123 protein-coding genes, 9 tRNA genes and 1 pseudogene are annotated in these 99,940 nt (G+C 54.0%); 55 read left to right on the forward strand and 78 right to left on the reverse strand.

Annotated features, from left to right (window positions below; genetic code table 11):
- Window positions 1-352: 352 nt before the first annotated feature.
- A complete protein-coding gene (locus APY94_RS02515; protein ID WP_058938145.1) occupies window positions 353-1,147 on the reverse strand; it encodes a nitrilase in 795 nt (264 codons plus the stop codon).
- A 504-nt stretch (window positions 1,148-1,651) separates the two neighbouring features.
- On the opposite strand from APY94_RS02515, the gene APY94_RS02525 reads away from it, so the two are divergent.
- Window positions 1,652-2,302: a metallophosphoesterase gene (locus APY94_RS02525; protein WP_058938146.1), complete on the forward strand. Its 651-nt coding sequence runs from the start codon at window positions 1,652-1,654 to the stop codon at window positions 2,300-2,302.
- 88 nt (window positions 2,303-2,390) lie between these two features.
- Entirely contained in the window at window positions 2,391-2,735 is a 345-nt protein-coding gene (locus APY94_RS02530; protein WP_058938147.1) for a transcriptional regulator, read from the forward strand.
- On the opposite strand, the gene APY94_RS02535 is transcribed toward APY94_RS02530, so the two are convergent.
- The 4 genes from APY94_RS02535 to APY94_RS02550 all read right to left on the reverse strand — a co-directional run bounded on the left by APY94_RS02535 (window position 2,732) and on the right by APY94_RS02550 (window position 6,756).
- Window positions 2,732-4,420, reverse strand: a complete 1,689-nt coding sequence (locus APY94_RS02535) for a DUF4910 domain-containing protein (protein WP_058938148.1) — start codon at window positions 4,418-4,420, stop codon at window positions 2,732-2,734. The genes APY94_RS02530 and APY94_RS02535 overlap by 4 nt on opposite strands.
- Entirely contained in the window at window positions 4,417-4,848 is a 432-nt protein-coding gene (locus APY94_RS02540; protein ID WP_058938149.1) for a hypothetical protein, read from the reverse strand. The genes APY94_RS02535 and APY94_RS02540 overlap by 4 nt, the downstream gene beginning before the upstream one ends.
- Window positions 4,849-4,857: 9 nt before the next feature.
- On the reverse strand, window positions 4,858-5,571 hold the full coding sequence (locus APY94_RS02545; RefSeq protein WP_058938150.1) for an RAD55 family ATPase: 714 nt from the start codon (window positions 5,569-5,571) through the stop codon (window positions 4,858-4,860).
- 96 nt (window positions 5,572-5,667) lie between these two features.
- Window positions 5,668-6,756, reverse strand: coding sequence for a glycosyltransferase (locus APY94_RS02550; protein ID WP_245610390.1), 1,089 nt, complete (start codon window positions 6,754-6,756; stop codon window positions 5,668-5,670).
- Between the two features lie 44 nt (window positions 6,757-6,800).
- Between APY94_RS02550 and APY94_RS02555 the strand changes: the two genes are divergently transcribed.
- A tRNA-Pro gene (locus APY94_RS02555) sits at window positions 6,801-6,878 on the forward strand.
- 346 nt (window positions 6,879-7,224) lie between these two features.
- Here APY94_RS02555 and rpiA read toward each other — a convergent pair.
- From rpiA to psmB, 5 genes are read right to left on the reverse strand one after another with little or no spacing between them, the layout of a single operon-like run.
- Window positions 7,225-7,908 (reverse strand): ribose-5-phosphate isomerase RpiA, encoded by a 684-nt coding sequence (gene rpiA / locus APY94_RS02560; RefSeq protein WP_058938152.1) that lies wholly within the window; start codon window positions 7,906-7,908, stop codon window positions 7,225-7,227.
- Between the two features lie 4 nt (window positions 7,909-7,912).
- Window positions 7,913-8,290: a hypothetical protein gene (locus tag APY94_RS02565; RefSeq protein WP_342667057.1), complete on the reverse strand. Its 378-nt coding sequence runs from the start codon at window positions 8,288-8,290 to the stop codon at window positions 7,913-7,915.
- Between the two features lie 36 nt (window positions 8,291-8,326).
- Window positions 8,327-9,658, reverse strand: a complete 1,332-nt coding sequence (locus APY94_RS02570) for a pyridoxal-phosphate dependent enzyme (protein ID WP_058938154.1) — start codon at window positions 9,656-9,658, stop codon at window positions 8,327-8,329.
- A gap of 25 nt (window positions 9,659-9,683) precedes the next feature.
- Window positions 9,684-11,630: a beta-CASP ribonuclease aCPSF1 gene (locus tag APY94_RS02575; RefSeq protein ID WP_058938155.1), complete on the reverse strand. Its 1,947-nt coding sequence runs from the start codon at window positions 11,628-11,630 to the stop codon at window positions 9,684-9,686.
- 10 nt (window positions 11,631-11,640) lie between these two features.
- Entirely contained in the window at window positions 11,641-12,252 is a 612-nt protein-coding gene (gene psmB / locus APY94_RS02580) for an archaeal proteasome endopeptidase complex subunit beta (RefSeq protein WP_058938156.1), read from the reverse strand.
- Window positions 12,253-12,370: 118 nt separating this feature from the next.
- Between psmB and APY94_RS02585 the strand changes: the two genes are divergently transcribed.
- Window positions 12,371-13,534, forward strand: coding sequence for a hypothetical protein (locus APY94_RS02585; protein ID WP_058938157.1), 1,164 nt, complete (start codon window positions 12,371-12,373; stop codon window positions 13,532-13,534).
- Between the two features lie 4 nt (window positions 13,535-13,538).
- Window positions 13,539-13,901, forward strand: coding sequence for a potassium channel family protein (locus APY94_RS02590; RefSeq protein WP_058938158.1), 363 nt, complete (start codon window positions 13,539-13,541; stop codon window positions 13,899-13,901).
- Window positions 13,902-13,955: 54 nt separating this feature from the next.
- On the opposite strand, the gene gdhA is transcribed toward APY94_RS02590, so the two are convergent.
- Complete coding sequence (gene gdhA / locus APY94_RS02595; RefSeq protein ID WP_058938159.1) at window positions 13,956-15,215, reverse strand: glutamate dehydrogenase; 1,260 nt, start codon at window positions 15,213-15,215, stop codon at window positions 13,956-13,958.
- Window positions 15,216-15,841: 626 nt separating this feature from the next.
- Between gdhA and APY94_RS02600 the strand changes: the two genes are divergently transcribed.
- Together APY94_RS02600 and APY94_RS02605 are read left to right on the forward strand one after the other, a co-directional pair.
- Window positions 15,842-17,401 (forward strand): sodium-dependent transporter, encoded by a 1,560-nt coding sequence (locus APY94_RS02600; protein WP_083500596.1) that lies wholly within the window; start codon window positions 15,842-15,844, stop codon window positions 17,399-17,401.
- A gap of 151 nt (window positions 17,402-17,552) precedes the next feature.
- Entirely contained in the window at window positions 17,553-18,287 is a 735-nt protein-coding gene (locus tag APY94_RS02605) for a hypothetical protein (protein WP_058938161.1), read from the forward strand.
- An 11-nt stretch (window positions 18,288-18,298) separates the two neighbouring features.
- Here APY94_RS02605 and APY94_RS02610 read toward each other — a convergent pair whose 3' ends face one another.
- Window positions 18,299-18,616, reverse strand: coding sequence for a P-II family nitrogen regulator (locus tag APY94_RS02610; RefSeq protein WP_058938162.1), 318 nt, complete (start codon window positions 18,614-18,616; stop codon window positions 18,299-18,301).
- Between the two features lie 65 nt (window positions 18,617-18,681).
- Complete coding sequence (locus tag APY94_RS02615; RefSeq protein WP_058938163.1) at window positions 18,682-20,673, reverse strand: 1,4-alpha-glucan branching protein; 1,992 nt, start codon at window positions 20,671-20,673, stop codon at window positions 18,682-18,684.
- A gap of 129 nt (window positions 20,674-20,802) precedes the next feature.
- Between APY94_RS02615 and rqcH the strand changes: the two genes are divergently transcribed.
- A complete protein-coding gene (gene rqcH / locus APY94_RS02620) occupies window positions 20,803-22,755 on the forward strand; it encodes a ribosome rescue protein RqcH (RefSeq protein ID WP_058938164.1) in 1,953 nt (650 codons plus the stop codon).
- Here rqcH and APY94_RS13595 read toward each other — a convergent pair.
- Window positions 22,752-22,952, reverse strand: a complete 201-nt coding sequence (locus tag APY94_RS13595; RefSeq protein WP_245610391.1) for a hypothetical protein — start codon at window positions 22,950-22,952, stop codon at window positions 22,752-22,754. The two genes, rqcH and APY94_RS13595, sit on opposite strands and share 4 nt — an antisense overlap.
- Window positions 22,953-23,177: 225 nt before the next feature.
- Complete coding sequence (gene nikR / locus APY94_RS02630) at window positions 23,178-23,594, reverse strand: nickel-responsive transcriptional regulator NikR (protein ID WP_058938165.1); 417 nt, start codon at window positions 23,592-23,594, stop codon at window positions 23,178-23,180.
- 81 nt (window positions 23,595-23,675) lie between these two features.
- On the opposite strand from nikR, the gene APY94_RS02635 reads away from it, so the two are divergent.
- Window positions 23,676-24,122 carry a hypothetical protein gene (locus APY94_RS02635; RefSeq protein WP_058938166.1) on the forward strand — a complete coding sequence of 149 codons (447 nt, stop codon included), beginning with the start codon at window positions 23,676-23,678 and terminating at the stop codon, window positions 24,120-24,122.
- Here the strand turns inward: APY94_RS02635 and APY94_RS02640 are convergent.
- Entirely contained in the window at window positions 24,119-25,120 is a 1,002-nt protein-coding gene (locus APY94_RS02640) for a TIGR00341 family protein (RefSeq protein ID WP_058938167.1), read from the reverse strand. The two genes, APY94_RS02635 and APY94_RS02640, sit on opposite strands and share 4 nt — an antisense overlap.
- Before the next feature lie 116 nt (window positions 25,121-25,236).
- On the opposite strand from APY94_RS02640, the gene APY94_RS02645 reads away from it, so the two are divergent.
- Together APY94_RS02645 and APY94_RS02650 are read left to right on the forward strand one after the other, a co-directional pair.
- The gene (locus APY94_RS02645; protein WP_058938168.1) at window positions 25,237-26,583 is read left to right on the forward strand and encodes a hypothetical protein; all 1,347 of its coding nucleotides are present in this window, start codon (window positions 25,237-25,239) and stop codon (window positions 26,581-26,583) included.
- A 251-nt stretch (window positions 26,584-26,834) separates the two neighbouring features.
- Window positions 26,835-28,160 (forward strand): TrpB-like pyridoxal phosphate-dependent enzyme, encoded by a 1,326-nt coding sequence (locus APY94_RS02650; protein WP_058938169.1) that lies wholly within the window; start codon window positions 26,835-26,837, stop codon window positions 28,158-28,160.
- 5 nt (window positions 28,161-28,165) lie between these two features.
- Here the strand turns inward: APY94_RS02650 and APY94_RS02655 are convergent, their stop codons facing one another.
- From APY94_RS02655 to APY94_RS02680, 6 genes are all read right to left on the reverse strand, one after another.
- The gene (locus APY94_RS02655) at window positions 28,166-28,852 is read right to left on the reverse strand and encodes a Ribonuclease P protein component 3 (protein ID WP_058938170.1); all 687 of its coding nucleotides are present in this window, start codon (window positions 28,850-28,852) and stop codon (window positions 28,166-28,168) included.
- Window positions 28,849-29,304, reverse strand: coding sequence for an RNA-binding protein (locus APY94_RS02660; RefSeq protein ID WP_058938171.1), 456 nt, complete (start codon window positions 29,302-29,304; stop codon window positions 28,849-28,851). The genes APY94_RS02655 and APY94_RS02660 overlap by 4 nt, the downstream gene beginning before the upstream one ends.
- Before the next feature lie 148 nt (window positions 29,305-29,452).
- The gene (locus tag APY94_RS02665; RefSeq protein WP_058938172.1) at window positions 29,453-31,024 is read right to left on the reverse strand and encodes an ABC transporter ATP-binding protein; all 1,572 of its coding nucleotides are present in this window, start codon (window positions 31,022-31,024) and stop codon (window positions 29,453-29,455) included.
- A 341-nt stretch (window positions 31,025-31,365) separates the two neighbouring features.
- Window positions 31,366-32,412 (reverse strand): hypothetical protein, encoded by a 1,047-nt coding sequence (locus tag APY94_RS02670; RefSeq protein WP_058938173.1) that lies wholly within the window; start codon window positions 32,410-32,412, stop codon window positions 31,366-31,368.
- A 268-nt stretch (window positions 32,413-32,680) separates the two neighbouring features.
- Window positions 32,681-33,265: a 50S ribosomal protein L15e gene (locus tag APY94_RS02675; protein WP_058938174.1), complete on the reverse strand. Its 585-nt coding sequence runs from the start codon at window positions 33,263-33,265 to the stop codon at window positions 32,681-32,683.
- A gap of 473 nt (window positions 33,266-33,738) precedes the next feature.
- A complete protein-coding gene (locus APY94_RS02680; RefSeq protein ID WP_058938175.1) occupies window positions 33,739-34,239 on the reverse strand; it encodes a hypothetical protein in 501 nt (166 codons plus the stop codon).
- 125 nt (window positions 34,240-34,364) lie between these two features.
- Between APY94_RS02680 and APY94_RS02685 the strand changes: the two genes are divergently transcribed.
- On the forward strand, window positions 34,365-35,441 hold the full coding sequence (locus tag APY94_RS02685; RefSeq protein ID WP_058938176.1) for a M24 family metallopeptidase: 1,077 nt from the start codon (window positions 34,365-34,367) through the stop codon (window positions 35,439-35,441).
- Window positions 35,442-35,447: 6 nt separating this feature from the next.
- On the opposite strand, the gene APY94_RS02690 is transcribed toward APY94_RS02685, so the two are convergent.
- Window positions 35,448-37,538, reverse strand: coding sequence for an NYN domain-containing protein (locus tag APY94_RS02690; protein ID WP_058938177.1), 2,091 nt, complete (start codon window positions 37,536-37,538; stop codon window positions 35,448-35,450).
- 288 nt (window positions 37,539-37,826) lie between these two features.
- Here APY94_RS02690 and leuS point away from each other — a divergent pair, with 288 nt between their 5' ends.
- Window positions 37,827-40,727, forward strand: a complete 2,901-nt coding sequence (gene leuS / locus APY94_RS02695; RefSeq protein WP_058938178.1) for a leucine--tRNA ligase — start codon at window positions 37,827-37,829, stop codon at window positions 40,725-40,727.
- Between the two features lie 23 nt (window positions 40,728-40,750).
- Here leuS and APY94_RS02700 read toward each other — a convergent pair whose 3' ends face one another.
- Together APY94_RS02700 and APY94_RS02705 are read right to left on the reverse strand one after the other, a co-directional pair.
- Complete coding sequence (locus APY94_RS02700) at window positions 40,751-41,347, reverse strand: hypothetical protein (protein ID WP_058938179.1); 597 nt, start codon at window positions 41,345-41,347, stop codon at window positions 40,751-40,753.
- A 13-nt stretch (window positions 41,348-41,360) separates the two neighbouring features.
- Entirely contained in the window at window positions 41,361-42,383 is a 1,023-nt protein-coding gene (locus tag APY94_RS02705; protein WP_058938180.1) for a hypothetical protein, read from the reverse strand.
- A gap of 335 nt (window positions 42,384-42,718) precedes the next feature.
- Between APY94_RS02705 and APY94_RS02710 the strand changes: the two genes are divergently transcribed.
- Window positions 42,719-43,519, forward strand: coding sequence for a class I SAM-dependent methyltransferase (locus tag APY94_RS02710; RefSeq protein WP_058938181.1), 801 nt, complete (start codon window positions 42,719-42,721; stop codon window positions 43,517-43,519).
- Window positions 43,520-43,525: 6 nt separating this feature from the next.
- Here APY94_RS02710 and APY94_RS02715 read toward each other — a convergent pair whose 3' ends face one another.
- The 14 genes from APY94_RS02715 to APY94_RS02775 form a co-directional block, all read right to left on the reverse strand.
- Window positions 43,526-45,049, reverse strand: a complete 1,524-nt coding sequence (locus APY94_RS02715) for an MFS transporter (protein ID WP_058938182.1) — start codon at window positions 45,047-45,049, stop codon at window positions 43,526-43,528.
- A 47-nt stretch (window positions 45,050-45,096) separates the two neighbouring features.
- Window positions 45,097-45,627 (reverse strand): DUF3267 domain-containing protein, encoded by a 531-nt coding sequence (locus tag APY94_RS02720; protein WP_245610392.1) that lies wholly within the window; start codon window positions 45,625-45,627, stop codon window positions 45,097-45,099.
- A gap of 79 nt (window positions 45,628-45,706) precedes the next feature.
- Window positions 45,707-46,738 carry a polyprenyl synthetase family protein gene (locus APY94_RS02725; protein WP_058938184.1) on the reverse strand — a complete coding sequence of 344 codons (1,032 nt, stop codon included), beginning with the start codon at window positions 46,736-46,738 and terminating at the stop codon, window positions 45,707-45,709.
- Between the two features lie 67 nt (window positions 46,739-46,805).
- A complete protein-coding gene (locus APY94_RS02730) occupies window positions 46,806-48,140 on the reverse strand; it encodes an RNase J family beta-CASP ribonuclease (protein WP_058938185.1) in 1,335 nt (444 codons plus the stop codon).
- A gap of 184 nt (window positions 48,141-48,324) precedes the next feature.
- A complete protein-coding gene (locus tag APY94_RS02735; protein WP_157065447.1) occupies window positions 48,325-48,696 on the reverse strand; it encodes a hypothetical protein in 372 nt (123 codons plus the stop codon).
- Window positions 48,686-49,501, reverse strand: coding sequence for a hypothetical protein (locus tag APY94_RS02740; RefSeq protein WP_157065448.1), 816 nt, complete (start codon window positions 49,499-49,501; stop codon window positions 48,686-48,688). The genes APY94_RS02735 and APY94_RS02740 overlap by 11 nt, the downstream gene beginning before the upstream one ends.
- Window positions 49,502-49,680: 179 nt before the next feature.
- Window positions 49,681-50,811 (reverse strand): type 2 isopentenyl-diphosphate Delta-isomerase, encoded by a 1,131-nt coding sequence (gene fni, locus APY94_RS02745; RefSeq protein WP_058938188.1) that lies wholly within the window; start codon window positions 50,809-50,811, stop codon window positions 49,681-49,683.
- A gap of 171 nt (window positions 50,812-50,982) precedes the next feature.
- Window positions 50,983-51,717 carry a hypothetical protein gene (locus APY94_RS02750; protein ID WP_058938189.1) on the reverse strand — a complete coding sequence of 245 codons (735 nt, stop codon included), beginning with the start codon at window positions 51,715-51,717 and terminating at the stop codon, window positions 50,983-50,985.
- Between the two features lie 57 nt (window positions 51,718-51,774).
- Window positions 51,775-52,566 carry an isopentenyl phosphate kinase gene (locus APY94_RS02755; protein WP_058938190.1) on the reverse strand — a complete coding sequence of 264 codons (792 nt, stop codon included), beginning with the start codon at window positions 52,564-52,566 and terminating at the stop codon, window positions 51,775-51,777.
- Window positions 52,563-53,567, reverse strand: a complete 1,005-nt coding sequence (locus tag APY94_RS02760; RefSeq protein WP_058938191.1) for a mevalonate kinase — start codon at window positions 53,565-53,567, stop codon at window positions 52,563-52,565. The genes APY94_RS02755 and APY94_RS02760 overlap by 4 nt, the downstream gene beginning before the upstream one ends.
- Window positions 53,564-53,686 (reverse strand): HepT-like ribonuclease domain-containing protein, encoded by a 123-nt coding sequence (locus APY94_RS12860; protein ID WP_083500597.1) that lies wholly within the window; start codon window positions 53,684-53,686, stop codon window positions 53,564-53,566. The genes APY94_RS02760 and APY94_RS12860 overlap by 4 nt, the downstream gene beginning before the upstream one ends.
- Window positions 53,683-53,991, reverse strand: a complete 309-nt coding sequence (locus APY94_RS02765; protein WP_058938192.1) for a nucleotidyltransferase family protein — start codon at window positions 53,989-53,991, stop codon at window positions 53,683-53,685. Before APY94_RS02765 ends, APY94_RS12860 begins: the two co-directional genes overlap by 4 nt.
- A 37-nt stretch (window positions 53,992-54,028) precedes the next feature.
- A complete protein-coding gene (locus tag APY94_RS02770; protein WP_058938193.1) occupies window positions 54,029-54,910 on the reverse strand; it encodes an MEMO1 family protein in 882 nt (293 codons plus the stop codon).
- Window positions 54,911-54,944: 34 nt separating this feature from the next.
- Window positions 54,945-56,009 carry a pyridoxal-phosphate dependent enzyme gene (locus tag APY94_RS02775; protein ID WP_058938194.1) on the reverse strand — a complete coding sequence of 355 codons (1,065 nt, stop codon included), beginning with the start codon at window positions 56,007-56,009 and terminating at the stop codon, window positions 54,945-54,947.
- A 69-nt stretch (window positions 56,010-56,078) separates the two neighbouring features.
- Between APY94_RS02775 and udp the strand changes: the two genes are divergently transcribed.
- Together udp and APY94_RS02785 are read left to right on the forward strand one after the other, a co-directional pair.
- Window positions 56,079-56,912, forward strand: a complete 834-nt coding sequence (gene udp / locus APY94_RS02780) for a uridine phosphorylase (RefSeq protein ID WP_058938195.1) — start codon at window positions 56,079-56,081, stop codon at window positions 56,910-56,912.
- A 1-nt stretch (window position 56,913) separates the two neighbouring features.
- Window positions 56,914-57,996: a tetratricopeptide repeat protein gene (locus APY94_RS02785; RefSeq protein WP_083500598.1), complete on the forward strand. Its 1,083-nt coding sequence runs from the start codon at window positions 56,914-56,916 to the stop codon at window positions 57,994-57,996.
- A gap of 54 nt (window positions 57,997-58,050) precedes the next feature.
- Here the strand turns inward: APY94_RS02785 and APY94_RS02790 are convergent.
- A tRNA-Arg gene (locus APY94_RS02790) sits at window positions 58,051-58,128 on the reverse strand.
- A 106-nt stretch (window positions 58,129-58,234) separates the two neighbouring features.
- On the opposite strand from APY94_RS02790, the gene APY94_RS02795 reads away from it, so the two are divergent.
- A tRNA-Gly gene (locus APY94_RS02795) sits at window positions 58,235-58,312 on the forward strand.
- Between the two features lie 529 nt (window positions 58,313-58,841).
- Window positions 58,842-60,323 carry a TROVE domain-containing protein gene (locus APY94_RS02800; protein ID WP_058938196.1) on the forward strand — a complete coding sequence of 494 codons (1,482 nt, stop codon included), beginning with the start codon at window positions 58,842-58,844 and terminating at the stop codon, window positions 60,321-60,323.
- Between the two features lie 33 nt (window positions 60,324-60,356).
- Here the strand turns inward: APY94_RS02800 and APY94_RS02805 are convergent, their stop codons facing one another.
- The 6 genes from APY94_RS02805 to APY94_RS02830 form a co-directional block, all read right to left on the reverse strand.
- Window positions 60,357-61,694 carry an FAD-dependent oxidoreductase gene (locus tag APY94_RS02805; RefSeq protein WP_058938197.1) on the reverse strand — a complete coding sequence of 446 codons (1,338 nt, stop codon included), beginning with the start codon at window positions 61,692-61,694 and terminating at the stop codon, window positions 60,357-60,359.
- Window positions 61,695-61,817: 123 nt separating this feature from the next.
- The gene (gene mtnP / locus APY94_RS02810; protein ID WP_058938198.1) at window positions 61,818-62,621 is read right to left on the reverse strand and encodes an S-methyl-5'-thioadenosine phosphorylase; all 804 of its coding nucleotides are present in this window, start codon (window positions 62,619-62,621) and stop codon (window positions 61,818-61,820) included.
- Window positions 62,622-62,661: 40 nt separating this feature from the next.
- On the reverse strand, window positions 62,662-63,963 hold the full coding sequence (locus APY94_RS02815; RefSeq protein WP_058938199.1) for a hypothetical protein: 1,302 nt from the start codon (window positions 63,961-63,963) through the stop codon (window positions 62,662-62,664).
- Between the two features lie 90 nt (window positions 63,964-64,053).
- Entirely contained in the window at window positions 64,054-64,263 is a 210-nt protein-coding gene (locus tag APY94_RS02820) for a hypothetical protein (protein ID WP_058938200.1), read from the reverse strand.
- Window positions 64,264-64,337: 74 nt separating this feature from the next.
- Window positions 64,338-65,033, reverse strand: a complete 696-nt coding sequence (locus APY94_RS02825) for an ARMT1-like domain-containing protein (RefSeq protein ID WP_245610395.1) — start codon at window positions 65,031-65,033, stop codon at window positions 64,338-64,340.
- Between the two features lie 344 nt (window positions 65,034-65,377).
- A complete protein-coding gene (locus APY94_RS02830; RefSeq protein WP_058938201.1) occupies window positions 65,378-65,611 on the reverse strand; it encodes a hypothetical protein in 234 nt (77 codons plus the stop codon).
- Window positions 65,612-66,060: 449 nt separating this feature from the next.
- Between APY94_RS02830 and APY94_RS02835 the strand changes: the two genes are divergently transcribed.
- The 5 genes from APY94_RS02835 to APY94_RS02855 are packed head-to-tail and all read left to right on the forward strand — an operon-like array spanning window position 66,061 to window position 69,251.
- Window positions 66,061-67,407, forward strand: coding sequence for a signal recognition particle protein Srp54 (locus APY94_RS02835; RefSeq protein WP_058938202.1), 1,347 nt, complete (start codon window positions 66,061-66,063; stop codon window positions 67,405-67,407).
- Complete coding sequence (locus APY94_RS02840; RefSeq protein WP_058938203.1) at window positions 67,404-67,643, forward strand: Lrp/AsnC family transcriptional regulator; 240 nt, start codon at window positions 67,404-67,406, stop codon at window positions 67,641-67,643. The genes APY94_RS02835 and APY94_RS02840 overlap by 4 nt, the downstream gene beginning before the upstream one ends.
- A 4-nt stretch (window positions 67,644-67,647) precedes the next feature.
- Window positions 67,648-68,148, forward strand: coding sequence for a YkgJ family cysteine cluster protein (locus APY94_RS02845; RefSeq protein ID WP_058938204.1), 501 nt, complete (start codon window positions 67,648-67,650; stop codon window positions 68,146-68,148).
- A 54-nt stretch (window positions 68,149-68,202) separates the two neighbouring features.
- A complete protein-coding gene (locus APY94_RS02850; RefSeq protein ID WP_058938205.1) occupies window positions 68,203-68,919 on the forward strand; it encodes a phosphoribosyltransferase family protein in 717 nt (238 codons plus the stop codon).
- A 5-nt stretch (window positions 68,920-68,924) separates the two neighbouring features.
- Window positions 68,925-69,251 carry a hypothetical protein gene (locus APY94_RS02855; RefSeq protein ID WP_058938206.1) on the forward strand — a complete coding sequence of 109 codons (327 nt, stop codon included), beginning with the start codon at window positions 68,925-68,927 and terminating at the stop codon, window positions 69,249-69,251.
- Here the strand turns inward: APY94_RS02855 and APY94_RS02860 are convergent.
- Window positions 69,237-69,686, reverse strand: coding sequence for an Lrp/AsnC family transcriptional regulator (locus tag APY94_RS02860; protein WP_058938207.1), 450 nt, complete (start codon window positions 69,684-69,686; stop codon window positions 69,237-69,239). The two genes, APY94_RS02855 and APY94_RS02860, sit on opposite strands and share 15 nt — an antisense overlap.
- Window positions 69,687-69,756: 70 nt before the next feature.
- Between APY94_RS02860 and APY94_RS02865 the strand changes: the two genes are divergently transcribed.
- Window positions 69,757-69,834, forward strand: a tRNA-Arg gene (locus APY94_RS02865).
- Between the two features lie 166 nt (window positions 69,835-70,000).
- Here the strand turns inward: APY94_RS02865 and APY94_RS02870 are convergent.
- Window positions 70,001-70,085, reverse strand: a tRNA-Leu gene (locus APY94_RS02870).
- Window positions 70,086-70,652: 567 nt separating this feature from the next.
- On the opposite strand from APY94_RS02870, the gene APY94_RS02875 reads away from it, so the two are divergent.
- Together APY94_RS02875 and APY94_RS02880 are read left to right on the forward strand one after the other, a co-directional pair.
- Entirely contained in the window at window positions 70,653-70,991 is a 339-nt protein-coding gene (locus APY94_RS02875; RefSeq protein WP_058938208.1) for a hypothetical protein, read from the forward strand.
- Window positions 70,988-71,200, forward strand: a complete 213-nt coding sequence (locus APY94_RS02880) for a hypothetical protein (RefSeq protein ID WP_058938209.1) — start codon at window positions 70,988-70,990, stop codon at window positions 71,198-71,200. The genes APY94_RS02875 and APY94_RS02880 overlap by 4 nt, the downstream gene beginning before the upstream one ends.
- A gap of 27 nt (window positions 71,201-71,227) precedes the next feature.
- On the opposite strand, the gene APY94_RS02885 is transcribed toward APY94_RS02880, so the two are convergent.
- Complete coding sequence (locus tag APY94_RS02885; protein WP_157065449.1) at window positions 71,228-71,449, reverse strand: hypothetical protein; 222 nt, start codon at window positions 71,447-71,449, stop codon at window positions 71,228-71,230.
- The gene (locus APY94_RS12865) at window positions 71,427-71,582 is read right to left on the reverse strand and encodes an AbrB/MazE/SpoVT family DNA-binding domain-containing protein (protein ID WP_083500599.1); all 156 of its coding nucleotides are present in this window, start codon (window positions 71,580-71,582) and stop codon (window positions 71,427-71,429) included. Before APY94_RS12865 ends, APY94_RS02885 begins: the two co-directional genes overlap by 23 nt.
- A 187-nt stretch (window positions 71,583-71,769) precedes the next feature.
- Here APY94_RS12865 and APY94_RS02890 point away from each other — a divergent pair, with 187 nt between their 5' ends.
- From APY94_RS02890 to APY94_RS02920, 7 genes are read left to right on the forward strand one after another with little or no spacing between them, the layout of a single operon-like run.
- Window positions 71,770-72,375 (forward strand): hypothetical protein, encoded by a 606-nt coding sequence (locus APY94_RS02890; protein WP_058938211.1) that lies wholly within the window; start codon window positions 71,770-71,772, stop codon window positions 72,373-72,375.
- Entirely contained in the window at window positions 72,376-72,594 is a 219-nt protein-coding gene (locus tag APY94_RS02895; protein ID WP_058938212.1) for a hypothetical protein, read from the forward strand.
- Window positions 72,591-72,785 carry a hypothetical protein gene (locus APY94_RS02900; RefSeq protein WP_058938213.1) on the forward strand — a complete coding sequence of 65 codons (195 nt, stop codon included), beginning with the start codon at window positions 72,591-72,593 and terminating at the stop codon, window positions 72,783-72,785. Before APY94_RS02895 ends, APY94_RS02900 begins: the two co-directional genes overlap by 4 nt.
- Window positions 72,782-73,129 (forward strand): hypothetical protein, encoded by a 348-nt coding sequence (locus APY94_RS02905; RefSeq protein ID WP_058938214.1) that lies wholly within the window; start codon window positions 72,782-72,784, stop codon window positions 73,127-73,129. The genes APY94_RS02900 and APY94_RS02905 overlap by 4 nt, the downstream gene beginning before the upstream one ends.
- Before the next feature lie 14 nt (window positions 73,130-73,143).
- A complete protein-coding gene (locus APY94_RS02910; RefSeq protein WP_058938215.1) occupies window positions 73,144-73,353 on the forward strand; it encodes a hypothetical protein in 210 nt (69 codons plus the stop codon).
- Window positions 73,350-73,544 (forward strand): hypothetical protein, encoded by a 195-nt coding sequence (locus APY94_RS02915; RefSeq protein WP_058938216.1) that lies wholly within the window; start codon window positions 73,350-73,352, stop codon window positions 73,542-73,544. The genes APY94_RS02910 and APY94_RS02915 overlap by 4 nt, the downstream gene beginning before the upstream one ends.
- The gene (locus tag APY94_RS02920) at window positions 73,541-74,059 is read left to right on the forward strand and encodes a hypothetical protein (RefSeq protein ID WP_058938217.1); all 519 of its coding nucleotides are present in this window, start codon (window positions 73,541-73,543) and stop codon (window positions 74,057-74,059) included. The genes APY94_RS02915 and APY94_RS02920 overlap by 4 nt, the downstream gene beginning before the upstream one ends.
- Before the next feature lie 10 nt (window positions 74,060-74,069).
- Here APY94_RS02920 and APY94_RS12870 read toward each other — a convergent pair whose 3' ends face one another.
- A complete protein-coding gene (locus APY94_RS12870; RefSeq protein ID WP_083500600.1) occupies window positions 74,070-74,240 on the reverse strand; it encodes an AbrB/MazE/SpoVT family DNA-binding domain-containing protein in 171 nt (56 codons plus the stop codon).
- A 6-nt stretch (window positions 74,241-74,246) separates the two neighbouring features.
- A complete protein-coding gene (locus tag APY94_RS13125; protein WP_157065450.1) occupies window positions 74,247-74,417 on the reverse strand; it encodes a hypothetical protein in 171 nt (56 codons plus the stop codon).
- A 114-nt stretch (window positions 74,418-74,531) separates the two neighbouring features.
- Between APY94_RS13125 and APY94_RS02925 the strand changes: the two genes are divergently transcribed.
- The 19 genes from APY94_RS02925 (at window position 74,532) to APY94_RS03010 (ending at window position 86,449) form a co-directional block, all read left to right on the forward strand.
- Window positions 74,532-74,759, forward strand: coding sequence for a hypothetical protein (locus tag APY94_RS02925; RefSeq protein ID WP_058938218.1), 228 nt, complete (start codon window positions 74,532-74,534; stop codon window positions 74,757-74,759).
- A 55-nt stretch (window positions 74,760-74,814) separates the two neighbouring features.
- Complete coding sequence (locus tag APY94_RS02930) at window positions 74,815-77,259, forward strand: AAA family ATPase (RefSeq protein ID WP_058938219.1); 2,445 nt, start codon at window positions 74,815-74,817, stop codon at window positions 77,257-77,259.
- A 10-nt stretch (window positions 77,260-77,269) separates the two neighbouring features.
- Entirely contained in the window at window positions 77,270-77,473 is a 204-nt protein-coding gene (locus tag APY94_RS02935; protein ID WP_058938220.1) for a ribbon-helix-helix protein, CopG family, read from the forward strand.
- A gap of 152 nt (window positions 77,474-77,625) precedes the next feature.
- Window positions 77,626-78,291: a hypothetical protein gene (locus tag APY94_RS02940; protein WP_245610393.1), complete on the forward strand. Its 666-nt coding sequence runs from the start codon at window positions 77,626-77,628 to the stop codon at window positions 78,289-78,291.
- A gap of 2 nt (window positions 78,292-78,293) precedes the next feature.
- Window positions 78,294-78,566 (forward strand): hypothetical protein, encoded by a 273-nt coding sequence (locus APY94_RS02945; RefSeq protein ID WP_058938222.1) that lies wholly within the window; start codon window positions 78,294-78,296, stop codon window positions 78,564-78,566.
- A gap of 195 nt (window positions 78,567-78,761) precedes the next feature.
- Entirely contained in the window at window positions 78,762-79,412 is a 651-nt protein-coding gene (locus tag APY94_RS02955) for a hypothetical protein (RefSeq protein ID WP_058938224.1), read from the forward strand.
- 23 nt (window positions 79,413-79,435) lie between these two features.
- Complete coding sequence (locus APY94_RS02960; protein ID WP_058938225.1) at window positions 79,436-80,137, forward strand: helicase HerA domain-containing protein; 702 nt, start codon at window positions 79,436-79,438, stop codon at window positions 80,135-80,137.
- Entirely contained in the window at window positions 80,137-80,376 is a 240-nt protein-coding gene (locus tag APY94_RS02965; protein ID WP_058938226.1) for a hypothetical protein, read from the forward strand. Before APY94_RS02960 ends, APY94_RS02965 begins: the two co-directional genes overlap by 1 nt.
- A 17-nt stretch (window positions 80,377-80,393) precedes the next feature.
- On the forward strand, window positions 80,394-80,549 hold the full coding sequence (locus tag APY94_RS13320; RefSeq protein ID WP_169791797.1) for a hypothetical protein: 156 nt from the start codon (window positions 80,394-80,396) through the stop codon (window positions 80,547-80,549).
- 261 nt (window positions 80,550-80,810) lie between these two features.
- Window positions 80,811-81,755: a hypothetical protein gene (locus tag APY94_RS02970; RefSeq protein ID WP_058938227.1), complete on the forward strand. Its 945-nt coding sequence runs from the start codon at window positions 80,811-80,813 to the stop codon at window positions 81,753-81,755.
- Window positions 81,756-81,902: 147 nt separating this feature from the next.
- A complete protein-coding gene (locus tag APY94_RS02975; protein ID WP_058938228.1) occupies window positions 81,903-82,619 on the forward strand; it encodes a hypothetical protein in 717 nt (238 codons plus the stop codon).
- Window position 82,620: 1 nt separating this feature from the next.
- Window positions 82,621-83,514 (forward strand): hypothetical protein, encoded by an 894-nt coding sequence (locus tag APY94_RS02980; RefSeq protein ID WP_058938229.1) that lies wholly within the window; start codon window positions 82,621-82,623, stop codon window positions 83,512-83,514.
- A 111-nt stretch (window positions 83,515-83,625) separates the two neighbouring features.
- On the forward strand, window positions 83,626-83,817 hold the full coding sequence (locus tag APY94_RS02985) for a hypothetical protein (RefSeq protein ID WP_058938230.1): 192 nt from the start codon (window positions 83,626-83,628) through the stop codon (window positions 83,815-83,817).
- Window positions 83,814-84,062: a hypothetical protein gene (locus APY94_RS02990; protein ID WP_058938231.1), complete on the forward strand. Its 249-nt coding sequence runs from the start codon at window positions 83,814-83,816 to the stop codon at window positions 84,060-84,062. The genes APY94_RS02985 and APY94_RS02990 overlap by 4 nt, the downstream gene beginning before the upstream one ends.
- Window positions 84,059-84,397, forward strand: coding sequence for a hypothetical protein (locus APY94_RS02995; protein WP_058938232.1), 339 nt, complete (start codon window positions 84,059-84,061; stop codon window positions 84,395-84,397). The genes APY94_RS02990 and APY94_RS02995 overlap by 4 nt, the downstream gene beginning before the upstream one ends.
- A gap of 3 nt (window positions 84,398-84,400) precedes the next feature.
- Complete coding sequence (locus APY94_RS13130) at window positions 84,401-84,595, forward strand: hypothetical protein (RefSeq protein ID WP_157065451.1); 195 nt, start codon at window positions 84,401-84,403, stop codon at window positions 84,593-84,595.
- A complete protein-coding gene (locus APY94_RS03000) occupies window positions 84,582-85,493 on the forward strand; it encodes a hypothetical protein (RefSeq protein ID WP_058938233.1) in 912 nt (303 codons plus the stop codon). Before APY94_RS13130 ends, APY94_RS03000 begins: the two co-directional genes overlap by 14 nt.
- A 53-nt stretch (window positions 85,494-85,546) precedes the next feature.
- Window positions 85,547-85,888 (forward strand): hypothetical protein, encoded by a 342-nt coding sequence (locus tag APY94_RS03005; RefSeq protein ID WP_058938234.1) that lies wholly within the window; start codon window positions 85,547-85,549, stop codon window positions 85,886-85,888.
- A 3-nt stretch (window positions 85,889-85,891) separates the two neighbouring features.
- Window positions 85,892-86,449, forward strand: coding sequence for a putative toxin-antitoxin system toxin component, PIN family (locus APY94_RS03010; protein ID WP_058938235.1), 558 nt, complete (start codon window positions 85,892-85,894; stop codon window positions 86,447-86,449).
- Between the two features lie 22 nt (window positions 86,450-86,471).
- Here APY94_RS03010 and APY94_RS12875 read toward each other — a convergent pair whose 3' ends face one another.
- The 3 genes from APY94_RS12875 to APY94_RS03025 form a co-directional block, all read right to left on the reverse strand.
- The gene (locus tag APY94_RS12875) at window positions 86,472-87,428 is read right to left on the reverse strand and encodes an integrase (protein ID WP_157065453.1); all 957 of its coding nucleotides are present in this window, start codon (window positions 87,426-87,428) and stop codon (window positions 86,472-86,474) included.
- Between the two features lie 171 nt (window positions 87,429-87,599).
- Window positions 87,600-88,910: a lipopolysaccharide biosynthesis protein gene (locus tag APY94_RS03020; RefSeq protein ID WP_058938236.1), complete on the reverse strand. Its 1,311-nt coding sequence runs from the start codon at window positions 88,908-88,910 to the stop codon at window positions 87,600-87,602.
- 25 nt (window positions 88,911-88,935) lie between these two features.
- Window positions 88,936-89,235 carry an FUN14 domain-containing protein gene (locus tag APY94_RS03025; protein WP_058938237.1) on the reverse strand — a complete coding sequence of 100 codons (300 nt, stop codon included), beginning with the start codon at window positions 89,233-89,235 and terminating at the stop codon, window positions 88,936-88,938.
- Window positions 89,236-89,342: 107 nt separating this feature from the next.
- Between APY94_RS03025 and APY94_RS03030 the strand changes: the two genes are divergently transcribed.
- On the forward strand, window positions 89,343-89,672 hold the full coding sequence (locus tag APY94_RS03030; RefSeq protein WP_058938238.1) for a PadR family transcriptional regulator: 330 nt from the start codon (window positions 89,343-89,345) through the stop codon (window positions 89,670-89,672).
- A 103-nt stretch (window positions 89,673-89,775) separates the two neighbouring features.
- Here APY94_RS03030 and APY94_RS03035 read toward each other — a convergent pair whose 3' ends face one another.
- The 17 genes from APY94_RS03035 to APY94_RS12880 form a co-directional block, all read right to left on the reverse strand.
- Window positions 89,776-89,934, reverse strand: coding sequence for a 50S ribosomal protein L40e (locus APY94_RS03035; protein ID WP_014012517.1), 159 nt, complete (start codon window positions 89,932-89,934; stop codon window positions 89,776-89,778).
- Window positions 89,935-89,992: 58 nt separating this feature from the next.
- Window positions 89,993-90,080, reverse strand: a tRNA-Leu gene (locus tag APY94_RS03040).
- A 40-nt stretch (window positions 90,081-90,120) separates the two neighbouring features.
- Window positions 90,121-90,726: a 30S ribosomal protein S2 gene (rpsB, locus tag APY94_RS03045; RefSeq protein WP_058938239.1), complete on the reverse strand. Its 606-nt coding sequence runs from the start codon at window positions 90,724-90,726 to the stop codon at window positions 90,121-90,123.
- Window positions 90,727-90,739: 13 nt separating this feature from the next.
- Window positions 90,740-91,765 (reverse strand): hypothetical protein, encoded by a 1,026-nt coding sequence (locus APY94_RS03050; RefSeq protein WP_058938240.1) that lies wholly within the window; start codon window positions 91,763-91,765, stop codon window positions 90,740-90,742.
- A gap of 6 nt (window positions 91,766-91,771) precedes the next feature.
- The gene (locus APY94_RS03055) at window positions 91,772-91,945 is read right to left on the reverse strand and encodes a DNA-directed RNA polymerase subunit K (protein WP_014012520.1); all 174 of its coding nucleotides are present in this window, start codon (window positions 91,943-91,945) and stop codon (window positions 91,772-91,774) included.
- 52 nt (window positions 91,946-91,997) lie between these two features.
- Window positions 91,998-92,075, reverse strand: a tRNA-Pro gene (locus APY94_RS03060).
- Between the two features lie 16 nt (window positions 92,076-92,091).
- On the reverse strand, window positions 92,092-92,289 hold the full coding sequence (locus APY94_RS03065; RefSeq protein WP_014012521.1) for a DNA-directed RNA polymerase subunit N: 198 nt from the start codon (window positions 92,287-92,289) through the stop codon (window positions 92,092-92,094).
- 38 nt (window positions 92,290-92,327) lie between these two features.
- Window positions 92,328-92,735, reverse strand: a complete 408-nt coding sequence (locus APY94_RS03070; RefSeq protein WP_058938241.1) for a 30S ribosomal protein S9 — start codon at window positions 92,733-92,735, stop codon at window positions 92,328-92,330.
- A gap of 11 nt (window positions 92,736-92,746) precedes the next feature.
- Window positions 92,747-93,175 (reverse strand): 50S ribosomal protein L13, encoded by a 429-nt coding sequence (gene rplM / locus APY94_RS03075; RefSeq protein ID WP_058938242.1) that lies wholly within the window; start codon window positions 93,173-93,175, stop codon window positions 92,747-92,749.
- A gap of 6 nt (window positions 93,176-93,181) precedes the next feature.
- Entirely contained in the window at window positions 93,182-93,547 is a 366-nt protein-coding gene (locus tag APY94_RS03080; protein WP_058938243.1) for a 50S ribosomal protein L18e, read from the reverse strand.
- Window positions 93,548-93,615: 68 nt separating this feature from the next.
- A tRNA-Leu gene (locus APY94_RS03085) sits at window positions 93,616-93,703 on the reverse strand.
- A 1-nt stretch (window position 93,704) separates the two neighbouring features.
- Window positions 93,705-94,490 (reverse strand): DNA-directed RNA polymerase subunit D, encoded by a 786-nt coding sequence (locus tag APY94_RS03090; RefSeq protein ID WP_058938244.1) that lies wholly within the window; start codon window positions 94,488-94,490, stop codon window positions 93,705-93,707.
- Between the two features lie 29 nt (window positions 94,491-94,519).
- Window positions 94,520-94,942, reverse strand: coding sequence for a 30S ribosomal protein S11 (locus tag APY94_RS03095; protein ID WP_014012526.1), 423 nt, complete (start codon window positions 94,940-94,942; stop codon window positions 94,520-94,522).
- Window positions 94,939-95,481: a 30S ribosomal protein S4 gene (locus APY94_RS03100; protein ID WP_058938245.1), complete on the reverse strand. Its 543-nt coding sequence runs from the start codon at window positions 95,479-95,481 to the stop codon at window positions 94,939-94,941. Before APY94_RS03100 ends, APY94_RS03095 begins: the two co-directional genes overlap by 4 nt.
- Window positions 95,482-95,491: 10 nt before the next feature.
- Window positions 95,492-95,941: a 30S ribosomal protein S13 gene (locus tag APY94_RS03105; protein ID WP_058938246.1), complete on the reverse strand. Its 450-nt coding sequence runs from the start codon at window positions 95,939-95,941 to the stop codon at window positions 95,492-95,494.
- A gap of 39 nt (window positions 95,942-95,980) precedes the next feature.
- Window positions 95,981-96,067, reverse strand: a tRNA-Ser gene (locus tag APY94_RS03110).
- Complete coding sequence (locus APY94_RS12880) at window positions 96,053-96,640, reverse strand: class I SAM-dependent methyltransferase (protein ID WP_083500602.1); 588 nt, start codon at window positions 96,638-96,640, stop codon at window positions 96,053-96,055. Before APY94_RS12880 ends, APY94_RS03110 begins: the two co-directional genes overlap by 15 nt.
- Window positions 96,641-96,696: 56 nt before the next feature.
- On the opposite strand from APY94_RS12880, the gene APY94_RS13135 reads away from it, so the two are divergent.
- On the forward strand, window positions 96,697-96,921 hold the full coding sequence (locus APY94_RS13135) for a hypothetical protein (RefSeq protein ID WP_058938247.1): 225 nt from the start codon (window positions 96,697-96,699) through the stop codon (window positions 96,919-96,921).
- 17 nt (window positions 96,922-96,938) lie between these two features.
- On the opposite strand, the gene APY94_RS03120 is transcribed toward APY94_RS13135, so the two are convergent.
- The 3 genes from APY94_RS03120 to APY94_RS03130 are packed head-to-tail and all read right to left on the reverse strand — an operon-like array spanning window position 96,939 to window position 98,395.
- A complete protein-coding gene (locus APY94_RS03120; protein ID WP_058938248.1) occupies window positions 96,939-97,943 on the reverse strand; it encodes an RNA-guided pseudouridylation complex pseudouridine synthase subunit Cbf5 in 1,005 nt (334 codons plus the stop codon).
- A gap of 10 nt (window positions 97,944-97,953) precedes the next feature.
- Window positions 97,954-98,193, reverse strand: coding sequence for a type II toxin-antitoxin system HicA family toxin (locus APY94_RS03125; RefSeq protein ID WP_058938249.1), 240 nt, complete (start codon window positions 98,191-98,193; stop codon window positions 97,954-97,956).
- The gene (locus APY94_RS03130) at window positions 98,165-98,395 is read right to left on the reverse strand and encodes a type II toxin-antitoxin system HicB family antitoxin (RefSeq protein ID WP_245610394.1); all 231 of its coding nucleotides are present in this window, start codon (window positions 98,393-98,395) and stop codon (window positions 98,165-98,167) included. Before APY94_RS03130 ends, APY94_RS03125 begins: the two co-directional genes overlap by 29 nt.
- A gap of 113 nt (window positions 98,396-98,508) precedes the next feature.
- Between APY94_RS03130 and APY94_RS03135 the strand changes: the two genes are divergently transcribed.
- Window positions 98,509-98,937 (forward strand): hypothetical protein, encoded by a 429-nt coding sequence (locus APY94_RS03135; RefSeq protein WP_058938251.1) that lies wholly within the window; start codon window positions 98,509-98,511, stop codon window positions 98,935-98,937.
- A gap of 16 nt (window positions 98,938-98,953) precedes the next feature.
- On the opposite strand, the gene APY94_RS03140 is transcribed toward APY94_RS03135, so the two are convergent.
- The 3 genes and pseudogenes from APY94_RS03140 to rpl34e form a co-directional block, all read right to left on the reverse strand.
- Entirely contained in the window at window positions 98,954-99,205 is a 252-nt protein-coding gene (locus APY94_RS03140; RefSeq protein WP_058938252.1) for a 50S ribosomal protein L14e, read from the reverse strand.
- A 13-nt stretch (window positions 99,206-99,218) separates the two neighbouring features.
- The gene (gene cmk, locus APY94_RS03145) at window positions 99,219-99,800 is read right to left on the reverse strand and encodes a (d)CMP kinase (protein ID WP_058938253.1); all 582 of its coding nucleotides are present in this window, start codon (window positions 99,798-99,800) and stop codon (window positions 99,219-99,221) included.
- A gap of 19 nt (window positions 99,801-99,819) precedes the next feature.
- Window positions 99,820-99,940 (reverse strand): annotated as a pseudogene (rpl34e, locus tag APY94_RS13600) (50S ribosomal protein L34e); the annotation flags it as partial.

Raw genomic sequence — 99,940 nt, forward strand, 5'->3', positions numbered from 1 at the left:
CCAAAGTAGCCCCTCTGATACGATGCGCTGGGCAGGAACACGGCGGCATTGGCGGCTAGCCCCACGCCCAGTGCCACCAGCAGGAGAACCCCCACAAGGATGTAGCCCCTGATTTTCGTCACCATCGACATTCTACGGCTTTTATTCTTAAAACCCTTTCGAAACAGGCCCCCAAACAGAAAGCGGAGCCCCCACAGAGCCCCATTGATGTAAAATCTCCAACATACACCGCTCCACCACTGGAAAATCCGGAACCTGCTGACAGAGGTATTGGTCACTTTCCAAAGAAATTGGGGTTTCATGATCATAATAGTACGATGATAACAGCACACAAAAGAAAAGGGAGATGCAATCACAGGGCATAGTGCTCGGGGCGCCTGTCCCTGAAGACGTCGTTCATCTCGTTGAGCTTCTTGTTCCTCGCCATCCCGAGGTCTATCTCAACAACGGCGACCTCCTCCTCATCCTCACTCCCCATCGCCAGCACTTCGGCCTTCGGCGATGCTATCGTGCTCTTACCTATGAACCTCAATCCAAACTCCTCGCCGATCCTGTTGGCGGTTATCGTGTAGACACGGTTCTCCAGGGCCCGTATAGGCATCGCCCTGGGAGCGTAGGGCATCACCAGGTTGCTGGGGTGGGCTATGATGTCGGCCCCTTTGAGGGCGAGTGTTCTCGCGGACTCCGGAAAGAACCAGTCGAAGCATATCATAACGCCAACCTTTGCAATCCCGAGGTTGAAAACATGAAAGCCCAGATCCCCTGGCTCGAAGAAGAGCTTCTCACGGTAGAAGAGGTGAACCTTGCGGTATTTGCCTATGTAGCCGCTGCCTATTGGGCCGGTAACGACCGCGGAATTGTACAGCCTTCCCCTCTCGTCCTTCTCCGCGGTCCCCGCGACGATGAAGACACCAAGCTCTCTGGAGAGCTCCATGAGGAACTGGGTTGTGGGTCCGTCGGGTATCTGACCCGCGACTTCCAGAACCTCCTCCCTGCTTCTGAAGTTGTAGCCAGTGTCAAAGAGCTCCGGAAGGACTACGAGTTCCGCGCCTTCGTCGGCGGCGGCACGTATCAGCTCCTCTGCCCGGGAGTAGTTCGCCTCAGGTTCTAGAAAAACGGGTTCCATCTGAACGTAAGCCACCTTCATGCCATCACCGTTCGGTGTTGGGCTGAGAAGTTGATAAGGTTAGCGGATGGATTTCCAGGAAGCATACCACAGTAACAGGATGTAAATCACTCCAAACGGCACCAAAACATGATTGCGATATCAACAGCAACGCATACATGCCAACGCCTATTTTAGACTTCCTACTTGCCATAACAAGGACACAAGCCGGCGAGAAATTGAAGAACCGGAAACCCGCTCTCCCGTGCCATTTTCCCCGCTTACGGGTGTCCATGCACCTTTTTAGCCGTACGAAAAGTACCGACCCTTCCCCACGGAAAAGCTTAAAAAGGAACCTCCGGAGCTAACCCCTGAGAGAAACTCAGGGGTGATGATCATGAAGAGGCGCCCGAGGAAGTGGAAGAAGAAGGGAAGAATGAGGTGGAAGTGGATCAAGAAGAGGGTCAGGAGACTCAAGAGGCAGCGCAGGAAGGAGCGCGGACTCATCTGATGCTCCTCCTTTTCCTCACCGTTTTCGGTGGTCCCATGCACTCTTTTAAGGACTTCGAGAGCCTCTCACTGGAGATTGAGACCTCCTGCGGGAGGACGCTTCTTATAGCGGATCCTCACATAGGTTTCGAGCTGTCACGCGGGCTGAGGGTAAGAACGCGCTTCGAGGAGCACCTGGCGGAGTTCATCGCCGGAATGGATCCGGACTTTCTCATCATCCTCGGCGATCTGAAGGAGCCGATAGGCCTGAGCTTCACGATGAAACGCCTCCTTATGGGCTTTTTCTCGAGCCTCAGGGAAATCCCAACGGCCGTAACAAAGGGAAACCATGACGGGAAGATAGAGGAGGTCGCCGGGAAGTTCCCCCACGTCGAGGTGACCGACCACCTGCTGGTGGACGACAGGCTCTTCCTCCACGGCCACACCGGACTGCCTAGGGTAGAGTTCGAGGAGGCGTACCTCGGCCACATCCATCCCGCGTACACCCTCAAAAGGGGCGGTGTTTCGAGGAAGATAAAGGTCTTCGTCCGCTCCGGAAGGTTCCTCATACTGCCCACGATAAACCCGTTCATAGAGGGCTTCAACGTGGGGGACGGAATAAGAATGGTGCCGTTTCTGAAAGGGGTTGGCTCGGTGGAGCTGTTCCTCCCGGAGGGAATTTACCTGGGCAGGGTAAACCTCCGATGAGGGCGTTCCAAACATCGCGGGCAAAGTTTATAACCCATATGAAAATAATCCTTCATAGGTGGGAAAATGGACATATCAGGTGAGTGGGATGAGTGATGTCTACGAAAAGCTTGAGGCGCTGCTTCGTTCCCTTGGGGTCAAAAAGACTGAGCTGAGGATTTATCGGCTTCTGCTTGACAAGAAGGAGCCGATGAGGATAACCGAGATACAGAGGGAGCTCGGGATAAGCGAACGCTCGGTCAGGGAGCACGTGCTCAGCCTCTACCGGAGGGGCATTCTGAGGAGAACCCTCATCCAGCAGGGCTGGCTCGGCTACACGTACAGCGCCGTTTCCCCGAGCGAGGTCCTTGAAAACATCAAGCAGAGCCTCGTAAAGAGAATAAACGAGCTGGAGCAGGAGTTGAAAAGCGGCTCCAAATCCAGCAGGAACTAAGCCCGCTCCACGATTCCTACAGCCTCCAGGATTCCCACGAGCTTTTCCAGCTTTTCTTCATCGATTTCCCCGTACTCCTCCCTGAGCGCCTCAAAGGCCCGCTCCTTGGGAAGTAGTTCCGCGAGCATCAGCAGTTCATGGAGATGTACCAGAACCCGCCGGTCCCGGGTCAGCGAACCGAACTCCTCGGCGAGCTTTTCGTCGGCCTCTCTTATGAGGCGCTCCGACAGTAAGCCCCTGACCTTCCACGTCAGCCAGGGCTCCGGCTCAAACCTGTGGCCGCTCTCAATGCCCAGGAACCGCGAGTCCCTGGCGAGGCCCGTCATCACAAGGCGCTCAACCTCGTCCGTTTTTCTCTCCCTCGATAGCTCACCCAGGTATTTCATGGTGTATCCACGCGCAAAGCGCTGGAGCTCCTCCCCATCACCCTTCGCAAGGGCCAGGGCGGTCGCGAGGACGGCCCTCCCAATGACCTCAACGCTCTCCCTGCTGACCTTATCGATGGTGTCCCCGCTGGAGTGGTAGAAGCGGTCGGGCCAGGTTATGGGCATCGTTCCTGGGATTCCGAAGAAGTTGAAGACATCGTGGTCGCTGCCCATCTCGTACGGGAAGCTCTTCACTCTGAGCATGGGCAGCGGGCTCCCCGAGAAGCTTTTTCCGGCCTCGTTCGCCAGGTCGAGGTAGTACTCGAGGATCCCCGAGACCACCGAGAAACGGGAGACGGGTGTTCTCACCAGCATTATCGTCGAGCCGGCTCTGTCCGGACTGCCCGCCACCATGTCGAGGTTTATGGCCGCGTAGTACTTCCCCACGTCGGCGTGGCGCTCGATGAAGGCCTGCGTTCCGTAGTACTCCGGAACCCAGAGAAACGCGAAGCCAAAGCGGAATGAATCGTCGTAGAGGCGGGACAGAACACGCGCCAGCTCCATCAGCATCGCGCTTCCGCTCGCGTTGTCGTTCGCCCCCGGCTTCGGGTGGCAGATGTGGGCAGTGAACAGAAGGAACGGCGGCCTCCCAATCTCAGCGTAGAGGATCGGAAGGACCTGGCGCTCGTTTATCATCGTCTCAACCTCAATCCTCGCACTCACGCTCTCCCCCGAGTTCAGCTTTCCGATGATTTTCCTGGCCAGGGTCTCGGGGACGGCCACCGCGGGAATCTTGGCCCATTCAAGGTCGTCCTTTGTGAGGAAGAGCCCTATGTAGGGCACCTCTTCCCCGGTACCCTCACGGTAGGCTATGAAGCCGACCGCCCCCATCTCGTTGGCCCTGCGGTATGCCTCCCTCCACTCGCGTCCCACTAGAACTATCCTGCCCCGTGCTTTTTCCCAGTCCTCCTCCCGGGCAACGTGAACGACCTCACCCTCTGCACTCCCGCTAGGGGAATAGGCCATGACCACCAGGGGAGTGCCGGCTGTGGTCAGGGTCCTGCCAAGAACCTCAACGGCACCCCTAACGACGTCCCAGGCTATCGGCGACTTGAGCGTTAGATACCGGCTCTCGCCGTCGTAGGTCTCCTCGTAGAGGTTAGCGCCGATCCCCCAGATGCGGAGCTCCTCCAGTATGAAGCGGACCGCCTCAGGGAGCTCCTTCGAGCCCTGTATGCGGTGGAACTGGTTTATCTCAGCGATGTAGTGCAACACGTTGTTCGGATCAAAAACCTCGGCTTCCTTTAGGAAACGTCTCATTCCTTATCACCCAGATGGAGCATCTTGGGAGGTTTGACAAACCTCAGGCTGTCAAGCAGGTCGGGGGGCATGAGAATCCGTGTCGTTTCAATGAATCTGGCGAACTCAACGCGCATTGTTTCCTCTTCGGTGCGCTCTTCCTCCGGAGGGGCAGGCTTAAGGGGTTTTTCTTCCCGCTCACCCCCTATCCTGCCCTTCTCAATGAGACTTAAGTGTATCTCCTCCTCGCGTCTTTTGGCACCCTCAATCCTGCCCCTGCCATAGGCCTCCTTGACCAGCTGGTACACACCCAATTCCTCAGCGCGGGCGTACAGATCCTCCTTTGTGCTTCTGACCCATTCTGCCCAGTCACTGTGTCCTTTGTAACCCACGAAGTATCCGAACTCATAGGCCTCTTTCACGAGCCGTTTTGCATCCTGCTTTCCCATGGTACCACCTCAGAACGGGGCCTCCGGATAAACTCTGATGCCCTCCTCCGTAAAGCGTATTCTTTTCAGGTTGCTGTCGTGGGGAACTCCGCGCATTTTGAGAACCTGCAGTGCCCGCACCATCTGGAAATTGCGCATGAAGTGGTGGAGGACGATAACACCATCGGCGAGGTAGTACTCATCGGTATAGCTCTCGGAACTCATCATTTCGGAGGTTATAAGTGTCGTCACGTCGAGTTCATGCAGCTTGCGCATGAGCTTGCCCAGCGCCATCCTCTTGTTCTCTGGATCCACCACCGAGTACTCTAGGGAATTGAATGAATCTATGACAACCCGCTTCGCTTCCTCTTTGCGGATTATCTCCAGCAGGGACCTCAGGAGTTCGTCCCAGGCAAACTTCCTACCTGCCCCGAACAGGATTTGCCCAAAGTCATTGAAAACAATTTTTTTGGCCTGAACATGACCGAGCAGCCCAAAGTTGTAGCGGAGCATGTCCTGAGTTATCAGCTGGGGATTCTCAAACAGAGACACGAAGAGACCCTTCTCACCGTTTTTCACCCCACTCATCAAAAACTGGATACCCAGGGTTGTCTTACCGCTACCAGGGGGACCGACCACGAGGTAAACTCTTCCTGGAAGAAACCCTCCACCGATTAGATCATCCAGTCCAGGGACGCCGGATGAGGCCCTATCGAGGCTCTTAAGGAGCTCACCAACGTACATCGGACTCACCTCCCATTGGGTAATAAACGGAGGGTATATTTAAGCATGTGGGCAGCTAAATTGGAAAAAGAACAAACTCTTGCAACCGCCACAAGCTCAGCCCCACGTAACGTGCCGGTTAACGATGAAGCGGACGATGAAGGAAACCACTATACCGATGAGGTTCGCGACGAGGTAGTTCATGCCCAGATAGACAAGACCCGCGTAGATGATCCACTGGACAAGCGCGCCCGTGATGGCAGCGACGTGGAAGGTGGCGAGCCTCCTCCAGAGGGGCTTTCTCTTGAGGTCCCTGAAAGTCCAGAGGTCGTTCCAGGTGAAGTTGTTGAGTATCGCCAGCTCGGTCGCCGGGATGTTGGCGAGTATCTTGTCCCAGCCGAGGAAGTTCACAAAGGCCCACAGAAAGCCCTCGTTCACGACGACGCCTGAGAGGCCGACGAGGGTGAACTTGATGAGCCTGTCAAGCTCACCATCCCAGCGCATGAGCCGATAAACATGCTTGAGGTAGTTCACCATGGTCTTCGTTCCCAGTTTGCTCTCGCCGGCGTGCCTCAGGCCAAAGGTGAAGGGAACCTCCTTGACTTCCTTGTATCTACCTTTTATGAGAATCTCCATGAGTATTTTGAAGCCTATTGGATTGAGCTCGGTCCCCTCAACAACCTCCCTTCTGAGGGCGAAAAAGCCGCTCACCGGGTCCTTGACGTCCCGTATCTTTGGAAGCGCCAGGCGGCCTATCATTATCGCGCCCTTCGATATGAGCTTCCTGTACCAGTACCAGTTCTTAACGCCGCCGCCAGGAACGTATCTGCTCGCTATGGCAACGTCGGCTCCTTTTTCAATGGCGTTCAAGAGTTCCGGAATAACCTCTGGAGGGTGCTGCAGGTCAGCGTCCATAACGACGAAGATGTCGCCGGCAGCTTCTCTGAAGCCCCTGATAACCGCGGAGGAGAGCCCCTTTTTCTCAGTCCTACGGATAACCTTAACTGGGTACTTCTCCGCCAGGCTCTCGGCGAACTCCCATGTCCCATCGGGAGAGTCGTCGTCAACGACGATGATTTCGTAGTCGTGGCCCTTCAGGGCCCCGTCTATCCTTTCAAAAAGCTCCGCAAGGTTGTCTCTCTCATTGTACGTCGGGATGATTACAGAAACCTTCACCGCCCTTCCCTCCGGTGCACCTGAATACATCCGTAAACTTTATAAACACTGCGAAGTCCTTAAGAGCGGGCAGTGGGGCCGTGGGGTAGCTTGGCCTATCCTTCCGGCTTCGGGAGCCGGGGACCCGAGTTCGAATCTCGGCGGCCCCACCATAGGAAACTTTTCTGGCGAAAAGTTTCATCAAAATTTGTAGCTCCCTCCCGAAGTGCAAGTTCATGAGTGGTTTCTCTTTGAATAAGCGCCTAAATGTTAGAACACGCAAGATGGCTTCTCGTGAATAGGTTTGGCTTGAATTAGACGCGGGCGTCAAAAGAAAGCAAACCCATTCTAAAGAGCTCCTGTAATTTGTTCTCACAAAGGAAGGCCCTAATCTGGAAAACCAGCTGTAATGACGCCTTTAGTGATGGGCTACGAACTTTTAGTGAAGCTTTTCGGACGCACGCTCCAGCTACCGGCGACAACAGGAGAACCAAAACAGGGCGGGCAGAAAAGAAAACTTCAGCGCTCGAGCCTCTTGACGCCTTCCCTCGTGCCGACGAGGACTATGTCAGCTATGTCCGCAAAGATGCCGTTCTCCACGACACCGGGGATGTTGTTGAGCTCTATCTCCAGGTCAAGCGGGTCGTCTATGCGGTGGAACCTGGCGTCGAGGATGAAGTTGCCGTTGTCTGTAACAACCGGCCCGTCCTTCTTGCTCGCCATCCTCAGCTCGGCGGTGGCGTTGAAGACCTCTATCTCCTCGGCTATGGCGCGCCATGCAGCCGGGATGACCTCGATGGGAACTGGAACCTTCTGACCGAGCCTCTCGACGAGCTTGCTCTCGTCAACGAGGACGAGGAAAGTCCCTGCCCGGTACTCGATTATCTTCTCCATGGTGAGCGCCGCACCGCGTCCTTTGATGAGGTTGAGGTAAGGGTCAACCTCGTCGGCGCCATCGACGGCTATATCAATCGCATCGACCTCGTCCAGGCCGACAACGGGTACGCCATTCTCGAGGGCCAGGAGCCTCGCCTGATACGAAGTCGGGACGCCGTAGACGTCCTCAAGCTCCTCCTCCATGATGAGCTTGCCGAGGTACTCGATGAAGTAGGCCGTGGTCGAGCCGGTGCCGAGGCCGACTATCATGTCGTCCTCGATGAACTTCAGCGCCTCCCTCGCGACGGACCTTTTGAGTTCCTCCATAGGATCACCCCACGGAAGTCAGGTTACAGGTCACGGTGGCGTTCCCGTTCACCACCATCTTGTACAGCAGGCTCTGATTGGAGTAACACTGCGGGGTAAAGCTGATCATGAGTGAATAGCTGAGCATCGTGAAGTAGAGCCAGAACAGCGCCCAGCCCCAGAATGCCTTCTTGAGCACTGCCCGCTCATCGGGTATCTCAGGCGGCAGTCCCTTGATGACCGCGAGCACGAACCTGTCGATGACGAAGTACAGGGCCAGGCCTATGAGCCACCCGTACTGTATCTTTGCCGCGGCCACTCCGCTGATTAATCCCGTTATGATCCCCCATAGATAAACTGTGAGTGAAAATTTATGCTCGATAGCCAGTTTCACATTCTTCACCTACGACTAGCTTTTAAAAGGGGCTTTAAAACCTTTCTACCCCAGGGTCTCAAGGAACCCCCTGCCCCTCTCCGTCAGCCCGTAATAGACCCGTCTCCCCCTTCTGTGGGTCTCCTCGATAAGCCCCATGCTCTCGAGCTCGCGCAGGTGCTGGTAAACGGCCTGGTACTTGAGCGGCTTCTCCAGTGCCTCCCATATCTCATAGCCGTACATGCTCCTCCCGCTCAGCAGCTTCAGTATCTCGAACTTGGTTCCCCCGACGCTGAACTTCTCCCTGCTCTCAGAGTAATGCCCCTTGAGGCCCGAACTTGTCACTATAAGGGCTATCCTGTCGTCACGTTCGAAATAATTCTCCTCCGCCAGTTTGAGGAGTGCCGGGACGATAACCGAAGAGGCGTACTCCGCGAATATCCCCTCCCCTGCAAGGAGCCGCTGCCCCAGGTCAAGCTCGTCCTCGCCGACGAGAACCGCCGTTCCCCCACTGGCGTGTATAGCCTTCAGGGCGAGCTCTTTCATGACGGGACTCTTCACGTACAGGGCCAGGGCCTTCGTGGGCTCGGCCTTCGGTTCTGTCCCGAGAACCTCGCTCGCTATGGGGGAACACTTCTCGGCCTGAACAGTGATCAGCTTCGGCATCTCGTCAACCGCACCCACCTCGATGAGCTCCACGAAGCCTTTGTAGATGCTGTAGAGGTTGCTGCCGCTTCCAGTCGGGACTATCACGTGCGTCGGATTCAAATCCTCCCAGAGCTCGAAGGCGAGCGTCTTCTGCCCCTCCAGACCGACGAGATTGCTCTCCGGGGTGACGTTGTAGAGTCCCTTGCCCTCCGCGAGCCCCTCCGCGTAGCTTATGCTCTCGTCCACGCTCTCCCCGTATCGTATGATCTTCGCCCCGAGGGCTACTATCTGATTGAGCTTGCCCTGCTCCACGAGCTTCGGCACGACGGTGTAGGCAGGTCTGCCAGCCCTTGCGGCATACGCGGCAAGAGATGCAGCCGCGTTCCCATTGCTTGCCACCACAAAGCCGTTTTCTGCGTGGGGCATGCCATGGGAGACGGCAACAGTCGCGAGCCGGTCCCTGAAGGAGCCAGTGGGGTTCCTGGTCTCGTCCTTGATGAAGACGTTGAGCCCAAGCTCGCGGCCGAGTTTGGCCCTTATGAGGGGCGTGCCCCCCTCCCGAAGGCTCACGACCTCAGGGACGTCCGGCAGAAGCTCCCTGTATCTCCAGACGCCGGGTTCACGGTTCCGCCACCTGGACGGATCAACTTTCTCGTAATCGTAGGATATCTCCAGACGCTCCCCGCAGGAGCACCTGGGGGGAATAAGGGAAGAATAGAGGCGCCCGCAGCTAGGACAGCGGACCTTCATTTTCACCACTTCTCAATCCGGGCTGTCACTTGAGCCTTATGGCGTCGAGGTTGTTGGGGGCCCTCGTTGAGAGGCCGAACTTCTTGTGTATGCTCGTGCTGAGGTCGAGGCACTTGTGGGCCTCGCCGTGGACGGTTATGACGCGCTCCGGCCTGGGCCTGAGCCTCGCGATGTAGCTTATGAGCTCCCTCCTGTCGGCGTGACCGGAGAAGCCGTCTATGGTGTGAACCTCCATGTTGACGTTGACTACCTCCGTCTTTCCGCCCTCTCCGACGAGCGGTATCTCACGGAGGCCGCGCTGCACCTGCCTTCCGAGGGTTCCCTCCGCCTGGTAACTCACGAAGACCATGCTGTTCTTTGGATCCGAGGCGAGCTGCTTGAAGTACTCGACGCTCGGTCCGCCGACGAGCATGCCCGAGGTGGCTATGATTATGGCCGGCTCGCCGGAGTCTATGATGTCCTGCCTCTCGCGTGAGTTGGCTACGCTCTTGAATATCGGATTGAGGAACGGGTTGTAGCCCTCGTGGAATATCTGCTCGCGCAGGTGCCTGCTGAGGTACTCCGGATAGGCAGTGTGTATGGCAGTCGCCTCCCATATCATGCCGTCCAGGTAAATCGGAACCTCAAGGCCGCCTATCCTGGCGTACTCCTCGAGTACCATCATTATCTCCTGCGCCCTACCGACGGCCATGGCCGGAATGAGCACCTTTCCGCCGCGCCTGATGGTCTGGTGGATGACCTCTATGAGCCTCTTCTCCGCCTCCTCCCTGGGCATCTGGTAGTCGTTGCTTCCACCGTAGGTGGACTCCATGACGAGGGTCTCAAGGCGCGGGAACCTGCTGACGGCCGGCTCGAAGAGCCTAGTCGGGATGAACTTGAAGTCGCCGGTTATGGCTATGTTGTGGAGCCCATTGCCTATGTGGAGGTGCACTATGGACGATCCGAGGATGTGGCCAGCGTTGTGAAGGGTAAGCCTCATGTCCGGGGCTATGTCGCGGACCTCACCGTAGTCGAGGGTTATCGTGTGCTTTATGACCTCTTTGATGTCCCTCGGTCTGTAGAGGGGCTCGACACCGTTCATCTTTTGAATCTCGATGAAGTCCTGCTGGAGAAGAACCATCAAATCCCGGGTCGGGGGAGTCGTGTATATCGGCCCGTCGAAGAGCTTGTAGCGGAAGAGGTAGGGCAGCATTCCGCTGTGGTCAAGGTGGGCGTGGGTTATGATGATGGCATCCAGGAGACCCGCGTCGAGGACGTAGCGGAACTCCGGGGCCTCGAAGTGCGGGAAGGCCTTCTTGGGATCGCGGAGGGCAGCTATGTTGACACCGAAGTCGACCAGAACGTAGCTCTCGTTGGTCTGGACAAGGAGGGCGCTTCTTCCGACCTCACGGAAGCCTCCCAGACCGGTTATGCGTATCCAATCGCTCTTGACCTCCGGCTTGCGGTATATGTTCCTGCCCGCCTGGCGGAGGAACTTCCTCCTGTCCTTCGCCTCCGCCTGGAGTATCTGCCTTATCGAGTAGATGGTCTGGCTCTGGAGCGGAGGGGTTCTGACGACCCTCGGCGCCCAGTGAACCTTCTGGGTTATGAGCCTCAGGGTTTCGCCGTTCTTCCCGATAACCAGACCCGGCTTCTTGGCCTCTATGATGACCTCACCGACGGACGGGTCGAAGCTTATGTTGGTTATCTCCGCCTCGGCGGGAACCAGGGCCTTTATCATGTCCTCCGCCTTTTCTGGCGGGAGGAGAACATCCGGGTCGGGGCGGACGCTTATGCGCTTTTTAAGAACCTTGGCGAGGTTCTTTATCAGCTCCCCGTCCCGCATTATGGCCTCCGGGTTCCTGACGTATATGACCAGCTCGGGACCCTCGAACTCAACGTCGGTTATCCTCGCCTCAGGCGGAACCATCTGGCTTATTACAGCTTTTATATCGCGTAGTATATCCTCGACGAAGGTCTCTCTTCTTATCACCGGTATCACCTCATTCCAGAAGACCCTTTATTTCCTCCTCGCTCCATTCTTTGTATCCTTCATCCGTGACGGTAACGAGGGTAACGCCGCCGCCCGTAAAAACGTCCCTTCTGGTGGCGGCTTTTATTGCCTTGAGCGCGAGCTTAACGCCCTCTTCCAGCGTCATCTCCTCCTTAAACTCCGCCTCAAGTATCGAGAAGGCGAACTCCATACCCGAACCGGCGGCCGTGAACCTGTCCTCGGTAACCCCGCCGGCCATGTCCACCGAATAAAGCCCGGGCTTTCCGGTGTGGCCCGCTATGAGAAACCACCCAAAGTACGGCATGAACCTGCTCCCGTGAAGGATGTTAGAAGTCAGTGTTGCGAGGGCCTTAACACTCATCTCCTTTCCTACCTTGGCTCTGTAGAGCTTGGCCTCGGCCCTCAGAAGCCTGACGAGGCTGAGAATGTCGCCGACGCTACCGGCACCGGCCAGGACCAGGTGGTCGTCTATCCAGAAGACCTTGGTAACGTTCTCTGAGAGCACCATGTTGCCCAGCGATGCCCTTCTGTCCGCTGCCAGGACTACGCCGTCCTTACATACAATGCCGACCGTAGTCGTCCCCTTTAGCTTTTCAGTCAATTACAACACCCCTGCTGGTATGTTTTTAGAACAGAAGAACCCCTACAACGCCACTTTAGGGGAATAGTATTTAAAGGTTTCGTCCAAAATGGCCTTTTAGATGCAGTGGGGTGGTGAAATGAAAGAGATAATACTCCTAACCGGGCCGCCTCTCAACGGGCGTGACGAGTACATAACCGAGGCGCTGAAGCTCGCCGACGGGGAGAGCTACGCCTACTACCACGTCTTCGACTACATCAGGGAGGTCGGAAAGGAGCTGGGCGTCAAGATAACGAGGAAGAACGTTCTCGACTTCGCCATAAGCCACCAGGATTTGATGAACGAGATACGGGACGAGGCTTTCAATAGAATAAGAAAGGAGATAGACGAAAGCGGGGAAAAGTTCCATCTCGTTTCAACGCCGAGCCTCTTCCGCTGGGGAAGCGGAAGCGTCATCGGGTTCACGACCAGCAATCTAAAGCTTCTGCGGCCGAACCGCGTGATAATAGTCCTCGACGACGTCCTCTCGGTCAGGAGGCGCATCATCAACGACCCGGAGTGGTTCGAGCGCTTCGGCGAGAATCCCGAGAACATAAAGCTGACGACCCTCGTCATGTGGCGCGAGGATGCCATAAACCACGTCAAGACTCTCGTGCACGAGCTTAAGAAGGAAGGAATGGAGGTTCGCTACGTCCTCCAGTTCGGCATAAGGCATCCACCTGAAGTTTTCATTGACCTGCTGTTCCATGAGGACGAGAAGCCCCTCGTCTATCTCAGCTACCCAATGACGGGCCACGAGGAGGAGTACTACCACAGGGTTAGAGACTTCTACGACAAACTGAGCGGGCACTTCACGGTTCTCGATCCCGGGGCACTGGACGACTGGTGGGTGGTCGCCGAGTACGACGCCCAGGTCAACAGAGACCCCTCAATAACGCGCATCAGAATCAAACACCTCCTAGACGGCGAACAGGTAGAGGAGCTTGACAGGGGGGATATAGAGCAGGCCACGGACATACTGAGGCGCCAGCTCGTCGAGAGGGACTTCAACCTCGTTGATGTGAGCAAGGCCATAGCTGTGTACCACTATGCCGAAGGAATATCTGCCGGTGTCATCAGCGAGATGGCCGAGGCGTACAGGACGCTGGCGGCGATATACCTCTACTATCCGTTCGAGCGCCGCCCAAGCCCGTTCATGGAGTTCTATGGCATGCAGAATCCATCGAGGAGGACAATGTTCAGGGACGAGGATGAAATGGTAAGGGCAATGGTGGAAGAAAAAGAGTACTGGGCGAAGGTGTGAGGGAATGGAGAACGGGAAAGAGGACGGGCTCGAAATCGAGCTCATAGGCTTTCGCACCTTCCTTCACGAATTTTTGAGGGTCCTCTACTACGTGAAAAGCATTCTCCTTGGCCTCTTTACAATGATAGTGGTTTTCGGGGTAGTGCTCTCCTTCCAGGAATCCCTGAGCATCGGCAACGGAATTTACTTCGCCTTCATCTCTGCCTTCACCGTCGGTTACGGGGACATAACCCCTACAACACCGATATCAAAGCTCCTCTGTGCCCTCGTGCTACCCATACTGGGCATGATAATAACGGGAATAATGGTCGCGGCCGCGATGCAGGCGATATCGAGGCTCTATCAGGAGAGGGGCAAAAGGCTCTAGAACCGTTTCTCTATTTCTTCAGACGGGCAGAAACGAAGAGAAAAGGGGAAGAAATCACTTCTTCACCCATCCGCGCCACTTCATGGCGTCGTAGACCCTCTGGACGGCAACGACGTAGGCGGCGTCACGCATGTTGATGTTCTTGTCCTTGTGGGTGTTGTAGACGTCCCAGAAGGCCTTGGTCATCTTCTTGTCGAGCTTGGCCCTGGTGGTCTCGGTGTCCCAGTAGTCGCCGGTTATGTTCTGGACCCACTCGAAGTAGCTGACGGTAACACCACCGGCGTTACAGAGGAAGTCGGGTATGACGAGGACGCCCTTCTCGTGGAGGATCTCGTCGGCCTCCGGGGTGGTCGGGCCGTTGGCGAGCTCGGCGACGATCTTGGCCTTGACATTGTCGGCGTTGTCCTTGGTGATGACACCCTCGATGGCGCTCGGGGCGAGGACGTCGACCTCGAGCTCGAGGAGCTCCTCGTTGGTGATGTTGGTGGCTCCCGGGAAGTCCTTAACTGAGCCGTTCTTCTTCTTCCACTCGAGGATCTCATCGGCGTTGAGGCCGTCCGGGTTGTAGATGCCGCCCCTGCTGTCGCTGACGGCGACGACCTTCATGCCGTACTCCTCGCTCATGATCTTGGCCATGTAGTAGCCGGCGTTACCGTAACCCTGGATGGCGATGGTCTTGTCCTTGAGGTCCATGCCGAGGGCCTTGGCAGCCTCGCGGACGGTGAAGGCAGCACCCCTGGCGGTGGCGTCCATCCTCGCGACGATACCACCAACTCCGGGCGGCTTACCGGTGATGATACCGAAGCTCGGAACCTTCCTCCTGCTGATGGCCTCGTACTCGTCCATCATCCATGCCATGATCTGCGGGTTGGTGTAAACGTCAGGAGCCGGAATGTCGGTGTACGGGCTGATGACGTCGTAGATGGCCCTTATGTAGTTCCTGGCGAGCCTCTCCTTCTCCCTCTCGCTGAGCTCCTTCGGGTTGACGATGATACCACCCTTACCGCCACCGTAGGGGAGATCAACAACCGCTACCTTCCAGGTCATCCAGGTGGCGAGGGCCTTAACGGTGCTGAGGGTCTCGGCCGGGTGCCACCTTATACCACCCTTGGTCGGACCGCGGGCCCAGTTGTGCTGAACGCGGAAACCGGTGAAAACCTTAACAGAACCGTCGTCCATCTCGAGCGGGACGCTGACCTCAACAATCCTCATGGGCTTCTTGAGCCACTCGAGGGCCTCTTCGCTTATGTCCATGAACTGGGCAGCCCTCTCGAGCTGCTGAACGGCCATCTCAAACGGGTCAATCTCGACCATCTTTACCACCTCGGGTTTCGGTAATTTGCGAGGTACTCTTAGGCATTTGCATATATAAACCTTTCGATAAAGGAGGCAGAAGAACGGTTAATTTCAAACAAAAAGTTATGTACGGAAATTTTCGACGAAAAGAAAAACCCTCCCGAAATCTTCGGGCAAAAAGAGGGATGTACATCCAAGATTTTCTATACATTGGAGAACACAAAACTGCATCAATGAACCCAAAACAGAACCCACCAAACCTCAGAACGATTCGGATGCGGCGCCCTCAGCGAGAAGTCGGTCATCACCCATCAGCTCACTCTTGTTCCAATCATCGGGCACCATCCCAGGGGTAGCATCACGAGGTTAAATACTTGATGGAAATGCACCGAAAATGAATTTGTCATTCTGTAGTATCTGGACACTATAATTGCCATAATGCCAAAGCCGAAATTAAGGTTTTTTCAACACATTAAAGAAATGACGAGAAAGGAACTGCCACAGTTTAACGCTTGAGTAAATCGTCTTTTGTCGAAAAAAACTATTAGAAAGCTTTTTATAGAATGCCTTGCCTTATACATAATGCCCCAAAACCATACACAGGGGTTTCATGATCCGGACATTTAAGAACGGGGGTGAATATTGTGGAACAACAGAGGGATCAATGGGCAACTAAGATTGGTTTGATTTTAGCAATGGCTGGAAACGCCGTCGGTCTGGGCAACTTCGTGAGGTTTCCAACGCAGGTTGCCCAGAACGGTGGCGGAGCCTTTATGGTGCCGTACTTTATAGCTCTGTTCTTCCTAGGAATACCAGTGATGTGGATTGAATGGGTCGCCGGTCGCTACGGTGGAAAGTATGGTCACGGTACCCTCGGTCCCACGTACTACCTCATGGCCAGGGAGCGCGTCAAACCAAAGAGCGCACTGTGGTGGGGAGTTATCAGCGGAATGCTGGCCTTTTCACTGACTGTTCTCCTGAACAGCTACTACCTCCACCTCATCGGCTGGTCCGCGGCTTACTCCTACTTCAGCGCCACGGGCGCCTACTTCGGCCAGAACACCGGAGAGTTCTTCGGCAACTACCTCGGCAACCACGCCCAGGTTATGCTGTTCTGGGGCATAACCGTTATCCTCCTCGCCATAGCCGTCGGACAGGGCGTCAGCAAGGGTATCGAGCGCTGGGTTAAGGTCATGATGCCGCTCCTCTACGTCTTCGCCATCATAATGGTCGGCTACGTGTTCGTCCTCGGCTCACCAATAGACCCCAACTGGAGCACCATTGACGGATTCAGGTTCATCTGGAGCCCCAACTGGGCGTACCTCAAGGACCACTTCGCGACGGTCATGCTGGCGGCCACGGGACAGATATTCTTCACCCTCTCGCTCGGTATGGGTATCATCCAGAACTACGCCAGCTACCTCGGTCCTGATGACGACGTCGCCCTCAGCGGTCTCGCAACGGTTTCCCTGAACGAGTTCGCGGAGGTCGTCCTCGGTGGTTCACTCGCCGTCCCGCTGGCGACCGCCTACGCCCCCAAGATCGTGCCGCCCGAGGTTCTTGCCCAGGGTAAGAACGAGGCCCTCGCGTGGATAGGCCAGAAGTTCGGCCTTGGATTCTCCTACACCAGCCTGCCCAACGTCTTCGTCAGCATGGGTGACATAGGAAAGCTCTTCGGAGCAATGTGGTTCCTCCTCCTCTGGTTCGCGGGCTTCACCTCAGCCATAGCCATGTACAACTACCTCACCGCCCTCCTCGAGGAGGACCTCAACATCAAGAGAAAGGTCGGAACCTGGGTAGTGCTCGTGCTCTACTTCATCGCGGGCCTTCCTGTGGTGTACATCAGCGGCTACCTCGACCAGGTTGACGCATGGGTCAGCTTCCAGCTGACGCTGCTGGCGCTCTTCGACATCATAGTGGCGGTGTACCTCTTCAAGCCCGACAACTTCTGGAAGGAGCTGCACCAGGGAGCGTACATGAAAGTTCCCGGATGGTACAAGCCGATACTGCTCTACATAGCCCCAATACTCCTGCTGATACCGCTGATAGGATCCGCCCAGAGCCTCGTCGGAGCAACCCTTGAGTGGCCGGCCAGACTGGCAATAATCTTCATGTGGATCATTGGTGCAGTGGAGAGCTACTACTCCATCAAGCGCAAGTACAGCGAGGAAATCGAGAAGAACGAGATTATCATAAGGGTCTGAGGTGATCGCAATGGAAAGCTGGATAATCTACATGCTGATAGCGTGGCTGGCAATATTCGCCATGATGGGCTGGAGCATCAACAAGCTACTCAAGGCGGAAAGAGGGGAAGTGTCTTAAACCCTTTTTCTTTCTCATTTTGGGGGGGTACAGGTGAAAAGCGAAAAGATACTTCTTGAAACGGCCGACGTTCTCGAATCAACCCTCGAAAAGATCGAGAGGCTCGGCAGCTTAAGTGAAAAGGAGAAGACGAAAGTCAAGAAATCCCTGGAGGAGGCCGCGGGGAACTTCCGGGAGGTCGCCTCCAAGGTCGAGAAGGACAACGAGGAGCTGGCCGAGTTCTTCTTCAAAAAAGCCAAGGAGCTCAAATTGATGAGCACTGACAAGGCCATAGAGAAGGAGGGCAAAAAGAACTACCTGAAAGCGGTGAACAAGATCCTCCTGTATTCCAGGTCGGCCGAGTACGACTTCGTCCCCAAGAAGCTCGTCGAGCTGAAGAGGGCATACCGGAAATACATCTTTGGAATGACGTCGTTCTTCATCCTGACCGGGGCATATCTCAATCAGTTCTTCGCTATAACAGCGCTCATCCTGGCCATCCCGATAATCCTGTCGATGCTCTCCCTTCAGCGGAGGGGCTACACCGGACTCCTGCTGGCCTACGCCTCGGCCCCAATTCCCCTGGTTGTGGGTTTCAACGCGATAGTCTATTCCCTGGGTGCCCTGCGCGACCCCAACCAGGTAAGCACCATAGCGGAGCACCTGGGGAAGAGCGTATCCTTCGCGCAGGGATATCTGATATTCCTCGTCCTCCTCTCGGCGGTGGAGGTATACCTGATAGCCATCTCCCTCGTCGAACTCTACAGGAACAGGTACGCGTTCCTGTGAAAAAGAAGCCCTCAGTAGAGGGCTTCGTTGCCCTTCTCCCCCGTTCTTATCCTGATCGCGTCCTCCACAGGGAGGATGAATATCTTCCCGTCGCCGGGTGTTCCGCTCCTCGCGTTCCTGATGATGACGTCGACCACCTTCTCCAGATCTCTGTCCTTCACGATGATCTCGATCTTCATCTTCGGAAGGAGGTCGTACGGCGGAACGCCTCCCTGAACGCCCCTTCCCTGCACGGGATAAGCGGTCAGGGGCACGATGCCGACCTGCTTGAGGGCGTTCTTCACGCGGTCGAAATCATTTCCCCTAATAATCGCCTCAACTTTTTTCATAGCAACCACATAGATAGTTTGTTAAAACTCCAGAAAAGGCTTTCGAAACGAAACAAACGGGGAATTCAGGAAATCTGGGCCAAAAACTTCCTCAGCTTTTTAGGCGAAATGCGCGTTTTTCTGGCCAGCTCCTCAATCTCAGCTCCTTTGAGGTCTTCGACGCTATGAATACCAGCCCGCTGAAGCTTTGCCAGCGTTTTTGGCCCGATGCCCTTTATCCGCAGGAGGTCGCTCTCGACCTTGCCGGGTTTTCTCTTCTCCCGCGTCCGGAGCTTTCTGGATTTGTCCGAGCTGGGCCTCTTTACCTTTCTGGGGGGCTTAACTGCTATCTCCTTGACGACCTCTGTGGCGTAGGCCCTCTCCGGAAGCTCCTCCCTCGGCCGTTCAACCGGCTCTTCGCCCCTTTCGGGCGGAACCTCGGGCGGTTCAACGTATTCCTGAACCTCAGGGGGACTTTCGCTCACGTAGCTTGCAACCACCACAGGTTTGAATGGATTGTCGCGCCGCTCAAGCTCCTCGAGGAACTCAACGTCGAAGTCTCCGGTTTTGACGTACCTCACCAGCTCGTTGGCCAGCCTGTGGAAGTCCCTGCTGTGCACCAGAATCCGCCTCTTTCCGTACTCCCTCGCCTGGCCTGTCGTTATGAGAAATTGCCAGTCGCTAGCTTCGAGTATCAGCAACTCCCTCGCAAGCTGTTCAAGGATTCTATCGGCGGTTCTGTCCCTCCCGTAGTACGCACTCGCCAGCGCTACCATTCTCTCCTCGGCGCTGTAGACGTGTCCCCACGTCCACTCAGTCTCCTCGTTCCACCAGGTCGAGTGGTCTGCATTGGCCCCCCACGAACCCTCTGGGAGTTCAATCTCATACCTCTCGCCGGTGTAGTTGTCAAGATAGGAGGAGAGCGTTGTGGTGACTATTCCCCCTTCCGCCATCAATTCAAGAACCCTGCCGAGCCATTTGACTCCCTCGAACCACCAGTGACCGAAGAGCTCCGTGTCGTAGGGCGAAACGATTATGCCCCTCTCCCCGAACTTCTCCTCGTATCCCCGGAGAAGCTCGCCCACCAGCCAGACGAAGTGCCTGGCGTGCTCCTCAACCCGCTCCATGGCCCTCTCCGGGTCGTAGAACTCTTTCTCGCCGAGGTCAACGTTTTTGCCCGTCACGCGCCAGTACTGGCCGCCGCTCTTTTCGGCCTTCCTGTGGAACTCCCTGTACCAGAAGTCACCGGGATAGCCGTAGTGCGCGCTCCAGACCTGGTGGCCGGTTTCTCTGTTGCGGGCGAAAACAGCCACCCGAGAACCCTTGATCCAGTACGGCCTCAGCGTGCTCTTCTCCCCCTCGTAGAGCGGAATCTCGCCGTAGCCCTTTGTCACCGGGCCCTCATCGATCAGGTTGCTCTCCACGAAGAAGTACTCGATGCCGAACTCCTCCAGGAACTTCTCCATGCCATGTCTCTCAACCTTCCTCCCGTCCGGCAGCTCCCACTCCCCCGCCGGCCGGTAGGCGCATTCAGGCAGCCATATCCCCATCGGTCTCCTGCCGAAGTGCTTCTCGTAGGTCGCTATGCCATTGGCAAGCTGGGCCCTTATCGCCTCGTCCCTCCCGAGGAGCGGGAGGTAGCCGTGCGTTGCCGCGGAGGTTATCACCTCGATGTATCCCGCATCCTGGAACTCGCGGAACTTTCCTACGATGTCACCGTTTATGGCCTCCCAGTAGTCATAGACCTTCCTGAAGTGGTCGAGGGAGGCTTTAACGGCCCTTTCGTCATACTTGCCCGATTTCAGGTCTTCCTCCGTGGTCTCAATCTTCCGGGTTAGGTACCTCTCGAACTCGGCCTTGATGTAGTCGTCGGCCAGCTGCTCGGCCAGAACTGGGGTTATGTTGATCACGAGCTGGAACCTCACCCCGGAGGAGCGGAGGCGCTCAAACTCCATAAGAAGAGGCAGGTAAGTTTCGCTCATGGCCTCATAGAGCCATTCCTCACCGAATGGCCATTTGCCGTGCTTCCGAACGTAAGGGAGGTGGGTGTGGAGGACGAATGTGAAATAGCCTTTCACTCTGTATCACCTGGAGTGTTATTGCACTCGGAGTATTTAACCTTATCCGGAACAGAACTGAGCCCGTGGACAATTGCGAACACCGGTTAGGTTTAAAGGGGAAAGGGACAATCCGGAAGGGGTGAGAGGATGAAGGAAGAGATGAGCAGCGTTGATATCCGTTACATCGTGAGGGAACTGCAGTCCCTCGTTGGCTCTCGCGTTGACAAGAGTTACCACGACGGCGACGAGATTAGGATAAAGCTCAGGACGAAGGAGGGGAGGCAGGATTTAATCCTCCAGGCTGGGAAGCGCTTCCATGTGACGACGTACGTTAAGGAGGCGCCGAAGCAGCCGTCGAGCTTCACCATGCTCCTCAGGAAGCACCTCAGCGGCGGGTTCATAGACGCGATAGAGCAGCACGGCTTCGACAGGATAGTGAAGATTCGCGTTGGGGACCACACCCTCATCGGCGAGCTCTTCCGGAGGGGAAACGTGATACTCGTGGACGGGGAGAACAAAATCGTTGCGGCGTTACGCTACGAGGAGTACAAGGACAGAAGGATAATGCCGAAGGCGGAATACCAGTATCCCCCCGCCAGGGAGAACCCGCTCGAGGTAACTCGGGAGAGGTTCATCGAGCTGATGAGGGAGAATGAAGAGCTCGAGCTCGTGCGCGCCCTGGCGAGGAAGCTCAACATGGGCGGAATGTACGCGGAAGAGATTTCAACAAGAGCGGGCTTCGACAAGACGACCCCCGTTAAGGAGCTGAGCGACGACGACCTGCTGAGGGTCTACGAGGCGATGATGAACACATTCAACGATGAACCGAGGCCCAACATAGTCTTCAAGGACGGAAACATGCACGACGTCGTTCCGATAGAGCTGAGAATCTACGAGGGGTTCGAGAAGCGCTATTTTAACACCTTCAGCGAGGCCCTCGACGAGTACTTTGGAAAGATAACCCTTGAGAAGGCAAGGATTGAGCAGACGAAGAGGCTCGAAGCCAAGAAGAGGCAGCTCCTCATGACGCTCAGGAAGCAGGAGGAGATGCTCAAGGGCTTCGAGGAGGGGGCGAAGGCCAACCAGGAGATAGGAGACCTGATCTACGCGAACTACGCCCTCATAGAGAGGCTTTTGGAGGAGTTCAGGAAGGCCACGGAGACCCTCGGCTGGGAGGAGTTCAAGAAGCGCATCGAGGAGGGCAAGAAGGCCGGCAACAGGGTCGCGCTCATGGTGAAGGGAACCGACCCGAAGGAAAAGGCTGTGACGATAGAGCTTGAGGGAAAGAAGGTCCGGCTGTACCTCAACAGGAGCATAGGCGAGAACGCCGAGCTCTACTACGAGAAGGCCAAGAAGTTCAGGCACAAGCACGAGGGAGCGCTTAAGGCCTACGAGGACACGAAGAGGAAGCTGGACGAGACAGAGAGGCTCATCGAGGAGGAGCTCAAGAAGGAACTCAGCGTTAAGAGGATAGAGAGGAGAAAGAGGAAGTGGTTCGAGAAGTTCCGCTGGTTCGTTTCGAGCGAGGGCTTCCTCGTTCTGGGGGGTAAGGACGCTGGCACCAACGAGATTCTCATAAAGAGGCACATGGACGGGAACGACCTCTACTGCCACGCCGACGTTTACGGCGCCCCTCACGTCGTCATCAAGGATGGCCAGAAGGCCGGAGAAAAGACCATCTTCGAGGCCTGCCAGTTCGCGGTTTCGATGAGCAAGGCATGGAGCAGGGGCGTTTACAGTGAAGACGCCTACTGGGCGCATCCGAACCAGGTCACCAAGCAGACACCCAGCGGCGAGTACCTGGGCAAGGGGGCCTTCATGGTCTACGGCAAGAGGAACTGGCTCCACGGGCTTCCGCTCAAGCTCGCCGTCGGTATAATCAACTACGAGGGCGAGGACTTCGTCGTCTGCGCCCCGGTTGATGCCATAAAAGCCCACACGAATAGATACATCGTGATCCGCCCCGGCCCACTCAGGAAGAGCGAGCTGGTGAAGAGGATAAAACACATCCTCGAAAAGTGGGGCTACAAGGTTAGGGAGGAGGACGTCATGTCCGCCCTGCCGCCGGGGAACGGCGATGTGGTCGAGGTTATGGGCTAGAGGTACTTGCCTCCGCCAAGAACAAATCCTGCCACGAAGCCGCCGAGTCCCAGAAGGTAGCCATCTCCGATTATACCCACGAATCCCCCGCCGTACATGTACCACGCCACGGTGGTGAAGAGGAACATCCCGACCAGCCCAATGCCCGGACCGAGCCTCCCACCGAGTATTCCAAAAAAAGACGCCCAGGAGCACAAGGAACAGCCCCGCGAAGAAGACCACGAAGGTTAGTATCGAGCCCGTGCTAGCAGGGTTGAGCCACCAGAAGACGCCCTCAAAGCCATGGGGGGTGGTCAGGACCTGATCGAAGATCGCGATGAACATCATTTCCCCAGAGGGAGGCTTGAGCCAGGGGAGAACAAAGGAAAGGATGACGATCAGAGACGTCAGAAAGCTCAATATCCTCATCCAGAAGCCCCTATTTAAACCAGCTCCTTCCCTGTCCCCGTCATCACCAGCTTGCCGTGCTTTACACCCTTGAGGCTCAGCAGCCTGTCCGCTATCTCCTTTATCCTGTTGGCCTTACCCTTAACTATGATGACTTCCAGGCAGTTGTGCTCGTCCATGTGGACGTGAATGCTGGAGATTATCTCGCTCAGGTAGTCGTGCTGGAGGTCGAGGAGCTCCTTGACCACCTCTGCCTCATCGTGGTTGTAGAGCATGGTTATCGTGCCGGCGACCTCACCCTCACCCTGTTCCCACTCGTACCGGACTATGAAGTCCCTCATCATGTCCCTTATTGCCTCGCTCCTGTTCACGTAGCCCTTCTCCTCGATTATACGGTCGAACCTTTCGAGCAGCTCGTCGGGAACGGAGACGCCAAAGCGAGTGATCTTCATGACACCACCGTAATTCCTTTGGACGTCATCGTTAAAAACGTGACGCGAAACCCTTTTATTCGGGCCCGAGAAAGTAGCCACATGACGATAGAGGAACTCTACGCAATAGCCCAGAGGGAGCTGGCCAAGGACCTGGTGTTCGAGATCGAGGAGGAGCCCGTGACGGTTTCAATCAGGGGCGTCCTTCTCGCGAGGACCGACTCGAAGGGCTACAACTTCTCCTTCTTCGAGCTGAGCGAGAACGAATTCGTCCTCGCCGTCCAGATGAAGGGCTTCGTGGTGTACCTCGGCATGGAGGCGGACGAGGAGATAGACGAAGACGCCTACCCCGAGCTCGTTAAAATCCTCCTCGGGCAGCTGACACCAGCCATAGCCCTCCTGATAACGAGGGCGGAGAAAGAGTATCCCGGCAGGGCGGACCTGCTCATGGACGATGAGATGGGGCCCGACCTCAAGGAGTTCTTCTACGGGCTCCTGGTGAAGCACCGGCAGGGAAAGCCGATCTATGAGCAGACCGAAGTGGCCTAGCTGAGGAGCTCCACAAGGACGAGAGTGGCGAGCATGATGGCCAGCACCAGCATCGTCCTCTTCGTGTATAGCTTCGCAGCCCTCCTCTCGTAGTAGCTCCTGGGGGAGACGTTTAGGACGTAGAGTCCGAGGAGAGAGCCGCTGAGAAGACCGAGGACGTTCTCAACGGTGAGGGCAAGAGAGCCGGCAAAAACATCCCACCAGCCCATCGCGAGGGATATCCCGATAACCGTCGTCGGAGGAACCAGTGCGGCCGCAATTGAAACCCCCGCCAGAATCTCGGGAATTCTGCTCACTATGGCAACTATTCCGGCGTAGCCGAGGATTATCGCGAGGAGTATGTAAACCAGTCCCGACTGGCCCCTCAACAGTATCTCGTGGGTCGGCTCCGCCGGCATCGAGCCAGCAAGATTGAGGATCAAGGACACCACAAGGGCCGAGAGGAATATAACGCCGAGGAGTTTGAGAATGGAGGAAACCGCGTCGAGGGCATCCCTGCCCTTGCCCATGACGATGTTGAGGGAGAATCCGTAGAGCGGGCCGAGAATCGGCGAGAGGAGCATGGCCGAGATTATCATCACTATGCTGTCGTTGATGAGGCCGAAGAGGGCTATAATCGAGGCAACGGCACCGAGGGTGAGCTGAATCGGGTCGACTTGGGCCTGGTTGTTGGCGTTCTCGATGAGCCCCTCTATGGCCGCCAGGGTCCAGTGGCGCTTGAACTTTTTAAGAGACTTTACCGAGTTGGCGTATTTCACGGACTTCCCGCTGACGGGTGCCCAGGTTATCGATGAATGCCCCTTCCGAAGGTCAACTGCCTTCATCAGCTCGTCGACGACGTCGTTAATCACGAAATCCGGCACGAGAACGGTGAATTTGAGCGCCCGGTGCTCGTTGCTCTGCACTTCCTCGGCGTAGAACTGAAGGCTCCACTTGGTCAGAACATTCCTGACCTTCTCACCCTCACCCTCGTCGCAGTAGATTTCCAGCCGGAGCATGGCCCATCGGAGGGACTACGGGCCCGGCACTAATAACCCTTGTGGAAACACTTCAGGATAATTTGAAGCGATTGTAAACCTTATAACCCTCTACGACGTAGAGGTTATGGAGGAACATGGCGGGCAAACTGGCTGTCTCCATCGCCATCTCGGCGTTGCTCTCTTTCCTCGCGTGGATACTTCTCCAGCTCAACCACTTCCTCGGAGTCCTCCTCTTTATCTCCGCGGTTATCATACCTCCAGCGGTTTTCAGGGACTACTACAGCAAAAGGCCCCTCCGGCTGGCACCGTTTTTGATAATCTCGCTCGTCTTGATGGCCATCCTGACGCCCCCGCCCGTGACCAGCCCAAACGTCGAGTTCGGCCTCTACTTTGCTACGGGCTGCTGGGAGAAAGGGGGAGATACCTGGCCGCTGAGGGGTGGGGAGCTTACCTACTCCTGCAACGGGACGGTTGCGTACTCAACAATCCACGTCAGCGGGGCTGCTTGGAAGTCCTCAAGGGTCAGACTTCCCCTCCTCGGCCGTTCTGTAACCCTCTATGAACCACGTGGGAAAGCTAATAATGCCTACCGCGAGGCCACGGAACGCGTCGAATCGGGGGGCTACCTAAGGCTCGTGGAGAACTACGTCACCGACTCCGACATCATAGGCGATGCTCTGTTTGTTAAGGGCGAGGAATGCATATATCTGGCCGAAACAAGGATTCTTGGGGGAGGTATCGCCGTTATCTCGGCACGGGGGCCCTGCAGGGGCGTCAAGGGGTTTGCGCTCCGCTGGCACGACGATTACCTCTGGAACGCGAGCGAGCCGCCGACTTTCGTAAGGTACCGCTTCAACTGGAGTACAGAGGACGGCATCGGGGTCGGAAGGTTTCTGCCCTCGGACTGGCCCGGCGAGTGGGTTAAGAACACCTACAAAGCCATAGAAATCGAGCTCAAAGGAACCGGATACGTCAAGCGGATGGAGAGAAAAAGCGGGGACTGCAGGTGGTCTCTGTGGACGCGGGGAGGGGAATCAATCTACGTTTCCCTCCGGGAAAAAGAAATCATTGTGCTGAGAGGGAAAATGGAAGACGTTGAAAGGACCGCGAAGGAGCTTCTATGCGGGCTGAAGAACGGCCGGGAAGCTAGAGGGCCGGCGCCTGAGGAGGTGCTCAACGCCGTAATAGGGGAGCTCAACGGGAGCTTTGCCATGAAATCCTCAAGAGAACCCACCCTCTGGGCCCTCGCTGGAAAGGAGTTTTTGACATCTGTGGGTGAGAAGAACGTCAGCGTGACCCTTCTCGTGTACGGGATTCGTGGACAGTGCGACTACGCCCGCTACCTGCTCGACACTTCCGACGGAAGAACGACCTCCATCTGTCTTGAACGCGGAGGGTATTTCGTCGCCGTGGCGGTTAAGGGGAGCGTTGAAGACACCAGCTTTGTCCTATCATCAACGGCCAGACCGAAAGGCTCTTAAACAATGCGGCGTTCCATACTCCGATGCCCCATGCAATACAGGAGTGATTGTTTTTGGCTGTCCTGAAGGTTCCCTGAATCCCAACGCTAGCCCACAGATTCTCGGGCGGGATTGCTTTTGGCGGCTTTAAACTGAGGGGGGCTCGTTTTTGGCGAGGCTGATGAGCCTCAGAAGGATTCAGGGTTAGTTCTTACTCTGATTATTCCCTCGTTTTTGGGACACATTTTTGAATCGTTAGAGGAGGTGTTAGAATGAAAGCCGTTCTGCCGGATTCCAAGATACCAAAGAGGTGGTACAACATACTGCCAGACCTTCCGGAACCCCTGGCACCGCCGCTTGACCCGGAAACCGATGAGCCCATGGAACCGGAGAAGTTGCTGAGGATTTTCGCGGAGGAGTTAGTAAAGCAGGAGATGAGCACCGAGCGCTACATTGAGATTCCGAGGAAGGTCCGTGAGCTCTACGCCAAGATAGGGCGGCCGACACCTCTCTTTAGGGCCACAAACCTCGAGAAAGCCCTGGGAACTCCGGCAAGGATTTACTTTAAGTACGAGGGTGCAACGGTGACGGGCAGCCACAAGATAAACACCGCCTTGGCCCAGGCCTACTATGCCAAGGAGCAGGGGATTGAGAAGCTTATAACAGAAACCGGAGCCGGACAGTGGGGAACGGCTTTAAGCCTGGCCGGGGCGCTGCTTGGACTCAAGGCCAGGGTTTACATGGCCCGCGCCAGCTACGCCCAGAAGCCCTACAGGAAGACAATAATGCGCCTCTACGGGGCGGAGGTCTATCCAAGCCCGAGCGAAAGGACTGAAATCGGGCGGAGATTCCTGAGGGAGGATCCCAACCATCCAGGGGGCCTTGGAATAGCCATCAGCGAGGCCATAGAGGACGTTCTCCGCGATGGGAATGCCCGCTACGCCCTCGGGAGTGTCTTGAATCACGTCCTCATGCATCAGACCGTCATAGGACTCGAGGCCATGGAGCAGATGAGGGAGTTTGAAGAGCCGGACGTTATAATCGGCTGCGTTGGCGGTGGAAGCAACTTCGCCGGCTTGGCATATCCCTTCGTTAAGGAGGTCCTCGAAGGGAAAGCCGACTACAAGTTCATAGCGGTCGAGCCCAGGGCAGCCCCCACAATGACCAGGGGAGTTTACAGGTACGACTTCGGGGATTCCGGCGGCTACACACCAAAGATGAAGATGCACACCCTCGGTCACACCTACTACGTGCCCCCGATCCACGCCGGGGGACTGCGCTACCACGGCCTCGCCCCAACGCTCAGCGTCCTCATAAACCACGGAGTAGTCACTCCGGTGGCCTATCATCAGAACGACGTTTTCCGGGCGGCGGAGCTCTTTACGAGGACCGAAGGAATAATCCCAGCCCCAGAGAGTGCCCACGCAGTAAAAGGAGCTATAGGCCAGGCCATAAGGGCAAAAGCGGAGGAAAGGGAAGAGGTCATCCTCTTCAATCTCAGCGGGCATGGACTCCTCGACCTCAAGGGATACGAGGACTACCTCGATGGAAAACTCGAGGACTACGAACCGGAGCACTTTCCGGCGCTTGGGGGCTGAGCCCCTCAAACTTTTTTCAGAAGCCTCCTCGGATAGAAGTTCAGGCTCGCCCTCGCCCTTGGGGCGTCCATGCCTATGTTTCTCCCGAGACCCATCAGATCACCGGGTCCGCGAACCTCCCACCTCGTCTCCGCGGAGCTCGTGATGAACCTCGGCACACCGTATTTGTCCACCAGCTGCCAGGTCTTCGTCATGAAGCGGAGGATCTGAACTCTCTCGTAGGGGCCAGCAGAGAGCAGGGGCGCGAGGGAGAACCCTATGGCGACTCCCCTCCGGGCGGCCATTCCCGCGAGGGTGTGGTCAAATCCCGGATCCTTTCTCCCGAACCAGGGGCTTATGAGGGCATCAACACCGTTCTCAATGGCAAGGCGGTTCACCCTCATATCGCCGCCCTGAACGTAGAGGAGGGCACGGAGGTTCCTCTTCTTTACCTCCTTTATCAGACCCGGCCTGCTTGTAACGAGCAGGAGGGCGACCTTTTCGTACCTCTCACGGAGGAGCCTGAGCTCATCCTTGAGCTCGCCCCAGTCGGGGGGACCATCAAGAACGAGCTTCCTCGTGAAGACGACCTCATCAAACCACTCACTGGCCAGCTCGTAGGCTTCCTCGCTCCTTACGTCCATCTCAACGAAGTGGTCGCGGGAGAAGGATACCTCCCGCTCCCCATCCTCAAGGGGCGTCCCGACGCTCATTCCTCCAGCCACTCCCGAACGGCTCTGACGACCGCTTCCTTCCTCATGGGGAAGGCCTTGACCTTTATCCTGACCTGCACCACGTCCGACCCCTCATCTATTTCCGACTCGCCGAGATACGCTTTCTGCTTGTTGAAGCGGACGTAGAAGGTTCCCTCCTCATCGACCTTCTCATCAAGGTGGTCCAGGAGGTAGCGCCTGTCCTCCTCGCTCAGCAACTCTTTGAAGTAGTCTATGAACAGCCTAACGGCCTTGCTCCGCTTGATTTCGACGTTGACGACTTTGATGGGGTTGCCGAAAAAGCCAGTGGTCTCGTCAATATCAAATAGTATATCATCGTCATCTATGCCCTCCGGTATGAAGGTCGCTATCGCCTCAAGAACCTTGTCCTCGTCCTCCGTTGCTTGGATGAAGGTTGTGAGCCTGATGTGGTGTGCCCTAAGTTTTGTCATTTTTCCCACCGGGAAGGGTTTGGTGAGGGGGCTTAAAAACCATTTCACTGTGTGGTTCTGAGAGAATGGCTTGACTGGTAAGGTGGCATGGGAATGTTTACGGAAAATCATAGCCCTTTAAGAGGTTTTCCAGGACCCCGTGATGCGCTTATCCCCCCACTTCCCTCACCCTCCCCTTCTCCACCAGCACGAGCCTGTCCACGAGCTTGGTTGTGGACGGCCTGTGGGATATCGCGACCAAGGTTATCCCCCGGGCTTTTATTTCCTCGATTATCTCTGCCTCTACGTCTGGATCAACTCCCGAAAGGGCTTCATCCAGGAGTAGAACCTCTGGTTTGCGTATCAGGGCCCTGGCCAGGGCTATCCTCTGCCGCTCTCCCAGGGAGACTTCCCTGTAACTGGGCCCGATCTTCTCGTCCAGGGGCAGGTTCACCCTCGCCACCTTCACTGCTTCCCTCAGCTCCCCCTCGTCGAACTCTTCCCAGAGGGTTACGTTCTCCCGAACGGTGCCGGGGAATATGAACTCGTTTGTTTCCACAAGAATTATCTTTCTCCTCAGGTTCCCGAACTCCCTGGCCGGGATGCCGTTAACTAAAACTTCCCCTTCATCCGGGAGGTAGTGGCAGGCGATTACGTTCGCGAGGGTCGTCTTGCCGCTTCCGCTCTCCCCTATGATACCGAGGCTATCCCCGCGGAGTATCTTGAGGTTCACGTTCTTCAGGATGGTGCCGTACGAGACGTTTCTCAGTTCTATACTCTCAACCTGCGTGATGGTTCTCTCCCCAAAGTTTTCCTCCTCCATGTTGAGGGCCTCATCGATTCTCTTAAGGGCTGGATAGGATTCTGGAACGTGGCCGAGGTCGTTTAAAATTACGACCAGGGGCTCTATGATCTCCCCTGCCATCATGTAGAACGCCACAAGAGTACCGGTGTCCATCCTCCAGAGGAGCCCGACCAGAATGCTGATCAGGGGCACGAGCCTGTAGAGGGTGTGGTAGAGATACCTGTACTTCAAAGACGCGAGCACGAGCCCCCTGACCGAGTTGTACCATCTCGTACACTCCTCGTTCAGTTTCCTCATAGCCCCGCTCAAAGAGTCCGTGTTTTTAATGCTTTTTCTCCCTTCGAGGTTCGTCCTTATCCTCTCAATCAGCATTGAGAACCTGTCCCTCTCCTTAGAGGACACCTTGGCGAGCTCCCCGACCTGCTTTTTGAAGAGAAGAACGGTCGCTATCAAAAACGGAAGCAGGACGAGGGAGAGTCTTGGACTAAGGAGAAAGAGGGCTATTAGGTAGGCCCCAAAGCTCACCGCGTTCACAACCAGAGCGGGTATAAGGGCGGCCGAGAGTGAGCTGACGTAGACGACGTTTGAAACCAGGTCGGTGAGGTATTCCCCGGGAGTTTTCACCCTGAATGTTTCCTCCTTTGCGTGGAGGATCTTCTCGTAAATCCTGCCTATTATCTCCACCTGCATTGCCCTCTTGGATACGTCGAGGAGGTAGGTAACCACGAAGCTCAGGGCGTTTATCAGGACGAGAAAACCTCCAAGAACTAGTATCCTGCCCGTGTTCGGGCTGTTTATCGTGTCCCTCAGCATCAGGGCAAAGCGGACGTTCAGGTACGAGACAATCAAATTCAGGAGAACGATGAGCGCCTGCCTCTTCCTCAGCGTCCTGGAAAGCTCCCAGTACTTGGAGAACGAGTACCTGAGCACGCCCATCACAGTACCTCCTTCGCAAGCGGGGGTCTTTTATCCCAGTATCCCAATGCGGATAAATAAACCTTACTAAACAATAACCTAATGTTAACAACCTTATATCATGATATACTCATTCAGAAATGTTTAGTTCCCCCGGCAACTTCAAAAGGTAAGATAAAAACAGCCATATTCACTCCGGGTCTTCAAGCTTTATTCTCTTGATCCCGACCTGCTCGTAAACTTTATCCAAGCTTTTATTTTGCCGCGTGGAATGCATCGAAGGCGTTTAAGCCTTGCCCTCTAATGCCACTGGATAACCCTCGCCATCGGTGAGTGCCGAGATTAAGTTAAAAATAGAAAAATCAACGCTCTTTCACGCCCTTAGGATTAACTTCAACTTCGAATTTCAGCGTATCAGTTGGGACAATCATCCTGTTGGCAATGTTGAACTTCGCTTGGGCTTCAAAGGACAACCGAGCATTGTTCTGCGCGGAGACGATGATAACGCTCGGATTTGCATCGAGGATCACCCCATAAGCGGGTCGCGATAGCCTCCCATTTCCAATCTTCCTTACAAAGTCATAATGGACGAACTCAACATCCCTGCCAATCTCACGACTCCTAACCTTCCATCTAAACGTGATACCATCGTTGGTTTCTTCACTAGTCGATGCAGATGCCGAATAACTGAGCAGGTTCCCGTCCACGCCTATCTGCGAGGTGTACGAGTAGTATCTTTTGGGCCCCCCGTCCGTTTGGGGGAGCCACTTGCTTATCCATACCTCCGAAAGGGGTATCTCGGCGGGAACACTGACATCAACGGTCATTTCATCAACAGCTATATCATGTCTCTTGGGTTTAGCAACCTGATGAATCTCCACTAGGTAGTAAATCATTCCAGAGGCAGTGGGAACATAGCTGAACTCCGCAGTTACCCCCATCTCCATTGTCGTCCCGATAGAAGCCTTTTTCCATGTGATCGCACCGATGTCGATCCAATTCCTAGTTCGTCCCAGCATCGATACTTCTCTAAATGTTGGCCTCTGCGAGAAGTGCTTAGCATTTTTGATAAAGTCCCTTAGGGCAGCCTCCTTTTTTACGGGCCCTTCAACAATGTAGTAATACACCCTACCGTCGGGATTCTCGTACACTCCAAGGAACGTTATTCGGGATAATTCGTGGTCGAGAACTATTCTTAGGGTTATGTTTTTGTGTTCAAGCTCTGCCAAGGCTTTCACCGCATCCCCGCCATAGAAGTACATCGTTTTTCCCAGTGATGACGGGGGGAGCTTGATGTCTAACGTATCGTTGGATTCTGTGGGCTTGATCATTGGGGGGCTTGTTTCAGCTGCCGCTATTCCTACCATCAGCAGTCCCAACAGGACTGCGAACAATGGCTTCCACTTCACGAGGTTCACCTCTTTGCAGTTTTTGCATTATTTATTAATCAACCCATCCCCATAAATTTTTCTCTCTGCTTAACATAAGAACTCTTTCTTTGTTTTTCGAGTATTAATTCGTTCCGAGTTGCATTTTTGGTTTAGAACGAATCAAAAGAAGATCAGGTAAAAGAGTTGCTCGGAAATGCAAAAGTTGAACCATGGAAGCAGAGACGTATTTCAATGGAGCTTTAAGCTACTACCACTAAGAATTTAGAATTAAAGTAAGGGGGAGAGATCACTTACCCCTACCCTGGTGGGCCCTTATGCTGGGCCTGACCTTCTCAGCGCCCTTACCCCTGTTGAGTAGGCCGCGGCTTCTCTTACCAGCGCTGGTCAGACCGCGGAAGACCCTGCCCTTGTGGGCCTTGCCGGCTATCCACGCTATCTTCGGATCGCTCTTGATGACCGGGTGGTGCGGGTCGACCATTATGACCTCAAACCACCTGTACATTCCGTCCTCGCCAACCCAGTAGCTGTTGAGAACCTCGAGGTTCGGGAACTTGCGAGCGGCCTTCTCCTCGGCGATCCACTGGAGGCTCTTCTTCGGGCTGTACTTGACCTGACCCATCTTGCTCGGCTTCCTTCCGCCCTTCCACCTGGGCCTCTTCCTTCCGCCCTTCCTGACGCGGACGCGAACGATAACGTAGCCCTGCTTGGCCTGATAGCCGAGCGAGCGGGCGCGGTCGAGCCTGGTCGGCCTCTCGGCGCGGACGACGACTGGCTCCCTCCTCCACTTGATCATCCTAACCTTGAGAAGGTCCCCAACGTAGCTCTTCTTCGGGCTCTTCCAGGCTTCCCTAATGTACTTGTACATGCTCATCTCGTTCACCTCTTCCCTGTTTGTGGTTCTCCCTTACGGGAACATCCCGCGGGTTTGCCCCGCCTAGTCGGTCGAGGTTCGAGGTTGAGTTTTTAAGGGTTGCGGAGGAATAGCCACAATGATCAGACAGAGGCTAAAGCTCTTCCTAACTTTCTTGATCGTCTACCCCTCTTAGGACGCCTATGTGTTAGTTTATCCCACTATCGGACGCTGGAGCAGGAACGTTACCTGCTATCCCCTTAAACTGCCACTAAAACTCCCATCACTTCGAGTACTTCATCGTGAGGGGGGACCGTCTCGCATTCAGTCTTTCATGAGTTTATGAGGATAATCTACTGGGCTGGATTTGCAGGTAGCTTCTGGCTCCCTGCACTTTACTTCATCCTTAAGAGCGAAGAAATGGCAAAAAGACTTGCTATAAAATCTATGTTACACCATAAGATAAAAACAATTACAGTGAAAACAAAACCGGGCTAACGTAGGGAGAGTAGGTAGTTTAAACCGTTTACCAGTGCCGGAAAAGAATCCTCAGCACAGAAAGATGAACTTCTCAAAAACGCGATGCTATAGACTGAGATTGTTTCATGAACCTTGCTTATTCTCTGGATTCCGCCCTCAACATAGAGGATCTCGCCTTTGCCCTCTAGGACAAGCTCGTTGGCCTTTTTGCCCCTAGAATTGAGATACCACATCTCAAGATCGAAGTAATTAGGCATCCAGATAACCCACTTGGATTTAGAGGCTATCTCCATAGGGTACTCCTTCTTTAGGATTGGAAGCTTTGCCGGGCCAAGTTTACGTCTCCTTCTAGCTGTTGTTCTGCTTTTTTCCATGAGAACCAATCTCAACGAACGGCCTGAGGGCACAATCCTTACCCGATTTATTCTTAATCCGTTATCCTTAAGAGAGGTGAATGAGCCCCGCCTAGTAAATCTTATGCCCACATCAGACACAGAAAACTCTAATTTCACCATTTTGATTCACCAAGAGGGTTACTTTCATGCGTTATTTATAAAACTTGTGCCCCGTGTGTTGGGCATGCTTTAAATTAGGAAAATTTTAAAGATCCCGTGCAAAAGGCTAGCTAACGGTGATACAAATGCTCCTCGATAAATTCATCTCCCTCATGAAGGAAAGGAACTTCGACGGTGCCCTGATCAGTCCCGGGACCAATCTCTACTATCTCACGGGCATCCACATCCACGAGGCTGGTGAGAGGCTCACCGTTCTGGTTGTGAGCGCCGACGGCGACTACCGGCTCCTGGCCCCGAGCCTCTATGAAAACGTTGTCAGGAACTTTCCTGTTACATTCTGGCGCGACGGGGAGAACCCTTACGACAAGCTCGCCTGGATCCTGGCGGAGTTCCACCTGTCGGGCGGGAGACTTCTCATAGAGGACACGATGCGTGCCGACTGGCTCATAAACATCTTCCGCGTCGGAAACAGGGGGTTCGAGTTCTATTCCCTCAGTTCAGTCATCAGGGAGCTTCGCATGAGGAAAGACCACAGGGAAATCGACTACATGAAGCACGCGGCGAAGGTCGTTGACAGGGTTTTTGAAGAGCTTTTGAGCTGGGACCTGCTGGGTATGCGCGAGCGGGAGCTGGCTTTGAAGATAGAGTTGGCAATAAGGGAGCTCAGCGATGGGATTTCCTTCGAGCCGATAGTGGCCAGTGGTGAAAACGCCGCCAACCCCCACCACGCGCCCGGGGACAGGCGGCTCAGGAAGGGTGACCTGGTGATACTCGACTACGGGGCGAAGTGGAAGGGCTACTGCTCGGACATCACGAGAACCATCGCCCTTGGACGGCCGGACGAGAGGCTGGTGGAAATTTACGAAGTCGTCAAAGAGGCACAGGAGAGGGCATACCGAGCCGTCCGTGAAGGTATTCTCGCAAGGGAGGTGGACGGGGCCGTGAGGGAGACGATAGCGAAAGCCGGCTACGGCGAGTACTTCACCCATAGAACCGGGCACGGACTCGGGCTGGATGTCCACGAAGAGCCGTACATTGGCCCGGACGGAAACGTGGCCCTGGAGAACGGCATGACCTTCACTATAGAACCCGGAATCTACGTTCCGGGCCTGGGTGGTGTTCGCATAGAGGACGACGTCGTCGTTCACGATGGAAAAGGAAAGAGGCTGACGCGGGCGGAGAGGGAGCTGATAATCGTATGAGCTCCCTCATAAACCCTCAATCTTTTCATCAAAGTGCACGATTCCCTTGTGTATAGTGAAAGTAACCCTATGTGTTTTGATGAACTCTTCGAGATCCGGATTCTTCCTTCTCCATTCTTTGTATCTATCGTTGGAGACTATATATGCGTCAATGTCGCGGGCGTATTTTATTATGTACTCATCTGCCTGCACTTCGGCGGGCATTAATTTTACAGTCTTAGACACGATTAGCTTCTCCAATACTTCACTGTCCTCCACATTGTGCCTGAGACTAGCATCAACGAAAACCTGTACATCAGAATATCCCAGTTCCTTCAGCTTCTCAATGACGAGCACAATGTTCCTTGCCAGAGCCTTCTCTCCGAGCTTTTTATCTCTACCCTCCCACGCCACGTTGCTCCCATCAACAATGACGGGAGGCAGCTTTGGCACGAACGACTTGCTCTCGGCATCGTATGTCCCAAGTTCCTCGTGCTTCCCCAATAGGGCAACGATGTATTTTTCCAGCTCTTCCTTACTGGTGAAGGTTCTGTAATTCCCGCTTTTTCTACCGAGGTGATACCACAGTGATCCCCTGCTAAAATATGTGTACTCACACTCCTTTAGCCATCTCCACAGGCTGTCCAAGTCAATCTTCCGTTTCTTCTGCTGAAGCGTACGGAGCAACCTAAAGACCAATGCATCTCCGTAGGTTCTAAGTTTGTAGGTTTCCTTGAGTTTCTTAAGCTCCTCATAATCAGCATAAATCTCCCGTATCAATTCCTGTCTCCTAGAATGACCCAATCCTTTGGAAACCCAGAACTCCAGTATGCTCTTGAACTTGCCCTTCTTAGCGGCAAGGTACTCCTCCCGTTTCAGGGTTCCAAGTTTAAGGGACTCAAAAAACTCTCCAAATGACTCAAAGCCTTTATCAACGGCATATTTATAAAGCTCAGCCTCGGTTGAGATCCCTAAATCCCTAAGCGTCAGCTTCTTCCACTCACCAATTCTCCCCGATTTTATCTTGCACTCTTCACCAAGGTTCAAATTGGGGGTTCCTGAAACCTTGTATGTTGTTTCAAATATGGTGAAGGGCTCGATAGACTGTAACTTACCAAGGGAACCAATGAAACCTCTTTTCTGGGCATCTAAGTATTCACGCCTATTCCTGTACCCTCTAGACGTTGCATATTTGTACTCGTCTTCACTCAAAAATCCTCCTGGCAGAATCCGCACAAACAACTTGGCTTTCTCATTGTACTTTCCAAATTTCCGTATGATCTCCGATGAGATCAGATACCCCTCAAGTGATTTTGGGCTGATCAGGATTTCCGGTTCTCCGTACCAGTTCGTATTCCGATTCCACATGTTGTATTTCCTCAATACCTTTGTCCTTTCAGAATGCAGACGATTCCAAAGAGACAGAAGTGAAGCCCTCCCACCAACAGGCATGTCACATATAATTTTAATGAGATGAGCCTCTTCTATAGTTTTCAAAGAGTACTTTTCCTTTATCAGGCTGAGTTTCTTGAATAGGTCGTATTCCCACTTGGAGGGGATATTAAGCCGCCTAGCTTCGTCGTACTCATCAAATTTAGTGAACCCCCTCTCAATTGCATCAAAATATTCGGATGCGCCTGCGAATCCTCCCGATAAGGCTTTTCTGAATGATTCACCATCAAGGAAACCAAGCTTCAAGGCGTCCACGAATTCATTAAACTCTTTAAATCCGCTGTCTATTGCATAATAGAACAATTCACCTTCAGAGTTAAACCTCAGAGTCACCTGTTTCCCCTCTTTGTTATATCCGCGTATTATTATCTCCCCATAGTCGATATCAACTTTCTCCCCAATAGACTCAATAGATTTTAGATTTTCCGATGCATCCCAAAACCCGAGCTTCACCGACAGCTCCAAATCCCCAAACGTCTTGTATCCTCTCCTTCTGAGTGCATAAAACTTGTTGCCGTCCCAGAAGTAAAAATATCTGTCAGATGCATACATAACGTCCGGTTTGTATTTATTTAAGAGGGACTTATAATCCTCATACTTTCTGACCGCGATGACGGGACCGCCCTCAATGTCATCAATATAAACTAACTCAGGATTCCCTGACATATCTCAATCACCCAAACCAAGTTTGGATGGGAACCTAAAATCTGCGGATACTTTGCTACGAATTGCTTAAATAATTTACCATGTCGAGCTGAAAGTGGACAAAAAGTCTGTCCTCTTTTGAATTTCCAAAAACCTTAAATACCCAAAGCCGTTACTCGCTCCGATGCCAATGAGGGGGGAGTGTCTTCTCCATCGCTGGAATCGCAACCATGCCTGATTTCCCGGATAACCCCCCTATTCTGGAGTATCGCTCACGCTCTTTTGAAAAAATTCTGAGGAGGTATGGCCATGGCTGAGCTTAACTTCAAGGCCATTGAGGAAAAGTGGCAGAAGCGCTGGCTGGAAGAGAAGGCCTTCGAACCGAAGGCGAATGAGAAACCAAAGGAGAAGAAGTTCTACATCACGGTCGCCTTCCCGTACCTCTCGGGACACCTCCACGTCGGCCACGCAAGGACATACACGATTCCCGACGTTATAGCGCGCTTCAAGCGCATGCAGGGCTACAACGTGCTGTTCCCGATGGCCTGGCACATCACGGGAGCGCCGATAGTCGGAATCGCCGAGAGGATAAAGCACCGCGACCCCAAGACCATACACATCTACCGCGACGTCTACAAGGTTCCGGAGGATATACTCTGGAAGTTTGAAGATCCCAAGGAGATAGTCAACTACTTCATGAAGGCCGCAAAGGAGACCTTCATCAGAGCCGGCTTCTCAGTTGACTGGACCCGCGAGTTCCACACGACGAGCCTCTTCCCGCCCTTCAGCAAGTTCATAGAGTGGCAGTTCTGGACGCTCAAGGAGGAGGGGCTGGTCGTTAAGGGAGCGCACAGGGTCAGATGGGATCCGGTCGTTGGAACTGCCCTCGGGGACCACGACATAATGGAGGGCGAAGACGTCCAGATACTGGACTACGTCATCATCAAGTTCATCCTGGAGGAGGACGGCGAGGAAATCTACCTTCCAGCGGCAACGCTGAGGCCGGAAACGGTGTACGGCGTTACCAACATGTGGCTGAACCCCAACGCCACCTACGTCAAAGCAAAGGTCAAGCGCGACGAGAAGGTGGAGACATGGATAATCAGCAAGGAAGCTGCCTACAAGCTCTCCTTCCAGGACAGGGAGATTGAAGTATTAGAGGAGTTCAAGGGCGAGAGGCTGATCGGAAAGTACGTGAAGAACCCGGTCACCGGCGACGAGGTCATCATCCTGCCTGCAGAGTTCGTTGACCCGGACAACGCGACTGGAGTCGTTATGAGCGTCCCGGCTCATGCGCCCTTCGACCACGTGGCCCTTGAAGACCTCAAGAAGGAAATCGAAATCCTGCTGAAGTACGAGGTCGACCCGCGCGTGGTTGAGGAGATAAGCTACATCTCACTGATCAAGCTGGAGGGCTACGGCGACTTCCCGGCGGTTGAAGAGGCTGAGAGGCTCGGCGTGAAGAGCCAGGGGGATGTTGAGAAGCTCGAAGAGGCCACCAAGAACATCTACAAGGCCGAGTACCACAAGGGAGTCTTCAAGATTGAGCCCTACGCCGGCAAGTCGGTCCAGGAGGCCAAAGACCTCATAGCCAAGGAGCTCCAGGAGAAGGGAACCGCGGAAATAATGTACGAGTTCGCGGAAAAGCCGGTCATTTCGCGCTTCGGCAACCAGGCGGTCATCAAGATAATCCACGACCAGTGGTTCATAGACTACGGAAACCCCGAGTGGAAGGAGAAGGCCCGTGAGGCCCTCGCGAACATGACCATCTATCCGGAGAGCAGGCGCACACAGTTCGATGCCATAGTTGACTGGCTCGACAAAAAGGCCTGCGCGAGGAAAGTTGGACTGGGAACGCCGCTCCCGTGGGACCCCGACTGGGTCATCGAGAGCCTGAGCGACTCGACTATCTACATGGCGTACTATACGATAAGCAGGCACATGAACAGGCTGAGGAAGGAGGGCAGGCTCGACCCCGAGAAGCTCACGAGGGAGTTCTTCGACTACCTGTTCCTGGAGGAGTTCAGCGAGGAGAAGGAGAGGGAGCTGGCCGAGAAGACCGGAATCCCGGCTGAAACCATCCACGAGATGAAGGAGGAGTTCGAGTACTGGTATCCGCTCGACTGGCGCTGCTCGGCGAAGGACCTGATACCGAACCACCTGACGTTCTTCATCTTCAACCACACGGCCATATTCAGGAAGGAGCACTGGCCAAAGGGCATCGCCGTTAACGGCTTCGGAACGCTCGAGGGCACCAAGATGAGCAAGAGCAAGGGCAACGTGCTGAACTTCATCGATGCCATCGAGGAGAACGGCGCCGATGTCGTCAGGCTCTACATCATGGGCCTCGCCGAGCACGACAGCGACTTCGACTGGAGGAGGAAGGAAGTTGGAAAGCTCCGCAGGCAGGTCGAGCGCTTCTACGAGCTGATAAGCGAGTTCGCCACCTACGAGGCGGAGGAGACCGAGCTTAAGGACATCGATAAGTGGATGCTGCACAGGTTGAACAAGGCCATCGAAGGGGCAACTCAGGCGCTCGAGGAGTTCAGGACGAGGACGGCAGTGCAGTGGGCGTTCTACAGCGTCCTCAACGACCTGCGCTGGTACATGAGGAGAACCGAGGGCAGGGACGACAAGGCCAAGCGCTTCGTCCTGAGGAAGCTCGCCGAGGTCTGGGTAAGGCTGATGGCGCCGTTCACCCCGCACATCAGCGAGGAGCTCTGGGAGAAGCTGGGCGGAGAGGGCTTCGTCAGCCTGGCGAAGTGGCCGGAGCCGGTTCCAGAGTGGTGGAACGAAACCATCGAGGCCGAGGAGGAGTTCGTCAAGGCCCTCATCGAGGACATCAAGGAGATAATCCGCGTGGCAAAGATAGAGGACGCCAAGAGGGCCTACGTCTACACCGCCCCGAAGTGGAAGTGGCGCGTTGTCGAGGTGGTCGCGGAGAAGAGGGACTTCAAGAGCGCCATGGCCGAACTGATGAAAGACCCGGAGATGAGGAAGCACGGCAAAGAAGTGAGCAAGCTCATCCAGCGCCTCATCAAGGAGAGGACCTTCGACGTCACGAGGATCAACGAGGAGAAGGCCCTGAGGGAGGCAAAGGGCTTCATGGAGAAGGAGCTCGGCATCGAGATAATCCTCAACCCCGAGGAGAACAAAGGGGGAAAGAAGAAGGCCGCGATGCCGCTGAAGCCGGCGGTGTTTGTGGAGTGAGTCGTTTTTTATTTCGTCGTTTTTTATTTCCCTTTTAAAGCCATTGTAATAGCCGCACCGACCGGATAAATCGGCAGGAGAGGAGTCAGAGATGCTACCTTCAGGAGCTGGGTTTCCGTGAGGGTGAGAGTTACCACCATGACCAAGCTGAGAGTGTAGACCACGAGGGGAGGCACCAGCACTTCTAAATAGGAAGAATGAATGCGACCGCCAACCAGACCCAGGACCAGCCAGTAAAGTGCTGTGGCACCCCAGATGTAAAAATTCAAATGAAGGGGGATTACAAAGGGGATGAACATCAGGACCGAAACGATCAGTGACTTCAAGGGCGTTCTTGACAGCCTGATCAGTGAGCCGAGGTAATAGGGAGGCAGTATCATAAAAACGGTAACCCAGTACCATGTTTTTCCCAACGTCAATGTGACAAGGGGCAGAGAGATAGCCAGAACGAAGCCCCCAATCGTCAGTTTCCATCGTGGTGAAGATTTGAAAGCGTATCCAACCCCAACTATTCCCAATAAGGATACGAGTTCCATCCAGCGGGCTTTGTTTAGCCACGAAAAAAAGCACAGGGTTAAAAAGAAAATTAAAAAGGCAGACTCTAGGAGTTTTTTCTGCATCTGGAAGCACCCCCTAATAGTCGTTTTCGGCATCTTCCCTAGTTCCCTCTTTTGTTGGATAACTTCCAGGCTTCCATACCTTTTTCTTAAGGTTTGGATTTGAATCCACTTGAGCACTCATGGCATGGTTCCAAGTGCTGACATATATAGCTTTGTATGACTCCCCATATTTATCACCATGGGGCCCGTGGAAAGGATTATCGAAGAATTCATCAGTTGAGTAGATTGATGGGAAATCTGCTTTGTTGTACCAAGCGTAATAATAGAAAGTCTCCATGTCCTCTATACGCCCATAGTGCATCCACCTGTAAGCATCATAACTCTTGTCCAATTCCCAAATTGGGTCATCCTCATCTTTGTAAACAATAGTAATTTCAAATATTGGTCCAACTTGAGTCATGTGTATATACCAGTAGACTTTTACAATTCCGTTGTCTCCTTCGAATGGGCCATAAGGATCCTCTCCGCCATGAAGAACACCAGGATCGCCTTTTATATCAACGAATGGCTGGTATATTGTGGGAAGCCATGAAGAAGAGCTTGTTGCTGCCGTGCTCTCTGATACTTCCTGAGTCTTGAGCCATTTCTCATACCTAATTAAATTGGCCTCTTTTTTGATATCCTGGATAATGAGATCCTTAAGTGCCCTAGAATCCTTAGAGCTAAATTTTTTGCCGGTAATGACTTCTAGTATCTGTACGAGTCTATTTATTTTCTCTTCATCAATAGTTCCAGTAGATAGATATTCGTTCTGTATCTGCAAGGTTATACTTCTCCCCACAACATACCACGGAACTAGGTTGATTGGAACCTCGTACTTCGAGGGACCCTTGGAGTCAAGCACTGCCATCTTTCCATCTATGGGGAAGGAGTACCCGCCAACTATAACATGCCCATTCCTGATGGTGATTCTTGGTAACTCCTGCATATTAGGTATGTTGTCCAAATTTTTAGTTGTTAATGCCGCTGTGCTTTCGGCAGTTACCCCAACCATAAGCAGTCCCAGCAGGACTGCGAACAATGGCTTCCATTTCATGGGGTTCACCTCCTTAAGTGGTGTGCAATAGGTTCTAATCACTTTATCTTTATGAGTTTTTCCTCTTACTTTAAGTAAAAATTCTTTCTTTTTTTCAAGTATAAATTTATTCAGAGTTAGGTTCTGCTCTTAGGATAAAACAAAAGAAGCCTGAGTAAAAGAATTGCATGGCGATACAATCGATAGTGTAAACTAAAATTAAGCCCGGTACCATTCGGGAGGAAATTCCACAAATCCAAAAATTTACTCTCGCTATTAATTCAACCCCAACTTATAAAACTTTTTCTCCGAAAAACCCTTAAGGAGGAGCCTTTTAGCATTTTCCGGTGTCTTTCATGCAGTTCAAAGAAGAAGAATTTGTAAAAAGCGTTCTTTCCAAAATCCCTCTAAGGAACGAGCTTCCTTTGCCTCCAAATTGGCTCCACATCGAGATGCTCGAACGCTTCCGCGTTCTCCAGTTCGCGCCCCTAAAAGAGGGAATGAACGTTTTAGAGGTTGGATGCGGCGCTCACGCTCTAACAACTGTCTCACTCGCTTATCTCGTCGGCGAAACCGGCCGCGTTGTGGCGGTTGATAGGGCAAGATGGCGCTTCTTCGAGGAGATAACCGATTCAGCGGGCTTAAGGCACAGGGTAATCCCTCTCAAGACCGATGCAAGAGAACTGCCTTTTCCATTCAAAGCCTTCGATTTGGCCGTTCTCGTTCACGGGGTGAGAAGCCTGAAAAATGAGAAGACGATGGTTAGGGTTTTCTCGGAGATGCTCCGCGTTGCCGGAAAGGTTTTCATAGCCGAGAGCCTTCCGATAGCAAACAACGAGCGTCAAATGGCCCACATTGAGCTGTACAATCTGCGCGAGGAGATATTTGAAGCCCTCTTCGGTGAGAAGGACGACCTTCACTACTTCTCAATGGAGGAGCTGAAGGAATTTGTAAAGCGTGCCGGAGGAAAAGTTGTCGAAAGCGGAGTCTTTGAACCCAACCTTCCGCACTACCTCGCCTACATCCCGCGGGAGTACGTGGAACGGATAAAAGACGAGAAAAAGCGCGCCGAACTCCTGAGGAGGTGGGACAAAGCCTACGAAAAGTGGAAGAGGGGTGCAGAGCACCCACCGGTCGGCTGGGTTTTGGTCAGGTGATCCCCTCTAACTTTCCCCCGCTTTCTCCCCCTTCGGGAGGAAGAACGATAGAAGGGCGCTGATGACGAGAACGCCCATCATAAAGAGAACCGCAACCTTCATAGTGTCTATGAACGATGCCCTCACAATTTTAATAACTGCATCGTGGTACCCCGGCGGAATGTTCAGCTCGCCCTGCTGCATCTTGATTATCCACTGAATCACGGCCTCCTTTATCTGCTCCTTGCTTCCCTCGAAGAGGCCCGACTCGTAAATCTGCCGGGTTATGCTGTGGATGACTCCAAGAACCAGAACCGCACCGATGAAGGCCGTTCCGAGGGATAGACCGAACTGCTTCTGGGCGTTGAAGATGCCGGAAGCGTCCGCCTGCTGCTCCGGTTTGGCGCCCATCATGGCGAGGTTGGTTATCTGAGAGAATATCAGCCCAAAGCCGGTGCCGTAGAGGGCGAGACCGATGGCGAAGTCGGAACCTTCCACACCTGGCTTAAGGACGCGCAGGACAAGGTAGAGACCAACGAAGGTCAGAACTATGCCGAGCTGGATTATCTGCTTTGGCGTGAGGTACTTCGCGAACTTCTGCCCGCTCATGGAGAATATGAACATCATTATCGAGAGTGGGACTATAACGAAGCCCGTCTGGATGGCGTTGTAGTGAAGGTACTGCTGAACGAAGACAGGAATCGTGAACATTATACCCGCGAGGGTTATCTGGAAGAAGATGCTCACCAGGTTGGCGGCGGTGAAAACCTTGGACTTGAAGATGTCCACGTCGATCAGCACGTCCTCTCCTCTGGCCTTCCTCCGCTCCTCGTACTTCCAGAATGCCGCCAGAACGACCAAGCCGGCAACCATGAGGAGCAGAACCGGCGGGTTTGATAGCGGATCCATTATGAGTACCGAGAGCGTGAGCAGGAACAGACCAACGCCGACGAGTGCCGCTCCGATAACGTCGAGCTTTATCCGCTTCTCCGGCTTGTAGTCGGAGAGTATCTTCATGTAGGCGAATATCCCCGCGGCGATGAAGGCTTCCATGAAGAAGCCAAGACGCCAGGTAATGTAAGTCGTGAAGAAACCACCTATTATCGGGCCGAAAGCCGCCGCCGCTCCACCGACGCCTCCCCAGACGCCGAAGGCGAAGGCCCTGTCCTTGCCGGTGTAGGCCTTGGTGATGTATGTAACTGTGGCGGGCATCATCATCGAGGCGCCTATGCCCTCAAGAATCGACCAGCCGAGAAGAAGAACCGCAAGGTTGGGGGCGAAAGCAGCCATCAGTGTTCCAATAGTATATATAACCAGCCCCCTGAAGAAGACCTTCTTTGTTCCCCAGATATCGGCGAGCTTTGCGCCGGTTATCATGAAGGCAGCCATTACGAGGGAGTAGAGCGTTATCGCGCCCTGAACGCCGGCCACGGTTGTGTCAAGATCCCTTACAAGGGCGCTTATAGAAACGTTCATCATCGTCGTGTCGATGAACATTATGAAGAGCGCCGCGCTCATTATGATAAGGACTCCCCACTTAGACTGTCCCATCTAGTTCACCAGAGAACGATTAGGGGGAGCGATGTTATAAGATTTGCCTAGCCATTCTCGACGACGACTTCGACCCGGCCCAGGATGAGGATCACGAGGAAGAGCATAAGAATCGCGACCTTCAGGGCAGGTGAAACCCATCCTGGATAGGAGATGGAAATCTCGGCATCGGAGCGGAGGGCCGTTCCGTCGTCGAAGACTTTCGCATCGGGGGGCATTCTGAGGAGCGAAAGGGCCGTGAGGAAATCACCCGCCATGCCGGCCGTGTTGAAGACATAGGCGAGAGCCCAGAAGTTGGAACGGAGGAGCCAGGCCAGGGACAGGAAGGCGGCCGATATGAGGAGCGGGGCGAGCGAGACAACAGCGTATTCCCTCGCGCGGAGGGGAGTTTCAATGGCTATGTAAGGCGCAACGATGAGCTTTCCAAAAGTGGTGATTCCAAACCGAACCTTAGCACCAAAAACTTTGGCAACAAGGGCGTGCAGCCCTTCGTGGAGCGGAACAAGGACCACCCACGGTAGAACAAGGAGGTAAAGAAAATCGCCGGGGGAACCTATCGAGACCTCCAGCCACGGCACCGCTAGGGCCGAAACGATGAGTAGCAGAAAGGAGAGAATAACGACGTCGGAGGAGTGATCGGAGAGCCTCAGCTCCCCATCAGAACTCCCTCTCGACGAGGAACTCGGCGAGCAGCTCCAGATCCTTCCTCGCCTCGCTCTCCGGGAGAATCTTCAGGGCCTCGTTGGCCTCCCTCACGAGGTTCTTGGCGTACTGAGCGGCGTAGTCTATGCTGTCGTACTTTTTGAGAAGCTCGATAGCTTTAGCAACTTCCTCCTTGACCTTCTCGTCGTGTATCAGGGCGTCGCCCTTTGCATCGCCCGCGTACTTGCCGAAGACTCCCATAAACTCGGCCTTGTCCTCCTCGCTCGCGTGGTCGAAGAAGTGGCTGACTATCAGCGTCTTCTTGCCCTTCCTTATGTCGCTGCCGACGGGCTTTCCGAGTTTCTCCTCGTCGGCTATGAGGTCAAGCACGTCGTCCCATATCTGGAAGGCTACCCCGACGTTCATTCCCCACTTGGCGAGTGCTTTGATGTACTCCTCGTCCTCCGTTCCGACTATCGCACCTATCTCGGCGGAACCCTCGAAGAGAGCCCCGGTCTTGCCGCTTATCATCCTGAGGTACTCCTCGACGGTGACTTCCTCTCTGGTCTCAAACTCTATGTCAAGTGCCTGTCCCTCGCAGAGCATGTTGGAGGTTCTGACCAGGACGTCGAGGATGCGGGCCTTCTTCTCCGGGCTCACATCGGCCCTGGCTATAGCCTCAAAGGCCTTGCTGAAGAGCAGATCTCCAGCCAGAATCGCCATGTTAACGCCCCAGAGCCTGTGGACGGTCGGTCTTCCCCTGCGGAGCTCATCCATGTCCATGATGTCGTCGTGAACGAGGGAGTAGTTGTGGATGAACTCAACCGCGGCGGCAGGGTAGAGCGCCTTCTCCGGGTCTCCCCCGACGGCCTCGGCCGCGCGAAGAACCACGAAGGGCCTAACGCGCTTTCCACCGGCGAGCGGATAGTGTCTGGATGCGTCGTAGAGGTTCTTAGGCTCCTTCTCAGGGATGAGCTCGAATATGGCATCGTCAACGTCCTTTGCCATGGTCTTAACCCTTGCGAACAGCTCATCGTACTTCCCCATTATATCACCCCGTGAGTGATGAAAGCAATCTAAAGGAAAAATAGGGCAACTCTTTATCAGTTTTACCCTACCTTATCTCGACCAGGTAGCCGTTCCGCGACACGAAGACGTCCCTGCCTATCAGGTAGCCCTCCTCCTCGGCCAGCTCCGCGTAGTGGGTCAGCATCCTGAACTCACCGTGGGCGGGGACGATGTTCTCCGGGTTCAGCATCCTGATGAGGTACCTGTGATCTTCCCTGCTGGCGTGGCCGGAAACGTGGAGGTCCTTTATCATCCTGACGTTCTTCATCTTGAGCTTGGTCTCAAGGACGTAGCGCTGGGCCTTGTTGAGCGGGTTCGGTATCGTTCCAGCGGAGAAGACAACGGTGTCGCGCTTGCCGATGTCGTAGAGCTCGCCGTTGGCCATCCTCGTGAGGACCGCCCCCGGCTCGCCCTGATGACCGGTGACCACGAGAAGGTAGTTCTCCCTCGCGCCCGAGACCTCCGCGAGAACCTTCCTTATGGCGTTGGGGCTCCTGACAGCGCGGGCGCCCTTCATTCTTATCAGCCCGAGCTGCTTGGCGATGCCGGTGTATTTGGCCAGGGAGCGGCCCACGAAGACCGCCTGCCTGCCCATCTTGTTGGCTATCCATATGAGCTCCTGGAGCCTGGGGATGTGGCTGGCGAAGGTAGTCGCTATCAGCCCGTCCGCCTCCATGCCCTCGTAGAGGAAGAAGTCCTCCAGAAGCATCTGGGCAACGGCCTCGCTCGGGGTTTTGGTCGGCTCGGAGACGCGCGTGGATTCCGGAATGAGAACCTTGACGCCCTCCCTACCGAGCTCCTTGAGGCGTTTGTAGTCGGGCTTCTCGCCGAGGGGATTGTTGTTGTCGAACTTGAAGTCGCCGGTGTGGACGACCGCGCCCTCGGGCGTGTGGACGACGACCATAGCCGCCTGGGGTATCGAATGGGTTATCTGCACGAACTCTATCGCCAGGTTCTCGCTGACCTGGACTATCTCGCCAAACCCGGTCTCGTACATGGGGTTCTTGACCTCGAAATACTGCTCGCTCTTGACCTCACTCTTGGCGAGCTTTATTGTGTACGGCGTTCCGTATATGGGCACGTCGGGATAGTGGGGCGCGAGCTTGCCGATGGCGCCTATGTGATCCAGGTGCCCGTGGGTGAAGGTTATGGCGACGACCTTCTTGTTCCTGAGAATGGAATCGTCCGGGATGGCGCCGAGCTTCTGGAGCTCTTTAGCCGGAAACTGCTGGATGTTGACGTCCTCGTGGATGAGAACGCGGTCGAGCCTTATGCCCATGTCGATTATAACGACCTCTTCCCTGCCGCCGTTGGAGTAACCGACGGCGGTCATGTTCTTGCCGACTTCCTCGTAACCGCTAATGGTGTAGATTTTTATCATGTCTATTCCTCCTTACGCCCCCAGGCCTCTCCTGAGGCGTGGGGCTGCGTTGGTCTTAGTTGTTGCCAGGGGTTTAAAAAGGTGTGCATTCCTGGATTAAATTACTCCAGGATAAGTTGCCCGGACAAAAGTGATACTGCCTCCCCCAGAGTTATCGCTTATTATAGTATACCCCAAGTAAATTTCAATAATTTCTCGACCGTTTTACTTGGAAACAGGAAGCAAATAAGGCACCCAAAAGGATGCTTGCAAGGGCGTGTTGATTGAAATAGAAGAGTAACACAACCACGGTTAGGAGGGAGAGTAATAAGACACGATTTGCACGCCTGCTCATATGGAACAAAGCTCCTGAGCCAAATACCAATGCAGAAACAACAGCGAGAGTTGAAAACATAAGCGCTTTCCCAAGTTCTGCCGCTCCAAAATAGGAAGCAACCCCATAGAACATTGCCCCTGTTACTGCTGAAAGGATGAGTATCACAAATAAGTTAACAAAAGCATCAAAGAGAAAATTGAAAAAATCTGAGTGTTGTCCCTGATACACGTCAACCACCACCTATAGATTTTTGCATAGACTTAAATATAAGACTTTTGCTGTGATGGTCTGAGTATTTATATCCTGAAATTATCCAAGCATTTTCTTTTTCATTGTATTCAAGTACGATAAAATCAATAGAATCAACAAGTGCTTTATTCTTTTTTAACACGTTAATTACGGCAGTTCTTCCATTGGTTAATGCCAAGTTCTTGTATTTTGACAAATCTCTAATTTTGGGAGCACTATACTTGTGGGGTTTTAAGTATGATAGTGATGACATTACTAAACTTGACGTGCCTGAACTCTCTGGCCATATAGTGACTGTGAGTGAATCAGTAGCTTCCAATACTTTCAGATATACTGGCAGTTGGTCTATATCAAACAAATGATCATGCAGACTTACTTTGCAGGTATATGTAACAGTAGTTACCTGGTTGGCTGAATATTGGACTTTGAGCCATGGAGCGGGCACGCCATAGTAATAGTCATAAGGATTTGAATCTCCCTGCCTAACCGTATCCTCAATAAACCAGCCGTAAGTAAGTGGATTATGTACACCTCCCCCATCCCAGTGATGTAATAGAGTAAAGTGGTCGTACACAGGACTAATCTCCACTGACCATGCATCATGAGGTGCTCCTGAAAGGTAAGTCCAAGTACAATAAAGATAGTCGATGTCTCCCGAATGCACTGGATCAACCAATCTATGGTCAAAGTTGGCGTATAATACTTCACCTGCTAGAGCTATTTTGGCAGTAGTCCCAACACTTAGCATCCCTATCAGTATTGCCAACCAAAACTTCAACTTCATATAGACCCCCATCAAATATTGCAATAATATTTTTGACTTCAAAACTTATAAACTTTTTCCTTTATTATTAGTAAATATTTTTCCTTTTTTTCGAGTATAGATTTGTTCTAACTGAAGTTTTCATCTTAGAACCAGCCAAAAGAAGCTTGAGTAAAAGAGCGAACAAAAACGAGCATTAGAAAGCAGAAAAGTTAAGCTTTTCTCCGCCTTGCTCTGAGAAACTCGGCTAAGTCAATCCTCACCTCAAGCCACTCCCTCGTGAACCCTGTGGCCACGAGCGGCACTTTTCTGAGCTCCTCGACGTTTCTGGCCCCGACGAGGAACATGGCATTTCTTATTTCCTCTATGTAGCGCCTGAGGATTTTTATTACTCCATCAACGTCACCCTTGACCGCGGGCCTGAGCAGGGGCAGGGCAACTCCGGCAAAGGTCGCCCCCATCGCTAAAGCTTTCGCCATCGCTATGCCGTCCCTCATCCCGCCGGTGGCTATTATCGGGAGTTCTGTTGCATAGCGAACTTCCGCAACACTTATAGCGGTCTTTATGCCCCAGTCCCAGAACCTGAGGGCCATGTTTCTTCCCATCTCGTCCTTTGCGCGGTAGTACTCCACTCCGCTCCAGCTCGTCCCGCCGAGGCCACCCACATCAATGGCATCAATTCCGATGCTCTCAAGCCTTATCGCGACCTCCATGGAAACTCCAGCTCCCGTCTCCTTCGCTATAATCGGGTACGGGAACTCCGCCTTCAGCTCGGCCAAAGATTTCAAAACGCCCCTGTACTGGGTGTCTCCCTCGGGCTGGACGCTCTCCTGGAGCGGGTTGAGGTGTATCGCCAGGGCATCGGCCTGAATCGTCTCGACCGCTTTCAGGGCCTCATCAACCCCGTATCTGTCGGGCATGGTCTCGGCGAACTGCGGTGCCCCGAGGTTGCCGACGAGGAAGACGTCAGGGGCAACGTCGCGGACGTAGTAGCTCTCCCATGTTTCAGGCTTCCTTATCATCGCCCTCTGGCTGCCGACGCCCATCGGTATGTTCAGCTCCTGGGCGGCCTTCGCTAAAGTCTTGTTTATCTTGCCCGCGAGCTGAGAGCCCCTCGTTCCGCCGGTCATTCCGGCTATGAAAATCGGGTAATCGAACTTCCGCCCGAGAAACTCGACGCTCAGATCAACCTCGTCCTTGTCTATCTCGGGCAGGCTCATGTGGACGAAGTGAACGTCCTCAAAACCGTTGGAAACGTGGGCCTGGACGTTCCTCTTGAGGCAGTGCTCTATGTGCTCAAACTTCCTGATGACAGTGAGTTCCTCCCTATCAAAAGCCTCCATTTCAACCACCGAAGAGAGAACGGAGCAGAAGGTTAAGAGGTTTTTGGAGCGCGTGGATTTCTCAACTATCCATGCAATACCACAGCAAGACTTTAACCAGCACCACCCGACGGAATGCCGGCGGTGTTCATGGCGCTCACATCAGAATAAAGGAAGCGTGGGTTAAGGCAATCAGTCGCTTTCACACGGGAGTGTCGCGTTGAAGACTCTAACCTCCACCCAGCCGCCGCGCTTCCCCATATACAGTTCGACCCAGTGGGTTGTGTTGAAGTCAAAGAGCATCTCAAGCGTGCCGTTGCCAAAGACGGGGTAGTTCGGGCCGAGGCCGATCCTCGGTCGGAGGGCAATGTAATCCGGATTAACCTCCTCCCCACCGGTGTCGTGGAAGTAAGCGAAGATTACGGGAACCGACGAACAGATGGACCAGTTTGTTGCCACAAAAGGAACTTTTAGCCTACCACCGCTCACGTTTGGGGGAACGGGATAGACAACCCTCACCATTTCAACCTTCGGAACGGCCCAGCCGGGGGTGTCGTAGTACCAGACGGTATAATCAATCTCGCCCCTGGTTACCTGCCTCCCCACGGGATAAACCGTGAGGTTCACCCAGGGAAAGCCTGCTATGAGCGGGTAAACACTCCCAGATACGTGAACACCCGAGGGATAGAACAGGAACATCGAATCACGACCGTTCAGGAGCCGCTCCAGGGGCTTTCTCTGGAGATGCCACTCGATGACGAGTACAGACCCGTTCGACGTCTCTACAACGGAGCTAGTGACCCGGAGGCCCTCCGGGCCGGCCATGAAGTCGTTCAGAGCGCCCATTCTGGCGGCCGTTTCAATGCCGAGGAATGCCCATCCGAAGATCACAAGGATAAGTACAACGGCGAGAGCCTTTCTACCCATCACGAATCCCCGTGGTGAATACCCAGATGAAAATAAAAAGTTTACGCTTTGCAGGCGTTACCCTTTAATTCTCGTGCCGAAGCCGTCGCCCCTTATCGCCCCGCTCAGCCTTCCCGGAACCTTCCCGTTGACAAACCAGACCTCCGAGTGCTCTGCTATCTTCTTCGCTTCCTCCAGCTTGTTGCAGATTCCCCCGGTGACGTCGGTTCCGGCGGCGGTGCAGTGGAGCCTTTCGAGGAGGGAATCTATCTCCTCTCTGCTGAGACTCTGAATCAGTCCTCCCTCGCCAGGCTTGCCGTCGTAGATTCCGTCAACGTCCATGAGGAAGATAACCTTGTCCGGCTCAAGCATCTTGGCGAGGTAGGTAATGATCTGGTCGCCGGAGAGTATGTCGATGCCCTTCGCGAGGTCTATCGAGACGTCTCCGAAGAGAACGGGGATGAACCCAAGCTCCAGCAGCCTTTCCACGACCTCAATGTCTCCGTAGGCCACCTCGCCGTTCTCGGTTATGAAGACCGAAGATGTGGAGACTGAGAAGGCTGGCAAGTTCTCTCCGACGAACTCCCTGATAAACTTCGCGTTTGCCCGGAGCATGGCCTGATGGGTCTCGGTGAAGCCTATCCTCCGGAAGTTGGCGGTCTCCCAGTCCTCAGGGAGGCCGTCGCGTATACCGTACTTTTTCGCCTCAGGATGGCCGAAGCTCCCGCCTCCGTGAACGACGATGAAGTTCTCACGGGGATAAAACTTGGCTATCTCCTTCGCTATGTTCCTGACGGTTTCATGGTCAAAGTTCTCGGGCTCACCCTTCTTATCGCTGAAGACGCTGCCGCCGACTTTGACGATTATCATGGCAGGACCTCCTCTATCCTGAGTCCCTCGCGGCTTATCCTCGTTATCATCGGCGTTCCGCCGGCTATCGTTATGGCAGTTGCAACTTCGCTCTGGTTCTCCGGGGCCAGGGCGTACATGCAGCCGCCGCCACCTGCACCGGTTATCTTTGCTCCTATTGCCCCGGCAACCCTCGCGGCGTAGACCAGCTCGCTGAGCTTTTTCGTTGAAACTCCGAGGGCGTCTAGGAGGCCGTGATTGAGGTTCATGAGCCTTCCGAGCCGGGTGAAGCGGAGCTCCTCGTCGAGGTCAGAGGTTATAACGTCGCGGGCCTTCTCGACTATCTTGCCCATCGCAACGAGCACCGGTTCTATAACCTCTGGCATCTCCTCGTAGGTTCTCCTCACCATAGCCACGAGCTCCTTTGTTGAACCGCTCGAACCCGTGTAGCCGACGACTATGGGCAACTCCATGAAGGGCAGGTGCTCGAAGTCCCCCTTCTCGTAGTGGATGAAGCCGCCTATGGCCGAAACCGTTGGGTCTATACCGCTCGATGCCCCCTGGACGAGGAGTTCGACCTTATGGCCGAGCTTTCCTATCTCCTCGTTGGTCAGCTCAAGGCCGAGCAGTTTTGAGACCGCACCGATGGTCGCAACGGCAACCGCAGCGGATGAGCCGAGGCCAGCACCGACAGGAATTTGAGATGTTATCGAGACGGTTACACCCTTACCGTTCGCATCTGCCTCCTCCCTCACCAGCTCTATGGCCTGACGGACGTAGCTGAGGACTTCAGCGGCCTTTCCGTAGTCGCTCTCGAAGTAAATCTCGTCCTCGGAGAAGGATACCGTAAGGCCCGGAACGCGTATGTCCTTGGCCTCTATCTTTATCGCACCCCTATCGTTGAACCCTGCCCACACATAGGTTCTGAGGTCTATAGCTGCGGCTATCGCTGGTTTACCGTAAACGACGCTGTGCTCGCCGAAGAGTATAATTTTAGCCGGGGCAGATGCCAAAACCCTCATTTTTGACCCTCCAGGAGCTTTGTCATGACGTTTTCCAACTCATCGAGCTCGTTCTGAATCGTGTACCAGACAAGCGAGAGGTCAACGCCGAAATAAGCATGAATTAACTTATCTCTCATACGTATTTCACCTCTTTAAGAATCCGTTCCCTGATGCGTCTCTTCAGGGCCCCCTTGGTTACAAGGTCAACCTTAACTCCCAGCAGTTCTTCGAGGTATTCCTGTAAGCGGAGGAAGGTTATCATCCTTACGGGACGCTCAAATTCGACGAAAATGTCGACGTCACTGTCTTCCCTCTGCTCGTTCCGGGAATAGGAGCCAAAAACGCCAATACGCTTAACACAATATTTTTCACTCAGTTCCTTCCTGTGAGCACGCAGGATTTTTTGAACATCCACAAGTGTTTTAACGCGTGTGGCCTGCATGGTAGAAAATAAGAAAAGTCCCTTATCACCCTTTCGTTCACTTCCTTATCACGATGCTCGCGTAGCCGACGATGGCATCGGTGCTCCTGCTGACCTCGAAGCTCGTCGTGTAGTGCAACAGTTCTGCCTCAAGCGCTCCGGCAAAGCGGGAATAAACCATCGCAGTTCCGACTCCCCCAGGCCCGCACATGGTGTGGTTCATATCCCTCAGTTCCCTAAACATGCCCTTAACGTCGAAGTCGAGGATTCTCCTTATTACGCGGAAGTCCCACTCCTTTATCCGGTGGGGGAGCTCGCTCGCCCTCGCCCTGAAGGGCACGTAGCCGTACATTGGGCCGTAGTGCATGAAGTCGGTGCTCGCTACCACAACAACGTCCCTGCCGAGCTCCCTGGAGGCCTCAAAGACAGCCTTTCCGAGGTCTTCGGAAACCTCCTCGTCCTGAATGCCGAGGGCTATTGGAACTATTCTAACTTCCTTCCCGGCGAGCTCGCTGAGGTACTGGATGAACGGGAGCTGAACCTCTATCGAGTGCTCGTATTTGTGGGCCAGCTCATCGAGGTCGGCTATGCCAGAGAGCTTCGCTATAGCTTTGGCCATCTCGGAATCAACCTCGACGTCACCGAGCGGTGTGCGCCACTTTCCGGCCGGGTAGACCGCTATCGGAGAGCCCAGGCCGGTGTGATTCGGGCCGAGGATTACGAACGTTTCAGGAAAACCGTCCTCGAATATCGCCCTGTAGGTTCTCGAAGCCGTGTAGCCCGAAAAGACATAACCCGCATGCGGTGCAACTCCGGCCGTGATCCGTCTCTCGCTTCCCTCCTCGCCAAGGTTGCTGAAGAACTCCTCCAGCATCTCGATGAGCGCTTTGCCCGATGGATAGAAGCCACCGGCAACGGCAGGATACCTTACCTCCGCCATTCTCTCACCCCCAGCAATTTTTGGGATTCAATCCTTAAATACCTTCAACCGTCTTTAGCCCGGAGCCTGTAAGCGGGAGGAGCACTCTCGACCCGCCCTCAATCTCCCCCGATTCCATTAGCTTCCAGAGCGCCGCGAGAACCACCGCGGAGGTCGGCTCGACGAGGAAGCCATGTCTTTTGAGCCAGTTGAGCGCGCCTATTGTTTCAAGCTCATCCACACTTACGCACAGGCCGTTGGTTTCCTTAAGTGCCCTCTTCATCTCATGAAGCCGGGGAGGTTCAGGAATCGTTATACCCTCCGCAGTGTCGTTCTTCATTGATGAGCGCTCGCAGAGGCTCTCGTAGCCCGAAGCCTGAACAGCCACAAGTCTTGGGAGCCTATCAATTTCACCCATGTCCTTAAGTTCATTAAACCCCTTCCAAAGGCCGAGGAAGAGCGTCCCGCTGCCCACCGGCGATAGGACGTAGTCGGGAACGCCGAGTTGCTCGTAGGTCTCGAAGGCGACCGTCTTTGTTCCCTCGATGAAGTATGGATTGAGCCAGTGGGAGACGTAGGTCAGACCGCTCCGCTCCGCGAACTCCACTGCCCTCTCGTGAACAGCCATCCTGTCGCCGTCGACGAAATGCATCACCGCTCCAAGGCGCTGGAGGAGTGAGAGCTTTCCGGGGCTTGTATCGTAGGAAACGAACCCATGAACCCTGATCCCAGAAGCGAGGCCGTAGAGGGCAAAGCTCAGGGCGGCGTTTCCGGAGCTGTCGAGGACGACCTCGGTGATGCCCTCCTCCCTCAGCTTCGCCACCGTCACGTAGGTGCCCCTGTCCTTAAAGGAGCCGGTTGGCTGGAGGTATTCGAGCTTGAAGAACCCACTGACTTGGCCGATCCGAAGGGCGCTCACAGGGGTTATCGCCGGCGTTGCTGGAGGGAGGTAATCCTCGTCCACCGGAAGGAAATTGAGGTAGCGCCGCATATCAATATGGGGCCTGAGGCTACCAAAGAAATCGACGTAGTCCCTCTCCACAAGCAGAGTGCCGCCGCAGTCACAGGTCAGGCGAAACGTCTCAGGGTACACCTTTCCGCAGTGTGAACAGACGAGCATGGTACCACCCAAGGGTTTTTAGGTTCCGGCGGCAATACATAACGCACAGAGAATAAAAAGGTGGTTGCCATGGTTGAGAAGTTCGTTTCAGCCGAGAGACCCCAGACGGAAGAGGGTTATCAGTATCACATAGCCTGCAAGCCGGGGGACGTTTCGAGGTACGTCCTCCTGCCGGGAGACCCCGAGAGGGTGCCAAAGATAAGCTCCCTCTGGGACGAGGCGAGGGAGATAGCATTCCACAGGGAATACAGAACGCACACCGGAAAGTACAAAGGCGTGCCGATAAGCGTGATCTCGACGGGAATAGGCGGCCCCTCGACGGCGATAGCGGTAGAGGAGCTGGCCGCGATAGGCGCGGACACATTCATCCGCGTTGGCTCCACCGGTGCAATCCAGCCGGGAATGGAAATCGGAGACCTAATTATAGCGAAGGCCGCCGTGAGGCTTGAGGGGACATCGAAGCAGTATGTCCGCATTGAGTATCCTGCCGTTGCGGACCTCGAAGTTACCCTCGCCCTTATCGAGGCCGCGGAGACTTTGGGCGTGCGCTACCACATCGGTATCACCGCCTCGACCGACAGCTTCTACCTCGGCCAGGGAAGGCAGGGACTCAAGGGCTACTTCCCGAGCTTTGCGAAGAACATAATGGACGACCTGAGGCAGGCCAACGTCACCAACTTCGAGATGGAGGCCGCGACGCTCTACACACTTTCCAGCATCTACGGGCTGAGGGCCGGCTGCGTCTGCTCCGTCTTCGCCAACAGGGTAACCAACGAGTTCGGCAAGGCCGGGGAGAAGGAGGCCGCCCTCGTTGCCAGCGAGGCCGTAAAGATACTCGCGGAGTGGGACGAGGAGAAAGAGAGGGCAGGAAAGAAAGTCTGGTTCCCGGGGCTGAGGGGTTGATATGGACACAAAACTCCTCACCGTCAAAAGCCTGCTAGCAGAGAGAAAACGTGAAGAGGCCCTAAACATTGCAGAGGACATAACCGACAGATACTGGCGCGACTACGCCCTCAAATGGGTGGCCGAGGCCTACGCCGAAAACCCCGAGAGGGCCCTGGAGATAGCCCAAAGAATCGTGGCCCCCACCATAAGAGACGAGGCCCTGCGCTCCCTCTCGTATTTATTTTCAAAGGCGGGGAACTTCAAAGCAGCCCTCGAGGCAGCGAGGATGATAACAAATCAGTTCACACGGAAAAAGGCATTTAGGACTGTGAGCAACTACCTCGCAAAGAGCATCATACAGAAAGGCGTTTCGGAGGTAAGGCTGAGTGAGCTCGATCTCACTGACCGCGACATCGAGGATCTGAAGCCCCTCCCGTACGGACTGGCGTACAAGGACGGAAAGATAATGCCGGGCGCCAAAATTCTGCCGATCAAAGGCGAGATGAAAATGGGGATAATACCGCGGTTTGAAAAAAGGCTCGAGGGCAGAACCCCTCCAAAGCCGGTTTTCGCGGGAGAAAATACCGAGAAAACCGAGTACGTCTCAGAGTACATACTCAAGCTCATCGATGAGGGAGACCTCGAGGAGGCAAGGAAACTCGCCAAGGGGCTGGCCGAGCCCATGAGAAGCGCCCTGCTGGAAGAGATTGGAATGAGGTATCTCGAAAGGGGCAACGTTGAGACCGCTGAGAAGATATTCGAGGAACTGGTGCGAGCGGACATGCTGGGGGCAGCACTGATTGGGCTTCACCCTGAGGACGAAAACAGGATACCGTACTATCTCTCCAAGGTGTACAACCCCGCGACCAGACTTTTGGTTATCTACGAAGCCACAAAGAGGAAGGGTGTGAGGGAGGACTTCCTTAGAAGAACCCTTCTCTGGGCCACGGATGAATGGAAGCTCGGCAGGATTTTGAAGTTCCTGGCGTTTGAAATGCTGAACGAAGCTAAACGTACCGGCGATGATGGCCTGAGAAAAACCTCAAAAAGCCTCTTCGAGCTGGGAAAACGCATAGAGAATGGTTCACTCATTAAGTCGTGAACTTTTTTGAATGGACATTCAGAGGAACATGCCAGCGGTTAGAACAGGGGATTGTGGCGCCCCGGCGGGGATTCGAACCCCGGACCTCAAGGTCCGCAGCCTTGCGCCCTATCCAGACTAGGCCACCGGGGCACTTGCCAGCTAAACCTTCCCGGAAACGCTTTATAAATTTAACCGTCCCGCGGGACCGAAAGATTTATAAATCACCCGCAGGTGAGTATGTAACGGGCCGCGGAGTGCGGTGGTAGTCTAGCCTGGTCTAGGACAGCGGCCTGCCACGCCGCTGGCCCGGGTTCAAATCCCGGCCACCGCACCACCATTCTAACAAACTTCGCGCAGGCGAAGTTTGACCAAGGTTTGTAGCTCCTTCTTGAAGTTCCAAGTTCTTAAGCGGTTTCTCATTAAGGGTGCATTTGAAGATGGAGAACCTGCGGGATTGCTTTCTTTTGGCGTGGGTTTGACTTTTAAAAAGACGCCCGAAGGGCGTCAAAGAGGAGTAAACCCCCTGTAAATGGCTTCTTTTATAGGGTTCTAGCTCGGAGGGGGAAGCTTTAAGTTGGAAACTAAAGCATGAGGACACCTCAAGCGAGGAGTTACCAGCTTTTGGTGAAGCTTTTCCCAAAAGCTTCCTTCGGCTTGCCTTTAAAATCAGAGGTTTCAAAGTTTGAACGCCCACTCGACTATCGTCTTGTTACTTTTCGACACAGTAAAATTTATAAAGTCCAAAGTTCAGTTCACTCCGGCGGGAGTGCAGGCGGGGGATACTTCGCTAATCTTGTGCCGACAGATGGTCGGTGGGGGTCTATCCCCCATCCCCCGCCGATTTTCTCCGCCGGGGTGATAAGGTGAAGTTCAACTCCAAGGCGGAGCTTCTCAACTTCGAAGGCGGAAGGAGCTACCGTCCACGCCCGGAACTTGAACTCTTCCTGAGGGTCGCAAGCAACTTCGTGAGGGAGCCGAAGTTTTACGTTGGGGCAGACGAGGACCTCGAGGAACTTTTGAAGGCCTTCGAGAGGGCCATCAAGGCAAATCCCGAGTTCGTGGCAAAGCTCATCGTTTACGCCAGAGAGGAGCTCTTCCTTCGCTCTCTCCCAACCCTCGGAACGATTATTCTAGCGAACCATGGGACCTATAAGGGTACTGGAATCCCGAGGAAAGTCGGCGAGAGGGTCCTCACGAGGCCGGATATGCTCACCGAGGCACTCGCTATGCAGTTTGCCCTCTTCGGGAAGCCCATACCAAACAGCCTGAAGAAAGCCCTAAGAAGTGCAATAACACACTTCGACAGCTACCAGCTTGCCAAGTACCGTTGCGACCGCTGTCAGGTTAAGCTCAAGGACGTCATCCTCCTTACGCACCCGAAGCCAAGGGATAAGGCACAGGAGGGGGATTTCAGGGCGCTCATTGAAGGGAAACTTAAGAACACCCGCACGTGGGAGGCCAAGGTCTCCACCGAGGGCTCCACGAGGGAAACCTGGGAGGAGATCCTCGACGAGTTCATCAGGTATAAGCAGGTCTTCGCGCTCCTCAGAAATCTGAGAAATCTCATCGAGCACGAGGTTGATGGGGAGAAGTTCCGAAAGGCCATGAAAATACTCGCCGACCCGAAGGAGATGCGCAGGGCGAAGGTTTATCCCTACCGCTATCTGACTGCATACTTCACGCTCAAAAGGATGAAAGTGGACTCGGCGACCCAGGCGGAGATGAGAAACGTCGCCATCAAAGTCCTGAGGGAGGCCCTAGAGAAAAGCACTGCGATGCTTCCCGACTTCAAGGGCAGGAACCTTGTGCTCGTGGATGTGAGCGGTTCAATGGACTTCCCGGTCAGCAGGAGGAGCGCGGTCACCAGGATGATGATATCTGCCTTCTACAGCGCAATTGTGGCCAAGAAGTATGAGACGGCGATAGCTGCCTTCGCCAGTGACTACCGCTGGATACCCGCTGGGGAGAGCATCTTTGAAACTGCCGAGAACGTGCTCAGGAGCAACGTGGGCTACGCCACCTACGCATACAAGCCGATGGCCGAGGTCCTCAGAAAAAGGGAGCACTTTGACCGGGTGTTCGTGCTCACGGACATGGTGGTCTACTCAGAGGACTACGGCGACGACGCCTTCCAGCGCACAGTGAGGAGGTACAGAAAGACGGTCAATCCGGAGATGAGGCTGATAACCTGGGACCTCGCTGGCTACGGCCAAGTTTACCTCGAAGAGCACGACGTCAGAAACGTCTACATAGGGGGCTTCACCGAGAAGGTCTTCGACCTCGTGAAGCACCTAGAAAAGGGAAACAGAATAGTGGAGGTCATAAACGAAAGGGTTTCCATTTGACATTGTTCTTTCGTGCCTTCCTTTGCTCTATTTTCACGTCCTCAGCTTCGCCAACGCATCCTCAGCCGCTTGGAGTATCTGGTAGCCGACCGGAGAAGCCGTTAGGAGCGGGTGGGTCGCTATCTGGAGAGTGTAGAGCTCGCTCGCGGTGAGTCTCTTCTGTATCGCGAGGGCTAGAATGTTTATCATCTCGCCAACACTCTTTCCACCAGCTATCTGTGCCCCAAGTATCGCTCCCCTGTCGCGGGAGAAGATGAGCTTAACCGTCACCATCGAGGTGTCCGGGAACTTCGCCGGGTGCCTGTCGGGGCCTTTTCCATAGCCAACTATGACCTCGAAGCCCTCCCTCCTGGCGGCCTCCTCGGTCAAGCCAGCGGCCGCAAGGGCGAGACCGGCAACGTTGGTGGAATAGACGCCTATCGTCCTTCTGTTCTCACGAACTATCTGAAGCTTGAAGAGGTTCGCACCGGCTATTCTGGCTTCGAAGGTGGCCGTTGAGGCGAGCATCAGCCCGTAGGGCCTGCCGGTGAAGAAGTCCCTGTGCTCGACGCAGTCGCCGACGGCAAAGATGTCCGGGTGAGAGGTTCTCATGTATTCGTCCGTCCAGATGCCGTAGCGGGTGACCCTGAGGCCCGCCTTGACCGCCAGGTCAACGTTCGGGCGGTAGCCGATGGAGAATATAACGAGGTCCGCGGGAAGCTCGCTTCCGTCGATGAGCCTCACCCGCTCGACACTTTCCCCACCAAGGATCCGCTCAACCTGCCCATAGACGACCTTTATGCCCCTCTCCTCAAGCCGTTCCGCGACCATCTCGCTGAACTCCCTATCGAAGGAGCTTCTCAGGAGCCTGCTCCTCACGAGAATCGTCACGTCCTTTCCGAGCTTTCTTATCTCATCGCCGACCTCGAGGGCTATGAAGCCGCCGCCAACGATGACGACCCGCTCCGCAGTTTTAACCCTCTCGCGGAACTCCTTCAGGTAGCGGTAGTCTTTCGGGACGGTGTAGACTCCCTCCAGCTCCGAGCCCGGGAACTCCGGCTCCACGGGTTTTGAACCGGTCGCAAGGACGAGCTTCTCCCAGGCGATCTCCTTCCCTGAGGCAGTCCTCACGAGCTTTGCCCTCGGGTCGATCTCAGTAACCTCATCCGTCAATATGTCCACGCCAAGAGGCTCCAGGAACTTCTCGACCGGGAGAATGTCATCGTCAACACTATTCAGCGTGCCAAAGATGTACGGGATGCCACAGGGAATCATGGCGATATCTTCCCTCTTGATGACCAAAACGCTTTTGTCGGGGTAGAACTTCCGGGCCGAGATCGCTGTGGTCAGGCCCCCGGCGCTCGCTCCTATGATAACAACATCGTACTTCATGTTAGACCCCCCTAAAGGTTTTCGGTTATATTTACACACCAAAGGATTTGAACCTTTCGTTAACCTCTGGTTCAAAACGCGGGTACTGAAGGTTTCAGCGATGAAGAAAAAATAGCAGAGGAGTCATTCCCCGGTCGCACCCTTCAGGGCGTCCTTACACCCACAGTGCCTCTCCTTCGGGATGTACTTGATGGACTTCATGAGGAGGTACTTTATCTCCTCGCTCTTCTTGGCCATAAGTTCGACGACCTCGGTGTGGGTGAGCTTCTGGGTGCTTATGCCGGCAGCGAAGTTGGTGACGATGGCCACGCTGGCGTAGCACATCTCCAGCTCCCTAGCCAAGGCAGCCTCGGGGCACTGGGTCATGCCGACCAGATCAGCGCCGAGTATCTTGAGCGCCCGTATCTCCGCCCTAGTCTCGAACCTCGGACCCTCCATGCAGGCGTAGGTGCCCGTTGGGTGATAGTCAAAGCCAAGCTCCTTGGCGGCAGTTATCAGGGCCTTCCTGAGCTCGGGGCAGTATGGGTCCGTGAAATCGACGTGGGCAACGAACTTCCTGTCGTGCGGGCTCTCGTCACCGTCGTAGAATGTGTAGTGCCTTGTCTTAGTAAAGTCCAGAAGCTGGTCGAGAACGACGAAGTCACCCGGCTTCATGGCCTCGTTGAGGGAGCCGACGGCCGACGTGGAGAGAATCCTCTCCACACCGAGCTCGTAGAGCGCCCAGATGTTGGCGCGGTAGTTGATCCTGTGCGGTGGAACGCTGTGCCCCTCGCCGTGCCTCGCGAGGAAGGCTATCTCCTCCCCGTCGTACTCCCCAATCTTCACCCGGACCTTTCCGTAGGGAGTGCTCACGAACTCCTCCCTGACGTTCTGAAGCAGCTTGGGGTCGTATACTCCGGAACCTCCAATAATTGCTATCCTCGGCATGGCATCACCTGGAAGATGAAAGGGCGGCGGTCTTAAAACGTTAGCCCTTTTCCCAGAGCCCCCTCTGGTACTCCGCCCGCTCCTCGATGTCCTCCCTAACCTCACCATCAGTCTGGAATTCCAGTATCTTCGTCAGTATCTCGCTGAGGAGCCAGGAGCCCCACTTGGCGTCCTTCACCTCAAGGGCGGCGTCAATGGCCCCGTCTATATCCCCGGCATTGAGCTTCGCCACGGCTATGCTGCCAAAGGCCAACGAGCGGAGGTAGTGGCCGCGAACGCGGGAGGCGAATTCCCATGCACCGTCAAAGTCTCCAAGCTTGGAGAGGTACGTGGCGACTTTGACCCGGACCGCGTCGTCTTTAGTCGCGTCTCCAATCCTCCTGACCAGGTCAACATACCTCCGATCGATGTTCCCTGAGAGAAGTCCCACCATTATGCGTCCGGCCAGTTGTTCAAACTCTTCCCCCTCGACACGGTCAAGGAGCCCGGAGAGGACGTCTGTCTTATCGAGTGAGGTCTCCACTATGCCCTCAATGACGGCCCAGCGCTGTTCCGGGGGAAGCTTCTCCACGATGTTCATCACAAAGTCCAACTCCCCCTGGTTGCCCAGCCCAACAAGAAGGGATTTCAGCACATCAAAACCTGTCTCGCCCGAGAGAGACAGCGCTATATCAACGAACTTCTCATAGGTGGCCTTCGGAACGTCGGAGTGTTTGAGATGAACCGCAACTTCCCTCATCGCTTCCCCAAGCCAGTACTCGCTCTTAAGCTCCGAGAGCACCCTGATCGCGCTTCCAAACTCCTCCCTTTTGAGGTGGGTTTTTATGGTCTCAACCGCGGCGATGGAGTGCCACGGTTCACCCTCAATGCCCTCAACGACAAGTCTAGCCCTGCGCATGTTGCCACGTTGGAGGTACGCCCCGAGTATTTTGAGCAAACTGTCGTTCCGCTTTACCTGATCCTTAATGTCGCCGGCATAAAAGAACGCATCGTCAATCCGCTCGAGGTTCAGAAGTTTCGATACAAGTTCCAGAAGCAGGTCATCCCTCACAGGCTGGGGAAACTCAACAATCGCATCATGTGCCTGCTGAAACACCTTCATCGCGGTTTTGGGGTTTACCGAATTCAAATAGAATGCAATCTCTATGAGGGCCTTTGCCATCACTACGGGATTCTCTATTATGGACGCGGCATTTACGGCGTACTTAAAAGCGCTTTTGTATTCGGGGTCTTTAACCCGATACATGTAGTACCCAATTTTAGCGTAGGTAACCGCCCGCAGGTACTTATCCCTTATGTCGGAGGCCAGTCGCAGAGCCTCACGATAAATGTCAGCCGCCATTATTTCCACCGGAAAATTTACGATATGGAAGTATTTAATGGTTTCCAACGGTCAAAACAGAATGGGCATAATTAGTCAAAAAGCGAAAGTTCAGCCAAGGTCGTCGTAAACGACGCCGACGACTTCACCATCGTCAAGGGAAACGAAGCTTACTTTTGTCTTTTTGCCGCTCTTGGGGTCGACCACAACAAAATCTGGCTTGGACAGGTAGTTACTGCGCGGCATCCTCCAGGCATCGCCGTAATGAGCCTTTAACTCCCTCAAAAACCTTTCCGCATCTTTCCGAATTACCGTTGTCATAGATATCACCATGAGTATATACCACTTGAAAATATAAAAAGGTTTCTAATAGACATTCGTCAAAGATAATATCGTCAATCGTCTATTTTTCTGCCCCTCACACAGAGCAGTGAGCCTCTCTCGACACCAAGCTCGCGGGCGATTGGAGGGCACTTGGCCTTGAGGAGGAAGAACACCCTACGGTCCCCCAAATCGCTCAGGGTCTCAAAGTTGGCCTGTCCCTTGGCGATTATGACATCGGCGGCGTTGAAGATTCTCCTGAACTCCCCGGAGGCGTATTCCAGTGGAGTGCCTGGAAGCCTGGAGCCCGTGGAGACGACCTCAGCAAACTCGTCGAACCCCGCCTCCAGCAGGTCCCCGACCGTGGCGTCATTGATTATTGGGCCGTCCTTCGCGGCCACGTATATCCTCAGGTCAGGAAACCTCCCGCGTATGAACTCAAGCAACAGCCTGTCAAAGTACACCTCTCCGCAGTTATCGGTGAGGTACAGCAGCACCCCGGCGTTCTCGAGCGCCCTGAGAAGCTCATCGCTGTGGTCTATGCTAAGCTCCTCCCGGGTCACTCCAATGATGTCCTCCTCTATCTTTGAGGGGTCATAGCCAACGGCGAAGTCTATGATGTTGCCCGCTATCGCCAGCTTAAGAGCGGTTTTGAAGTCCCCGGGAACCCCGAGATCCTCGGCAGCCCTTTGGGCCAGCTTTGTGGAGGTCTCCTTCTGACCTCCTCCCCGCCGTGAGGGGCGAGGGTTCGGCTTAACCCCCTCGCTAATGGCAGGGAGGTTTACGGGCACTCATCTCCTACTCCCATTACCGGTTTCGGTTCAGCCCGAGGGCTTGGCCTTGAACCCGTTACCCCTATCCCCAAAAGGGACTTGGGGTTATAGTTTAGAGGCCACATCTTCAGTCCTTGCCTGCCCGAACGGGCAGTATTTCGAAGGACGCTTAACAGCGTCCACTCCCCTTCAGGCCGAAGGGGACACTTAAACCCCTCATCTCATCGAGTTCTAACTTTGGCCCCTCCGAGGCCTTACTACCTTACAGAGTTTAAAAGGGTTTTGACTGATTAAAGGCAAGATTGCTGATTACTCCATCCCCACCCTAAAGGACGAGGCCTTCAAAAGAAAAATGTAACCGCTGAACGGGTCATCGTCCCCAAGGAAGCGGTACAGTTCAAGGAATAGCATCCCCCGCTCACCGCGGGAATGGAATCCTCCCTGAAGAGCTCGCCAAGCTTCCCGGCCACGAAAAGCATGGCCCTCCTGCGCTTTTCAAAGTCCCCGGCACTCATCTCGGTTATCTTCTGAGCCTGGTTAACGGCACAAGCGATGCACTCATAGTGGATCCTCATAACACCACCGGGGTAAAAATAGAACCGCACCTTATTAAAGTGAGGGATGATTCAACCATCAAGCCCTCAGCGTTTCAACGTACGCGAGCTCCTCGGGGATGGACTTGCGCTTCCTCCTCTCCATCTCCCTCTCGAGCATGTACCCGTACAGATGGGCCATCCACATCATCTGTGTCACCTCCGTTCCACCATTCCCAGTAATATATGGTTCTGCAGAGGTTTAAAAGCTTTGTCGGCCCGCAAATTTCCACAAATGACCTCTAGAGTTCTTTATTCCTTTAAAAAAGCAGCGTCGTCCGCCTTTGTAGTTAAATGTACATATATGTTCGATGAAATCTGCCCTAACGTTCCCGATTATGAAGAAAGCGCACATTAGAACATTGCATTGTTCCGGGAACCGACCCAACTGTTTATAAACTTTGGAGACGCCATCACTACGGTGAGAGAAAATGGCCCTAGAGAAGCTTGGGAAGGCACTGAACAGCGCCCTGAAAAAGCTCGCCCGCTCAAAGACCGTGGACGAGGCGACGATAAAGGAGGTAGTGCGAGATATACAGAGGGCACTCATCCAGGCGGACGTTAACGTAAGGCTCGTTCTCCAGCTGACCAAAACCATAGAAAAGAGGGCCCTTGAGGAGGAGCCCCCTGCAGGGGCCTCAAAGAAGGAGCACATAATCCAGATAGTCTACGAGGAGCTGACCAAATTTCTCGGAAAGGAGGCCAAACCCCTCGAGATAAAAGAGAAACCCACCGTACTGCTCACCGTCGGAATCCAGGGTTCGGGTAAAACAACCAGCGTGGCGAAACTTGCGAGGCACCTCCAGAAGAGGGGCTACAAGGTGGGCGTCGTCTGCTCGGACACCTGGAGGCCAGGAGCCTACTACCAGCTCAAGCAGCTCCTCGAACCGTACGGAATAGAGGTCTCCGGCGATCCCGAGGAGAAGGATGCAGTCAAGCTCGCCTACAAGGGCGTCGAGTACTTCCGGGGGAAGGACGTGGATGTCATAATCGTGGACTCCGCCGGAAGGCACAAGGAAGAGTCCGGCCTTATAGAGGAAATGAAGCAGATAAGCCAGGCCATAAAGCCCCACGAGGTCATACTGGTCATAGACGGAACCATAGGCCAGCAGGCGTATAACCAGGCCCTGGCATTCAAAGAGGCAACGCCAATAGGCTCGATAATAGTCACCAAGCTCGACGGTTCTGCCAAGGGGGGTGGGGCCCTCTCGGCCGTCGCCGCAACCGGCGCCCCGATAAAGTTCATCGGTGTTGGCGAGAGGATAGACGACCTCGAAGCCTTCGATCCGAAGCGCTTTGTTTCGCGGCTCCTGGGAATGGGAGACATCGAGGGACTTCTGGAGAAGCTCGAGGAGCTCCAGAAACAGCAGGCCGTCAGCGAGGAAGACCTAGAGAAGTTCCTCAAGGGTAAGTTCAACCTAAAGGACATGTACGCCCAGCTCGAGGCGATGCAGAAGATGGGACCGCTGAAGCAGGTTCTTCAGATGATCCCGGGACTGGGCTACTCCCTGCCGGATGACGCCGTCAGGGTGGGTGAGGAGAAGCTCCGGAGGTACAGGATAATCATGGATTCCATGACCGAGGAGGAGCTCGAGCACCCGGAGATAATCAACTACTCGAGGATCAAACGCATAGCCCGCGGCTCGGGAACCAGCACCGCCGAAGTAAGGGAGCTCCTCAACCAGTACAATCAGATGAAGAAGATGTTCAAGAGCATGGACAAGAGGAAGCTGGCCAAGATGGCCAAGAGGTTTAACTTCGGGGGGTTCGGCATATGATGGAAGCGTTTGTCCTGGTTGTTGTTAAGCCCGGAACCGAGGAGAAGGTCTATGAGATCCTCCGGGGCAACGAGAAGATAAACGAGATATACAGGGTCTATGGGGAGTACGACCTGATCCTCCGCGTGGAGGTCGGCAGCATAGAGGAGCTGGACAGGTTCCACGACGAGGTTCTGAGGAGGATAAAGAACATCGAAATGACGGAGACGCTGATAGCGAGCTCCTACAGGGGGTGAGGGGTTGGAGAGGCGGTGGGTTGCCACCATCGACCTCGAGACCCTGGAGGTCGAGCACGACCTCACCTTTAAATTTAAGTGCCTCGAAAACTGCGGGAAATGCTGCTACGAGCTGGAGATACCCATCCGGGATGAGGATATAGCCAGGATAGAGGAACTGGGCTACAGTGCCTGGGAATTCGTGGACTACGATAAGATGTTCTACCGCGGGGACAAGTTCCTCAGCTACGCCCTCAAAAAGCGTCCCTTCGACGGGGGCTGTGTTTTCCTTGATCCCGAGACCATGCGCTGCAAAATCTACGACCACCGGCCCCTCGCGTGCAGGCTCTACCCGTTCGTCTTCGTGAAGCACGGAAAAAAGATGGAAATCTACGTCAAACAGGACTCCTTCTGCCCCGGCATCGACCATCCCGAGGGGGAGCCCGTGACGAAGGAGTTCCTCCTCAGGGAGTACGGCGACGTCATAGAGGAGTACCGCAGGAAAGTTGTGAAGAGCCGGGAGTGACCGAAACCTATTTATACATTTTCTTGTTAATTCAGGGGCACCGGAGGTGAGAGCATGAGTCAGCTGAAGTCCGTGCAGGAGAAGCTGAGACTGGTCAGGGTGCTCAGACTGCTCAAGAAGACCTACACCTACGAGGAGCTCTCCAAGATAACGGGCCTCCCCATCACCGTGCTGAACAGATATGTGAGGGGAAAGGTCCTGCCAAGCGCCGAGAGAACGAAGGAGCTCCTCAGTCTGCTCCTCCCGTACATCAACGTAGAGGAGGAGGTCAGGAAGAGGATAAAATTCGACGAGTACGGGTTCTTTGACAACATGCCCGTCCTCAGCGACACGGCCCTGATGAGCCTCATAGCGGAGGACGTGGCGAGCAGGTACATGGACAAGAACGTCGATAGGGTCCTCACAGCCGCAACGGACGGAATAGCCCTCGGCGTCCACGTGGCGAGGGAGTTGAACGTCGATGTTGTCTACGCCAAGAAGAAGAAGGAAGTCGGTGTTGAGAAGTTCTACGAGGTCAGCTACGTGCCTAGCGCCTCAGGAAGCGTCACGACGCTGTACCTCCCGCAGTGGGCCCTCAAGAAGGGCGAAAACGTCCTCATAGTTGACGACGTCATAAGGAGCGGCGAGACGCAGAGGGCGCTCCTGGAGATGTGCCGGCAGGCGGGGGCGAAGCCTGTTGGGATGTTCTTCCTCATAAGCGTCGGGGACGTTATAGAGCGGCTGCGTGAGGAGTACAGCATCCCCGTGGAGAGCCTCATAAGGCTGGAGTGATCTCTATGAAGGTGTTCATATACAATGCCGATGGTCTGACGATTCCGGTGGAGGTCGAACCCGGCCTCCCTTTTAAATTCAGATGCACCGAGGAAGAGTGCGGGAAAGAGGTGGTCATAGAGGGAGTGGTGCGGCACGCAGACGAGGCAGAGTTCACGCGGGTTCTCAGAGATACCATCGCGGAAAACCCCGACTTCAAAAAGATACTGGAGATAACGGCGAGAAACCTGATTTTTGAGGGCAAAGTCAACGGGAAGGAAGTCATCCTTCCGGTTGAGAGCTTCGACGACTTTGCGAAGCGATTCCTGGACGAGGTTCTAGTCCTCCGTTAGCTTTAGCCTCGTGTCCTCTTTAACCACCTGCATCGCAACGCTCGTGTTCGTTTTTTCCACCCCATCGAGAGAGAGCAGCCACTTAACGAAGCGGTTCATGTCTGCCCTGTCCCTGAACTTCGCCACCAGGACTATATCGAACTCACCGGTTATGTCGTAGACCAGCATTACCCTTTCGTTTTTGGCTATCTCGCGCTCTATATCCAGGATGCGCCTCCCCTGGGCCTTGACACCTATAACCGCGGTCAGCCCAAAGCCGAGCTTCTCGTAGTCAAGGATCGGGGCGAATCCCCTGATTACACCCTCCTCCTCCATCTTTTTGATGCGGTTGTACACGGTTCCAACGGCCACTTTGAGCTCCCGCGCTATCTCACGGTACGACAGGCGGGCGTTTTCCTGGAGCAGTGAGAGTATCCTTAGGTCAAGTTCGTCCACCGTATCCCACCCCCTCCCGAGTAGACCGTAAACTTTAAATACCCTTCCCTTGGAGGGAATAGCGGGCAGTGGACCGGTAGCCTAGCTAGGATAGGGCGGCGGCCTCCTAAGCCGCAGGTCCGGGGTTCGAATCCCCGCCGGTCCGCCATAACCTGTTCTGCGTTGAGTCCGAATTCAAAAATTCACACCCTCATCTTGACCCCCGATATGGAGGCGCGCAACTTATCACCGCTTAATTCTTTCAAACAACACTCTTCAAAGCGGTAGACATTTCCAGAAAGTCGTCAGAACACGTTCTTGAGAAGGAACTGTAGTGCGGGGGAGGGGATTTGAACCCCTGAACCCCTGCGGGAGTGGATCTTGAGTCCACCGCCTTTGACCAGGCTCGGCAACCCCCGCACCCAAAGGCGAATTCACCACCAAAGCGCCGCTCCTAACGAGCGTTACGGCCGTCACGACCTCCTCGACCGTCAAATCCTCAGACAAAGCCACCTCAAGGAGCTTCGCCACGATTTGGCTCACGTTCTCCCAGCGCTCCTTGGCCTTCCTGTATATCTCTGGCGGTAGCGTAATGTGCAGACGCGGTGAAAGGCGCCTAGGCTTCCTCCGCTTCTGCGCTCCGGCCTGCTCCTGCTCTCCCGCATGGGAGTGTCCGGACACACCAGACGATTTTACCATGACGAAAACACCCACCAGACTTTATAAATTTTTAGCCTAAAAGCCTTGCGAATTGAACAACTTTAACCCGACACCCGTCGTAAAGTACAGAAAAGAACACCAAAAAAGCCCGCTCGTGCCTTCTTTTTGTCCAGATCCAGCAGCAACTCGGCAGCAGGACCTACGACCAGGGACGACACATGACGAAAAGAAAGTGAAAACCCACCACAACGACCTCAACCCTCGGCCTCCTCCCTCACGAGAAACAACTTTTTAGAATGTTCATCTTAAACAACCCTGGTGAATCTAATGAACCTTGAGTACTGGGTCGGGTACATAGTAGCAGGCGTAACAGTCGGAGTCACAATACACTTCCTCCAACTCCTAATGAACATATACAGCAGAATCGGAGTGGCAGAAGACAAAATAAACACCGACTTCGAAAAACGCTTCGACAGCATCGAAAAACGCTTTGACACCATAGACCAACACCTCAAAGACATAGACCAAGACATAAGAGACCTAAAAGAAAGAACCGCCAAAGTAGAACAAAACCTCCAAGATCTACCCCAACAACTTATGACCCTAATTCAAAAAGAACTCGCAGACTTCGAGAAAAGACAAATTCAAGGAGGCCGAGAACAATGACTAAACTAACACAAGAAGAAGTCCAAAGAAGAAGAGAACTCACCGAAAAACTACAAAAAGGAACACTCACCCCCGAAGAAGCCCAAGAACTCATAGAAATCCTTGAAAAAGAGAAGAAAATCGCCGAAGAAGAACGCGACTTCGCGGCACTCGTCGCAATATTCCTCCTCCTCGCACTCATCGCAATGTACCTAAACAAAAAACAATAAAACCCCCAACCCTCCACCGGAACAACCTCAAGCCTTACTCCTAACAGGCTCGCCAACTTCTAAGATTTTGATCTTGACGTACTTACCCTTCTTTATTCCATATGATTCCTGAATGACCTTTGGGATCGTGATCCTACCAGCATCCCCAACTCTGAGTTCCAATTTAATATTCACCGGCTCATATTTTATCTTCACATTCTCTTTTTTTGGTCTTGGCATACTAATATCAACCCCTGGACTCCTTCTCATCAGGCTCAAATACTATTACTTTTATAACAGAGCCATCTTTGATCCCAAGAGTATGCCTTATTTGAGATGGAATGGTTATCCTACCGTTTTTCACGACCCTAACATAAAACTCCGCCTTTCTTTTTCCCGCCATATGGATTCACCCCCATTTTTAGGTTTGAGTGTTCAGTATTATAAGATTTTAGGTTTCTTACCCCGATTTTTGGCAGATTGCCTATATAACTTGCTGGTTCTCGTCAAAATGAGGTAAAGTTTACCGAAACTAATAAATACTTACCTAACTTAGGTTAATTTCGGTAAACTTTACCTGGGTGGTGTCCATGAAGTGGAAAGACTGGACAAGACTTCCAGATGTGGACGATGTGAGGTTCAAGGCACTAAGAACCTTAGCTTTTGACGAGCAAGCAAAGGACAAGGACGTAAATGCAATTGACATTGTCTACCTACTCGACATAATCCAAACCTTCAGAACCTTGGCTCCAGCGAGGGTTATGCTATTCTTCCTCCAGAGAGACAACGAGTGGAGCACTTGGGACGCCATTTCAACATACCTACAAGAGAAATACGGCTACGCCGAAAGCACAATCAACGGTAACATCGCTCAGGCTCTAAGGAAACTCTGTGAGTTCGATGGTGATAGGTTACGACTTAGGCCTGAGGTCTATTCCAAAGCCGTTGAGATTCTGGAGAATGAGTCAGTAGCCAGGGAGTACGCCGAGCGTTTTGACAGGGTTGTAGAGGAATGGCTTGAGGCTCATGGATACTACGAGGACAGCGATGACGAAGAGGACGAGGGAGAGGTCGAGGATTCTGAGGAGGAGCGTGAGGATTCAGAGCCTTCCGTTGAGCTTGTTTTGAGGAATGGGTCTCGTGTTCGGATTGTTCTGGAGGTCGTCGTCAAGAACATTCGTTTTGAGGTGGTCTGAATGCGCGTTGTTTCGGTGTTTGAGTTGAGGGAGCTTTCCCTCAGGAAGGCCATGAAGAAGCTCGACGAAGCCGAGTGGGTCATCGACGAGGACGGCCTCTTCTACCTGGCCGACCTCTACAAGGACTTCATGCCGGCGGGAGAAATCGGGAGATTTCTCCAGAATTCTGTTACACAGCATAAGAATCCGGAGAACGAAGCAAGGACGGTGAGAGCATGAGGAAGCGCGGCAGACCACCAGTCATGAAGGCCTGGCGTGTGAGGATCCACAACAACGGCAAGAGACGAGACATCATAATCAAGGCCAAAACGCGGGAAGAAGCCGAGGAAATGGCGCGCTTCATTGTCAAGCAGAGCTTTCCTTTTTCGAACTTCTCAGTCCGCAGGTTTTACGGGAAGGTGAGAGTATGACTGAGATAAACGTTGTGTGGGTTCTCGCGAGCCAGCTCGGAGGATTTAGACATTCAGCCAACGCGTACTGGGTGCTGAGAAAATACAAGCGCCGGCCCGGCTACTCAGCCAGGTACGTGGAGAAGCACTTCTCAGGCTACACGAGTAGCAGCGAGACGGAGAAGTTCGAAAGCTTCGAAGAACTCATCCAGTTCCTGGCCGGAGAACACCCAACCCGGAAGAACTACAGCTTCAAAGTTTTCCCAGGGGAAGTTCTTGAAGCGCTTGAGTCCACCAACAGGGAAACACAGGTCTTCTGGCAGGAGGAGATTGAATACCTCAAGAAGCTCGTCGAGCCGGCATGATGGGGTGAGCCGCAATGCCGCTTCTAATCACATATTTTGAACTGGAGAGGCTCAAGGACTTCAGCCAGGCGCTTGAGAAAGTCGATGAACTGAGAACCCTTGTTCCAGTCCAGGTGGCCAACATCGAGCTCGAAGAAGAGAAGATAAAACTCGTCCTCCACGTGCCGGCCGATTCTCTCAAACTCACACGCGAGAGCTTCCCCGAGGCGGTGGTGGTAGCATGACCGAGTGGGTCGTTATCAGATACAAGTTCAATGAAATAACAAAGTGCTGGGAGTACGACGGGGTGACGATCCTCGGTTCTGATGAGCTGCTTTTGGAATATCTCCGTTCGCAGGCACACGTTGGTAGCGTGCTACATTACCGATACGAAATCACGGCCATGCTCCGGCCGGAAAGGAGGGATACTGAATGACCAACGACGGCGACAGGAGAAACCTCATCACAACCAATAGGGAGATCAGGAGGGTAAGGAGGCAGACCATAAGCGCCATTTTCAACCAGCTTCATGGATTTACTGCACACGAGGAGTTCTCAGACCTTGTCCAGGAGGCAAAAGAAAAGTACGGCATCACAAGGATCGGCGTCTTCGACGTGGACATGCTCATCTGGGACTTCAAGAACGGCCTGCCGATAGCACTCCTCGAGGTCAAAAACCGCCACCAGCTCCAGGAAGATGACGGCTACGCCATCTTTGATGAACTCCAGTACACTTTCCTTGAGGACCTCGGCAGCTACCTCGGCGTTCCCGTCTTCTACGTGGTCAAGACACGGGTTAAGTGGCTCGTCTGGAAGGTCGAGAGAGACCTCGCCGTGAGGAGAAAACTCGCCGACGGGAGGAAGATAGTTCTCCTTCCACTGGACAAGGCCGAACGCTACAACCACGGCGAGATGGTCCACCGCTTCCTAAAGAAGCTGATGGAGAGGTGAGAGAATGACCTCATTCCTTGTCCTTCTCAAGGATTCCAACGAGCCTAACCTTCACGTAATCGCCAGAATTCAGGTTAAAAACCTCTCTAATCTCGCTCGGGATAATGATACGACCCTTAACGTCAATCCGAGCAATCCACTCGACCTCTTCAGGGAGTTTCCTAAACTCCGGGAGCTCCATAAGAACTCACTCCTTCCTCATGATCCCGACCAGTTTCACCTTTACGTAGGTCTCCCCACCGCTAATATCCAGCATTCTGCGGATGTCGAGAGGGATCAGAATCCTGCCCTGCTTGTCCACTTTGGCAATGAACTCAATATCCTCGGAGATCCGCTCAAACTTCGCCATGTTCACCACCACTACATACTGCACATTGTGATATATAAGCCTTTTCTGCCAATACTGGAAAACCTTAAATACCAAAATGTGCAATATATGCACGATTTGCACAATGTCCAAAAGGTGAAGCCTATGGCTATGAAGTTCCAAGTGGCGAAAGTTCTGGAGGTCGAAATTTACGACTTCAGCGCCGTTTACGAACTCGGAGAACTTCTCGGCGTCGAAATTGTGAACGAGGAAGGAAAACCCGTCGCCGTGATACACGCCAGAGCGCCACAAGACCCAGAACAACTGGCCGATGCCATAGTCAGCACAAAACTCCACGTCGAGGACCTCACCCATCTCGTGAGGAGGTCCTGACCATGCTTTCTTTTCTTTGCAAAAATCTTTCAAAATCGTGCGAGAGGGTGAGAGAATGAGTGAGAGAGATAAGGTTTTGGAGCAAAATGTTCCGGAGTTGTCCAGCGAGATTTCGGAGAATGAAGGCGAGATAAGTGTTCCAAACGGAACGGAACAGATTGGAACATCGGAATCGGCTTCGGAACAATTTGGAGCAATTTTTAATGTAATCCAGAAAGCATTCAATCTGGAGAGACCTCGTGATGCTTTGCCTTACTATGTTCTCTGGAGGCATGGTAGGTTATCGGTTACTAAACTGAAGGAGCTGATGGAGGAGTATAACAGGGAGCTTGGTTATTCTGCGAGTTCCCTTCGTGTGGCTTTGTCCATGCTGAAGAAGGATAGGACCAACGTCCTCGAGGTGAAGGACAAGGAGCTTGGCATTACCTACTATGAGCTGAAGTCTGAGGCTATTGAAGAAATCCTGAACGTTCTTCAGGTTGAGGCTAAGCTCAGGGAGCTGGAGGAGGCCAAGGCTAAGGACCATGAGGATTTGGTGAATCTCGCTCGTGAGTTCCTCAGGGAGTTTTACAGGGATAAGGTTGAGGAGGCTTTGGCTGCTTCAAAGGATCGATTTATCGTTGTGGATTGGATGGAGTTGAATTCTATCCTACCTCAGCTGGCGGAGGCCGTTGTCGAGCGTCCTGTTGTCGCTATTAAGGCCTTCAACGATGCCTTGAGGCGGTTCATTGAGGAGGATCTGATGGTCGAGACCAGGGGTGAGTGGTCAGTTCACTTCACGAACCTCAGGGACAAGCTGAAGCCTGATGATGTTAGAGCGGAGCATGTTGGCAAGCTGGTTGAGATTAAGGGTCTTGTTACGGGGGTGAGCAATGTTCGGTCGTTTTACAGGAAGGCGGTGTTCGTGTGTTTGGATTGCGGTGCGAGGATGGCGAGGTTGCAACAGCCTCTGAAGCCTCTGGTGAGGCCGAAGAGGTGTGAGGCCTGTGGCTCGAGGAACGTTGAACTGCTCGAGGAGGAGAGTGATAAGTTGGATTTCCAGTTTTTCAAGGTGCAGGATTCGCCTGAGGATTTGGAGGGTGGTGAGCCGTCGGAGAGGCTGGCTTACGTGATTGGTCCTCAGGCTGGGATTTTGAAGGGTGGTATGAGGGTGAGGTTGAGCGCTATCGTCAGGGAGCGTGTTTACAAGAAGGATGATCTCCCGGTCTATGAGCGGGTTCTGGAGGTGAATCATGTGGAGGTTCTGGACAAGGCCATGAGTGTTGAGGAGCTGAGCGAGGAGGATTTGAGGAGGGTCAGGGAGCTGGCGAGGGTGCATGGGGATAAGCTACCTTACGTGGTGGCTTCTTCGATTGCTCCGAATCTTTACGGCCTGGAGAGGGAGAAGTTGGGTGCGGCTGTGTCTATTGTTGGTGGTGTCCCGACTCAGGCGAAGCCGAGAGGTCATATCCACCTCTTGTTCGTTGGCGATCCTGGGTGCGGTAAGACTGAGCTGTTGAGGGCCGTGGAGAGGGTTGCGCCTAAGGCGATCTTTGCCTCTGGTCCTGGGTCGAGTGGTGTTGGCCTTACGGCAACGGTCAGGAGGAACGAGGTCAGTAGGGGGGACTGGATGATCGTTGGCGGTGCTTTGGTTCTGGCGAGTGGGGGAGTGTGCCTTATTGATGAGCTGGAGAAGATGAAGGAGGATGAGAGGAAGGCTTTACACACGGCCATGGAACAACAACTTATTCCGATCAACAAGGCCGGGATTAATGTGGTCCTCAGGATTGACACGACGATCATGGCAACTGCTAACCCAAAGGGTGGGAAGTTTGACAGGAATAAGACGGTGATTGAGCAGATTGACTTTCCGCCGACGCTTCTTAATCGCTTTGACCTGGCTTTTGTTGTCCTGGATGATTACCAGGAGGGGGATGATGTCCTGGACTATGTGATGGAGGTGAATGATGCGGGAGCATCTGGTCCTATACCTGAGGACCTGCTGAGGAAGTTCTTCGTTTACGCGAGGAGTTTGAGGCCGAGGTTCTCGGCGGAGGCTAAGGAGGCCATTAAGGCTGGCTTCAAGGAGCTGAGGAGGAAGTATAAGAGCGGGAAAATCGCGCTGAATCTGCGCTATTTCAATGGCCTTATGAGGATTGCGGAGGCATTTGCTAAGCTGAGGCTGAGTGAGACGGTGGAGCCTGTTGATGTTGAGAGGGCCGTTGGCCTCTTTGAGTCTTCGATCAGGATGATTGCCTATGATCCTGAGACTGATCAGTACGATCTGGCTATCCTCGAGGTTGGGGTGCCGAGTGATGTGCTGGATCTCCAGGAGAGGGTGATTGACTTGCTAAAAGAACTCTCACCTTTGTTCCCGAATGGTGTTCCGTGGGATGCTGTAGTGAAGTCTCTGACTGATAGGGGGTATCCGCGGGAGAAGGTGGTTGTGGTCCTCAGGGACCTGGTGATGATGGGGAAGTTGACTGAGACGGAGGCCGGCCGTTATCGGCTGACTGCGTGAGGTGAGAAAGATGAGGTCTAAGACCGTCTCGGCGAGAGTTGAGCCGGAGTTTTATGAGCGGGTCAGGGCCTTGGCTGGGAGCCGTGGAGTTACTGTGAGCGACGTGGTAAGGGAGGCTTTGGAGAATGAGCTAGAAGAGGCTGGGATTCTCGAGCAGGTGAACGGCATGGAGGTTCATTATCGGAAAAGGAAACCGTGGTGGAAGTTCTGGTGAGCCGGGAGATTTCTCCCGGTTTCTCCAGTTTTTTGTTACACTGCTTAAATGGTGAAGGGTGAAAATGGGTGATTGAGGGGGAAATCCCCCGGTGAAAGGGTGAAAGTGGGTGAAATCCCCGGGTGAAACGGGGGGAAATTGGGTGAAAGGTGGTGAGACTGGTGGAGGACGCGAGCGGGAGAAGGCTTTACATCTGTCTTCGCTGTGGGAACAAGTTCTGGAGCCGTGCGAAGAAGCCGCAGTGTTCTGTGTGCAAGTCTAAGAGGGTAATGCTTTACGAGGACTTTCTGAAGCTTCCGCAGGAGAAGCAGGAGGAGATTCTGGGGAAGAGGAAGCAGGAGAGTGGAGAAAAGGTAGAGGCTGCGGGGGTGAAAGACGGTGAAACTGGGGGGAAATCGGTGAAAGAGGGTGAAGTTTCCCCCGGTGAAGGGGTGAAAATGGGTGAATCACCGGGTGAAAATGGGGGAAATAAGGTGAAAATGGGTGATTCCCCCAAAATCACCCAAAATCCCCCGGTGAAAAAGGGTGATTCACCCAAGGTCTCCCGGGTGAAATCGGGTGATAAGAAGGGTGAGAAGGTGAAGGGTGAAAGGGTGAAGCGGTTTTCTCTGCCGAGGCCTAAGCTGTCGTGGAAGGTTTACGCTGTTGGAGTTGGCCTGGCTTTTGCGTACTATCTCTATAAGGTTGGCTGGTTTGATGAGATGTTCAGGCACTTGAAGAGGCTCGGCGCGTTGAAGGATGCCAAGGAGGAGGACAAGCCGGTCGTCCGGTCGAGTCCGGTTCTTGGGAAGATTGAGAGCAACTTAAGGAGGGGTTGAAAGTGTTTGATAAGGCGAAGCTGGCCATGGCGATGGCGAACCCTGTTACTGCCGTGAAGGTGAAGAGGCTTAAAGAGTGGGTTGATTCCCTGCTGGAGGCTTTGAATGAGACTGACGTTGAACCGCCGGAGAGCGGGGACTTTCAGGATGCCATCATGACTCTCCTCGGCAAGGCGAGGGTGAAGCACGTGGAGGACAGGAATTCCCTGGTGATTGAGCTGGGGGAGGAGAGGAAGCTTAGGCTTGTGGCGAGCTTCAAGGTGGTGGGAGAGTGAGTGGGGTGCTTTTGAGGGTGGAACCAAAAGAGCCGGTTAAGCGTTTTTGTCCGCTGATAAACAGAGAATGCCTGCGCCATGAGTGCATGTGGTATCTGGCCAATGGCCGGTGTGCCATCGCGGTGATGGCGGTGAGACTGGACGACTTAACGGCGGGAGTCCCAGTTATTAGACTATTCCCGGAGTGTGAGGGGAATGAGTGAGGAGGCCGTTGCTCAAGAGGTCGTCCTGGACGAGAAGGACATCACGGCCTTGGTCGAGGACGTTGATAAGGACCTCAAGGAAGTCGAGGAGCTGCTGAATGAGGAGGAGGCCGAGGTTGAAGAGGTTGCCGGGACTTCAGGCCTGATGAGTGAGGAGGAGTTCAACGCGAGGCTGGATGAGTTCGCCGAGAAGGACCACCAGCTTACGGTCCTGGCGAACTACTACGTGAGGACGCTGGAGAGGAAGGCGAAGGAGGCAGGGGTGGATGTGGACTTTTCCATCTGGTGGGACATTGGCCGGCCGAGCTTTAACTCCGGTCTCTGGTATCTGGAGAAGGTTGAGGGTCAGGTTCTGCAGGTGAGCGGGAAGTTTGGCCTTTTAGTTGGCGCTGGGTCCCTGCTGTTCCTGACGTGGATGTATAAGAGTGCGGTGAAGAAGGCCAAGGCCGGCGGGGGAAAAGGCCAGGAGTCGAAGGAACTTCCGTCCAGGACCTCTGCGAAGGAACTTTCGAGCGAGGGGAAGAGGGAGGAGAGGCCGGTGAAGACCGAGATGGAGGCTTTGCGTGAGAGTGCTAAGCCGAAGGAGCCGGAAAAGCCTGAGAGTGAGCTTCTGGCGAAGATTCGGAAGAACCTTGGCTCTTAATCTCTTTTTCTGGAGGTGATACCTTGGCGATTCTGGACGTTGATATTCCGTCCTGGTCGATTGACCTGATTTATGGGAACACTGGGAGCGGGAAGAGCTTTTTCGCGGGGTGGCTTATTGAACAGGCTTACGAGCGGGGTCGGCGGTTCATCGTCCTGGACACGAAGGTTAAGAACCATATCGGCCTGGTTACCCTTCCAGGTGTTCGGCTCCTCAAGGTGAAGGTGGGTACTAGGTACAACTGGAGGAAGCTTATTGATTTTGACCAGGTCCTCGTGGTTCCGACGAGGGGGACGATCAGCAGGATTGGTGTGGACGGTCTCGTGGAACAGTACTACAAGCCGCTTCTGGATGAGCTGTTCAGGAGGGATCGGGATAGGATCATTGTGGTGGAGGAGGCTCATAGGTATAATCCTTCCTCCAGGAGGCCGGGGAAGGAGTTGGAGCAGTTGTTCAGGGAAGGCCGCGATGGGAAGCTTTACACGGTGGCGATTACGCAGTCCATTGCTGACTTCCCGAAGCTGCTTTTCCGGCAGGCGCAGAGGCATTTCATCTTCCAGCACTATGTGCCGAATGATGTGATTTACCTCAATCGGATGATCCCTGGGTTCAGCGAGCTGAACGACCGGCTGAGGGAGCATGATTTGATTGAGTTTATCCCGCCGAATAGGACGCGGATTATCAAGAGGGAGCTGGTAGTTAGGAGGACGAGGCATTTTGGGTGATGGCCTTGGCGAAGCTTTATCTTTTTGATGATAAGCGTTCCATCCTCCATGCGGTCCTCGGTTTTTTCAGTGCGTTCCTGTTGGGTTGGAGCCTGCTGGTCCTCGTAATCTTCACGGCCTATGAGGTCCGTGAGAATGAGAATCCAACGGCAACCCTTGGGGACGTGGTGGAGTTTCTCATTGGCTATGTTTACGGCCTGGCTTTCCTGGTCTGGCTGGCGTTAGGGTTTTATATTTGAGAGAGGAGGATAGAGAGGTGAGCGGGATGGGTGTTTACCTCGACCGCGAGGCGAAGGAGATTGTTGAGAGGGTCCGTGGCGAGCTGGTGAGGAAGCTCGGCGTGAGCGAGAAGGACGTTTCGGTCAGCATGGTCATCAAGCACCTGTATCATCAGGCCAAAAACGCGAGTTAGGCCGTTTTCTCCAGTTTCTCCACTTTTCTTCAGTTTTTAGTTACATTGCTTAAATATCCTGGGAGCTTATTCTATGGCGAGGCCGTAAGGCCTCATAAAATCAACCGCGAGGTGAGCGAGATGGATTGGAAGGAGATCTTTACGGGAGACTTTCTGGTGAACATGGTGAGCGTTATAGTTGCGCTGTTCGTCTGGGAGAAGTGGCTGAAGAAGATGCTGAAGGTCTAAAGGCGCGGCAGCGAGACCAGGGAGGTGTGAAAAGTGTATAAGGTGAAGGAAACCCTTGATGACGTTCTCACCCTGCAGGTGAAGAGCGTGGACATCCCGCGCAACGGGGTCATTGACAGCATCGCGCTTCTCGCGAGCATAACCCTCAGCAATGGTGGAGCCGCTGACGCTAACATCACGATGGAGGACGTTCTGAAGGCGATTAATGAAATCAGGGTCGTTTCTAACGGTAACGTTGTTCACTACGCACTTAAGGGGACTGACATAGCTTATATAAACATCTACGGCACTCACGGAAAGGCACTCGACCTTTCCGGCACGGTTACCGTTCCCGCGAGTGGAACCAAGAGCGTCCAGTTCCTTATCATGCTGGACGCTGGGAAGATTCATGCACTCATAAAGGATCAGCTTCAGATCAAGGTTGAGTGGAACACCAGCATAACCACCGACGTTAGCCTGAGCGATGCGAGCATAAAGATAACCCTGGACAAAGAGGTTTATGAGAACGGGGAAGAGTACGTTATGACCTATGCCGGTGCTGAATACGGCGAACTCTTCATCGAGGAGCCGAAGGTCTACGCGATTGAAAAATCCTTCAACGCGCTTGGCGAGCTTACGGAGGTCTTTGAGCTTCCGGTCGGTTCAGTCCTTAAGCGCGCGCTTCTCGTGTTCTACGACGACAGCGGAGCGAGAGCTGATATAGTCGATAAGTATGCACTCGTCAGGACGAGGCCGGCGAAGATTCAGCTTTACAAGATTGACTATGCCACCAGCCGCGAGCTGGACAAGATTCAGTACAAGCTGCCGAGCGTCCCTGACGGCATGACCATGTTCGATTACGACCAGGAGGTCGTGATAGGCGGCCTTGACCTCAGGGAGGAGAGTTCAGGAACCTTTAAGATAGCACTTAAGGCGACCGCGAGCGGAAAGGTTCGCTACATAAGCCACGAGGTTGTCCCGCAGGTTATCAGCCTCTGAGGCGATTGGGATGGCTAGGAAAAGGAAGACTCACCGCAGGACTCGCCGTTCCAGGAGGAAGAAGAGCGGCAGGAGAAAGTGACTTTTCTTTCTCTTTTAATCAGCCGGTTTGAATCAGAGGCTTAAATCAGTTTTGAGGTGGTTAAAATGGGATTCACGGCGAGTTATGTGCTACCCGGTGGACGAGTTGGGGTAAAGTACTTTTCATCCAGGGAGGAGATGGAGGCGTGGAAGCGAGCGCACCCTGGGGGGAAGCTTCTGAACATCCGTGAGAAGAAGCCGCGCAACGTTAGGGACATCCCACCCAGACCGCCATCCCCGGACGAGGTTCTCAGGCGGAAGTACGGAATTGGACTCAAGGAAATCCAGGACATCGTGAACTCTTCGAAGTCCCAGCCGGAGGCAATTGCAAAGTTGCGGAAGAGGCTGACCGGTTCGACCAAATACGACCCGAGGTATCACGAGCTTGAGGTGGTTCTCACCCAGGCGTGGGATGCGAGGGAGCACCCGTATATCCCTGATGCGAAGAAGAAGTATGAGGACACGCTGAGGAGCATGGTGGTGAGGAACACTAAGGGGTTCTATTCTGATGGGAAGAGGATCCTGCCAAAGCCTGAACCAAAGCCAATACCCACTCCTAAGCCTAGACCCGTCCTCGAAAAGCTGGAGAGGAACACTGGGGTTAAGAGCGTTCCAGAGCCTGAGCCAAAGCCGACCATCGTGGCGACGAGGGTTCCGACCAACGCCGAGCCTCACACCGTCCACACCACCGCGGTTCAGCAGGGGAGGGGGATTGACCTTAGGAAGGTCGGCCTGGGACTCCTGGGTCTCGCGGTTCTTTACTACTTCATGAGGAGGGGTTAAAATGGCAGTCCCGGCTATCGTGGCATGGAAGGAGAGGGACAACGTGGGGACGGTTCTTCAGATAGTCCTTTACTTCCTGGCGTTCGTCTTCATCATCTATATGATGTATAAGATGTTCGGAATGTTCAAGGACGCAGGGAAGCACATTGAAGACCTCGCAAAGAAGGCTGAGGACTTTGGGAATGACCTCAAAAATGACCTCGAGCAGGCGCCGGAGAAGTTTAGGCAAACCGGCGAGGACATCTGGACGATGATAACCCAGCCGGGGACTCCAGAGGGAAACGCGGCGAAGACGCGCGTTCACTATGGCGGTCCCGAGTGGGAGCCTGGAAACGCGGGAGTGGATGAGAAGGGGAATCTACACAAATACGGGGATACGGTGAAGCCTGGGGAAACGAAGACTTACGCAGGTTCTACTTATATCGAGACGGTTAAGAACACCCTCGTTAAGTCCCCTTACTCAAGCAAGCCAGTTAATGACCTCGATGCTTTGGCTATGAAGTATGGGTTCTCGACCTACGCGCAGTTCAACGCATGGCTTGAGGGGGTTAAAGCGGCTTTGAAGGCGGCAGGGAAAGACCCGAATCAGATGAGTCTCGACCAGATAGTTAAGTATGGCCGCGAGCTGGAGAGGAAAAAGGAAGAGTGGAGAAAGAAGAACCCGGACAAGGCCACTCCAAAGCTGGACGTTATGAAAGACACCAAGAGACCCTGGCTAAAGCCTCTCCCGCTTCCGGAACAGGACCAATTGATTCGCGAAGTTTACCCGAAGACGCCAGGCGGGGGAATCGTCATCGGCTACACTCCGGTAATCACCCCCAAACCAAAGCCAAAACCTGGGATTCCTCCAACCCGTCATATTCTTCCCATCAGGACGCCGATCTACGCGCGGTGAGGTGGGAGCATGAAAATAGACAGGGATACAATAGTCTAGGCGCTAATCCTCTTTGTCTTGTGGGTTGCTTTTCAAATCGAGTTTAAGAAGTTCATCGAGAGGGTGAGGTAAATGGAGGTTCCGACTGAGGTTATAGCTGCACTCAGTAGCGTTGTGCTTACCGCAATGCTCGGCGTTTATGCCAAAGTCCGGTCAAACGAACTCATGTTAAAGGACACAGTGGCTACTCTGAGGGAGCTTGAGGAGAGGATATACAACCATGAGAGAAGGATAAGCAGGCTTGAGAATGGGTGGGTGAAATGAGCGGGGTTAACCTGATTGACTTCGTGATGCCGGTGGCCACTCCAGCGCCGGAGGGTAAAAGCGAGGTAGTTAAGCGCGTCGGCGGGTTCAAGCTCTCCCTTCCAAAGAAGAAGGATATTGAACCAAAATCTCCAGCCGAACCCCAGAGGGATAGAGTTGAATGGTGGAAGCTGCTTCTCCCCATCGTGGGGATTATCATAGTGGTTAAAATCGCAACCTGGTACGCGAGGAGGTATGGAAAATGAGCGAGGTTAAGGTGAATGCCTACTTCGAGCCGGCTGATAACATACCAATCGAACTAACCGACACCGAGAGGTCTACTAACTGGGACTTTGGAACCCCAGTTAGAATTTGTGCGATTACCGCGAGTCATGGAAACGATGACTATGTAACGGTTAAAATCTATAAATTTGGGGACACCAAACCGTTCTGGGAGCATAAGTTCATGCCGGGATTGAACGGACAGGTGTTTATTCAGCCGATCCCAAAAGAGGCCGTTAGAAAAATCGTCGTCGAGGTTGAACCAAAGCCGGGTATCACAATATCGGACACGGTTTTAGTGAACATTAGCTACATCTGAGCGGTGAGGCTTATGACCTTATTAATAAAAGGCGCTGGTGGCAGTCGTGTGCTTAAACATAACTTAGTGAGCATAACACCAAGCGGAAACACGGGGTCTGGGATAATGTTTATTGAAAACGCCTCTGGAGGCACGACCTCAGGAACTATCCTTTATCTACTCGTAATTGGGGAAGGTGGTAATTATGTATCAGCTTAATACGGGTATGGTAAAGTATCATAACGAGCAGGTGGATTCATATGCAGTCCCGGTTAAATTCAGTATAGCGAACCCAAAATCAAAAACAACTTACGTAGAGGTTGAAATCATTGATGCAGGGAATTCAAACTTTACTTTTGCAGACGGGACGACGATAAAGCAGTATTCTGTGAACGCTAACTCTACGCTGGTGGTTTCGGAAGACTTACTGCCAGGGATTAACCCAGCGGGGACAATGAAGGATGCGATAACTCTCAAAGTTAGCTATTATTCAAACTCTGATTACACAGGGTTATTCGGGACGGATACAATACAATTAACTATCAATTACTATATCCAGAATGCTGACCTGACGTGGGTTAGTAGCGATTACCCGGACGACAGCGCATTTATCGTTGATTACTGGGACAATACGTGCTTTTCCACAAGTACAGGCCAGCCTGCTACCGGAAAACTCGGAAATCTCACACTTACAATGAATTCAACAAAAAAAGAGAGTGATACACAGGGTATTGTTTCATCTCTTGCACCACAACTATTACTTTCCGTGGGATGGTACCACACCAGTAAGGGTAGTAAAACTTGGAATGTAAGTGTACCTCTGTCCGGAGCTGAAGCAAACAATGTTTTCCTCGCTGGAATTATTAATTGGACTTCGAGGGACTGGTCAGGTGGGGATACTCCAACGACGAGAATATACGCTGAATTCACAGGTGCAGGTGCTTTTTATTCTACAACTACCGTCCCTTCTGTCTTTAAGTTAGTGTGGTTCCCATCAGAGTTCGAGAAACGTCTTAGATTCTACATATATATCTACTCGTCATATTCGTATAAAGTAACGGATGTTTACATACGCTATATCCTAGACGGGTTAATAGCGTTTAATCCGCTTCCGTGATTCTTTCTTTTTCTTATAATCCACGTTATATGATAAAATCTGGAGGGTTCTAAATGGCGTCGAGAGTTAATCTTAAGAGTGAGAAGACGAAAGTTAGGATGGTGGAAAAAGTGGCCACAAACATTAGGTTTAGATTCCTCTCGGGTGAGGAGGTTGCAACCGATCTCATCACTTTAATAGCCAATAAGATTCATGAAAAGCCTGAAGATGTAGCATGGTTTATCGAGGTCAAGGCAGTAATGGATAAACTTGGGACTGGTGAGTTCTCTGAGAAAACAAAACCTGAATCTCTGAAAACTTCAAAGAGTGTTCAGGCGATAATGAGCGAGGTTAGGAAGTCCTACAAGAAGTTTAAGCGGATTGAAGCCAAAATGAAAAAGGCCGGACTGGTGTGATTCATGCCGAGGAGTAAAATCAGGACGGTATTTGATACTTCTATTTTAGTGAGCGCTCTTAAATCCCGCTCCCCCTCAAGGAGTCCAGCTTGGTTCTGTCTTACTTGTCTTAGAGAAAAGGTTCTTGAGAACTACGTTTCCAGTGAGGTCATTGAGGAAATGAAGTTCACCCTCGCTTTTATTGCCATGGAAGTAGCTTCAAAAACAAACCGGAAAGGTGTCTTGGCTCTTGCGGATGAACTTATCAGAATCATACAACAGAATTCTAAGAAAATCAAGCCTAAGGTGGACTTCTCAAAGGATCAGTCAATAATCAGGATTATTAAGGATGAGTCGGATATTAAATTCCTCAATGTTGTTTACTCGGCAAAGGCGAAGTTTCTCCTCACTCAGAACACCGGCCACTTTGGAAATTTTGTTGTATCGGGAGGTAAGACAGGGAAGGCCAAGATACGGCAACATTACTTCAATGTTATGACTGCGAGGGAATTCCAGAGTTATTTAAGCTCAGCATATCCTAAGACTGCGGAGAAGTGTAAGAAAAAGAGGAAGAAGGCTTAGCTGAAGAAGGCGAACATTCACCTTAAAGTTCCAAAATCCCCAGCTCTTCTTTCAGCGTATCAACCATATAATAGTAGATCCTCACCGCGTTCCTGACGTTCCAGCGATAATTCCTGCCTCCAACCGTCTTTGGCGCTCTTCCCTGGAGGAATTCTATCAAGTGAAAAGCATCAGCCGGCGGGTTTGGGACGATGCTCATCACGTTGTCGTTCATGAAGTTCTGCCAGAACTTCCTCAGCAAGGCGAGGTCCTTCACCTTTCTATAATCCCTGAAAAGCTTGTGTTTGTCGGAATTATCGGCCGTCAGTTTATAGCCTGTGCGCCTGAACCACTCCAGCTCTCTAACTAGCTCCACAGGGAACACCGCTACGTATCCCCTCTTAGTTCCATGCCTCCGGGTCCTCAGTTTGACCCTCTCCATGTCGTAAACCGCTATCTTTTCTCGCCACTCTTCTGGCAGGCCAAATGCCTTGAAGGTTTCATCCACAACCCTTGGATCGAACTGGTTCATCAGCTCCCTAACCTCATCACCGCGAAGGCCTGTAAAGGCAAGAAGCTTGAGGTAAAGTTTTCGCGCTCTTAGAATAGTCTCATTCTTCCCCTTCAGCTGGCTGAACATCTCCCTGATGTCCTCGACGGTTATCACCTTGGCCGACTCAGCTCTCGCGTTGGTCTTGATGTTTGGGATGACAGCCTTGAAGTCAATGGCCTCGCTCTTTCTGATCCTTCCTGTATCTACCAAGAAGTTTATGTAGCTCCTTATCGCAAGGTAGGCGTGACGGTTGGGATTGCCTTTCTTTGTTGGAGGTATTGACTCAATTATCCTCCTTAGCTCTTCTGGAGTGTTGGCCTTCTTCCCCCAGAGGTATTTGTCCAGCAGAGGAATATACTTCTTGGCCATGCTCGGCGTGCGCCTCTTCACCCATTCAGCGTACTTCTGTCTATCACGACCGTAGTGGATCTTGGCCGTTGAGTCCACCAAAGCCTTTCTTGTAAAAACGTTATCGGTGTTTGGCTCTTCTTTGTTGTCATTCTGACTGGAGAGGCCTTCATTTGGCGAAAGAAGAGCATCTTGAGTCCACCGCCTTTGACCAGGCTCGGCAACCCCCGCACCGTGGCAGAGTGTATAAACCGTCGAAAACTTATAAACTTAACTAACACCACGAACCAGTTCAAGCAAAGACCTGACTACCGGCAACTCAAGAAAGAGGAACACTCCAAACGCCATCAGGAGAAGGTACTTTGATACGAAAACACTCGCTTGGAGAATCAGTGCGGCAATGAGGGGGAGATAAACATGGGGAGAGATCCCAAGCAAGCTCTTTGAGTAATAAACCACGCCGGCAAGGATGGTCGCATACGCCAATAAAAGACCCCCCATCACACCCACAGACCCCATAACGGGCACCAGAAGGAGCCATGAAACGAGAGCCACCCCCGCTCCAAGGAGAGAAACCAGGGTCCCGCGTTTTACGTAGGCAGTGGAGTTGAGGGCCACTATACTTGGGTTGTACGCCACATAAATTTCAATGGCCATCAGGGCCAGGTAGAAAGATGGGCCGATTTCAAATCCAAAGACCGCTGACAGAATTTCCCTGCCGAAAATCATGAGGATGAAAACCAGACTCCCAGTGATTAACACTATAAACTCCGTAACCTTCTCCGCCAGGTTTTTAACGTATCCGCTCTCGGCCCGACCGTGTTTATACGAGAACATTGGCATTATCGCGGACTGAAGAACCTGGGGGATGTACGTCAGCAAAAAAACTGCGGAGAGAACAGCGGACACTTCTCCAGCAGCCTCAGACCCAAGAAGACGCTCGCTCATGAAGTAGGGCCCCTGAACCAGAAAGACCCCCGACAGGGTTCCCAAGAAAGCGAAAGAGGAATACGTAACCATCAGCCTGAGGTATTCCCAGCGAGGCCGTACCACAAAGCCAGCGACCCATAGGTACACGGCGGAGACAAAGGCTATAACGCCCAGGAAAACCAGGTATGGCGCAAAGACATCGGGAACAAGGAATCCTAAGGCAAATCCAATGAAGGAGACCACTATCACATACGCGTAGTGCTCCCCCCGGTGAATCCCGTACAGGAAGCTCCGAAAGGTCAGCTGAACAGCGCGGAAGACAGCCAGCAGGGAAAGGTACATGTTGAGCGGAAGGAGCAACAATCCAATAACGGGCATCAAAAACGCGGGCAGGGTAATGGAACGCACGGCATCTATGTCATCCCTCCCAAGGAACTCCGAGGAATACTTACCGAGGGCCACTGCAAAAAAGCTCAGCGGTATTGCCACAAAAAACGCCTTTGAGATGAGTGAATTGGCCGTTCCGAGAACGTCCACGCCAAATCGTCTGGCTATTATTACACTATACAGGAACCTGCTGAGGCCCGTTATTCCAAGGGCAACTATGGAAGCCAGGGAGTGACGTAGCAGGACCCTACGTTCATAGCTCATGGAAATAATAAACAGGTGCCGGATTTTAACCTTTGTGGAATCCCAGCGCAAAGCCTCCAGCGAAAGCGGCGGTACCGGGCAGGAGAGCTATGAACTTCTGGCTCGCGGTCATTATTTCGTGCGTCCAGTCGCCAACGAGATTGAAGAGTCTGTCCTTATCGATTATGAGAACACCCTTCTGTTCAAGCCACAGCAAACTGGCAACGTAGGCACCGATGAGAGCAAGTGCCAGCTTCATCATTTTTTTGACGGCGTAGCCGGTTACAAACCCAACCACCGCCCCAACTCCCATGTCGCCCATCATAGCGTTCAGGTCGAACTCCATTCTACCACCCTAAAATCCTTGCACTTCATCGGATAAAAACTTGTTGCCAAAACGTTTAAATTAAACGGAGCCAAAATATTTACAGATCATAAAAGTCGGGTGAGAGCATGACAACCCCCATGGAAAGGCTCAAGAACAAGATAACTAAAGAGGTTCTCTGGCTGTACATACTCCGGCTACTGCGGGAGAGGCCCATGTACGCCTACGAACTGAAAGAGAGGATAAGGGAGGCGTTCAACTTCGAGCCCGCGACCGTCAGCTCATACGTTGTCCTCTACAAGCTCGAGAAAGATGGGTACGTTACCGCGGAGTGGCAGGAGAGCCAGACGGGAAAACCCTCCAGGAAGTACTACAAGCTCACCCCTGAGGGAGAGAGGCTCCTTGAGGATGGAATAGATTTTCTTGAGGACATGGTTGAGAAGCTGAAAGGTGCCTGAAGGGGGCAACCTCGCCCGCAAATAATTTTTGCGTTTCTGCACGGTCTTCCAGAAAAGCATAGAATTGAGAAGCATAGAAATAGGGAAGCAAAAGATTGGGACTTCAGCGTCCCATTCCACCGCGCGGCTCTCTCGCCTTCGGGCGGAGACCCTTGTAGCCGCACTTCCTGCACTTCTTGGCCTTCCACGGGTTAGTGGCACCGCAGCGCATGCACACGTACTTCCTAAAGATTCTGGCCTCAGCCTCGGGGAATCTCGCCATCGTGATCACCTCATGATCTTAAACCGTCTTCACCTACACGACTCGGCTTTTAAAGCTTTGGTGCGGGGGACGGGATTCGAACCCGCGTAGCCCTTCGGCAGCGGATCTTAAGTCCGCCCCCTTTGGCCAGGCTCGGGCACCCCCGCGCGAGGGAGTGTAAAGCGAGGGGCGTTAAAAATCTTCCCCTCAGGTCCTGATAATCCTCATCTCGAAGTCCTCGACCGGAACCTTGAAGTCCTCCCTGCTCTCGATCTCCTTCCTGTTGTAGAGTATCTCCCTCGCGAGGATCCAGTAGATGAGAGCAAGGGCCTTCCTACCCTTGTTGTTGGTCGGGATCGCAACGTCAACGTAGCTGAGGAAGTTCTCAGTGTCGACGAGGGCCACTATCGGTATGCCGATCTCGATGGCCTCCTTCATGGCCTGGTGGTCGGCCCTCGGGTCGGTGACTATGAGGACGTCCGGCTCCATGAAGTTCTTGACCTGCGGGTTGGTCATGGTTCCCGGGAGGAAACGGCCGGGTATCGAGCGGACACCGGTAACGTCACCGAACTTCTTGACCGGCTTCTGGCCGTAGAGCCTGACGCTGACGGCGAGAATGTTCTCGGGGTCGAACTTGGCGAGGAACTTGCCAGCAACGCGGAGCCTCTCGTCGGTCTTCCTGACGTCAAGCACGTAGAGGCCGTCCTGCCTGACACGGTAAATAAACCTCTTCATGTCCTGGGTCTTCTGCTGGGTTCCGATGTGGACACCGGCAGCAAGGTACTGGTCGAGTGGAACGAGGTATTCCTCCATTCTTCACACCTCCTCATCCTTCAAAGGTTATTATCCTACCCCTTTCACCCAAATCTTCGGCTATGCGAATAAGCTCGTTCAGCTTGGCGATGGAATCCCTGCGGAGCACCATCGCCGGACAGCGAAGGCCCACGGCAACGTGGGCCAGGGCCTCGTCGGAGGACTCGTAGCGAGCCTCCGCGAGGATGGGGGTTATCCTCTCCGACTTCGCGTCGTTCACGAGGTTGTATAAGTCGGTGAGCGTGCCTAGGTTTATCGGCTTTATCGACAGGGCGTTGTAGTAGCGCCTGTCCAGTATGTCCTTCTCGCGGAAGAGGTGCTCGCCGTCAACGAACACCTCGTGGGTGCCAGCGATTAGCTCGAGGAACAGCCCCTCATCGCCGAGGGGCTTTATGTAGGCCACGTTGTTGTCCTCGACTACGGAGAGCACTTCCTCCATATCCATTGGAACCCTCTGCACGAGGCCGAGGGCAACCTCGAGGCCGAGTTCGTCGGTTGCTTTCTCGGTGGCCTTCGAGAAGGCCTCCACAGTACCGGCCTCTGCATGTTCAAGGACCTTGTTAACCGCATCGACGACGTCGGTTATCTCCATGAGGTCCCTGACCATGACGTAGTAGTCGAAGGCCTCACCGCTCGCAATCTCAAGGATTGGAACCGGAAGCTCGGTGGTGAAGGTTCCGCCGATGTAGTTGTAGAGGGGCATCCTCTTGACGCTTGCGGCCGCTTTGGCGACCGCTATTGAGACCGCCAGCGCGGTGTTTGCCCCGATGTGGCTGAAGTTCTCGGTGCCGTCTATCTCCCAGAGGTAGCTGTCTATGAGCTCCTGCTCGCTCGAGTCGAATCCTATGAGTTCCGGCCCGATTATCTCGTCGACCTCGCTCACAGCGCGGTGAGCCTCTGCTATGTAGAGGCTCGGGTTCTCGTCCACGGGCGCGGCAAAGCGGCCGAAGCCAGAGCTCGTCACAACGTCTACTTCAACGGAGTATCTGCCACCCTTGAGCACCGCAACCCTGCCGATCACGTTCTCTATCACGGTCATCTCTCATCAGCTCGGCCTTATTACGGTGAGCGGGATTATTCCTTTCTCAAACTCGAGCATCGCGGCGTCGAGCGGCGTGATTCCTTCTGGGACGTCGATGAGTATGGGCGCACCCATCGCTATCTGGAGGGCCCTTGCTCCGATGATACGGGCCTTCTCAAAGCGGGTATACTTAAACATGACTACCACCCCTGCCTTCCACATTCCGCATCAAACATCCATTGCAAACATTTGGTGGGGCCGCCGGGATTTGAACCCGGGTCTCCGGCACCCCAAGCCGGGAGGATAGACCAAGCTACCCCACGGCCCCCCAAGAAGTGCGGTTTTTAATACACCCTGTACTTCATGGCGCTATCCACGAGCTCGACGTGGCTGAGGAGGGTCCTCCTGCAGCAGTATCTTTCGATCCCGAGGTCGTCGAGCACCCTCTCGGGATCCTCGCCCTTCTCAACGCGGGCCTTAAACTCGTAGTATTTGTCTCCTATGACCTTTCCACACGTGAAGCACCTGACGGGGACTATCACCCGTATCACCTTCTCGAATGAATATTAAAGGAAAGCCATCAGCGGTAGGACTTCTGCCTCTTGGCGCGCGGACCCTTGGTTGAGCGGTTGGGCTTGTGCATCTCGGTTCTCCTGCTGTCGCCGACGAGCATGGTCCTGTCGTACTTCATGAACTTGTCCTTGAGGTTCATGTCATTGGTCCACTCGACGAGAGCCCTGGCTATGGCAACCCTAGCGGCCTCGGCCTGTCCCATGAAGCCTCCGCCCTCGACCTTGACGTCTATGTCAACCTTGCCAACTATCTCCTCTCCGGCGAGGACGAGCGGCTCCATGATGGTGAAGCGCGCTATCTCCGGCTCGATTATCTCAACCGGCTTGTGGTTGATCCTGACGCGACCCTTTCCTTCCCTGATGGTGGCCCTCGCGATGGCCGTCTTCCTCTTACCAGCAGTCTGGATGACCTTCATCTTCTCTCACCTCAGAACTTTCCACCGAGGAACTTGGCAACCTCGCCAACGGTAACGTACTTCGGGGTTGCGATCCTCGAGCTGTGGGCCTCGCTTATGGTCTCAAGCTCCCTGCCCTCGAACTCCTTCGGAACGCCGACGTAAACCTTGAGCCTCTTGAAGGCCTTCCTTCCGCGGTCGGTCTTCCAGGGGAGCATTCCCCTGACGGTTCTCCTGACTATCTCGTCGCTCCTCTTCGGGTAGAACGGACCCTTCCTCGGGTTGGTCCTGGTCCTCAGTCCGGTCCTCTGCTTGTACTTGGCGAAGATGTCCTCGCGGTTTCCGGTGATGATGGCCTTCTCGGCGTTGACTATGACGATTTCCTCGCCCTCAAGGAGCATCTTGGCGACCTTCGAGGCGAGCCTTCCGAGTATGAGTCCCTCAGCGTTAATTATCCTCATGGCCCATCACTCCATTATGATTACTCCACTACCCTTCGGGTTTCTCTCGATGAGCTCCTCAATCGTGAGGACCTCTCCACCGGCCTCGACTATCTTCTTCTTGGCAGTCTCGCTGAACTTCCAAGCGGCAACGGTGACCTTGTGCTCGAGCTTTCCTGCACCGAGGACGTTTCCGGGAACGATGACGGTGTCGCCGTCCTTGGTGTAGCGGTTGATCCTGCTGACGTTCACTTCAGCCCTCTGCCTCCTGGGCCCCTCAAGGCGCCAGGCAACATCCTTCCATATCTTAACTCCTTCCTCGTTAGACTTCTTTCTGAGGTAGCGGATGAGCCTCCTCAGGTTGATGTCAGTGGGTCCGGTTCTCTTGACCATGAACATACCTCCTTAACGCTCTCTCGCAGGTGGGAAACCGACAGGTCCAACGGGGTGAGCGTAAATACTGGTGCGGGGGCGGGGATTTGAACCCCGGAACCCCTACGGGACGGGACCCTGAATCCCGCGCCTTTGGCCAGGCTCGGCTACCCCCGCGTCAGTCGGACGCTAATTTATGGAGTTCGCTTATAAATCTATCGCTCTTCCTCATGAGGATTTTGAGGGCTATGGTCACGATTTCCTCAACCGGAAGTTCCCCATTGGTCTCGACGGTGAAGACAAAGGCGTTAGGTACGGTCTCTTCCCTAATCTTCTCCCCCACGTAGGCGTCAAACTTCCGCGGAAGGTAGAACGCCTTGATCGTGGTTATAACGAGCTCCTCGTCGGTTTCCTCAGCCGGAAGACCGCGCCTCTCGGCGAGCTCCTTGAGCTCCTCCCAGTCGGGAACCTCCTTGCTCACGTGAATCCTGGTGAGGTACTTGTAGTAGACGAAGCCGGGCTGCCACTTGGCATGGTCCTTTCCGCGGCCGAGTCTTGCATAGGCGTTAAACGTAAGCCTCTGGCCCTCGGCAAGCTTGACTATTGGGATGTTGGGGTTGGCGGGCTTCACGCCCTCATCGCTGCTCTTAAGGTCACCGGAGTAAACCATTCCGGGACCCTCTGCCTCGAGGGAGAGCGTAACCGTGTACTCGTCAAGCTCCAGTGAATCGAGGGAGAACCTCTCGTGGGGAGTGGTGAGAGGTATCATACCCACCCTGTGGGCGATTATCTCGTCGAAGAGGGCGGAATCGTTCTCGAAGAACTCAACCTCATCCACCGCAAAGGTCGGGACGTCCGCGAGGATGGTCCTCCTCAGGGCATTGGCGAAGGGTACATCAACTCCCTCGACGATGAACTTAATCGAGTCCTCCCTTTTCTCAAGAATCTGAAACTTTGGCTCCATCGGCATCACCAAAAAAGAAGTTGTGGGAATCAGACGCGCCTGCCCCTTCTTCCGCCCTTCGGCCTGGTGCCGTCGTGCGGAATCGGGGTGGCGTCCTCAACCCTTCCGATCCTGAGGCCGGCCCTGGAGAGGGCACGAATGGCGGCCTGAGCACCCGGTCCCGGGCTCTTGCTCCTGCTTCCACCGGGGGCGCGGACCTTGATGTGGACTCCGGTGAAGCCCTTCTCCATGGCCTCCTCGGCGGCCCTCCTGGCGGCTATCATAGCCGCGTACGGAGAGGGCTCGTCCCTGTCGGCCTTGACGACCATACCACCGCTCCACCTGCTGACGGTCTCGGCCCCGGTGAGGTCGGTGATGTGGATGATGGTGTTGTTGTAGGAGGAGTAGATGTGGGCAACTCCCCACTTCTCCTTCTTCTTAAGGTTAACCTGCTGCTGAACTTCCTCGCTCATGAGGCCTCACCCTGCTTAGCCTGTTCAATAACCATCCTCTCGGGGTGGCTCTCCTTAGCGAAAGGAGAGGTCTTTGAATAGGTTATGGTGTCTTCCTCCTCCCTGAGGACGAGGTAGCCAGGAGAGCGTATTATCTGGCCGTTTATCTCGATGTGGCCGTGAACTATGAGCTGCCTGGCCTGTCCAATGGTCCTGGCGAGGCCCTTCTTGTAGACGAGAGTCTGAAGGCGCCTGTCGAGGACGTCCTCAACCGTCAGGGAGAGAACGTCATCGAGAGCAGCATCGGCCGGAAGGAGGCCGAGCCTGTTGAGCCTCTGGAGGAGCTGGACCTTCTCGATCTCAGCCTGCCTGCCGCGGGCGGCAAGGAGGCGCCTGGCCCTACGCCTGAACTCCTTGAGCTGGGTCTCGTGCCTCCAGAGCTCCTTCTTGTTCTTGAGGGCGTACTTCTTCATGAGGACTCTCTCGCGGTCGAGCCTCTCCTTAATCCAGGGGTGAGAGGGAGTCTCGTACCTCTTCCTCTGCCTCTTGGGGTCTCCCATCTACATCACCTCACTTCTTCCTTCTGCTCACACCGAGGGTGCTGCCGTGCCTGAAGTTCGACCTGGTCCTCTGGCCGCGGAGCGGGAGGCCGAGCTCGTGCCTTATGCCGCGGTAAGCGCGTATTCTCCTGAGCCTGTTGACGTCCTCACGCCAGGCCATGACGAGCTTGGCGGTAATGAGGTGCATGTCCTTGCCGGTCTCGTAGTCCTTCCGCCTGTTAACGGCCCAGGCGGGTATACCGTGGGCGATCGGGTCTTCGAGCACCTTCTCAATCTTCTTGACCTGCTCGTCGGTCAGGTAACCGGTCTTCATGTACGGGTCGATCCCTGCAACCCTGAGCACCATAGTGGCGAAGTTTATGCCTATACCCCTGATGCCCGTGAGGGCCCATCTCAGCTGCTTATTTCCGTTCAAATCAACTCCCGCTACACGGACTATGTGTCTGAAGTTGTCCGTCATTACGAATACACCTCCATCTCAATCCTTCAGAGAGGATTTTGGCGCCGGGACGGGGATTTGAACCCCGGTGTCCAAGCGGACACGGGCTCTCAAGGCCCGCGCCATCCCAGGCTAGGCGATCCCGGCATACACGCGGTAGCCGCTCCCCTTCGCCAGCTCTCTCACTTCGGTGAAGTGGACATCCATTAGAGCCTTAATATACTTTGCCCCCTGCTTCGTCTTGATAACCAGTTGCAGGAGGCCTCCATCGTTGAGATGCCGGGGAGCGTTTATAACTATTTCCCTCAGCACTTCCTTCCCCGCGTGCACCGGGGGATTAGTGATGATCGCGTTGAACCTTTCGCCCCTGACGGGCTCGTAGAGGCTTCCCCACCTCACCTCGGCGTTTCTAACGCCGTTGATTTTTAAGTTTTTCCTCGCCATCCCCACCGCGCGCCTGTTCACGTCGGTCATGACGACGTAGTCCACGAAGCGGGACGCAACTATGCCTATCGCACCGTAGCCGCACCCTAAATCGAGCACTCGCCACCCCTCATCGATTATCATGCTCTCTATGAGCAGTTCCGTTCCCCTATCGAGCTTCCCGAAGGAGAAGACTCCGCTGGCCGTGACGAACTTGAAACAGTGCCCCCTAACGCATACCTCTATGGTCTTAGTCTTCAGCGGGACGTTGGGCTCTTCGGAGTAGTAGTGGCTCATGTGGGGTGGTTCGTTGATGGGTTTATAAAGGTGAACCCCCGGCCAAGCGCCAGAGGGTGTCCCCCGCAACGGCCCCGGCGAGCATGAACACCGTTCCAAGTGACATAACAACTGACCTCCTCCCCGCCCTGAAGGGCGAGGCTTTCAGAAGAGGAGTGCTCAAGAACACCGAGGAGCAGAAAGAGCAGAACATCGAGCCAGAACCAGAGGAGGACAAACCTTACGAGGAGCATTACCCCTCGAGGCTCCACCGGGGAAGAAAAGGCATCAAAAAGCAGTGAGAGTCGAGACAAATCCCTCACCAGAGTTTGGGATACCAGTCCCTCGGCATGAAGACCTTGTCCACATCGACCGCTATTCCCTTGCTCCTCTGGAGCATTTCACCGCTCGTCATGGTGGCCTTTCCGAGTGCAACCAGCTCATCCTTAAGGGTCATGACAGCAACGAGGTCGCCCCTCTTGATGCCCTTGTTGAGCTTCACTATTCCCGGAACTGCCAAATCTGCGCCGTAGGTTACGGCGGCAACGGCAGAATCTCTAATCCACACCTTGGGAAGGTGCTCCACAGCTTTTTCCATCGGCTGTATCGCCTTCCTGAAGTACTCCTCGATGCCGTCGTCCTTCCAGAAGTGGTAGTAGTCTATGAGGTCGTGAAGGGTCACGAGGGTTTCGTCCTCCTTGAAGGGACCGCTCCTCGTTCTCCTCAGCTCGGCCATGTGCGCTCCAACCCCAAGGGCGAGGCCGATATGATGGATGAGCGACCTGATGTAGGTTCCTGCCTCGACTCCAACGCGGAAGAGCACGTCCTTGCCGTCTATCTCAAGTATCTCGATGTAGTAGATCTTTCTCGTCCTCAGCCTTCTCTTGACCGCGCTCCTCAGGGGCGGCCTCTGGATTATCTCGCCCTCGAACTCCCTCATCACGGCGCGGATTTTGTTCTCCGGGACGTCGCCGTGGAGGTGCATCAGAGCCACATACTCCTTTCCGGCGGGCAGGAGGGCCTGAACCACCCTCGTGCCCCTCTCAAGAGCGACCGGAAGAACCCCGCTGACCTTGGGGTCGAGGGTTCCCCCGTGGCCGGCCTTGTTCAGGTCGAAGAGCCTCTTGATCCAGGCAACGACCTCATGGCTCGTCGGCCCGGGGGGCTTGTCGAGGTTTATTATGCCGAACTGCATGTGCATCTCCATGGGCCTCTTCTCCGGCGGGAAGCCCCACTTGGGGTTGGTCTCGGCCTTGTCGTCTCTAATGAGGACCTCTCGCCTTATGTCCGCCGGCAAAATTCTCCTAACTTCGTCCCTCGCCATGAGCATCACCTCAGGGATCTTCCAATGCTTCAATAAATTCCTCTTTATCGATTCCGGCAAGCCGGAGCACTCCGAGCAACGTCCCAGCCTTAAGCTCCCGGTGAAGGGGAACAACGGTTCCAATTTTCCTTCCATCGACATATTTAACCAAAACCACGTGGCTGCCCCTCTGACGGGAGGCCTGAAAGCCAAACTTTGATACCAACACTTTAACTACCTCTTCACCCGAGAGCCTTGGCAATCTGGACATTGAAATCGCCCACGAGCCTTATCTTCTCAAGCTGCTTCCTCATCTCTGGGAACTCTTCAAGGTAAAGCTCAACGGCCTCTTTAAGGTTTCTGAGGGCCTCTTCGATCGTCTTCCCCTGTGTGGTCACGCCCGTGAAAACCTCCCGGACGATGTAGACTCCCTCATCCTCCCAGATGACCGCGTGAATGTTCACAATTATCACCCACTAAGGTTTGTTGAACAATCCCTTATAAATCCGACTAATAGCCAGCAGGTTTAATCATCAGGAACAGAAAATGTTAAATCATGCAAAATAGTACCAACTCAGGGGGGACAGTGCAAAGGAAACTGGTCGCGGCTCTGGCCATTGTGGTCATACTCACAGCAGTATTTTTTGGGCAGTGGTACTGTCAGAGAAACACTCCTGTACCGAGCAACATACCCAACAACGAGAGGATGGGCTACATAAGCAACCATCTGAACGTAAGCGTTGGGATTACGTTAAACAACGAGCTTCTCATCCTCAAAGTTAGTATGATAAACAACGACAGCGCTGAAACGCACATTGGAATTGTGAAACTGGAATCACCCACTGGGGAGATCCTCCTGAACGTGACTGAACCAGTCGAGCCCAAAAGGAAGTTTTTCAGAACATACACTTTGAACGTCACCGGGCTGGCCGAAGCCCAGCTCTCAATACTCATAGACCCCCAAGCAAAAGTGGCAACGGGAATATCAAAAACGATCCGGTTATCAGAGAAGTGATGAGGGGAGAACCCCCTCACTCAATGCTTATTCCAGCGCTCTCAAGGGCGGCCTTGACGGCCTCGTCGTCGGCGCCGCGCTCGATGCTGACCTTCTCCGGAAGGGGCTCGAGGTGCTTGACGTTCATCCTCCTGCGCTTGACCTTGTTGAGGCCAGCGCCGGTAACGAGGACGAAGTTCCTGTCGATGACGTCAACGACGACGACCTTCTCTCCGGCCCTCCTTCCGGCGATTATAACGGCAAGCCTTCCGACTTCCATAGCTGGCATTCATCCCACCTCCTCATTTTTTGTTGCCCGGGTTTGCACCCGACCCCGCGTCACCGTCGGGGTATAGGTGGTCGATGGCGGCCTTCACAATCGCGAAGACGCCATCGGGATTCCAATGGGCGGTATTTATGATCAAGTCATAAATCGACTTGTCGTCGATGTCAATCCCGTAAAGGTTTAAATATCTTTTCCTGTTGCCCTTCTCGCGCTCGGCAATTCCCACAAAGGCCTCCTCGACGGAGACTCCCTCACGGCGGGCAACGCGCCTTGCACGCTCCATCATGGGGGCGTCGAGCCATATCTTAAGGTCCGCATCCTTGACCATCCAGCCAGCGAGGCGGCCTTCGATAACGACGTTGCACTCCTTGGCTGCCTCCACCTGCCTTCTGTCAACCTCACGGTCGATCTCGGGGTGAAGTTCGGCGTACTCCTGGAACTCCTTCAGGGTCATGCCCATCTCCTTCGCCATCTGCCGGAAGATGAGTCCAGCGTAGATGTGTTTGAACCCGTAGTGCCTGGCGAGATTGCGGCAGAGAGTGGTTGTTCCAGAGCCTGCCAGGCCGCTGACGGTTATCACGAGGCAGCCCTTGGGCATGTTAGCACCTCATTCGAAATCAGAGGGCAACGCCCGCCCTGACCTGGGCCTTCATGACCTTCCTCATGCAGCTCGGGCAGAGGTTGGCGTAGGGCCTCTCCGGCCTCTTGGCGGTCTTCGGGAGCTTCCTGAGCTCGCTG

The organism is Thermococcus celericrescens (assembly GCF_001484195.1).
Taxonomy (GTDB): Archaea; Methanobacteriota_B; Thermococci; order Thermococcales; family Thermococcaceae; genus Thermococcus; species Thermococcus celericrescens.

What these genes read in the sequence shown, in the direction of transcription:
- APY94_RS02835 (WP_058938202.1), top strand. Translation starts at nt 66,061, where the DNA reads ATGGCCCTAGAGAAGCTTGGGAAGGCACTGAACAGCGCCCTGAAAAAG.
- APY94_RS03005 (WP_058938234.1), top strand. Translation starts at nt 85,547, where the DNA reads ATGGCGTCGAGAGTTAATCTTAAGAGTGAGAAGACGAAAGTTAGGATG.
- APY94_RS02525 (WP_058938146.1), top strand. Translation starts at nt 1,652, where the DNA reads ATGCACTCTTTTAAGGACTTCGAGAGCCTCTCACTGGAGATTGAGACC.
- APY94_RS02665 (WP_058938172.1), bottom strand. Translation starts at nt 31,024, where the DNA reads ATGGGCGTGCTCAGGTACTCGTTCTCCAAGTACTGGGAGCTTTCCAGG.
- APY94_RS02850 (WP_058938205.1), top strand. Translation starts at nt 68,203, where the DNA reads ATGAGTCAGCTGAAGTCCGTGCAGGAGAAGCTGAGACTGGTCAGGGTG.
- APY94_RS03025 (WP_058938237.1), bottom strand. Translation starts at nt 89,235, where the DNA reads ATGGAGTTCGACCTGAACGCTATGATGGGCGACATGGGAGTTGGGGCG.
- cmk (WP_058938253.1), bottom strand. Translation starts at nt 99,800, where the DNA reads ATGCCCAAGGGCTGCCTCGTGATAACCGTCAGCGGCCTGGCAGGCTCT.
- APY94_RS02905 (WP_058938214.1), top strand. Translation starts at nt 72,782, where the DNA reads ATGACTGAGATAAACGTTGTGTGGGTTCTCGCGAGCCAGCTCGGAGGA.
- APY94_RS02655 (WP_058938170.1), bottom strand. Translation starts at nt 28,852, where the DNA reads ATGAGCGTCGGGACGCCCCTTGAGGATGGGGAGCGGGAGGTATCCTTC.
- APY94_RS02690 (WP_058938177.1), bottom strand. Translation starts at nt 37,538, where the DNA reads ATGTCAGGGAATCCTGAGTTAGTTTATATTGATGACATTGAGGGCGGT.
- APY94_RS02980 (WP_058938229.1), top strand. Translation starts at nt 82,621, where the DNA reads ATGGCAGTCCCGGCTATCGTGGCATGGAAGGAGAGGGACAACGTGGGG.
- APY94_RS03090 (WP_058938244.1), bottom strand. Translation starts at nt 94,490, where the DNA reads ATGGAGCCAAAGTTTCAGATTCTTGAGAAAAGGGAGGACTCGATTAAG.
- APY94_RS03105 (WP_058938246.1), bottom strand. Translation starts at nt 95,941, where the DNA reads ATGACGGACAACTTCAGACACATAGTCCGTGTAGCGGGAGTTGATTTG.
- APY94_RS02715 (WP_058938182.1), bottom strand. Translation starts at nt 45,049, where the DNA reads ATGGGACAGTCTAAGTGGGGAGTCCTTATCATAATGAGCGCGGCGCTC.
- leuS (WP_058938178.1), top strand. Translation starts at nt 37,827, where the DNA reads ATGGCTGAGCTTAACTTCAAGGCCATTGAGGAAAAGTGGCAGAAGCGC.
- APY94_RS02640 (WP_058938167.1), bottom strand. Translation starts at nt 25,120, where the DNA reads ATGCTCCGGCTGGAAATCTACTGCGACGAGGGTGAGGGTGAGAAGGTC.
- APY94_RS03120 (WP_058938248.1), bottom strand. Translation starts at nt 97,943, where the DNA reads ATGGCGAGGGACGAAGTTAGGAGAATTTTGCCGGCGGACATAAGGCGA.
- APY94_RS02890 (WP_058938211.1), top strand. Translation starts at nt 71,770, where the DNA reads ATGAAGTGGAAAGACTGGACAAGACTTCCAGATGTGGACGATGTGAGG.
- APY94_RS03125 (WP_058938249.1), bottom strand. Translation starts at nt 98,193, where the DNA reads ATGTCCAGATTGCCAAGGCTCTCGGGTGAAGAGGTAGTTAAAGTGTTG.
- APY94_RS02915 (WP_058938216.1), top strand. Translation starts at nt 73,350, where the DNA reads ATGACCGAGTGGGTCGTTATCAGATACAAGTTCAATGAAATAACAAAG.
- APY94_RS02775 (WP_058938194.1), bottom strand. Translation starts at nt 56,009, where the DNA reads ATGCTCGTCTGTTCACACTGCGGAAAGGTGTACCCTGAGACGTTTCGC.
- APY94_RS02530 (WP_058938147.1), top strand. Translation starts at nt 2,391, where the DNA reads ATGAGTGATGTCTACGAAAAGCTTGAGGCGCTGCTTCGTTCCCTTGGG.
- APY94_RS02880 (WP_058938209.1), top strand. Translation starts at nt 70,988, where the DNA reads ATGACTAAACTAACACAAGAAGAAGTCCAAAGAAGAAGAGAACTCACC.
- APY94_RS12880 (WP_083500602.1), bottom strand. Translation starts at nt 96,640, where the DNA reads ATGAGCCACTACTACTCCGAAGAGCCCAACGTCCCGCTGAAGACTAAG.
- APY94_RS02965 (WP_058938226.1), top strand. Translation starts at nt 80,137, where the DNA reads ATGGCCTTGGCGAAGCTTTATCTTTTTGATGATAAGCGTTCCATCCTC.
- APY94_RS03050 (WP_058938240.1), bottom strand. Translation starts at nt 91,765, where the DNA reads ATGACCGTGATAGAGAACGTGATCGGCAGGGTTGCGGTGCTCAAGGGT.
- APY94_RS02920 (WP_058938217.1), top strand. Translation starts at nt 73,541, where the DNA reads ATGACCAACGACGGCGACAGGAGAAACCTCATCACAACCAATAGGGAG.
- APY94_RS02685 (WP_058938176.1), top strand. Translation starts at nt 34,365, where the DNA reads ATGCTCCTCGATAAATTCATCTCCCTCATGAAGGAAAGGAACTTCGAC.
- APY94_RS03030 (WP_058938238.1), top strand. Translation starts at nt 89,343, where the DNA reads ATGACAACCCCCATGGAAAGGCTCAAGAACAAGATAACTAAAGAGGTT.
- APY94_RS02725 (WP_058938184.1), bottom strand. Translation starts at nt 46,738, where the DNA reads ATGGGGAAGTACGATGAGCTGTTCGCAAGGGTTAAGACCATGGCAAAG.
- rqcH (WP_058938164.1), top strand. Translation starts at nt 20,803, where the DNA reads ATGAAGGAAGAGATGAGCAGCGTTGATATCCGTTACATCGTGAGGGAA.
- APY94_RS02815 (WP_058938199.1), bottom strand. Translation starts at nt 63,963, where the DNA reads ATGGCGGCTGACATTTATCGTGAGGCTCTGCGACTGGCCTCCGACATA.
- APY94_RS02645 (WP_058938168.1), top strand. Translation starts at nt 25,237, where the DNA reads ATGGCGGGCAAACTGGCTGTCTCCATCGCCATCTCGGCGTTGCTCTCT.
- APY94_RS02990 (WP_058938231.1), top strand. Translation starts at nt 83,814, where the DNA reads ATGAGCGGGGTTAACCTGATTGACTTCGTGATGCCGGTGGCCACTCCA.
- APY94_RS02570 (WP_058938154.1), bottom strand. Translation starts at nt 9,658, where the DNA reads ATGAAGGTCCGCTGTCCTAGCTGCGGGCGCCTCTATTCTTCCCTTATT.
- APY94_RS02765 (WP_058938192.1), bottom strand. Translation starts at nt 53,991, where the DNA reads ATGCAGGCCACACGCGTTAAAACACTTGTGGATGTTCAAAAAATCCTG.
- APY94_RS03070 (WP_058938241.1), bottom strand. Translation starts at nt 92,735, where the DNA reads ATGAAGGTCATCCAGACTGCTGGTAAGAGGAAGACGGCCATCGCGAGG.
- APY94_RS03140 (WP_058938252.1), bottom strand. Translation starts at nt 99,205, where the DNA reads ATGCCAGCTATGGAAGTCGGAAGGCTTGCCGTTATAATCGCCGGAAGG.
- APY94_RS02515 (WP_058938145.1), bottom strand. Translation starts at nt 1,147, where the DNA reads ATGAAGGTGGCTTACGTTCAGATGGAACCCGTTTTTCTAGAACCTGAG.
- APY94_RS02610 (WP_058938162.1), bottom strand. Translation starts at nt 18,616, where the DNA reads ATGAAAAAAGTTGAGGCGATTATTAGGGGAAATGATTTCGACCGCGTG.
- APY94_RS02830 (WP_058938201.1), bottom strand. Translation starts at nt 65,611, where the DNA reads ATGAGGATCCACTATGAGTGCATCGCTTGTGCCGTTAACCAGGCTCAG.
- APY94_RS02680 (WP_058938175.1), bottom strand. Translation starts at nt 34,239, where the DNA reads ATGGTGAAATTAGAGTTTTCTGTGTCTGATGTGGGCATAAGATTTACT.
- APY94_RS03095 (WP_014012526.1), bottom strand. Translation starts at nt 94,942, where the DNA reads ATGAGCGAGGAAGTTCAGCAGCAGGTTAACCTTAAGAAGAAGGAGAAG.
- rpsB (WP_058938239.1), bottom strand. Translation starts at nt 90,726, where the DNA reads ATGGAGGAATACCTCGTTCCACTCGACCAGTACCTTGCTGCCGGTGTC.
- APY94_RS02540 (WP_058938149.1), bottom strand. Translation starts at nt 4,848, where the DNA reads ATGGGAAAGCAGGATGCAAAACGGCTCGTGAAAGAGGCCTATGAGTTC.
- APY94_RS02840 (WP_058938203.1), top strand. Translation starts at nt 67,404, where the DNA reads ATGATGGAAGCGTTTGTCCTGGTTGTTGTTAAGCCCGGAACCGAGGAG.
- APY94_RS02985 (WP_058938230.1), top strand. Translation starts at nt 83,626, where the DNA reads ATGGAGGTTCCGACTGAGGTTATAGCTGCACTCAGTAGCGTTGTGCTT.
- APY94_RS02895 (WP_058938212.1), top strand. Translation starts at nt 72,376, where the DNA reads ATGCGCGTTGTTTCGGTGTTTGAGTTGAGGGAGCTTTCCCTCAGGAAG.
- APY94_RS02910 (WP_058938215.1), top strand. Translation starts at nt 73,144, where the DNA reads ATGCCGCTTCTAATCACATATTTTGAACTGGAGAGGCTCAAGGACTTC.
- APY94_RS02935 (WP_058938220.1), top strand. Translation starts at nt 77,270, where the DNA reads ATGAGGTCTAAGACCGTCTCGGCGAGAGTTGAGCCGGAGTTTTATGAG.
- APY94_RS02550 (WP_245610390.1), bottom strand. Translation starts at nt 6,756, where the DNA reads ATGTATTCAGGTGCACCGGAGGGAAGGGCGGTGAAGGTTTCTGTAATC.
- APY94_RS02635 (WP_058938166.1), top strand. Translation starts at nt 23,676, where the DNA reads ATGACGATAGAGGAACTCTACGCAATAGCCCAGAGGGAGCTGGCCAAG.
- APY94_RS02590 (WP_058938158.1), top strand. Translation starts at nt 13,539, where the DNA reads ATGGAGAACGGGAAAGAGGACGGGCTCGAAATCGAGCTCATAGGCTTT.
- APY94_RS02855 (WP_058938206.1), top strand. Translation starts at nt 68,925, where the DNA reads ATGAAGGTGTTCATATACAATGCCGATGGTCTGACGATTCCGGTGGAG.
- rplM (WP_058938242.1), bottom strand. Translation starts at nt 93,175, where the DNA reads ATGAGGATAATTAACGCTGAGGGACTCATACTCGGAAGGCTCGCCTCG.
- APY94_RS02995 (WP_058938232.1), top strand. Translation starts at nt 84,059, where the DNA reads ATGAGCGAGGTTAAGGTGAATGCCTACTTCGAGCCGGCTGATAACATA.
- APY94_RS02885 (WP_157065449.1), bottom strand. Translation starts at nt 71,449, where the DNA reads ATGAGAAGGAGTCCAGGGGTTGATATTAGTATGCCAAGACCAAAAAAA.
- APY94_RS02760 (WP_058938191.1), bottom strand. Translation starts at nt 53,567, where the DNA reads ATGAGGGTTTTGGCATCTGCCCCGGCTAAAATTATACTCTTCGGCGAG.
- APY94_RS02545 (WP_058938150.1), bottom strand. Translation starts at nt 5,571, where the DNA reads ATGTACGTTGGTGAGCTCCTTAAGAGCCTCGATAGGGCCTCATCCGGC.
- APY94_RS02535 (WP_058938148.1), bottom strand. Translation starts at nt 4,420, where the DNA reads ATGAGACGTTTCCTAAAGGAAGCCGAGGTTTTTGATCCGAACAACGTG.
- APY94_RS03035 (WP_014012517.1), bottom strand. Translation starts at nt 89,934, where the DNA reads ATGGCGAGATTCCCCGAGGCTGAGGCCAGAATCTTTAGGAAGTACGTG.
- APY94_RS02675 (WP_058938174.1), bottom strand. Translation starts at nt 33,265, where the DNA reads ATGAGCATGTACAAGTACATTAGGGAAGCCTGGAAGAGCCCGAAGAAG.
- udp (WP_058938195.1), top strand. Translation starts at nt 56,079, where the DNA reads ATGGTTGAGAAGTTCGTTTCAGCCGAGAGACCCCAGACGGAAGAGGGT.
- APY94_RS02585 (WP_058938157.1), top strand. Translation starts at nt 12,371, where the DNA reads ATGAAAGAGATAATACTCCTAACCGGGCCGCCTCTCAACGGGCGTGAC.
- APY94_RS03055 (WP_014012520.1), bottom strand. Translation starts at nt 91,945, where the DNA reads ATGTTTAAGTATACCCGCTTTGAGAAGGCCCGTATCATCGGAGCAAGG.
- APY94_RS12860 (WP_083500597.1), bottom strand. Translation starts at nt 53,686, where the DNA reads ATGAGAGATAAGTTAATTCATGCTTATTTCGGCGTTGACCTCTCGCTT.
- APY94_RS02700 (WP_058938179.1), bottom strand. Translation starts at nt 41,347, where the DNA reads ATGCAGAAAAAACTCCTAGAGTCTGCCTTTTTAATTTTCTTTTTAACC.
- APY94_RS03010 (WP_058938235.1), top strand. Translation starts at nt 85,892, where the DNA reads ATGCCGAGGAGTAAAATCAGGACGGTATTTGATACTTCTATTTTAGTG.
- APY94_RS02770 (WP_058938193.1), bottom strand. Translation starts at nt 54,910, where the DNA reads ATGGCGGAGGTAAGGTATCCTGCCGTTGCCGGTGGCTTCTATCCATCG.
- APY94_RS02750 (WP_058938189.1), bottom strand. Translation starts at nt 51,717, where the DNA reads ATGGGTAGAAAGGCTCTCGCCGTTGTACTTATCCTTGTGATCTTCGGA.
- mtnP (WP_058938198.1), bottom strand. Translation starts at nt 62,621, where the DNA reads ATGCCGAGGATAGCAATTATTGGAGGTTCCGGAGTATACGACCCCAAG.
- fni (WP_058938188.1), bottom strand. Translation starts at nt 50,811, where the DNA reads ATGGAGGCTTTTGATAGGGAGGAACTCACTGTCATCAGGAAGTTTGAG.
- APY94_RS02730 (WP_058938185.1), bottom strand. Translation starts at nt 48,140, where the DNA reads ATGATAAAAATCTACACCATTAGCGGTTACGAGGAAGTCGGCAAGAAC.
- APY94_RS02660 (WP_058938171.1), bottom strand. Translation starts at nt 29,304, where the DNA reads ATGACAAAACTTAGGGCACACCACATCAGGCTCACAACCTTCATCCAA.
- APY94_RS02900 (WP_058938213.1), top strand. Translation starts at nt 72,591, where the DNA reads ATGAGGAAGCGCGGCAGACCACCAGTCATGAAGGCCTGGCGTGTGAGG.
- APY94_RS02805 (WP_058938197.1), bottom strand. Translation starts at nt 61,694, where the DNA reads ATGAAGTACGATGTTGTTATCATAGGAGCGAGCGCCGGGGGCCTGACC.
- APY94_RS02875 (WP_058938208.1), top strand. Translation starts at nt 70,653, where the DNA reads ATGAACCTTGAGTACTGGGTCGGGTACATAGTAGCAGGCGTAACAGTC.
- APY94_RS12865 (WP_083500599.1), bottom strand. Translation starts at nt 71,582, where the DNA reads ATGGCGGGAAAAAGAAAGGCGGAGTTTTATGTTAGGGTCGTGAAAAAC.
- APY94_RS03000 (WP_058938233.1), top strand. Translation starts at nt 84,582, where the DNA reads ATGTATCAGCTTAATACGGGTATGGTAAAGTATCATAACGAGCAGGTG.
- APY94_RS02755 (WP_058938190.1), bottom strand. Translation starts at nt 52,566, where the DNA reads ATGATAATCGTCAAAGTCGGCGGCAGCGTCTTCAGCGATAAGAAGGGT.
- APY94_RS02710 (WP_058938181.1), top strand. Translation starts at nt 42,719, where the DNA reads ATGCAGTTCAAAGAAGAAGAATTTGTAAAAAGCGTTCTTTCCAAAATC.
- APY94_RS03020 (WP_058938236.1), bottom strand. Translation starts at nt 88,910, where the DNA reads ATGAGCTATGAACGTAGGGTCCTGCTACGTCACTCCCTGGCTTCCATA.
- APY94_RS03080 (WP_058938243.1), bottom strand. Translation starts at nt 93,547, where the DNA reads ATGGTCAAGAGAACCGGACCCACTGACATCAACCTGAGGAGGCTCATC.
- nikR (WP_058938165.1), bottom strand. Translation starts at nt 23,594, where the DNA reads ATGAAGATCACTCGCTTTGGCGTCTCCGTTCCCGACGAGCTGCTCGAA.
- APY94_RS02930 (WP_058938219.1), top strand. Translation starts at nt 74,815, where the DNA reads ATGAGTGAGAGAGATAAGGTTTTGGAGCAAAATGTTCCGGAGTTGTCC.
- APY94_RS02955 (WP_058938224.1), top strand. Translation starts at nt 78,762, where the DNA reads ATGAGTGAGGAGGCCGTTGCTCAAGAGGTCGTCCTGGACGAGAAGGAC.
- APY94_RS02820 (WP_058938200.1), bottom strand. Translation starts at nt 64,263, where the DNA reads ATGACAACGGTAATTCGGAAAGATGCGGAAAGGTTTTTGAGGGAGTTA.
- APY94_RS02650 (WP_058938169.1), top strand. Translation starts at nt 26,835, where the DNA reads ATGAAAGCCGTTCTGCCGGATTCCAAGATACCAAAGAGGTGGTACAAC.
- APY94_RS02975 (WP_058938228.1), top strand. Translation starts at nt 81,903, where the DNA reads ATGGGATTCACGGCGAGTTATGTGCTACCCGGTGGACGAGTTGGGGTA.
- gdhA (WP_058938159.1), bottom strand. Translation starts at nt 15,215, where the DNA reads ATGGTCGAGATTGACCCGTTTGAGATGGCCGTTCAGCAGCTCGAGAGG.
- APY94_RS02740 (WP_157065448.1), bottom strand. Translation starts at nt 49,501, where the DNA reads ATGGGGGTCTATATGAAGTTGAAGTTTTGGTTGGCAATACTGATAGGG.
- APY94_RS12870 (WP_083500600.1), bottom strand. Translation starts at nt 74,240, where the DNA reads ATGGAGCTCCCGGAGTTTAGGAAACTCCCTGAAGAGGTCGAGTGGATT.
- APY94_RS02925 (WP_058938218.1), top strand. Translation starts at nt 74,532, where the DNA reads ATGGCTATGAAGTTCCAAGTGGCGAAAGTTCTGGAGGTCGAAATTTAC.
- APY94_RS02705 (WP_058938180.1), bottom strand. Translation starts at nt 42,383, where the DNA reads ATGAAATGGAAGCCATTGTTCGCAGTCCTGCTGGGACTGCTTATGGTT.
- APY94_RS03100 (WP_058938245.1), bottom strand. Translation starts at nt 95,481, where the DNA reads ATGGGAGACCCCAAGAGGCAGAGGAAGAGGTACGAGACTCCCTCTCAC.
- rpiA (WP_058938152.1), bottom strand. Translation starts at nt 7,908, where the DNA reads ATGGAGGAACTCAAAAGGTCCGTCGCGAGGGAGGCGCTGAAGTTCATC.
- APY94_RS02785 (WP_083500598.1), top strand. Translation starts at nt 56,914, where the DNA reads ATGGACACAAAACTCCTCACCGTCAAAAGCCTGCTAGCAGAGAGAAAA.